The organism is Microbispora oryzae, from assembly GCF_017896165.1.
GTDB lineage: Bacteria > Actinomycetota > Actinomycetes > Streptosporangiales > Streptosporangiaceae > Microbispora > Microbispora oryzae.
In genome coordinates this window covers 1-114,196 of record NZ_JAFCNB010000021.1, presented here as the reverse complement: position 1 = coordinate 114,196, position 114,196 = coordinate 1, and the positions used below count along the sequence as shown (strand labels likewise).

Sequence of the window (114,196 nt, the reverse complement as noted above, 5' to 3'; positions counted from 1 at the left end):
CCCGCGGGCCGGGGAGCCGCAGGCTCTCCTCGGGATCGGTGAACCTCAGCAGCGGCAGGATGTCGCCGAGCACCAGGTGGGGCCAGCAGGCGCTGGTGAGGTCCGTGAGCCGCGAGGCGACCTGGGCCACCCCCACCGCCGCGCAGGCCCGGTCGATCGGCAACGCCTGCCACCACGCGTCCGGGAGGCCGGGGTCGCTAGCGATCGGCTCGACCTGGCTGGGTGCCGTCCAGCGCAGCGGAGGAACGATGTCGCTAAGACTCAGGTTCAATGCAGATCCAACCGGCAAGGGGAATATATCCGCAGTTCAGAGTAGGGGATCAGGCTGGCAGGAAGGGGCTGGCGCGACCGGAATAGGACACCTGGAGGAGCTCGCGGGCCCGCGTGCACGCCACGTAGAGAAGCCCCCGTTCCCGTTGCAGATCGTGCGCCCGGGCCGTGGGGTCCTCGGCGGCCGGGGTCAGCGCGTCGGGCGCCGGCACGATTCCGTCAGCCACGCCTATCACGGCCACGCGGCGGAATTCCAGCCCCTTCATCCCGTGCAGTAGCGTCACTTTGACCATGATGCCCGATTCGCGTAGTGCGGTGCGGGCGGTTCTGACGAGGTCCGCGGTACGGGCGGTGACGGCGATCTCCGCCGTCGGCACACCCTCCTCCAGCCATTCGGTGAGCGTGGCGACCAGTCCGGAGATCTCCGCCTCCGGGCTCACGTACTCCCGCACGATCGGTCGGAGCCCGTGGCCCAGCGCGCGGAAGCCGTACAGCTCGGCGTTCCCGGGGACGAGCCCGTCGGCCGGTCCGCCGCCGCGCAGCCGGACGCCCCACGACAGCATCTCCCTCGGCAGCCGGTAGGAGATCTTCAGGTGGAACCGGCGGGCCGGGATGCCGACGTCGGCGAGCGCCACCCGGGTGTCGAACATCCGCTGGTGCGGGTCGCCCACGATGAACAGGTCGTCCGGCGCGACCGGCACGGCCGCCCGCAGCAGCCGCCACTGCGCCGGGTGCAGGTCCTGCGCCTCGTCCACCACGATGTGCCGGTACGGCCGGGGGCCGGGGCCCTCGTCGCCCAGCAGGTCGCCGACGGCCCCGCCGAGCAGGCTCGCCGCGTCTGAGGCGAGCTGGAGGAGGGTGCGCCGGCCGGTCTCCCGCAGGCGTCCCACGACGTGCTGGACGGCCTCCCACACGGTCCGCCTCGCCTCGGCGTCCAGCCGCACGCCACGGCCGGGCCGCGCGGCGGCCTGATACTCCTCCAGGGTCCGCAGGTTCTGGGCCAGGACGACCTGCTCCCACTCCCGCAGCAGGAAGGCGGCGCCGAACCGGTCGACGGCCACCTCGTTCCACAGGTCGGCCAGGTCGCCCGTGCCCACCAGGGCGGGGGCGCGGCCCTCCGACTCGGAGACGATGCGGTGCGCGATCCGGTCGACGTTGCCCACCTCGACGCGCTTCCTGACCACCTCGTCGTGCAGCAGGAGGTCGAGGCGGGAGGAGAGCTCGGCGGCGAGCCCCTGGCTGAACGTCACCAGCAGGACGGGGCCGGTGGCCTCCCGGGCCAGATGGGCGGCCCGATGCAGGGCCATCACGGTCTTGCCGGTCCCCGCGCCGCCGGTCACCAGCACCGATCCGTCGTAGCTGGGCCAGTTCGAGTAGAGACGCTGCGGCGGGTGCGGATAGGTGCACCAGGCGGGCGCGTTCAGGATGTGGTCGAGCTGGTCCGGGCCGGCGGCGAAGGCCGCCTGATCCGGGCTGCGCCGCAGCGCCGCGGCCAGGTCGTCCGGATCGATCTCGCCGGCCTCCTCGGACCGGAAGGCGTCGAGTTCGCGCCACGCCGCCGCGGGTGAGCCGCCGCGGGCGAGCACCGCCAGCGGTGCGTACTGCGTCTGCGGAAGCAGCGGCTCGACGGCGTCGAGATGGGTCTGCGAGGTCATCAGCCGGAGCAGCGGCAGCAACTCCGGGTCGATGCCGATGTCCGTCAGCTCGATGTCGCAGAATCCCGCGAACAGCCGCCGGTCCGAGCTCTCCGCGGCGCGACGCAGTGCGGGCTCTACCTGTCGCAGCGCCTCCGCCTCCCAGCACTCGACCACCCCGATGGCCGGGTTGACCCCGAACCGGTGCCGCTGGGCGTACGACCAGGCCTGGGCCTCCGGCAGGACGGTGACGAGCCAGTGGACGTCGCCCTGCCGCACGGCCACCCCGCGGTGGTGGTCGCCGAGACGGAGCGTGACCGTCCGCGGATCCCGGGTGCCGCGCACCCGTTCGGGATGAGGGGCGACGGGAGAGTCGCCGAGGAACCTGCGTAACGCGACGAGCGCGTCCTCGCGTACGGCCGGGGGAAGCGCGCCGAGGTCTCGGGGGACCTCCGGGGATATCGCCAGTCGGGGCATCGGCGCTACCCCAGCAGGGACAGCAGATCGCGGTCCCCGCGTTGACTCAGGCGAGCGAGAAGCTCGGGCAGGCCGATCGGTCCCGTGGCGCCGATCCTGGTCGCGATCACCCGCACCGCCTGTTCGGCGGTGTCCGCGGGGGCCGTGTAACCCACCAGGCGAAGGGCCCGGCTCATGTCGTCGCCGCTCTCGGCCGCCGGAAGGTTGCGGATCCGCAGCACCCCCTCGCCGGAGAGCGTCAGGAAGACATGGCTGCCCTCTTCGGCGGCCAGCTCGGTCAGGACGGTGGCCAGCGAGGTCAGGACCGGCCGGTCCGCCCAGGTCATCTCGACGTCGTCCGCGGCGCTTCGGACCCGGCGGGCGTGGCCCGGCGTCAGGCCCACGTAGGCCGCGAAGCCCTCGGGCAGCGCGACCTCGCCGCCGTCGAGATGGTCGCGGGTCACGTCCACGCGCAGCCACCAGCGCCCGTCCGGCTGCCGGAAGCAGTACGGCGACAGCGCCACGTCACGGGACCGCCCCTCCTGACCGTCCTGACCGTCCTGGCCCTCCTGGTCGGCCGGGCTGTCCAGGTCGCCCGGCTCGTTCAGGTCGCCCGGGTCGGCTGGGCCGTCGGGGTCGTCCGGACCGGCGGTCGCGGGCGGATCCGGGGGAGCGGGTAACGAGTCCTGCTCGGGTGGTTCCGGTGGTGCCGGTGGGGTGGACGTCGCGGGCGGCGGGGCGGCGCCGTTCGCGCCGCTCTTGATGCGGAGCCGCGGAACGCTCTCCAGCCACTCCTTGGCGACCTCAGGGCGGATCCCGAGAGACGAGACCAGCTCCTGGGCCCGAGAGATCGTGGGCGGACGCGGGGAGTCCGCGATCAGCCTCCTGGTGCTCTCGCGCAGTTCCTCGATGTCACTGGAGACCAGCCAGCCGTCCGACAGGCGGTAGCCCGGCAGGGTGGCGACCACGAAGTGCCAGACCGGCACGTCAAGCGAGCGCAGTTCGCGGCCGTGCCACTCGGCGGCGGCGACGAGCCGGGCCGTCGGGGCCGCCACGCCGAGCCGGTCCGCCAGCCGGCTCAGGTACCGCCGGTACGGCGCGACCTGTGGCAGGGCGAGCCACGCGGCCAGCCGGGTGCGCAGGGCGCTCTCCAGCTCCTCGATGGCGTCGGGGGAGAGCGCGAGCAGCCGGGAGAGTTCCTCAACCGCCGAGGGCACGGCGGTGAACACCCGATTCTGGGCCACCATCCAGGTGAGGTCGTCGAGGTCGGCGAAGGCCGACTCGACCAGGGCGGCCAGCTCCTCGTCATCCTCGGGTGCGTCCGGATCCTCGGGTGCGTCCGGCTCGCCCGTTGATGGCGGCTCGTCCGGCGCGACCTCGTCGCCCGCCGCGGAAGCCGCGTCGTGGTCGCCCCCGGTGTCGCCCGTGGTTTCACCCCCGGTGTCGCTCGCGGTGTCGCCCGTGGCGTCGCCCGTGATGTCGCCCGTGGTGCCGGCCGCGGGCGCCGCCTCCGGACCCTCCGCCGGTGGGCCCTCGGAGTTCACCTGGTCCGCCGGTGCTCCGGGGGCCTCTGTGGCTCCGGCGGCTCCGGGGCCTTCCGCGAGCCCGCCGGGCACGGCGCCGTTCCCGCCGCCGGCCCTGTCGCCGGTCTTCCCAGGGGCCTTCCCGCCGTCCCGGGCCGCCGGCGCCAACCGGGAGAACACCGCCGTGAACAGGGCGGTCAGCACGGGACGGGCCTTGATGAACGGCTGATCCGACAGCTCACGGCCGGAGAGCGCGAGCAGCCCGGGCCACGACCCCGCCCGGTCGAGCGCGATGGCCACCTGGGGATCGTCGGCGTCGTCCGGATCCAGCACGTGCAGAGCGGGAAGCACGTCGCCGACCGCGGCCGCCGGCCAGTTCGCCAGCGCGAGGTCGGTGAGCAGTTCCGCGAGCGCCTCAGCGTCGGTCACCGCGAGCACCCGGTGCAGGGGAAGGCTGCGCCACCAGGCGTCCGGCAGGCCCGGCTGATCGACGAGGAGCCCGATGCGGGCGGCGTCACTCCAGCGCAGCGGTGGCACGAGGTCACTCAGGCAGAAGTTCATGCTTTCCCCATCACTCAAAGACCAGACCATAGTCTGGCAAAACACCCAGCCGTGGTGAGAGTTTCGTCAGTGGCGCACGGCGGCGAAACGCAGGCGGACGTAGTCGGCCATCCAGCCGGACTCCCGGCGCAGCGCGGGCGCGGCGAGCTCGTTGACCCGGCGCAGCAGCGGCTCGACGGTCGCCGGAGGCACCCGGTCGAGGAGCGCGCCCGCGAACATGCGCACCCAGTCGGCGGCGCCGTTCGGGCACTCGTCCAACGGGGTGGGGCGGTCGAAATACTCCAGCAGCCGGACGACGAAGCCGCCCTTCTCCAGGCGCAGGGCGTACTGGGCGGGGGTCGGGAAGTACCAGGGCAGCTCCGGCTCCGCCAGGCCGTACTCCCGCCAGGCGGTGAGCAGCGCGGAGGTCAGCGCGGCGCAGTTGCCCGCGCCGCCAAGCTCGGCCACGAACCGGCCGCCGGGCCGCAGGGCCATCCGCACGCAGGCGATCACGGCCTCGGGGTCGCGGCTCATCCAGTGGAGCGCCGCGTTGGAGAAGACGGCGTCGTACGGCTGGGCCACCGTGAAGTCGTACCCGTCGCCGACGGTGAAGTCGAGCCCCGGGTGCTGGGCGATCGCGGTCTCGATCATGGCCTGGGAGCCGTCGATGCCCAGCACGGACGCCCCGCGGGAGGCGATGTCGGCCGTGAGCACGCCGGTGCCGCAGCCGAGGTCGAGCACGCGCTCCCCGGGCTGCGGGTCGAGCAGCTCGACCAGGGGCGCCCCGTGCGCCGAGACGTAGCCGAAGGAGCTGTCGTAGGCGCGGGCGTTCCACCTCATGAGACCAGGGGTTTCGTACCGCAAGATCGGCTCGCCTTCTGGCACATCGTGCCCGGTGTCCGTGTCGCCGCGATCCCATGCCGACGCGCGATCAACAGACCGCGATCACTGGGACAAGGACACACTGTAGGGCTTCGGGTGACCACCCGAGATGCGCCGCAGGTGGCGGGGCCGCGCCACCCCTGTCCGGGCGCTCAGCCGCTCCCGCCGGGGCGCTCAGCCGGGCTGGCCGACGGCCTGCGCCCAATGGGTCTTGAGGTACGCCTTGGCCTGGTCCTGCTGCGGGATCGTGAGGATCACCGGTGTGCCGGGCACCTGGGGCAGCTTCTCCGCGGCGTCGCCGTCGAGGCTGCCGCGCATCTCCATCGCCTCCATCCGGGCGGGCCGGGCGAATGCCTTGAGGTAGAGGTTCTGGCCCTCGTCGGACAGCAGGAACTCCGTCCAGAGCCGGGCCGCCGCGGGATGCGGCGCCTGGGCGTTGATCGCCTGCACGTAGTAGGAGGCGAGCGCGGTCCCCGCCGGGATGGTGACCCGCCAGGCCGCCCCGCCCTTGCCCCTGGCGGCCCTCGCGGCGTTCATGTAGTCCCAGTCGACCACGGCGGTGGCCTGCTCGGGCTGGCCGAGCATGCCGCCCTTCTTCAGCCGGGCGAACAGGTCGACGCCCTTGGCCGCGTCCGGCTCGCCGCCGCTGAGCGAGGCGGCCATGACGCCGCTGAAGGCGGAGGCCACGCGCAGCGGGTCGCCGGCCAGCGCCACGACGGTGCCCGGCCGGGCCAGGGCGGCGTACGAGGCGGGCGTGGGCACCTTCCTGGGGTCGTAGCCGATGGACATGCAGCCGCCGTACGCGCCGAACCACCGGCCCGTGGCGTCCTTCAGGTCGTCGGGGATGTCGGACCAGGTGGAGACCTTGTACGGCGCGAACCGCTTGGCGTTGGCCACCGCGACGTCCATCGACAGGTCGAGCACGTCGGGGGCGTCCTTGCCGTTCCCGCGCGCCGCCGCGAGGTCGATCTCCTGCTTGCTGGACGCCTCGGGGGCGGTGGAGACCACCTTGATGCCGTACTTGCCGGAGAAGCGGTCGATGATCTCCCCGTAACCGGCCCAGGTGCGCGGCAGCCCCACGACGTTCAGCACGCCCTCGTGACGCGCGGCCTCGACCAGCCGGTCCATCGTGCCGAACCCGGAGCCGAGACTCGTCGCCCGGGGGTTCAACGGCGGAAGCGGCTTGTCGGCGGCCGGGTGGGAGCACGCGGCGGTCACCGAGGCGAGCATCGCGACTACAGCGCAGGCACGTTTGGTCACGCTGCGTATGTTCCGCGATCGTGCGGCACGGGTCGAGGAGGCGCGCGGGTGCGTTACCGAGGCGGGCCGTCAGCGCGCGGGTGTGTTACCTCGCGCGGGTGCGTTACCTAAGCGGGCCTTCAGCGTTCGGGTACGACCCGGGCGGCGACCAGTGTCTCCTCGGGGATCTCGACGAGGGTGCCGTCCCGTTTGCGCACGGTCAGCGCGCCGTCGCGCCAGGCTTCCAACACGCCGACGGCGTCGCTCAGGCCACCTGGAACCCTGCGTCGCGTGGTGACCCTTCGCCCCACGTCGGCGGGGGTGATGGAGATCACGTAGCGGGGTCCGGGCTGTGGGCTCACTGGGTTTGGGCCCCTCCTGTTCCTGCCGACGGCCGGGCACCGCAATACTAGGGCTAGCAACCGCGGTCGAGTCGTGCAAACCAGAAGGAGCCCGAGGTGACGTACGTCATCGCGCAGCCGTGCGTGGACGTCCTGGACAAGGCGTGCATCGAGGAATGCCCCGTCGATTGCATCTACGAGGGCGAGCGCATGCTCTACATCCACCCCGACGAGTGCGTGGACTGCGGGGCATGCGAGCCGGTCTGCCCGGTGGAGGCGATCTTCTACGAAGACGACCTTCCCGAGCAGTGGAAGGACTTCTACAAGGCCAACGTCGACTTCTTCGAGGAGCTGGGCTCGCCCGGCGGCGCCTCGAAGGTCGGGAAGATCGAGAAGGACCACCCCCTGGTGGCGGCGCTCCCGCCGCAGGGCGAGGACCACTGATCGAATGAGGACGGCCGGGCGATCTCACCGTCGTGGGATCGCGTCGGCCGGACGGGCCGGGTGACGGCGCCGTGTCGGCGCGTCCGTCAGGAGCGGGGGATTTTTCTTGATCGCGTTGCCGGACTTCCCGTGGGATCGGCTGACGCCGTACCAGGACGTGGCGCGGAGCCATTCCGGAGGGATCGTCGACCTGTCGGTCGGCACGCCGGTCGATTCCGTGCCGCAGGTCGTACGGGAGGCACTCGCGGGGGCCGCCGACAGTCCGGGATATCCCCAGACCTACGGCACGGCGGAGCTGCGTGCGGCCGCCGCCGGCTGGCTTCGGCGACGGCACGGCGTGACGGTCGACCCGGCCGACGTGCTGCCCACGATCGGTTCCAAGGAACTGGTGGCCTGGCTGCCCACGCTGCTCGGCGCAGGGCCGGGCGACCGGGTGGTGTTCCCCGAGCTGGCCTACCCCACCTATGACGTCGGCGCCCGGATCGCCGGGGCCGAGCCGTACGCGTCGGACGGCCTGCTCGCGCTCGGCCCGGAGCGCGTGCCGCTCGTCTGGGTGAACTCGCCGTCCAACCCGACCGGCAGGGTGCTCCCGGCGGAGCACCTGCGCAAGGTCGTGGCCTGGGCCCGCGAGCGGGGCGCGGTCGTCGCGTCCGACGAGTGCTACATCGAGCTCGGCTGGGAGGACCGGCCGGTCTCCGTGCTGCACCCCGACGTCTGCGGCGGCTCCTACGAGGGCCTGCTGGCGGTCCACTCGCTGTCCAAGCGGTCCAACCTCGCCGGCTACCGGGCGGCGTTCGTCGCGGGCGACCCCACACTGATCAAGCGCCTGCTTGAGATCCGCAAGCACGCGGGCATGATCGTGCCGGCCCCCGTGCAGGCGGCGATGGCCGCGGCGCTCTCCGACGACCGGCACGCCGACGAGCAGCGGGAGCGCTACGCGCGGCGCCGGGCCGTGCTGCGGCCCGCGCTCGAACGGGCGGGCTGGCGGATCGAGCACTCCTCCGCCGGGCTCTACCTGTGGGCCACGAACGGCACCGGATGCTGGGACCAGGTCAGGGAGCTGGCCGACCGCGGCATCCTGGTGGCGCCGGGCGACTTCTACGGCCCGGCCGGACGCGAGCACATCAGGGTCGCGATCACCGCCACCGACGAACGTATCGATGCGGCGGTGACCCGCCTCCAGTAGGATCGCGCGCCATGACGACAGCGATCGTGTTCGTGATCGCCCTGGCCACGGTCGCCGTCGTGCTGGGCGCGTACATGATCGGCGGGCGGCGGAGCCGGGTGCCCAGACCCGTGCCCCGGCCCCCCGGCGAGGAGCCCCAGGGGCGGGCGGCGGCCGATGACCCGGGCTACTTCGATCCCCGGGGCATCAAGGTCGGCGACACCGTCTACGTCGAGGCGGCCCGCTACCGCGCCGTCGGCGCGCTCTACTGCAGCGTGCAGGGCGACCAGTGGACCGACTACCTGCTGGACGACGACGGTCGGAGCTACAACTGGCTGTCCGTCGAGGAGCGGCAGGCCGAAGGACAGCCCCGCCACCTGGAGGTGCTCCTCTGGACCGACGTCCCGACTCAGGGCATGGTGCCGGCGAAGCACATGCTGATCGTCGACGGCGTGGAGTTCGAGCCCTACGAACGCGGCACCGCCGCCTTCCGCTCGGAAGGGCGGACCGGGCTGCCGGAGCGCGGCCTGCTCGACTACGCGGACTACCGGGCCGCCGACGGCCGTCTCCTGTCGTTCCAGCGGGTGCAGGGCGGCCAGTGGGAGTCCGCGTACGCCCGGCCGCTGACCCCGGGCTCGATCCGCGTGGAGCGTCTGCCCTGATCGAGCGGGTAGGTTCAGCCACGTGAGCCGGCGACCGTCCAGAACAACCCTGACCGTCGTGGTCATCGTCGTCCTGCTGGCCGCCGCCATCTTCTACGGGGCCTATCACCTGATGAAGAAGGCGCAGCCGTTCGCGCTGGGCGAGCACTGCCTGGTCGCCACATCCCAGGGGCAGCTCGATCTCGACATCGAGCAGGCGCAGGTGGCCGCCACCATCGCGGCCGTGGCGGCCCGGCGCAAGCTGCCGGAGCGCGCGCTGGAGATCGCGTACGTGACCGCGATCCAGGAGTCGAAGCTGTCCAACCTGCCGTACGGCGACCGCGACTCCGTGGGCGTCTTCCAGCAGCGCCCGTCCCAGGGCTGGGGGACGCCCGCCCAGTTGCAGGATCCGGTCTACGCCAGCAAGAAGTTCTTCGCGGCGCTGGAGAAGGTGAAGCACTACCGGACGCTGCCGCTGCACGAGGCCGCCCAGGCCGTGCAGCGCTCGGCCGACGGGTCGGCCTACGCCATGCACGAGGTCGACGCCAAGATCCTTTCGGGCGCCTTCACCGGCCGGGTCCCCCGGGCGGTGCACTGCTGGTATCCGCCGCCGAACAAGCCGGTCAAGGCCCGCACCGAGGCGGCGCGCAAGCAGCTCGTCCGCGCGCTCGGCACCGACACACCGTCCGGGCGGGGCTGGCTGGTGGCCGCCTGGTACGTCTCCTACGCGCAGAAGTACGGCCTGAACGTCGTGCGGTTCGACGGGGTGACCTGGAAGGCCGCCTCGGGGCACGACGGCTGGCGCAAGGACCGCAAGGCCGACGGATCCGTCGAGGTGGCGTGAGCCCCTGTGCGGGACGCGGCGGAGCACGGGCGACGGGAGGGGCACTAGGGTCATGGAGCATGCGGCTTGACCTTGCCCAGGACGTGGGCGCGCTGACGGCGCAACTCGTGGACATCGAGTCGGTGAGCGGCGGCGAGAAGGCGCTCGCCGACGCGATCGAGGAGGCCCTGCTCCCCCTTGGGCACCTGACGGTGCACCGGGTCGGCGAGAACGTGGTGGCGCGCACCTCCCTCGGGCGGCCCGAGCGCGTCGTGATCGCGGGCCACATCGACACGGTGCCCGTGGCGGACAACCTGCCGAGCCGGGTCGAGGACGGGCTGCTGTTCGGGTGTGGCACCTCGGACATGAAGAGCGGCGTCGCCGTGCAGCTGAAACTGTGCCTGCTCGACACCCCCAACCGCGACCTGACCTTCGTGTTCTACGAGTGCGAGGAGATCGAGGCCGATCGCAGCGGGCTGTTCAGGCTGACCCGTGAGCACCCGGAGTGGCTGGCCGGCGACTTCGCGGTCGTGATGGAGCCCACCAACGGGCTGATCGAGGGCGGCTGTCAGGGCACGCTGCGGGCCGAGATCGTCGCACGCGGCGCGCGCGCCCACAGCGCCAGGTCGTGGGAGGGCGTCAACGCCATCCACGGGATCCGGCCGATCCTGGACATCCTGGAGCGTTATGAGGCCCGCCGTCCCGTCGTGGACGGCCTGGAGTTCCACGAGGGACTGAACGCTGTCGGCGTCCGGGGCGGGGTCGCCGGGAACGTCATCCCGGACGAGTGCGTCGTGACCGTGAACTACCGGTTCGCGCCCGATCTGACCGTCGAGAAGGCGTTCGACCACGTCCGCGGTCTGTTCGAGGGCTTCGAGGTGCGGCTGCTCGACGGCGCCCCGGCCGCCCGTCCCGGCCTCACCCACCCCGTGGCGGCGGCGTTCGCGGCGGCGGTCGGCGGCACCCCCAGCGCCAAGCTGGGCTGGACCGACGTGGCCCGCTTCTCCGCGCTCGGCGTGCCCGCGGTCAACTGCGGCCCGGGGAATCCCAACCTCGCCCACACCGCCGGTGAACACGTCGCCCTCGACCGGATCGCGGACAGCGAGCGGCGGCTCACCGCCTGGCTGACCGGGCCGGTTTCCGCAGGGTGATCCGGCCGGGCGGTCGGATGAGCCGGTCGGATGGGCCCGGCGCGGGAAGGGGCCGGAAAGAGAAAGTGGCTCTCCTCGCCGGCCATTTGGCGGGGAAAGCCACTTTCGTCCCGAGCAGCACCCTCGTCTCTTAGACGGGCCGCCCCCGCGCGCCGGTTCCCTCGGGTCCAACGGAATTTCAAGATTCTTCCCCTGGCGCGGACGCGGCCCCGGGCGCGCTCGTGGACGTGGACCCGGACCGGGCGCGCCCGACGTCCGATCCTTCCCGTTAGCGTGAGCGTCATGAAGCACATGAGGCCGGAACGCCGCCAGGGTCCTTCCCTCGTCCGCGGCGACCTCGTCCCCGACTCCACCTACGACCAGCGACTCCTCGACCGCAAGGGCCCCACGGGCTGGCTGCACGAGGACCCCTGGCGGGTCCTGCGCATCCAGTCGGAGTTCGTCGAGGGCTTCGGCGCCCTCGCCGATCTGCCCCCCGCCGTCACCGTGTTCGGGTCCGCCCGCACCTCCCCCGAGGACCCCGACTACAAGCTCGGCGAACGCCTGGGCGGCGCGCTGGCCGAGGCCGGATACGCCGTGATCACCGGTGGCGGGCCGGGCGTCATGGAGGCGGCGAACAAGGGCGCGCTGGAGGCCGGCGGGGTCTCCGTCGGGCTCGGCATCGAACTGCCGCACGAGCAGCGGCTCAACGACTACGTCGACCTCGGCGTGGAGTTCCGCTACTTCTTCGTCCGCAAGACGATGTTCGTCAAGTACGCGTGCGGCTTCGTCACGCTGCCGGGCGGGTTCGGCACCCTCGACGAGCTGTTCGAGGCCCTCACCCTGGTCCAGACCCGCAAGGTCACCTCGTTCCCGGTGATCCTCATGGGAGTGCGGTTCTGGACGCCGCTGATCGACTGGATCAGGGAGAGCCTGGAGGCGGTCGGCAAGATCTCCCCGAAGGACCTCGACCTGATCTCGCTCACCGACGACCCCGACGAGGCCGTGCGGATCATCGTCGAGGCCGACAGCACCCGTACCGACCGGGAGTCCGGCGGCTGAGTAGGGTTGCGCCGTGTTCATCTGCGTTTTCTGCGCCTCCAGTCAGAAGATCGACCACAGGTACGTCGAACTCGCCGGAGAGGTGGGCGCGGAGATCGGCCGCCGCGGCCACGGCCTGGTCACCGGCGGCGCCATCGTCTCCTGCATGGGCGAGGTCGCCCGGGCGGCCCGCCGCCATGGCGCCCACACGGTCGGCGTCATCCCCCAGGCGCTGGTGGACGTCGAGATCGCCGACACCGACTCCGACGAGCTGATCGTCACGGCCGACATGCGGGAGCGCAAGGGGGTCATGGACGCCCGGGCGGACGCGTTCCTCGTGCTGCCGGGCGGCATCGGCACCCTGGAGGAGCTGTTCGAGATCTGGACCTCGCGCGTACTCGGCCTGCACGAGCGTCCGCTGGTCGTCCTCGACCCCTGGGGTCTGTACGGCCCGCTGCGGCAGCTGGTGGACGACATGTACACGAACGGCTTCACCAGGCCGAACGTCTTCGACGCGATCTCCTGGGCGACATCGGTGGACGAGGCGCTCGACCTGCTGGAGAAGCCGGCCGCCCGTCTCAGCCCCACGGGGGAGGAGATCGGTGAGTCCTGAACCCGGCCCCGGACAGGCGACTCCCGCTCGCCCGCATACGACTTGTGGCACGATTCGTATGTGCTGGTCGTACTCGTCATCGCCGGGCTCGCCGTCGTCGCCTGCGTGATGATGGTCTCCCTGGGACACGGCGGAGAGATGGCGGAGTTTCCCCCCGACGCCCCGCCGCTCGACCTGCCCGAGGGGAGCCGGCTGGCGGCGGCGGACATCCTCGGGTTAGAGCTCCCGGTCGGCCTGGTGGGTTACAACACCCATCTCGTCGACCAGACGCTCCAGCGGGTGGCTCTCGCGCTTGACGAGCGCGACAGCCGGATCGCGGTGCTGGAGCAGCGGGTCACCGAGTTGCTGGCCGCCCGGGTGCAGGCGCGCCAGGAGGCGTTCGCCCGGCCCGCCGAGCCCCCGCGAACCGACCACGAGCCGGACGTGCCTCCAGCGGCCACGAGCGCCTGGGAGGCAGGCCGCGCGGACGCGGAGGAGTCATGGTGATCCGCTGCGGCTGGGTCACCGACGCGCCCGACTACCTCGCCTACCACGACGACGAATGGGGCCGCCCGGTCCGCGGCGACGACGGTGTCTACGAGCGGATCACGCTGGAGGCGTTCCAGTCCGGGCTGTCGTGGCTCACGATCCTGCGCAAGCGGGAGAACTTCCGCGGCGCCTTCTCCGGGTTCTCCATCCCCGCGGTCGCCGCGTACGGCGAGGCCGACGTCGAGCGGCTGATGGCCGACGCGGGCATCGTCCGCAACCGCGCCAAGATCGAGGCGGCGGTCGCGAACGCCCGGGCGGCGATGGATCTGCCGGGCGGTCTCAGCGACCTCGTGTGGCGCTACGCCGAGGAGCCGGTGAAGGCCCCGCTGACGCTCGCCGACGTCCCCGCCCAGACGCCCGGGTCGAAGGCCCTCGCCAAGGAGCTCAAGCGGCACGGCTTCCGGTTCGTGGGCCCCACCACGGCCTACGCGCTCATGCAGGCCATCGGCCTGGTCAACGACCACGTGGCCGAGTGCTGGGTGCGTGGGACGGTCGACGGCCTGCGCGGCCCGGCCGCCGCCCGCTGAGGTGTCAGTGCGGGCCGTCCAGGTTGCGCTCGACGAACGCGGCCGCCGCCGGCAGCAGCCGGGTGGCCTCCTGCTCGAAGAAGCCGCGGGCCTTGTCGCCCGGCCAGCCCGGCGGCAGCAGTTCGGAGGGCAGCCCCGGGTCGCGGAACAGGAAGTTGCGCCAGCCGTGCACCAGCCTGCTGCGGACGGCGAACACGTGGTCGTCGGACGCCCGCTCGGGCAGCGACCCCACCAGGACGGCCGCGCTGGCCAGCCACTCCTCGTACGCCTTGGCGATGCCGTCCAGGTCCCACGCGGACGCGAGCAGCGTCCGCGGATCTCCCTCCAGGCACGCGTCGAACCGGCGGGCCCGCATCTGCAGCCCGTCGAGCTCGGGGGACGGCCGGGGGCCGATCCACGTGTTCTCGGTCAGCGGCGCGTAGCCGAGGAACGCGAGGTCGGCGCGGAGCCGTTCACGCCGGGCCCGTTCGCGTACCGGTTCGAGGACCAGCACATGCCACCGTCCGGACCACGAGGCCGCCCCGAGACGGTAGATACGCGCGGCGGCCTCGTCGAGCCTGCGTTCGCACCTGGGGGTGACGGCGTAGCCCGGTCCCTGCGGGAGCCGTACGGGGTCGAGCCAGCCCTGACGGACCATGCGCGAGATCGCGGTCCGCACGGCGGGAGGCGCGATGCCGAGTGGCGCGAGCAACCGGACGAGCGCCGCCACGGAGGCGCGTCCGCCCCTGGTGCGAAGGTGGTCCCCGTAGAGATCGAAAAGCGCGGCTCGGGCGTTCACCTCACCCAGTGTGGGGTCAGGTCCGCTCTGCCCACAATGAGGTTTCACGCCCTCATTGATCCACCGAACGGAGCCGGGACGTTACCTTTTTGAGCTCCGAGGCGGGATAATAAGACATCACAGAAACGTGAATACGCCGGTTACCCTCCGGGGCGGCCGACAACGCGGGAAGGGATACACGCATGGCGGCGATGAAGCCGCGGACCGGTGACGGTCCGCTGGAGGTCACCAAGGAAGGACGGGGCATCGTCATGCGGGTCCCCCTCGAGGGTGGCGGCCGACTCGTCGTGGAGCTCTCTGCGGACGAGGCCAGCGCCCTCGGCGACGCGCTGAAGAAGGTCGTCGGCTGAACGTTTCCGGCTGACGTTTACGATTTCCGGCCCTGGTCGCGGGGGTTCCCGCACCGGGGCCGCCCTGTTGGAGGTGCACGTGCCCATCGAGACCGCCACGGTCTTCGCCGAGCGACCCGACCCCGGAGCGGAGCTGCTGGCCCTGCCGTACGGGCCGGATCTGGCCCCGCCCGTCGAGCTTCCCGTCCCCGCGGGGGCGCTGCTGGCCCACTACGAGGCCAAGGGTGAGCCGGGTGAGGTGGTCGAGATGCCGGTCGCCCGGGGCGACGGCGTGGGCCGTGTCCTGCTGTACGGCACGGGGGACGGTTCGGCGCGGGCGCTGCGCGCGGCCGGCGCGGCCGTCGCCCGCAAGGCCAGAGGCCGCGAGTCCGTGACGATCTCCGTCCCGGAGACGGGCGAGACGCGGGCCCTGGTCGAGGGGGCGCAGCTGGCGGCCTACGCGTTCCGGATCGGCAGAGCCGGCTCCCGGCCGGTCCGGGAGATCGTGTTCGCGGGTGGCGACGAGCGGGAGCTCCGCCGGGGCGAGACCGTCGCCCGCGCCACCGCCCTCGCCCGCGACCTCGTCAACACCCCCTCGTCGGTCAAGACCCCCGCGTGGCTGGCCGGGCGGGCGGAGGAGATCGCCACGGCGGCCGGGCTGGGCGTGCGGATCAGGAAGGGCGACGGGCTCGCCGGGTTCGGCGGCATCCGGGCGGTCGGGCAGGGCTCGGCCAGCCCGCCGCGGCTCGTCGAGCTCTCGTACGCCCCCGAGGGCGCGCGGTCCCACGTGGTGCTGGTCGGCAAGGGCATCACGTTCGACACCGGCGGGCTCTCGCTCAAGCCGACCGAGGGCATGAAAGCGATGAAGACCGATATGGCGGGCGGCGCCGCGGTGATCGCCACGATGAGCGCCCTGGCGGCCTCCGGCGTCCCGGTGCGGGTCACCGGGCTGATCGCCTGCGCGGAGAACGCGGTGTCCGGCGCCGCCCAGCGGCCGGGCGACGTCATCACCCAGTACGGCGGCCGGACGGTCGAGGTGCTGAACACCGACGCCGAGGGGCGGCTGGTGATGGCCGACGCCCTCGCCTACGCCGACGCCGAGCTTGAGCCGGACGTCCTGATCGACATCGCCACGCTGACCGGGGCGGCCAAGGTGGCGCTCGGCCCGTCCCTCGGCGGGCTCTACGCGAACGACGAGACGGTGGCGGGGGAACTGCTGGCCGCCGGTGCGGCGACCGGCGACCGGTTGTGGCGCATGCCGCTGCTCGACGACTACCGGGCGATGCTCGACTCCGACATCGCCGACCTGTCCAACGTCGACAGGAAGATGACCGGGGCGGCCGGGTCGGTGACCGCCGCGCTGTTCCTGCGCGAGTTCGTGGGCGCGCGGGCCTGGGCCCACCTCGACATCGCCGGGCCGGCCCGCGCCGCCTCCGACAACGGCGAGCTCACCAAGGGCGGCACCGGTTTCGGCGTGCGGCTGCTGCTGCGCTACCTCGCCGGCTGAGGCGGCTGCCGCGGCCTCCCCGCCCCACGGGCGGCGGAGGCCGGTCAGCCGAGCTTGACGGCGGCGAGCAGCCCGTCGCCGAGGGGAAGCAGCAGCGGGCGGAGCCGCTCGTCGTCGCGGACGAGTTTGCCGAGCTCGCGGATCGTCACGGTGTCGGGGTCGCGCTGGGTGGGGTCGGCCACCTGGTCGGCGTGGAAGGCGCCGCCGAAGACCACCACGCCGCCGACGCGCAGCAGCCGTACCGACTCGATGAGGTAGTCGGTGTACTCCTGCTTGGCGGCGTCGCAGAAGACCAGGTCGTATCCGCCGTCGGCGAGCCGGGGCAGCACGTCGAGCGCGCGGCCCCCGATCAGGCGGATGCGGCTGCCGGAGAAACCGGCGGTCGCGAAGGTCTGCCGCGCCATGCGCTGGTGTTCGGGCTCCACGTCCACGCTGGTCAGCGTGCCGTCCGCGCGCATCCCGCGCAGCAGCCACAGGCCGGAGACACCGCAGCCGGTGCCGACCTCGACGACCGAGCGGGCGTTTACCGCGGTCGCGAGGAAGCAGAGCGCCGCCCCGCATCCGGGCAGGATCGGGTGCGCTCCGACCTCGATGCCACGCCGGCGCGCGGACCGCAGGATGTCGTCCTCGGGGACGAACTCCTCCGCGTACTCCAGGCTGGCCGGTGTCGCCATCGGCCTCTCCCTCCCTGCTTCATCTTGGACGCAGCCTAGGGGAGTCGGCCCGGAACGGGAACTCACGCCACAACGGGGACGTTGCACGCTTTGAACGGTCTTTGTTCAAGACCGCTCGGCCCGCGGTGCGCAGGAAGGGGCGAAACCAGGCACTATGGCTGTAGCGACGGTCCTGCAGAGAGGAATGCCGGTGGACGACCACGACCACCAGGCGGAGACTTCGGTGTCCGGCTGGACGCCTCCCACCTGGGAGGAGGTCGTCCGAACGCATTCCGCGCGGGTGTACCGGCTGGCGTATCGTCTGACCGGCAACGTGCACGACGCCGAGGATCTCACGCAGGAGGTCTTCGTCCGTGTCTTCCGGTCCCTGTCGAGCTATACGCCCGGCACGTTCGAGGGCTGGCTGCACCGGATCACCACCAACCTCTTCCTCGACATGGCGCGGCGCAGGCAGCGCATCCGCTTCGAGGGGCTCGGGGACGACGCGGCGGAGCGGCTGCACGGCCGCGAGCCGTCGCCCGCCCAGGCGTACGACGACGCGCATCTGGAGCCCGACATCCAGGCCGCGCTCGACGCGCTGGCGCCGGAGTTCCGTGCGGCGGTGGTGCTCTGCGACATCGAGGGGCTCTCCTACGAGGAGATCGCCGCGACGCTCGGCGTGAAGCTCGGCACCGTGCGCAGCCGCATCCACCGCGGCCGCGCGCAGCTGCGGGAGGCATTGGACCACCGGGCGCCCTCCGTTAACCGGAACGGCGACCAAACCCCCCCTTCAATCAGCAGGGAGGGACTATGAGTCATCTCGGCGAGCGCGTCTCCGCGCTCATCGACGGCGAGCTCGGCCACAACGACAGGGAACGGGCCCTCGCCCATCTGACGTTCTGCGCGGACTGCCGGGCGGAGGTCGACGCCATGCGGGCGCTGAAGGGCCGCCTGCGGTCGATGGACCCGCCCGCGGTGCCCGCGGACCTGACCATGTCGCTGCTGCGCATGGCCGAGCCGGGAGGGCCGCTGCCGCCGCGGATGCGGCCCTTTCCCGACCACCCCGCCTTCGGCTCGGGCGGACTGCCCGGAATGCATCCGGCGCCGCTCGACAACCGGCCGCGCGACCGCGGGGCGGGGTCATCGGGTCCGGGGCGGCCCGGCCGGGCCCGGCGCGTGGGATATGTGGCCGTGGGCTTCGCCTCGGCCGCCGTCGCGATCGGCACCATGTTCATGGTGGGCGGGGCGTCCGCTCCGCAGACTCCGTCTCCCGCGATGTTCGTACCTCCGCAGGTGCACAACCCGGCCCCGACCGTGACGCCGACCCCGACTCCATCACACAGAGTCACGCCGGGGCTTACCCACTGACAGTGGAATACGGCATACGATCGGACCTCACAGCCGTCGGGTGCCGGAGCGCACGACTGATGGCGCTGTGTCGTGGATGACGCCGTGCACGAGGAGTGACTGCCCCGATGACCGACCACCCGGGCTCCTCCGACCCGTCGGACCGGCCCGTGCCGTCTCCGTCGCAGGAGGAGCCCAACTGGGGTTCGCTCAGCGGTCCCGTCCCCCCGGACGGCTGGAAGGCCGGGCCCGCGCCCGGGTCACCCGCGGGTCCGGAGCAGCGCGGTCTCAACCTGGGGCTGTTCGCCGCTCTCGCGGTGGTCATCGCGCTGGTCGCGGGCGGCGTGGCGAGCTGGGGGACGTTCCTGTTGCTGCGGTCGTCCGGGGGGACCGATCCCGGATACTCGCTGAGCACGCCGTCGAGCCAGCCGATCGCCCGTCCGCCCGACTCCGTGGCGGGCGTGGCCGCCAAGGTGCTGCCGAGCGTCGTGTCGCTGGAGGTCAAGGGCGGCAGCGGGTCGGCCGGGACGGGCTCCGGCTTCGTCATCAAGGGCGGCTACATCGTGACCAACAACCACGTGGTCGCGGTCGCCGCGGAGGGCGGGGCCATCCGGGTCAGGTTCAACGACCGCAGCTCCATCCCGGCCTCCATCGTCGGCCGCGATCCCAATTCGGACATCGCCGTGGTCAAGCCGTCCGGCGAGATCAGGGCGCCCGAGCTGCCCCTCGGCAACTCGGACGGCGTGGTCGTCGGAGATCCGGTGATCGCCGTCGGGTCGCCGCTCGGGCTCAGGGGCACCGTGACGACGGGCATCGTCAGCTCCCTCAACCGTCCCGTCGAGGCGGGCGGCACGACCGGCTCCGACTACGCCCTGATCAACGCTATCCAGACGGACGCCGCGATCAATCCGGGAAACTCGGGCGGCCCGCTGGTCAACACGGCCGGAGAGGTGATCGGGGTCAACTCCGCCATCGCCACCCTCGGCGGGACGGCGATCGGCCAGCAGTCCGGCAGCATCGGCCTGGGCTTCGCGATCCCGGTCAACCAGGTCCGCCGCATCGCGCAGGAACTCGTCGCCACCGGCACCGCCAGGACCTCGCGCATCGGCATCAGCATCGACCAGAGCTACCAGGGTCAGGGCGTGCGGATCGCGACGCGTACGGAGGGCGGGGCGGCCGCCGTCACCCCCGGAGGCCCCGCCGACCGGGCGGGCCTGCGGCCCGGCGACATCATCCTGGAGGTCGGCGGCCAGCCGGTGGGAGACAGCAGGGAGCTGATCGTGACCATCCGCAGCCGGGCGCCGGGCGACAAGGTCAGCGTCAGGTTCCAGCACGACGGCCAGCTGCGGACCGCGATGGTCACCGTCGGCGCCGCCCCGGCTCCCACCGACCACCCGTCCTGACCTGGGAGGGAACATCTGGACCTAACCGGTGGGGGATGTCCCGTTCGCACCGGCGGGCTGGGGCACTAGGCTGAAACCGTTCGTTGCCTGGGAAGGAGATCACGGTGTTCGGACTGGGCTGGCCGGAGCTCCTGGCACTGGTCGTGATCGCCTTGCTCGTGTTCGGCCCGGAGAAGCTGCCCCAGGCGGCCTCCCAGGCCGGGCGCACGCTGCGGCAACTGCGCCAGATGGCCAACAGCGCCAAGGCAGACCTGCAGGCCAACCTCGGCCCGGAGTTCTCCAACTTCGACCCGGCCGATCTCAATCCCAAGGCGTTCGTGCGCAAGCACCTGTTCGACGACCTTGAGAAGGACTGGAACAGCGAGCCGTCGGACAAGCCGGACTCGGTCTCCACGCAGCCGGAGCTCGGCGTCGGGGAGATCCCGCCGTACGACAACGAGGCGACCTAGGCCGCATCGGGCCGCGGAAGGCGCTCACCGGGCCGCGCCCGCTCCGGCGGGGGACGCGGCCCGGCCGCCCGGTGTCAGTGCTTGACCGGGGAGAGGTCGAGCTTCATCCCCTTGAGGCTGTTGGACCTCTTGCCCAGCCCGGCCGCGATGCGGCGCAACTCCGCCGCGGCCGGCGCGTCGGGGTCGGTGAGGACCAGCGGCTTGCCCTCGTCGCCGCCCTCGCGCAGGCGCATGTCGATCGGCACCTGCCCGAGTAGCGGCACGCGTGATCCGAGAGTGCGGGTCAGGGCGTCGGCCACGGTCTGGCCGCCGCCCTCGCCGAAGACCTGGATACGCTCGTCGCAGTGGGGGCAGGGCAGCCACGCCATGTTCTCGATGACGCCGGCGATCTGCTGGTGGGTCTGCGCGGCGATCGAGCCCGCCCGCTCCGCGACCTCGGCCGCCGCCTGCTGCGGCGTCGTGACGACGAGGATCTCCGCCGTGGGCACCCGCTGGGCCACCGAGATGGCGATGTCGCCGGTGCCCGGAGGCAGGTCGAGCAGCAGGACGTCGAGGTCGCCCCAGAAGACGTCCGTGAGGAACTGGAACAGCGCGCGGTCGAGCATGGGCCCGCGCCACACGACCGGGGTGTTGCCCTCCGGCTTGAACATGCCGACCGAGATGACCTTGATGTCATGCGCCACCGGCGGCATGATCATGTCTTCGACCTTGGTGGGCCGCTCGCTGACGCCCAGCATGCGGGGCACCGAGTGGCCGTAGATGTCCGCGTCCACCACGCCGACCTTGAGGCCCGACGCGGCCATCGCGGCGGCGAGGTTGACCGTCACCGACGACTTGCCGACGCCGCCCTTGCCGCTGGCCACCGCGAAGACGCGCGTCAGCGAGCCCGGCTTGGAGAAGGGCACCTCCTTCTCCGGCCCGCGGTCGCCCCGCAGCTTGGTCTGCAGGCTCTTGCGCTGCTCGGTGCTCATGACGTCCAGCACGACCTGGACGCGGCTCACGCCGTCGAGCCGCGACACCGCCGTGGTCACGTCACGGGTGATGGTGTCCTTGAGCGGACAGCCGGCGACGGTGAGATAGATGTCGACGCGCACCACCCCTTCGGGGGAGATGTCGACGCTTTTGACCATGTCGAGGTCGGTGATCGGCCGGCGGATCTCGGGATCGTTGACCGTGGCCAGCGCGGCCATGACCGATTCTGGGGATGGTGCCATGAATCCATGCTATGGACTCGGCGGACGTTCTCAGAACATCGGGTTCCGGTACGGCGGGGCCGGGGTCGCGCGGCCGTGCCCCCGCCGGTGCGCCGCGCTACTCACCGGCGGAGCTGAGCTCCTCCTGGAGCCGCTGGAACTCGGCGCGGATGTAGTCCCGCGTCGCCACCTCCCCGATCGCCAGGCGCAGGCCGGCGATCTCCCTGGTGAGGTACTCGATCTCCGCCTGGTTGCGCTCCGCCACCAGGCGGTCCTGTTCGTACTGGATGCGGTCGCGGTCGGCCTGCCGGTTCTGCGCCAGAAGGATCAGCGGGGCCGCGTACGACGCCTGGAGCGAGAGCATCAGGGTCAGGAAGATGAACGGATACGGGTCGAACTTGTACGGCGAGAAGGTGTTCCAGAGCAGCCAGACCCCGACGAACACCGTCATGTAGACGATGAAGCGGGCCGTGCCGAGGAACCGCGCGATCCGCTCCGAGAGCCGTCCGAAGGCCTCGGGGTCGTAGTAGAGCCGCAGCCGCGGGGCGAGCTCGCGCGGCTGGTCCAGACGCTCTGTCACGGGCGCTCCCGCCAGTCTTCCGGCAGCATGTGGTCGAGGACGTCGTCCACGGTCACGGCGCCGAGCAGGCGGCCGAGCTCGTCGACGACGGGGACCGCGACCAGGTTGTAGGTGGCGAGATAGGCCGCGACCTCCGCAACCGTGTGCTCCGGCCGTATCGGGTCCACGCTGTTGTCTATCACGCTGCCGAGCAGGGTGGAGGGCGGCTCCCTGAGCAGCCGCTGGAAATGCGCGACGCCGAGGTAGCGGCCGGTCGGCGTCTCGGTGGGCGGGCGGGCCACGAACACCTGGGCGGCGACGGCGGGGGTCTGCTCCTGCTGCCGGATGTGCGCGAGCGCCTCGGCGACCGTCGACGTGGGTGGCAGGATCACGGGCTCGTTGGTCATCATGCCGCCCGCCGTGTCCTCTCCGTAGGTCAGCAGCCGCCGGACCGGCGCCGCCTCCTCCGGCATCATGAGGCGCAGCAGGCCCTCCGCCTGCTCGGCCGGGAGCTCCTGGAGCAGGTCGGCCGCGTCGTCGGGGCTCATCTCCTCCAGCACGTCGGCGGCCCGTTCGCGGTGCAGCCGGCTGAGAACGAGCACCTGGTCGCGCTCGGGCAGCTCCTCCAGGACGTCGGCGAGCCGGTTGTCGTCGAGCGCAGCCGCCACCTCCGCCATGCGCTTGCTGGGCAGTTCGTGCAGCATGTTGGCCAGGTCGGCGGGGCGCACCGTCGCGAACGCCGCGAGCAGGTTGGCCGCGCCCTGGTCCTTCTGCACCACGTCGAAGCCGCCGACCTCGTCCCAGTCGACGATCAGCGTCTCACCGCGGCGCCGCGACCCGCGTCGTACGGCGACCTTGGTGATCAGCCAGTCGGACGGGCGTGGCTGTTCCAGGGCGAGATCCTGCACGGTGACCCGTTCGCCCTTGAACTCGACGGCGAGGTCGAGGAGCTCTCCGATCGCGAGCGTCTCGGTGTCGCGCTGCTCGAAGCGGCGCATGTTCAGCTTGCCGGTGAAGATCGCCGCGCGGGCCTCGATGCTGGTGATCCGGGTGATCGGCAGGAACACCCGTCTGCGTGGCTGGACCTCGACCACGAACCCGTGGACGCGCGGCGGCAGTGGCCCGCGCAGCGAGACCACGACGTCGCGGATCCGGCCGATCTGGTCGCCGGCCGGATCGAAGACCGCGAGCCCGGCCAGCCGGGCCACGAAGATCCGATCCACTCTGCCAGGGTACGCATGCGTGACCGGCACACCGATGAGCGCCCGGCTGCGGGTGCGTGGAGAGGGGCCGGTGTGACAGGATCAAAGCCATCTTTGAGTGATTACACGGGTGGGTGGCATGCGGGCGGTGAGTCTGGGGATCGCGGGCCTGTCGGCGCTGTGCTTCGGCTTCTCCGGGACGATGGCGAAGTTTCTCGGACAGGCGGGGCTGAGCCCGCTGGAGGCGGCGTGGGTGCGCATGGCGGGGGCCGGGGTGCTCCTGCTGCTGCTCCTCGCGGTGGTGCGCCCGCGGGCCCTGCGCATCCCGCGCGACAGGCTGGGGTTCTTCGCGGCGTACGCGGTGGTCGCCGTGGCGGCCGTGCAGTGCCTGTTCTTCCTGGCGATCACCCGGCTTCCGGTCGGGGTGGCGCTGCTCGTCGAGTACACCTCGCCGGTGCTGGTGGTGGTCTGGGTGCGGTTCGTCCGGCACGTACGGCTGCCGCGCTCCGCGTACCTCGGCGCGGTGGTCGCGGTCGCGGGCCTGGCCGTCGTGGTCGAGATCTGGGACGGCGTGCGGCTGGACGCGCTGGGCATCGTCCTGGCGCTGCTCGCCGCGGCCTGCGGCGCCGGATATTTCCTGATGAGTGAATCCTTCGGGGACGACGTCGACGCGCTCGGCCTGATCGGGTGGGGGCTGATCGGCTCCGCCGTGGTGCTCACGCCGATCTCCGCGCCGTGGCGCATCGACTGGGCGGCGTTCGGAGGCGTCGCGACGGTCGGCGGGCACACCCTGCCCGTCGCCGTGGTCGCCGCCTGGCTGGTGGCGGTGGCCACCGTGATCGCGTACGTCACGGGAGTGACCGCCGTGCGCCGCTTGTCAGCGGCCGTGGGAGCCACCGTGGCCTCCGTCGAGGTGATCGCCGGAGCCGTGATCGCCTGGGTGCTCGCGGGCGAGCGGCTCGGCCCGGCCCAGATCGGCGGCGGCGTGGTCGTGCTGGCCGGGGCGCTCCTCGCCCAGACCGCGACGGCGCGGCCGGCGCCCCGGGCCGAGACCGTGGTCCTGGAGACGGCGCGCGGATAGCCCCGGCGGGCCGGGTGCTCCAGCGGAGCCAGAGGGAACTGGCCGGCGGGAACGGGTCAGGAGGAGACGGCCGGGCGGGGCACGAGCCGCACGACGGCCGACCGCTCGGCCCACCGGGCGGGCAGCCCGGCCGCGTCAGGGGCGTTCAGCCGCTCCCTGGCCAGGGCCGCCACCACGTCGGGCGCGGACGCCTGGTCGACCACCTCGACGGCGGCGGGAAAACGGACCAGCTCGGCGCCGTTGTCCTTGCTCCTGAGGACGACCTCGACCTCCGCCGCCTCCGCCAGGCCCGGCAGTGACTGCTCCCCGCCGCCGGTGACCAGGCAGATCGCCCCGTCGTGCCAGACGTGCCAGGCAAGCCGCGGGCCGGAGGGCAGCACGAGCCACAGCACGTTGGACTTCTTCGCGCCTTCTTCGATCAGCGGCAGGCTCATGCCGTCCAGCCTCTCAGGTCCGGACCACCGGGCGGGCCGCCGCCTGATCGCCCCACCGGGACGAGCGGGCCGCCGTACCTCGCTAGCGTGTGAACCATGCGCGCTCGACGATCGTGCCTGGCGGTGCCCGGCAGCAGTCCCCGGTTCCTGGAGAAGGCCCAGACGTTGGCGGCCGACGAGGTCTTCCTCGATCTGGAGGACTCGGTGGCGCCCGCGGCAAAGGAGGAGGCCCGCGCCAACGTCGTCGCCGCGCTCAGGGACGGCGACTGGACGGGGCGGACGGTGGTCGTCAGGGTGAACGACCTGACCACCCGGTGGACGTACCGCGACGTCATCGAGGTCGTCGAGGGCGCAGGCGACCGGCTCGACTGCGTCATGCTGCCGAAGGTCCGCGGGGCCTCCGACGTCGCCTGGCTCGACGTGCTGCTCGGCCAGATCGAGCGGGCCAACGGGCTGCCGGAGGGCCGGATCGGCATCGAGGCGCAGATCGAGGACGCCCGCGGGCTGGTCGCCGCCGACGAGATCGCCGCGTCGTCGCCCCGGCTGGAGACCCTGGTCTTCGGCCCGGCCGACTTCATGGCCTCGATCGGCATGCGGACCCTGGTCGTGGGGGAGCAGCCGCCCGGCTACGGAGAGGGCGACGCCTATCACTACATCCTCATGCGGATCCTGATGGCCGCCCGAGCCCACGGCCTCCAGGCCATCGACGGGCCCTACCTGCAGATCCGCGATCTGGACGGGTTCCGCCGGGTCGCCCGGCGGTCGGCGGCCCTCGGCTTCGACGGCAAGTGGGTGCTCCATCCCACGCAGGTGGAGGCGGCGAACGAGGTGTTCTCCCCGTCACAGGAGGATTACGACCACGCCGAGCTGATCCTCGACGCGTACGACTACTACACGACCGTGGAGCGGCGCGGCGCGGTGATGCTCGGCGACGAGATGATCGACGAGGCGTCGCGGAAGATGGCGCTGGTGGTGGCCGCGAAGGGCCGTGCGGCCGGGCTGTCCCGGACGACCGAGTTCACCCCTTGACCCTTCCTGCGCCCCCGAAAGGTGCACTTCTCCGCAAAAGGTGAGGGCAGCCAGGGAACGCGCGCGCATGGGCGCGAAGAATGGAGACATGAGCGAACCACAGCCCGACCCGCCGCCGTCGTCGGCCGAGCCGCCGCCGGGCGTAGGGGCGAGTGGTCAGTGGCCGCGGGGGCGCCACCCGGCACGCCCCGGCCCCTATGACGGCGGCCCCTTTAGCGGGCAGTACGGGCGGTATCCGCCGCCGTACGGCTGGGAGCCGCCGCGTCCGCGTCCGTGGTCCGCGCCGCCCGCGCCCGGCAGCCGGTACGACCGGCTCGCGGACACGCCGTATCACCGGTGGTGGCGGCCGATCGTCGGCACGGCCCTGATCATCGTGGGCTTCCTGGTGATGTCCACCGGGATCGGCCTGATCGCGGGAGTGGTCTCCATCCTGCTCGGCACGCCCATGTCGGCCAGGGGATCGCGCCTCTTCGAGGATCCCCTTCTCGACCTCGGGTTCCATCTCGGGGTGATCGCGCTGGCGCTGCCGCTGGTGTTCGTCGCCGCGCTGGCGATCAGGAGAAGACCGGGGGCGCTGTCGTCGGTGGTGTTCCACCTGCGCTGGAAATGGCTGGGCGTCTGCCTGCTCGTGGCGCTGGCGGCCGTCGTTCTGGGGCAGCTCGCCGAGGCCGCGACGCTGCTCGGCACCGGGGCCGACCCCGGCTATCGCTGGGCCGGATGGGACGCGTTCCTGCCGCCGATGATCCTCATCCTGGTGCTGGTGCCGTTCCAGTCCGCGGCGGAGGAGTACGCCTTCCGGGGCTGGATCATCCAGTCCTTCGGGGCCTATTTGCGCACTCCCTGGCCGGGGATCCTGATCGGCTCGGCCGCCTTCGCGTCGCTGCACGGGTATACGGACTGGGGCATCGCCTACGTCTTCGGCTTCGGGATCCTGATGGGATGGCTGGCGATCCTGACCGGCGGGCTGGAGGCGCCGATCGCCCTGCACGCCACGAACAACCTGATGGCCTTCGGGCTGGTGGCGGCCAGCGGCGAAACGGGAAGCGCGCTCGAACAGGGGTCGCTGCCGTGGCAGTCGCTCGTGGGAACGGCCGTCCAGTTCGCCGTCTACGGCGTGGCAATCATAATAATCGCCCGAAAGGCGACAATTCAGACGCTCTCCCGATAAATCTGACTAGAGAGGTCTGGTCCCCGGGGCTTTCCCGTGTTGCTCTGGATTGGTGTTGGGGTATCACAGTGATCGCGTCCGCTTTGCCGTACCGATGGTGGAACGGTCCGGATTAGCTCCCCGGGTGAGGAGGTACTGAGCGTGGCCTCGGGCCCTCACGAGCATGATCGTCGGCGGGAGACCGGCGACGCGCGCGGCAGTAGTGCATACGGCGGCGGCGCACACGGCGGTAGCGCGCATGGCAGGGAGTCCCCCGATCAGGGCCCCCCGCCGAGGCTGCACCACTCCCCGCCCGGCCCCTCCCCGTGGGCGATGCCGCCGTTCGCCGCCCCCGTCCCCGAAGAGCCGGACACGCCGGAGGAGGGACCGCAGGGCGAGAGCCGGCCGGGCGGAGAGGCCACCTGGGCTCCCCGGCCCGAGCCCACGCCGGAGTCCCATTCCGGGTCCCCACCTGAGACACGGCCAGAGCCCGCGCCTGAGTCCCCGCATGAGGCACGGCCCGGGTCCGTGCGCGATTCGGGGCCCGATTCGGGGCCGGAGGCCGGCCGGGGCGCGAGGGCGGGACGCCGTCCCTACGCGTCGCCGTACGGCTCGCCCACGCCGAGGCACGGGCGTGGGCAGCCACCGTCCCATGAACGGTCCCATGAACCGCCCCAGGAGCCCTTACAGGCGCCGTCACGGGCGGATCCGGCCTCTCCCGCGGGCGACGCCGCGGGCCCGGAGACCTGGCACGGCGAGGGTGCCAGGTCGCCGATGGCGCCGGACGAACCAGAACAGCCGGCAGGCCGGCCGGCCGAGAGCGCCGGGCGCGATCGTCAGGGAGAGGGCGGCGGGCGGAGGCGGCTGGTGGACCGGCCGGACAAGCTGGTCGCGTCCGGCCCGCCCCGTCGCACGCGCGCCCGCATACCCACGGAGAACCCCGACGGCCCCGGGGCTCCGGAGATCGACACGCCCCCGTCGGGCCCGTTACGCGAGCACTCGTGGTCTCCGGCTCCGCCCGTCCCGCAGCCGGTCCACACGCCGCCCGAGCCGACGTCCCGCCACGGGCTGGACGATCCGCCGGAGGAGCCGGATCTCGGCGGCGAGATCCCGTATGAGGACGGCCCCGGCGCCCCCGTCCCGCCCGTCGAGCGCATCGGCCGGCCCCCCGGCGGGCGGCCCGCCAGCCGGCCCCCCGCTGGGGGCGCGCCCGTGGGCCCGTCACGGCCGGGAGGCGGCCGGCACCACCGGCGCATCGCCCCCTCGCGGCCCCGAACGGGCATACTGTCCGGAAGCGTCTCCGGGGCGCTGGCCGGACGTCTGGGCGGCAGGCTGGTGACGCCCGTCGTGGTGTCCGTCGTCCTCGTCCTGGCCGCGGTCCTGGGCGTCGCGTTCGTGAAGTGGAACCGGACGCCCTCGTCCGGCGGGCTCCGGCTCGCCGCGGGCGACGGTCAGTCGGGCGACGTGGCGTTCACCGCGCCCGGCCTGCCCGGCAACGGCTCCAGCCAGGTGCTCAACGCCGTGACCTCGGTGGGCTCGACCATCGTGGCGGTGGGCAGCGATGTCACCGATCCCACGCCGCGGCCGTTGTTCCTGGTCTCCACGGACGGCGGTGAGCGGTGGCGGCTCGGCAGGGTCGGCGGCCCGGCCGGCTACGAGCCCACGGCGGGCGCCGTGGCCCGGGTGACCGGGGGTGGCGGGCGCTGGCTCGCCGTCGGCACCGACGCCCCGGGGTCCGCCGGCCCGGCCTCACGCGGCATGTGGGTCTCCTCGGACGGACTCGACTGGACGGCGGTCGGTCCCGACCGGCTCACCGCCTTCTGGAGCCAGGACAGGATCACCGATCTCGCGCGGACGTCGAGCGGCTTCCTCGCCGTCGGTGTCACCGTTCTCAAGGACGGCACGGCCGGGCCCGTGGCCTGGATCTCGCCCGACGGCCGGGGCTGGACGAGGGTCGACACCGACCAGATCGGCACCCCGGACAAGGTCCGGGGCATGCGGGCGGTGGTGGCCAGGGGCGACCGGGTGGTCGCGCTCGCCGATCCCAGCACGGGCGACTCGGTCTCGGTGATCCTGCGGTCCGACGACGGAGGCCGCAGCTGGCTGCGCACCGCCACGGCCCTGGCCGGCGTGCGGCCGGAGCCCGGAGCGCTCGGCGTCGCGAAGAAGGGCTTCCTCCTGGTCCCCACCCGGCAGAAGTCGCCGGCCGGGGACGCGGCCGTCTACTGCTCACCCGACGGCGGCGCCTGGAGCCGGTGCGGGGCCATCGGCAAGCTGGGCGCGGAGGGCGCAGGCGTCCGCGGGCTGGCCTCGTCGGCGGCCGGCGTCGCCGCGGTCGTGGAGTCGGGCTGGGAGCGGTACGCCGTCTATGTCAGCGACGACGGGCGCACGTGGACCAGGAGCGCCGATCTGGGCTCGATCCCGGGTACGCTCCGCGGGCTGACGATCACCGACGAGGGCCTGCTCGTGGCGGCCGGCGACAAGCGCGGGCCCGGCGACGTGGAGAACCTCCCGGTGCTCATGACCGCGCGGAAGGGGCAGGCCGCCAGGGCCGTTCCGCTCGACCGCGTCGCCGGGCTGAACCGCCTGGCCAGGGACACCGCCGACGTGTCCTTCGCGGGCGGCACGTTCGTGGCGGTCGGATCGGCCAACGGCGACGCCGCGATCTGGACGAGCGGCAACAACGGGGCCAACTGGACCGACGCCGCCGCCTCCCGCCTGCTCGGCGGGCAGGGACGGCAGGCTCTCGGCGGCGTGGCCCACGGCCCGAAGGGCTGGCTCGCCGTCGGCAGCACGACGACCGATCCGGCCGTGGCCCGGCCCCTGCTCGTCACCTCCGCGGACGGCAGATCGTGGCGGGCGGGGCCGGTCCTCGACGTGCCCCAGGGCCACTTCCTGCTCGCGCCAAGGGTCGTGGCCGCCGGGCGCGGCGGCTACGTGCTCGCCGGCGAGGACCGCAGCGCCACGGGCGTGCTGCCGGCCCTCTGGTTCAGCCCGGACCTCAAGCGCTTCTCCCGCTCCGCGCCGGGCAGCCTGCCCGCAGGCGGCGCCGGCGTACGGATCTTCGACGTGGCCGCCACACCGCAGGGGTTCGTCGCGGTCGGCGGATCCGGCACGGCCGACCGGGAGACCGGCGTGGTCTGGGTGTCCTCCGACGGTCTCAACTGGACCTCGCGTGGCGGCGTCGTCCCGCCGGACGCCCGCTCCGCGGGACTGCGGCACGTGGTGACCACCGAGAACGGCGTCGTGGCTGTCGGCACGGCGGTGACCAAGCACGGTGTGCGTCCGTTCTCCGCGCTTTCCACCGACGACGGCGCACACTGGGAGTTCGGGTATCTGCCCGCCGAGCAGGCGGCCGTGGTGCTCGACGTCACGGCGACCGGACAGGGCGACGGCGTGGTCGCGGTCGGATCACACGGAGACGGGGGCGAGGGCGACAGCGCCGCCTGGGTCTCCGGCGACGGAGTCGACTGGGCCCGCCAGACGCTGACCCAGGACGGGCTTGGCGGTCCGGGCGCGCAGTACCTGGCCGCGGTGGCCGTGTCCGGCAGCCGGGTGGTGGCGATCGGCAGGTCGACCGGCTACGCCGACGATCACCTCACGATCTGGCGGAGCACGGTCACGACGGGAGATCGATGACCCCCCACTCGGTCAGGGCGTCCGCCAGGCCGGGGGTCAGCGGGAGCCGGAGGAGATCCGCCGGCGGGCACCACCGCGCGTCCGCGGCGTCGTCCCCGGGGGTCAGCCGGCCCCCGGCGGCCGTCGCCAGGTAGTCGTATATCTCGTAGGCGACGCCGTCGTCCGGTCCTGGCCGGATGACGGTCCCGGCGAGGCGGCCGACCTCGATCTCCAGGCCGGTCTCCTCCCGCATCTCCCGCCGCAGCGCCTGCTCGTCGGTCTCACCTGCCTCGACCCGGCCGCCGGGAAGGGACCACAGCCCCTGCCCGGGAGGCCGCCCGCGCCGGACGAGCAGGAGCCGTCCGGCGGAGTCGACGACGATCCCGCCCACGCATCGGATGAGCCGCACATGACCAAGATTACGGCTGGATAACGGGAATACCCTTGACGTCGGCACGTCGCCGACGCACCGTGAATATTTGTGAGAACCGCGCCGACATGTCCGCGGTGCTTCGGGCCGCTGCACGAACCGAACGTCTGGACGAGCTCCTGGCGATGCGACGCTCACGGAGACGTCCTGCCCCTCCAGTCTCCGCGCCGCCCGTCCGAGGCCGCCGCCGACATCGTCCGGCAGGCCGCCCGGGTGCCCGTGTGGATCCCCTGGCCGCTGCCGACCGGCTGGCTGGTGACGGGCTTCGCCGAGGCGGGCGACGAACGCACCGGCGTAAGGGCGAGCGTGGTCGCGCTCAGCGGGCCGTCCGTCACGCACGGCCCCGCCGACCTGCTGCTGATCGCCGAGGAGCCCGGAGTCGGGCTCGGCGCGGGGTTCGCCGGGCTGCCGGGGCCCGACCCCGGCGCCGGATTCGACGCCGGGCCCCCGCACGCGAAGATCGACATCAGGGGCCATCCGACGGCGCTGTGGTGCGCCGGACGGGTGCCGGCCGACCGGGCGGTGTACGTCGGCGAAGCCCTCGGCAACTGGATCTGGACCATCGCCTGGCCCGCCGAGGCGGGATGTTTCATCGCCCTGTCCAACCTGTCGCTGCGCGACCTGCGCGACCAGGACCAGGCGATGATCCTGCCGTTCGGCGCGTTTTCGCCGCGTCTCGGCGGAGAGGGATAAGGGTTCGGCACGCATCCGGCGGGCCGGTTCCGCGAAGGATAGTAAGGTTCTGAGCCGTGACAGCGCGTATCGAACGAGTGGTTACCTCGGGTCCCGTGGACATCGAGGGCGTCGAGCACAAGGTCGAGAACAACACCTGGATCCTGGGCGACGACGACGAGGTGATCGTCATCGACCCCGCGCGCGACGCGGAGAAGATCCTGGAGCAGGTGGGCGACCGCGAGGTGCTCGCGGTGATCTGCACCCACGGACTGCCCGACCACGTCGGCGCCGCCATCGAGGTCGCGGCCAGGGACGAGGCGGTCATCGCGGTCCACGTCAAGGACAAGCGCCTGTGGCGGCAGACCTGGGAGGAGACCTGGCCCGACATCGACATGGAGGACGAGGGGCTGTTCTCCGTCGGCGACGTCGAGCTCGAGGTCCTGGCCACTCCCGGGATCACCCCCGGCGGCGTGTCGCTGTACTGCGAGGAGCTGGCCGTCGTCTTCACCGGCAAGACGCTGCTGATGGACGGCCCCGGCAAGATCGGCGGGGAGTATCCGGCGCTGGCCGACCAGCTGACCTCGATCGGCGAGCGGCTCTTCACGCTCCCGCACGAGACCCGCGTCCTGCCCGCGCACGGCGAGGAGGGCACCATCGGCGACCTGGAGCCGCAGTTCGACCAGTGGCTCGCGGGTTCCCTCACCGGTACGGCCGAGACCGAGGCGCCGCCCCTGGTCGACGGCACCGGCGCCAGCGGGATCAAGCTCAACCTCGACGAGTAGCGGCCGGGGTCGGGCGTCGGAGGGCAGCGGCGACGGAATGGGGGAGACGTGGAGCAGCTCGGTCTTGAGGGCATGCCGAGGCGGCTCTACTCCTGCACACCGTCCCGCCTGAACACCTGGCTCGACTGCCGGCGACGGTACCGCTTCTCCTATCTCGACCGGCCGGCTCCCCAGAAGGGGCCGCCGTGGGCGCACAACAGCGTGGGAGCCTCCGTCCACAACGCGCTGGCCGCGTGGTGGCGGGAGCCGTACGAGCGGCGCACGCCGCGGATGGCCGCGATCCTGCTGACGAACGGCTGGATCCGCGAGGGGTTCCGCGACGAGGAGCAGTCGGCGTTATGGCGTGACCGGGCGCGTGAGATGGTGTCCGGCTACGCCGAGACGCTCGACCCCGCCGACGAGCCGGTGGGCGTGGAGCGCACGGTGGCCACGCGCACGTCGGTGATCGCCGTATCGGGCCGGATCGACCGGCTCGACCGGCGCGGCGACGAGCTGGTGGTGGTCGACTACAAGACCGGCCGCAGGCCGTTGACCGAGGACGACGTCCGGTCGTCCCTGGCCCTGGCGATCTACGCGATCGCCGCCTCCCGCATGATGCGCCGCCGCTGCCACCGGGTCGAGCTGCACCATCTGCCGACCGGGTCCGTCGCGGAGTGGGAGCACGGCGACGAGTCGCTCGGCCGTCACCTGCGCAGGGCCGAGGAGATCGCCCTGGAGGCGTCGGACGCCGACGAGGCGTACCGCGCCTGGGCGTCCTCGGGCGGCGGCACCGGCCGGTCCCGGGGCTCGTCCCGCGGCGGTTCAGCGAATACCGCGCCGTCCGAGGGCGCCGTCGCGGCCGCGATCCCGGCCGACGTCGAGGCGCGTTTCCCGCCCAGCCCGGGCCCGATCTGCTCCTGGTGCGACTTCCGGCGCCACTGCCCGGAGGGCAGGGCCGCGTCCGCGGACCGCCTTCCCTGGGACGGCCTGGCGACGGCCGGCGACCAGAACCAGACCGGAGCGGCCTCCACCGCGGGTAGCACGGACGTGTCCGCGTAACCGGCGCCGCGGAGACCGGAGAGCGACGGCCAGGCCGCCGGCCCGGAGACGGGTCAGGCCGGTATCGCGCCGGGACGGCGACGCGGATCCAGCAGGCCGCGGAAGCCCCGCCGGACGTCGTAGCCCGCGGCGGCGAGCCGATCTCTCGATCCGCGCATCATGGCCCGCGTCCCCGAGTCGAGCACCCGCTGGTGCAGGGCGTCGGGGATCGAGTTGACCGTCAGGCGGAAGGCGCGCAGCGCCGCGGTCACGGTGGCCTGCGGCACCTCCGGCAGCACGCCGTACATGCGGCGGGCCCAGTCGGGCAGCGTGTAGTAGCAGAGCGCGCCGAAGGGGAAGTACGCCGGCTTGGCCGGCGCCAGATAACGTACGGCGGCGGGCATCCGGGGCCAGAGCAGGAAACGCACGGCCGCCGCCGACTCGGGGATGACCTTGAGCCGGGGCCGCATCCCGTCGAAGTACGCCTCCATCTCGCGCACCGAGCCGGGCACGTCCTCCTCGTGCAGACCCACGTACGTCGCGCTGCGGCGCTGCTCGGACAGGTACCGGTCCGCCTCCCGGTCGCCGATGGCGACACCCGCGCGGCGCACGACCTCCAGGTATGACACGACCTCGGCGCAGTGGACCCACAGCAACAGCTCGGGCTCGTCGACCCGGTGGGTCCTGCCGGTCTCGGGATCGTGGACGCGCAGAGCGCGGTGGATCGAGCGGACCCGCCTGCCGATCTCGTCGGCCTCCTCGGGGCTGCCGTAGGTGACCCGGCTCACGAAGTCGGCGGTACGGCGCAGCCGGCCGAACGGGTCCTCCTGGAAGTTTGAGTTCTGCCAGACGCCCCGCATCGCCAGGGGGTGCAGGGCCTGCAACATCAGCCCCCGGACGCCCGCGACCCACATCGTCCGGTCGGTGTGGACCAGCCATGTGGCGGATTCCGGAGGCTGTGCGGTCAGGCCCTGGCTACCCGGCATAGTACATAAATCATCGCATGGGGCTCGTGGGACGGCCGACGAGAGGGTGGAACGGCGATCAGCCGTGCTGCAGGATGCGGCTCTCGGCGACGTTCCAGAACCTGGTGAGCGCGGACGCGGTCGTCTCGGGCGCCTCGACGGCGGGAGAGTGGACGGCCCCCGGCACCACGACGCACTCCGCGTCGAGCCGGTCGGCCATCTCCGCCTGCAGGGCGGGCGGCCAGCCGTCGTCGTGCTCGCCGTACAGGACCATGAGGTCGAGGCCGCAGCCGATCAGCTCCGGCACCCGGTCGCCGGCGTCGAGCACCTCCCTGGCCATGGTCATCAGCCCGGTCGGGTGGTTGGCGAGCAGCCGCTTGCGCAGGAAGGCGACGATGTCGTCGGGCACCCCCGCGCGCAGCGCCTCCGGCTCCATTCGGTTGGACCACAGGTAGTCGAGGCCGAACTCGGGCAGCTCGGCCAGCAGGACGCGCCCCGCGCGTTCACGGGGTCCGATGATGCCGGCGGGGCCCGAACTCATCAGGGTGAGCGAGGCGGGCTTCACCGTGCCGTGGAGCACCGTCTCCCGGACGACGAGGCCGCCGAAGGAGTGGCCGAGCAGGTGGACCGGCTCTCCGGCGCCGATCTCCGACACGAGCGCCGCCACGTCCCACCCCAGGGCCTGGCAGGTGTACGCGTCCGGATCGTCAGGACCGGGGGTCTCGTACTGCCCGCGCAGGTCGACGGCGACGACCTTGCGGCCCGCCTGGGCGAGCGTCTGCAGGACCGCGATGAAGTCCTCCTTGCTACCCGTGAGACCGGGCACCAGGAGAGCGGGCCAACGCTCGGCGACCCCGCTCACCGGCAGGGCCTCCAATGCGGCGAACGAGCCGATCGGCGTCTCGATCTGCTGTTCGCTGACACCGGGGGGGAGCGTAAGGAACCGCGGCGTGCTCACGAGGCCTCCTCCACGTCGATCGGGGTGTCCGGGGGCGGTGGGCCGGACGACCCTCCCGTCCCGGACCGGCTTGTGCGTACGCAGGCTCGTTCGCTCACGTGGCATCACGATACCGAGCGGGGAGTGCGGGGACACCACCGAAGGCTTGACGAGGGTTTCCGATGCTCATCGTTCTCCTCCCTTCTGTCCAGGTCATACCCGTTCGGCGTGCGGGCGCCCGGGGCCGACGGGGCGGAGAACGCACGACGGCGGGGAAGCGCCGGCTGAACCTCCGGACGCTCCCCCGCCGTCGCTGTCGAGATCATCGCAGGTGGGGCGGTATCCCGCCGCTCACCCCGAGCGGCGCGGTCTCGGCCGGGCCGGCCGTCGCCGCTGCTGGGCGCGCTCGCTCGCGGCCGACGGCGCGAGGTCGTCGTCGTCCGTGGCGAGATCGGGTGACCTGAACACGATGGCGAACGGGCTCGCCGGGATGATCCGCTCCGGCTCGGGCCGGGGCTCCGGCTCGACCGGGCGGGTCTCCGGCGCCGCGACGTCGGCGCCCGCTCCGGAGAACGGCGCGTAGTCGTCGGCGTGGTCGTCGTCGACCCGTGGCCTGGACACCGCCGCCTTCGGTGCGGTCGCCCGCGCCGCGGGCTGCTGTACGAGGGAGGCGTCGGCCAGGGCCTCGCTGAGGGCCGGGCCGGCCGCCCCTCTGCGCCCGCGCCGGCGCGGGGCCGCCTCGGGAGCGGGAGCCGCCTCGTCGGCGGGAACCGCGCCGGCGGCCACGCCGGAGACGGGGGACGCCAACGCGTCGGCCTCCACAGCGGACGTCGGCGCGACCTCCGCCGCGACCTCCGCAGCGGACGTCGCTGCGAGGGGCGCCGTGGGAGGTGCTGCGGGAGGCGCCGTGGCCTCGTCGGCGGCGGGTACGGAAGGTGCGGTGGAAGGTGCCGTGGAAGACTCCGCGGCCTCCTCCGCGGCCCGCCCGCCCCGGGTGCGCCTGCGCTCCCGGGTCCGCGCCGGACGCTCCCTGCGCTCCTCCCGGTCGCTTCGGTCGGCCCGGCCGCCCCGCTCGGACCTGCCGCGGGAACGGCTCCGGCCGGTCTCGCCCAGGTCTTCGATCTCCTCGGCCTCCAGGCCGGCCCGGGACCGCTGGGCCCGTGGGAGCACGCCCTTCGTCCCCTCGGGGATGTCGAGGTCGGTGTAGAGGTGAGGCGAGCTGGAGTAGGTCTCCCCCGGGTCGGGGAAGTCGAGGCTCAACGCGTTGTTGATGACCTTCCAGCGGGTCAGCTCGGTCCACTCGACGAAGGTCACCGCGACGCCGGTGCGGCCCGCACGGCCGGTACGGCCGATCCGGTGCACGTAGGTCTTGTCGTCCTGCGGGCAGTCGTAGTTGACCACATGGGTGACGTCGTCGATGTCGATGCCGCGGGCGGCGACGTCGGTGGCGACGAGCACGTTGATCTTGCCGTTGCGGAACGCGCGCAGGGCCTGCTCGCGCTGCCCCTGGCCGAGGTCGCCGTGGACCGCCGCCACCGCGAAGCCCTTGTCGCGCAGCTGCTCGGCCACCATGTCGCAGGCCCGCTTGGTCTCGCAGAAGACCATCGTGAGCCCGCTGTCGCGGCTCTGCAGCACCCTCGCCAGGATCTCGATCTTGTCCATGCGGTGGGTGCGGTAGACGAACTGGGTCGTCAGCGTCGTGGCCTCGGCCTCTGCCGTGGTGTTCTCGGCGCGGACATGGATGGGCCGGGTGAGGTAGCGGCGCGAGAGCGAGACGATCTCGCCCGGCATGGTCGCGGAGAACAGCATGGTCTGCCGCTGCTCCGGGACCAGCTTGATGATCCGCTCGATGTCCGGGAGGAAACCGAGGTCGAGCATGCGGTCGGCCTCGTCGAGGACGAGCATGCTGATCTGGGCCAGGTCGAGGTGCTTCTGCTTGACCAGGTCGAGGAGCCGCCCGGGGGTGCCGACGATCACGTCGACGCCGTTCTTGAGCGCCTCGATCTGGGGCTCGTACGCCCGGCCGCCGTAGACGGTGAGGATGCGGGAGCCGAGCTTGCCTCCGGCGAGGACCAGGTCCTCGGTCACCTGGAGGGCGAGCTCGCGGGTGGGTACCAGGACGAGGCCGCGTGGCTTCTTGCGGTTCTTCCTCGGTTTGCCGACGAGCTGGAGCATGGCGACGCCGAAGGCGTACGTCTTGCCCGTGCCGGTCCTCGCCTGGCCGATGACGTCCTGCCCGGACAGTGCCAGCGGGAGCGCCATCTCCTGAATTGGGAACGGTGAGGTGATGCCCTCGGTCTCGAGGGCATCTGCGATCTCCGGGATGACACCCAGGTCTCGGAACGTCGTTGTCAGCGTGGCCTGCCTAAATCTGTGCGAAGGCGGGGCCTTCCGGGACATCCGGCCGGCAGATTCAACCCGGTCCGGGCCCTCGCGGACAGTCGCGCCCTCGTCGTGATCAGCGACCGCCGTCGTCCAGTGACTGGGGTCCGAGGCGACGCCCCGGATCGGCATGGTGCGGTCGCACTTCCACGAAGCAGTCTACTCGATACCACAACCGGGAACCGATTTCTGTGCCTTCTCCCCAAAAAACCGCGCCTCACCCACCGTCCATCCCCTGTCGCGAGTGGGGGCCGGAGAGGCGGACGCCGGGGCCTTACGCTGCTCCCATGAACGATTCCGCTCCCGGTCCCTCCTCCGGCATCGTGGACCTGCTCGGCGTGCTGGCCTACGCGGAGCTCGCCGCCTTCCTCCGCCTGGCCGAGGACGCCGCCCTGCTGGCCCCCACCCTGAACGACCGGGCGGAGCTGGGAGACGTCGCGGCCGCCGAGTACGGCCACTTCCGCGTGCTGCGCGACCGGCTGTCCGGGCTCGGGGTCGACCCGGAGGAGGCGATGGCGCCGTTCGTGGACTCCATCGACGCCTGGCACGCGCAGACCAGGCCGGGCGACTGGTACGAGGCCCTGGTCAAGGCGTACGTCGGTGTCGGCATCGCCGGCGACTTCTACCGGGAGGCCGCCCGGCACGCCGATCCGTCCATCAGGAGCCTGGTCGACGAGGTGCTCGCCGACGAGAGCCGGTCGGAGTTCGTCGTGGAGCGGGTGCGGGCCGCCCTGGAGGCCGATCCGCGGCTGTCGGGCCGGTTGGCACTGTGGGCCCGCCGGATGGTGGGCGAGGCGCTGAGCCAGGGGCAGCGGCTCGCCGCCGTCCGTCCGGAGCTCGCCGCCCTGCTGGTCGCGACGGACAACGCGGACGGAGCGGACGGCACGGGCGCGATCGGCGCCGCGGACGGCGGGATCGGCGACCTGGCCGAGGTGGGACGCCTGTTCGCCCGCCTGACCGAGGAGCACGGCAGGAGGATGGTGGCGCTCGGCCTGACGCCAGGGTCATAGCGTTAGTTGATACTTACTGAAGGGGTGGCTGACTTCGTGGCGCCTCGTCGAGCCGTACGACGTGCCGGGCGCCGGAACCCTCGCCGAATTCGCCGACCCGCATGGAGCGACACGTGAACGAGCCGATGGACGAGGCGCTGCGGGCGATCGCCGAGCCCCGCCGGCGCGCGATCCTGCGGCTCGTCGCCAACCAGGAGCTGCCCGCGGGCCGGATCGCGGAGCATTTCGAGGTGACCAGGCCCGCGGTGTCGCAGCATTTGCAGGTGCTCAAGGAAGCCGGTCTGCTCGTCGAGCGGCGTGAGGGCACCAAACGGATGTACCGTGCGAGATATGAGGGCCTCGCGCCGCTACGGCAGTTCCTTGACGAGATGTGGGCCGAATCGCTGGACTTCGCGCGCCGTACTACGGAGGGGGAGCGCGGGCTGTCCGACCACGAGTCACAGACCGGATGAGCCCCACGGCCCCGATCGGAGACGCCGCCCGCGCGGATGCGGCTATGGACGCCGCTGAACTCGCCCCTCACCCTGAAGTGACCGTCGAGCAGTGACCGTCGAGCGCGGAGCCGGCGGCCGGGTCTACGAGACGTGGGCCGACGCCGCGTAGACCCGTGCGGGCCCGTGCGCGTCAGACGCGGCGGCGTGTGACGCGACCCTGCCGCGCGCCGCCGCGCGCCGTCATGCGCGGGCGGCGGCTCAGAGCGTGCCGCCGAAACCGACCGGCCGCAGCTCGTCCTCGCCGATCTCGACGAACCCGAGCGACGCGACGGGAACGACGACCCGGCGGCCCTTGGTGTCCGTGAGCGAGAAGACGCCCTTGTCCGAGGCGAGCGCCTTGCGGAGCTCCTCCTCGATCTGCTCGGCGGTGAGGTCGGTCTCCACCACGAGCTCGCGGTGCACCGACTGCACACCGATCTTGATCTCCATCGGGGTTTCCTTTCGCGTGGGCTCTCATCCCCATCGTCGTCGCCCCGGCCGCCGGGTGCGCCCTGCGATCGCGTCGAGCGAACAGGGCCCCTCAGCCGGTACGGGGGAAACCGCTGATCCCGCGCCACGCCAGGCGCGCCATGAGCTGGGTCGCCGCCTCCTTGGGGATGGAGCCCTGGCTGCTCAGCCAGTAGCGGGCGCTGACCTCCGCCATGCCCACCAGGCCGACGCCGAGCAGGTGCGCCTCGTCGCTGGAGCACCCGGTGTCCTCCTGGATCACCTGGCTGATCGCCTCGGCGCTCTCCCGCAGAGACCTCTCCATGCGCTCCCGTACGGGCGCCGCATTGCGCAGGTCGGACTCGAAGACCAGCCGGAACGCCTCGCCCTGGCTGGAGACGAAGTCGAAGAACGCGCCGATCGCCGCCTGGACCCGCTGCTTGTTGTCGGTCGTGGAGGCGAGGGCCTGCCGGCACCGGCTCACCATGTCGTCCACGTGCAGGTCGAGCAGGGCCAGATAGAGCTCCAGCTTGCCCGGGAAATGCTGGTAGAGCACCGGCTTGCTGACCCCGGCCCGCTCGGCGATGTCGTCCATCGCGGCCGCGTGGTAGCCGTTCTCCACGAATACTTCCTGCGCGGCACTCAGGAGTTGGCGGCGGCGGGCCATCCGGGGCAGCCGGGTGCCCCGGGGCTTGGCATCCGGGGTAGCGGTCACGGCAGTCTCCTTGTGAGGATGCGCATCGGGGGGCTCGCCCGCCCCTCGGGGTGTCATCCTACGTGTCGGGCAAACCAGGTCAGCGATAATCCTCGTCGTCGCCGCCGACCGTGCGCTCCTGCTCGGCGACGTCGGCGGGGTCGGCCTCCAACGGGACGTGCTCGGGCCAGTGGTTGTCCTCCGGGACCTCGACCTGCTGATGCTGCTCGACCGCGTCCGCCTCCGGAGCCTCGATCGAGATCTCCCCGGCCACGTCGTCGAGCGGGTCCATCTCGGACATGTCCATCCTCCCGTTCGAAGGTCTGCTGCGACAGGTCCACACTACGACCGGCGCCGCATTCGCCACTATGCGCTGACCGGCCCGAACAGGTCTCCGTGCTCCTCGGCGCGGGCCAGCGCGTCCGGGGCGGTGAACACGAGCTGCCCGGGTGCGGCGCAGCTCTCGACCTCTGCCCACAGCAGCGGCGTCGACACGGTGGGCGTCGGGTTGGCCCGCAGCGAGTAGGGCGCCACGGTCGTCTTGGCGGGGTTGTTCTGGCTCCAGTCGACGAAGACCTTCCCGGTGCGGGCGCTTTTCGCCATCACGCTGGTCACGTACGGGTGCTCCGCCGCCAGGCGCCCGGCCAGCCGCCTGGCGTAGTCGGAGGTGCCCTCGCCCCGATCCCACGGCACGTAGACCTGCAGACCCTTGTTTCCGCTGGTCTTGGGGTAGCTGCGCAGGCCGTCCTCGCTGAGCGCCTCCCGCAGCGGCAGCGCCACCCGGCAGCAGTCGACGATCGTCGCGGGGGCGCCGGGGTCGAGGTCGAAGACCAGCGTGTCGGGCGGGAGCGGTTTGCCCTCGTCGTCCACCCGCCACATCGGCACGTGGATCTCCAGGGCCGCGAGGTTGGCGTAGTAGACGAGAGTCGGCAGGTCGTCGACGACGGCGAACTCGATCTCCTCGCGGTCCTTCGTGCTGCCCGGGGCGGGCAGGGTCACGGTGCGGACCCAGTCGGGCGTGTGGGCCGGCACGTTCTTCTCGAAGAAGAAATGGCCCGTCACGCCGTCGGGGTAGCGCTTCACGGTCAGCGGGCGGCCCCGCAGGTGGGGGAGCAGCAGCGGGGCGATCCGCGTGTAATAGTCGATGACCTCGGCCTTGGTGAATGAGGCGTCCGGGTAAAGGGCCTTGTCGAGGTTGGTCAGCGCCAGTTGCCTGTCGCCGACCCTCACCCGCACCTTCGCGGTCATCTCGGTTCCTCCCGCCGTACCTCCGCGGGGACGCGGTCCGCCCGCACTCCGCGCCAGACGGGGTTACGCAGCCGTCCGTCCCGCGTCCACATCGTGTAGGCCACCTCACCTACCACCTCGGGCCGCACCCACACCGCGTCCTTGGCGATCCCCCCGGGCAGGTCGCTCGAGAAGGCGCTCCGCCCGATGCGGAGGGGCGCGAGCAGCCGGTATGTGTCGTCGAGCATCGCGTCGGTGAACCCGGTGCCCACGTGCCCCACGAACTCGAATCCACCGTACGGCCGCTCGCCGTACACGCCCAGCAGCAGCGACCCGACGCCGCCCGCGCGGCGGCCTCTGCCCGGCTTCCAGCCGCCGATCACCACGTCGGCCGTGCGCAGATTCTTGACCTTCACCCACCAGCCGACGCGGCGTCCGGGCCGGTACGGCGAGTCGAGCCGCTTGGCGACCACACCTTCGAGCCCCTGCCGCCGGGTCGCCTCCACCACCTCGGGCTCACAGGGGAAGTACGGCGGAACGTCGAGGCCGAGCGAGCCGAGCAGGTCCCGCCGCTCACGGTAGGGCAGGTCGTAAAGGGAGTGGCCGTCCAGGTGGAGGAGATCGAACGGCACGTAGGTGACGGGCACATGGCCGAGCAGGCGCGCTCCCGCCGGGTCGGTGACGTGCATGCGGCGCTGGAGGCGGGCGAAACTGGGCCGCCCCAGCGGGTCGAAAGCGACCACCTCGCCGTCGAGCACCGCCCCCCGGCCGGCCAGGGGCGCGAGGACGTCGCGGACCTCCGGGTAGCGGGAGGTGAAGTCCGCGCCGTGCCGTCCGGTCACCCGCGCGTCGCGCCCGGCGTACGCGATCGCCCGGATGCCGTCCCACTTCACCTCAAGGGCGTACGCGTCGCCGTCCCCGGGCAGCTCTCCGGGGACCGCGAGCATCGGTTCCACCGGGTACGGCACGGCCATAGTGGGTACCTGCCCATGAAGTAACTCCTTTGAATCACCCTATAGTGGTATTCGAACACAGAGACGAGAATGTGGTTATGCGCAGCATCTGGAAAGGCGCGATCTCGTTCGGTCTGGTCACCATCCCGGTGAAGCTGTATTCGGCCACCGAGCAGAAGGACGTCTCGTTCCACCAGGTGCACCGGGCGGACGGCGGACGGATCAAGTACCGGCGGGTCTGCACGGTCGACGGCGAAGAGGTGCCCTACTCCGACATCGCCAAGGGATACGAGCTCGCGACCGGCGAGATGGTCGTGCTGACCGACGACGACTTCGCCGATCTCCCCCTGACCACGTCTCGCCGCATCGACGTGCTGCAGTTCACCCCCGTCGAGCAGATCGACCCCATCTACTTCGCCAAGTCGTACTACCTGGAGCCGGACGCTCAGGGCACCAAGCCGTACGTGCTGCTGCGGGATGCGCTGGAACGGTCGGGCCAGGTGGCCATCGTGAAGGTGGCGCTGCGGCAGCGGGAGTCGCTGGCCACGTTGCGGGTGCGTGACGGCGTCTTCGTGCTGGAGACCATGCTCTGGCCGGACGAGGTGCGCGAGGCCGAGTTCCCGTTCCTGGAAGAGGACGTGGAGGTCCGGCCGCAGGAACTGAAGATGGCCGAGTCGCTGATCGAGACGATGGTCGCCGACTTCGACCCGGGGGAGTACAAGGACGCCTATCGCGAGGCGTTGCAGGAGGTCATCGAGGCCAAAGTGGCCGGCAAGGAGGTCGTGGCCGCGGAGGCGCCCGCAGAGCGGGGCCCGGCCGTCGACCTCATGGCGGCGCTGCGCGCCAGCGTCGAGGCCGCGAAGCGGGAGCGCGAGGGCGCCGCCGCCGGGGCGAAGTCCCCAGGGAAGACCACGGCCAAGCCGGGAACCAGGCCGGGAGCCAAGTCCGCGGTCAAGCCGGCGGCGAAGGCCGAGGCCGCGTCGGAGGCCGGCACGGAGAAGGACACGGAAGAGGACAAGGCCGCGAGGAAGCGGAAGACGCGACGCTCGGCGTGATCCCCGCCCCGGGGCGGCCGGTCGCGGTGCCGGTCGCGGTGCCGGTCGCGGTGCCGGTCGCGGTGCCGGTCGCAGTGTCGGTCGCAGTGTCGGTCATGGGCCGGCGCGTAACGGCGAAGGCGGCATGAGACGCGTAGCGGCTCCGGCGGATCGTGTCCGCCGGAGCCGTCGTCTCTTCGCACCCCGCATCCGTCTCCGCCTGCGGGCCGAGAGGTGGCTTCTCCCTACCGCTCAGCCCGGGGCGCGAAGGTCATGGCGACGCGCGGATCAGTCGTCGAAGTCGATGTCGACGATGGTGTCGCCGCTGGAGCAGCGGTTGCGGACGCCGACGAGGGCGGCCTGAACGGTGCGGCGATACTTGCGCTCGTAGTAGCGCTTGTAGGCACGGTTGCAGCGGCGCCAGCCGTCACCGTGGCCACAGCTCGAACACATGCTCGCGGCGTTCGCGGCGCTCGCGCCGGTCGCGGCGCTGAGGCAGACGACCCCGCCAGTGAGAGCCGTGCTGATGGCCAGGCCCGCGATGACGTTCCGGAAAGTGGGCATTGCGTGTCCTCCTTGAAAGGATCGATTGCCCTACAGCGACATTTCCAGATAAGGGCGGAAATGACGCTAGATGGCCCATAATGGGCTGTCTCTCCCGCGATGTCTTAATTGCCGGGTTGACGGAGCGGCAAACGGCGCCGGTTCGCGGTTTTGTGGGTCGCTGTCTCTTCCTGGCTGATCACAGACGGGCGATGGGGTGTTCGTCCTGATATGTCCGATTTGATGAGTCACTCGAATCCTGAACCGGCCATGGCGTTCCCATCCATCCTTCTTCCGATGGTCATCCGCTTCCCAGCGCGCGCTTTCGCGGCGCCGCCCGCGGGCGTAGGAGGGCGGTGGGGCGCCGAGAGGGCGGTGAGGCGTCGAGAGGGCGAGAGGGCGAGAAAGGCAGCGAGGCGGGCTCGCCGCAGCGGAGACCGGGGGAGACGAGGTGGGCTGAGGGCGAGGCGGGGCCGGGGGAGGAGCGCTGAGGGCGAGAGAGGCCGGGGAGACGCGGACGGAACGGCGAGAGGGGGGCGAGCGAGGGAGGCCCGGAAGCCAGGTCGAGGGGGCGGGTCCGGGGCCGGCCGGAGAAGGGGGCCACATGGACGAGGCTCCGGTGGGAGCGGATCCCACCGGAGCCTCTGCCTATATGCCCTGTACCTGGAATGTCCGTCTCAGTCGGCGGACTGCCGAGGTCTCGGGTCTCCCCGCCTCCCGGGGTCGCCTCTCCGGCGGCTCCGGGTCACTTGGGAAACTCGGTCCCTCCTGTCCTCCGGCTGTTCTGCGTCGTTCTCACGGTTCATTCAGGAAGGCCGTCAAGGCCGTTTTGCTCAGTTGCACCAGTTGTTGTTGTTGCACCAGTTGTTGTCGCAGTTGTTGTAGCAGTCGTTGTTGTTCCACCAGCAGTTGTTGTTGAAGCAGTCGTTCCTGCAGGTCTTGTCCTGGAATCCGATGCAGACGTCCTTGGTCGCGATCGCGAACGAGGAGCTGTCGTCACGGCAGGAGTTCCAGCAGTTGTTGCTGTTCCAGCAGTTGTTGTTGTTCCAGCAGTCGTTGTTGCAGTTGTTCCAGCAGTTGTTGTTGTTCCAGTTCGGGCTACCGCAGTTGCTGGACGGGATGGTGCTGGCGCTGGCGGACGTGGCGCCGAGAGTCATGACGCCACCGACGATAGCGGTGCTGAGAGCGAGACCGGCGAAGACCTTCTTGAACATGGGCACTGCCTTTCTCTGAAAGGTTTGTGTTGCCATTGATTCGCTGACATTCCAGAAGAATGTCGTGAGAGAGGTACTACGCTGACGGCCGACGGGCCAGGGAACCCTTACCGATGATTAGTGGTGGTTACGCTCGTCCTTGTTCCACCAGTTGTCGTCCTTGAGGTTCTGGTTGTCGTTGCGGTTCCACCAGTTCTGGTTGTTGTACCAGTCATCCTTGTCGGTCTTGTCCTGGAAGCCGACGGCGACATCCTTGGCGGCGATGCCGAAGGCCGAGTGGTCGGTCTTGTCGAACTTCCAGAAGTTCTGACCCCACCAGCCGTTGTTGTCGCGCTGCCAGTCCCTGTTGTTGTTCCACCAGTTGGAGTCGTCGTGCTCGACCGGCCGGTTCTTGTCGTGGCGGTCGTGCCCGTCGCGCCAGTCGCTGGCGGGGATCGCCGAAGCGTTGGCGGCCGTGACGCCGGCGGCGAGAGCGCCACCCGCGACCGCGGCACCAAGAGCGAGCCCGGCGATGACCTTCGTGAACATGGGCATCGAGTTTCCCCCCAAGTTTCTGCCCCGAATTCCACGACATTTCCCGTACTCGCTGGGAAATGTCGTTATGGCTCTCAATTGAGCCATCTTCCTGCGCTGTCTAGATTTCCGGGCGCGTCTGCTTACAAACGAGGATCTCGGGCTTTTGATCTCTTGTTATCTCTTTATGGTCAGCCTTAGACTATTAATGACGGCTTTGCGGTGAAATGTCCGAATCGCCGTGCCGTCGTTTAGGGCCCGCGCCATATCCCGCCCGCGTAAGAGTCAGCTCACTGAGGGGCGAAAAGGGCAAAATGGGGCGGTTCTGGCTCATAGGTGGACCACCTCCTCCGGGCGCTGAACGTCGCCCCGAGGCGCCGCCGTACGGGCACGCGGGACCCGCGTCCGGATCGCCGGATCCGCGCCGGTCACGAGGGTGTGGGCGCCGAATGGCGTGGGCCGGCAGATGTGCTGCGAGGGCGCTGCGAGAGGGCGCTGCGACTGGAATGGCGAGGGCGCTGCGCGGGCGTGGCGACGACCCGGTGACAGGGCGGCGCAGGTGCGCCCGGGGACTACGGCCGCCGTGCGTGGGAGCCCGTGACGACGCATGGCCGGTGCATGGGCCGGTGAAACAGGACCGCGGCGAAATGGGCTGCGCCGCATCGGGAGGCACGGCGAAAACCGGGGCGTGCCGGGGCGCGCTCGAACCCTGACGGCGTCGACAGGGAGGGATTCGAACAGCGGCGTGTTCAACAGGGGGCGGGGAAATGGGGACAGGAGAAACGCGGGTAGCCGAGGGCCCCGGTTCGGTGCTCCGGAGCCCTCGGCTGATCGCCGCACGGCGTTGGGCGGCGAATTAGTGCATATATATGGCAGCGGTGTCGTCCGGGGCCTCCGCGTCGCGCTGCGCGCGACGCGACGGCACCACAGATGAGCCGCCGGTTGACGAACTGTTCAGGTGACGTCCCGGTGTGGGACGGCACGGTTCCGCCATGCAGGACCGGCATCATGGCCCGAAGGCCGGGGCAGCCTCACGGCTGCGGTCGTCCTCCCTGACGAGGGCTTACGCCCCCGCGTGTGAAGGGCGCCAAGAAGGCGAGATCACGGCGTACCAGCGGCTGCCGTGCTGGGCGACGGGCTGACGGTGACGATCGTGGTGGTGGTCACGGTCGGGTGGATGTCGGTGTCCTGGTTGCTGTTCGGGTCGGACTTGGTGTCGACGCGCTCCCACTGGTTGTTGTAGGGACGCGCCTCGGCCTGCTGCGACTGGTGGTTCCACGGCACGGCGGCGGCCGAGTTCTCGGACTTCTGGAACGGCGTGAGCACCAGCGTGAAGTCCCGCATGAGGAACTGGTTCTGGTTCTGCTGCTGACGCGTGTGCTGGTGCTGCTTGTTCTTGTTCTTGTTGACCGTGCGCTTGCGGCTCACGCTCGGGCAGCAGCTCCGGACGTAGTGACGGACGACCGGACGGCCGCCGCCGACGTAGCCACCCATGACGGTGGCGGCGCTCGCGGTGCCGCCGACGGCGCTGCCGAGGGCGACGGCGCCGCCCGTCAGCGCGGCGCTGACCGCGAGCATGCCGGCCAGGTTCTTGATCGTGGACATGCTTCTGCTCTCCTTGAGAATGCTCGCCCGGAGACGCCAAGGCGTCACCCGCGGGACGGCCCGGCGATGAGGGCGCGGTCTTGCGGGGTCGCCCTGGCGGCCCCGGACACATTGACTGGGCCGCTGCAGGGCTCACCCGTTCCCGGGCTCGCGCCGCGCGACCTGAGCGCGGAAATTCGGAGGGGACCACGCGGGACGACTTCGCCGTCCCGCGTGATCCCGACCGTGGGGCGCACGCGGTTCCGCCGCCGTTCACCGTCAACCGGAAAGACCACGGTCGCGGCGGGCGCGGGCACCCGTTCAGGCGTCACCCGATGTCCCCCGATCGGTGTCCCGGCGTGCCGCCGGGGCCGAGGTCAGGGGTCAGTGGGTCACGGGGTGGACGGCGACGGCGACGGCGACGGGCTGACGATGACCACCTTGGGGTGGATGTCGGTGTCCTGGTTGGTGTTCGGGTCGGACTTGGTGTCCGTCTGCGAGTTCTGCCGGTTCCAGGGCTGAGCCTTCGTGTCCGAGGCCTGCCAGTTGTACGGCAGGGCCCGCGAGTCGGTCTCGGTCTTCTGGAACGGCGTCAGGACCAGCGTGAAGTCGCGCAGCAGGAACTGGTGCTGGTTCTGGTGCTGGCGCTCGTGCTGCCACTGCTTGTTCTTGTTCTTGTTCTTGGTGCCGGACTTCTTGTAACGCGGGCAGCAGCCACGGCTCACGTAGCTGGGGCCACCGACGTAGCCACCCATCACGGTCGCGGCGTTCGCGGAGGTCACAGTCGCGGCGCCGCCCAGAGCGACGGCACCACCGGTCAGCGCGGCGCCGATCGCGAGCACCCCGATCAGGTTGTTCAGCTTGGGCATTTCATTTCCCCCTAAGGATTTCTGCCCCGACACTCCGGCACTTTCCAAATCAGTTGGAAAATGCCCTTTCTGATGACCCTTACGGATCATCCCTGCATTGTCTTGATTTCCTCGCTGCCCGAGCGACAAACAGCGATCAGCGGCTTTTGCCATCCGCTTATCGCTTTATTGACGACGTTGGACCGCTACCGATCGCTTTGCTCGCAAATGTCATTCTTGTCGCATTTGAAATGTCCGAATCGGTCTGATTTGGCCGTTCTGTCGGGCTGGGCGGCGGCCGCTTTCCGGAGCTCCCCATGGGGCGCCCGAGTGATGGGCGGGGAGGTATCGCCGCACGAGCCGCGGGTACGGGGCTCCGGGCCGCCGGGCGGCGGCGGGCCGTGCCGGACGCGGTTATCGTCGAAACGGAAGGCGAACAGAGGAGGAAGCGTGGGTGTCGAGCCGATTCCATGCTGGCCTGGCCGTCTCGTCGACGTCGGGGACGCCTCGATCCACGTGCGTACGACGCCGGAGGGGCCCGCCGAGACCGCGGTGTTCGTACACGGGCTGGCCGGTTCCGCGACGAACTGGACCGACCTCATGGGCGAGCTGGCCGGCGACGTGCGAGGTGTGGCGGTCGACCTGCCGGGGGCCGGCTACTCGCCGGCGCCGCACGACGGCGTCTACTCGGTCGACGGGCACGCGGCCACAGTGGCCCGGCTCGTGGAGCGCATCGGAGGGCCGGTCCACCTGTTCGGCAACTCGATGGGCGGAGCCGTCTCCGTGCGCCTCGCGGCGACCCGGCCCGATCTCGTCTCGTCGCTGACACTCGTCTCGCCGGCCCTGCCGGATCTCCTGCCGAGGTACGGCCCGGCCAGGGTCGTGATGTCCGCGACGCCCCGTCTCGGGGAGCTCGCCATGAGGTGGCTCGGCTCAGTGCCGCCGGAGCGGCGGGTCCGCGCGACGCTCAGCTGGTGCTACGCCGACTCCGGCCGGGTCCATCCCCAGCGGCTCCAGGAGGCGGTGGAGGAGGTGCGCCGCCGCGACGGGCTGTCCTACTCGGCGGCGGCGACCATCGAGTGCGCTCGCGCGATCGTCCGGGAGTACTTCCGCACCGGGCCGGACAACCTGTGGCGCCAGGCGGCCCGCGTCACCGCCCCCACCCTGGTGATCTACGGGCTGCGCGACCGGCTGGTGCACGCCCGCATGGCGCGGCGCGCCGGCCAGGTGTTTCCCGATGTGCGCCTCGTCACTCTTCCGTACGCCGGGCACGTCGCCCAGATGGAGTATCCGGAGATTGTGGCGGCCGAGGCGAGGGGACTCTTTGCCCGGACCCGAGCCTCGATGCGACGATCAGCATGATTGGGGAATGCGCGACGGCCCCGGTTAAGTTGTGAGTAGAGCTGTGATGGGCCCATGGAGCCGGAGCGCGACCATTGGCGCGAAAACGGGAGTGGAACTGTGTCGTTGCCACCGCTGGTAGAGCCGGCAGCTGAGCTGACCGTCGACGAGGTGCGGCGTTACTCGCGTCACCTCATCATCCCCGATGTCGGAATGGCGGGGCAGAAGCGCCTCAAGAACGCGAAGGTACTGGTCGTGGGCGCGGGTGGCCTCGGCTCTCCGGCGCTGATGTACCTCGCCGCGGCCGGGGTCGGGACCCTCGGCATCGTCGACTTCGACGTGGTCGACGAGTCCAACCTGCAGCGGCAGATCATCCACGGGCAGTCGGACGTCGGCCGCCTCAAGGCGGAGTCGGCGGCGGCGTCCGTGCGGGAGATCAACCCGCTGGTCAACGTCATCATCCACAACGTCGCTCTCACGACCGACAACGTGATGGACATCTTCTCCGGCTACGACCTGATCGTGGACGGCACGGACAACTTCGCGACCCGTTACATGGTCAACGACGCCGCCGTCCTCCTCGGCAAGCCGTACGTCTGGGGCTCCATCTACCGGTTCGACGGGCAGGCCAGCGTGTTCTGGGCCGAGCACGGCCCCTGCTACCGCTGCCTCTACCCCGAGCCGCCGCCGCCGGGCATGGTCCCGAGCTGCGCCGAGGGCGGCGTCCTCGGCGTGCTCTGCGCGTCCATCGGCTCGATCCAGGTGACCGAGGCCATCAAGGTCCTCACCGGCACCGGCGACCCCCTGGTCGGCCGGCTCATGATCTATGACGCGCTGGAGATGAAGTACCGCGACGTCAAGGTCCGCAAGGACCCGGAGTGCCCGCTGTGCGGCAAGAACCCGTCGATCACCGAGCTGATCGACTACGAGGCGTTCTGCGGCACGATCTCGGACGAGGCCCAGCAGGCCGCCGTGGGCAGCACGATCACCGCGGCCGAGCTCAGGGACATGCAGGAGCGCGGCGACAACGTCTACGTGATCGACGTCCGCGAGCCGAACGAGTACGAGATCGTCAACATCCCCGGCGCGGTGCTCATCCCCAAGGGCGAGTTCCTGAACGGTTCGGCCCTGGAGCGCCTGCCCCAGGACCAGAAGATCGTGCTGCACTGCAAGTCGGGCGCCCGTTCCGCCGAGGTCCTCGCGGTCCTCAAGAACGCCGGCTTCTCCGACGCCGTCCACGTCGGCGGCGGTGTGCTGAGCTGGATCAAGACGGTCGACCCCAGCCTGCCCACGTACTGATTCCACACGTCACGGCCGCCGCTCCCCTCGGGGGACGGCGGCCGTCGTGCTTTCCGTGCTGTCCGTCGTGTGCCCGTCGCGTTCCGGCGGGGGAACATGTCAGGACCGCTCGGCGGTGGCCTGCGGCAGGACGGTCAGGCCGGCCGCGGAGACGATCTCCTGCGGCGTGTTCACGTAGCGGGCACGTCCGCTTTCCCCAGCGTCAAGTACTTTCCGTGGTGATTTGGGAGGAAGAGGGGCGCTAGGTCGCGTTAAGGTCGCTGAGGGAGCCAGCGACGCGAATGAGCGGAGGCACGGTGGGGGAGATGCGGACCTGGCCGGTCGTGGCCGTGGCCGCCGCACTGACCCTGATCTTCGCGATCGTCGCGGGGGTCGCCGGCAGCGCCGCGGTGGCCGAGCTCATCCGCGGCCCGAGCCCCGAGGAGCTGCGCCAGGCCTCCCTCACCGAGGTGGCCGGGCGGTGGCAGCGGTGGCAGGCGGGCAGGATCTTCCCCGCCACCCTCGCCTACACGAGTGAGCAGGGCGCCCGTGAGCGGGCGCGCAGGGTGGGCATCTCCACCCGGGTGGACTGCCGTACGGCGGTGGACGCCACGCTCGCCGCGTCGTTACAGCGGTCCGGGTGCCGCGCGGTCCTGCGGGCCACCTACATCGACGCCCTGCAGGGGATCGAGGTGACACTCGGCGTCGCCGCCTTCCCCGACGTCCGGGCGGCCGGCTCGGCGCGGGCCGCCTTCCCCGACGACGGCAGGCCGTCCCCCGGCCTGCGGGCGCTGCCCTTCCCCGGCACGGTGACCGACCGGTTCGCCCAGGCCGGCCGGCAGGCGGCCACCGTGCGGCAGGCCGGGCCGTACCTCGTGATCGCCACGGCCGGCCAGGTGGACGGGCGTCCGGCCCGGGCGCTGGAACGGCAGCGGCCCACCATGTTCTCCTTCGTGGGAGACCTGACCCAGGACGTCGCCGACGTGCTGACCGCCCAGGCGGCCCCGGTCTGCTCAGGCGCGGAGTGGCGGTGCTGAGGCGGGCCACCAGGCGGGCCGCGACCCGGGCCGCCGCGGCCGCGCTGGCGGCGTGGGCCGCGCTCGCGCCGGGTGTGAGCCGGGCCGACGACGTGCGGCTGAGCCAGCACGACGTGCTGCGGACGCTGGACGTCGACGACGCCTGGCGGCTCACCAAAGGCAAGGGCGTCACCGTGGCCGTCCTGGACTCCGGGGTCGACCCCGCCCACCGCGATCTGGTCGGCTCGGTCGTCACCGGCAAGGACTTCACGGCGGGCGCGAACCCCGCGGGCGTCGAGCCGGTGCGGCTGCACGGCACCTACATGGCCTCGCTCATCGCCGGTCACGGGCACGGACCCGGGGCGGGTGACGGCATCGTCGGCGTCGCGCCGCAGGCCAGGGTGCTGTCGGTGCGGGTGATCCTGGAGGACGAGGAGCCGGGGTTCGGCACGTTCAACTCCGACGCCCGCTTCGAGAACGTGGTCGCCCGGGGGATCAGGTACGCCGTCGACCGCGGCGCCAAGGTGATCAACCTGTCCCTCTCGAAGGACGCCCCGACGAAGGCCGAGCGCGAAGCGATCGGGTACGCCATCTCCAAGGGCGTGGTCCTGGTGGCCGCCGCCGGCAACGACGGCGCGGGCAAGCGCACCGCGCCGTACTCCTACCCGGCGTCCATCCCCGGCGTGATCTCGGTGGCGGCGGTGACCCCCGCCCTGCGCCGGGCGTCGTTCTCCAACCGCAACTCCTCGGTGCTCGTCGCCGCCCCCGGCGTGGACGTGCTCGGGGCGGGGCCGCACGACGAATACTGGGTGGGCCGGGGGACATCCCAGGCGACCGCGCTCGTCTCCGGCGTGGCCGCGCTGATCAAGTCCCGTTATCCCCGGATGTCGCCGGCGCTGGTCGCGCAGGCGCTCACCTCGTCGCCCGCCCGCAGGGATCCGTACAACACCGGGACCGGGTTCGGGGTGGTCAACGCGTACCGGGCGCTGGAGGTCGCGGCGACCCTGTCCCGCCACCGGGCCGTCGCCTCGGGGCACGGCGTGCAGGACCCGTCGCACGCGGTCCGCTCGGGCGCGGGAGCGCAGGGCCCGATCGTCGTGGTCCGGCGCGACCGGCGGGCCGTGACTCTGTACGGAGGCCTCGCCCTGGTGGCCCTCGCGGGCGCGGGCGGCGGCCTGACCGTCCTGCTCGTGCTCGGCCGCCGCGCCCGCGCGCGACAGGAAGATGACGGCGACGCGCTGATGCCCGCACCCCGGCCGACGGGTCTGCCGACGTAGCATCGGAGTATGCCGCCCGCGCAGCCCGGAAGTCCGCCCGGCGGCCGGAGGGGACTGCCGCCAGGCTCGGCCGCCCGCCGGCCGGGCGCGCGTCCGTGGCCCGCCTCGCGACGGCGCGCCGCCGCCGCGCGGGCCGCCCTCGAACGGGCCGCGCTCGAACGCGGGATCCGCTACCGCTCGATCTACCTCACGATCATGAGCGTCGTCCTGGCCGTCGCCGCCGTGAACGTCCTGTCCGGGTCCGTCGGGCTGATCCTGGAATCGCGCTCCCGCCCGCTCACCGACGCCGAGCGCGCACGGTACGTCGCGGAGGACGTGGCCGGCCGGTGGCACTCCTGGCCCGTCGGCATGGTGTTTCCCGAGGAGCTCCAGTATTCCGGGCTCGGCCGGGTCCAGCAGTACGCCAAGCGGGTCGGGATCGCCCCGGAGGAGCAGTGCGCGCGGGCGGTGGACGCGCCGGTCGCGTCGGTGCTCCGGCGGCACGGCTGCCGCACGGTCCTGCGTGCGACCTACGTCGACCAGACGTCCACCTTCGCCATCACGGTCGGCGTGGCGGTCCTGCGCGACGAGGCGGCGCGGACCGACGCCGCCGCCGAGCTGCCCGTCGACGACCGGGTCGGCGTCAAACCCGTGGCCTTCCCCGGCACGGTCACCGAGGGGTTCGGCGCCGCCCAACGGCAGAAGACCGGCTGGGTGGGCTCCGGGCCGTACATCGTCTTCTCCACCGCGGGGTACACCGACGGCAGGACCCGGCAGTCCGTCCCCCTGGAGGAGCAGGTGAACAGCGAGTTGTGGCCGGCCGCCGAATCCGTCGCGGGACGCATCGCACGCGCCCTCGGCGAGCCGCCGGACGTGCCGCGCTGCACTCAGGGGCACGTGTGCTGAGGCCGCTCGCCGTCTGCGCGGTCCTCGCGGGCGTACTGCTGATCGCCGGGCCGGCCCACGCCGAGCCCGCAGCCGGTGACGACCGGTGGGCGCTCGACGCGCTGAACGCCGCCACGGCGTGGAAGACCTCCCGGGGAGCCGGGGTGATCGTCGCGGTCCTGGGTGACAGCCACCCCGACGGCGGCGTCCGGGAGCTGCGGGGCAGGGTCGAGAAGGGGCCCGATCTGTCGACCCTGACGATCGGCGACGACATACCGCTCGGCGACCGGTCCACCGGACTCGCCTCGCTGATCGCGGGTACGGCCTCGGGGATGGCCCCGGAGGCCCGCGTGCTGTCGATCCCCGTCAACGCGCGACCGGCCGAGGCCCTCGCCGACCCGGAGGAGGACGCCGCCCTCGCGGACAGCCCCCTGGCCAGGGGCATCCGGTTCGCCGTCAACAGCGGGGCCTCCGTCATCTGCCTTCCCTCCTCCCGTTACGGGATCAACCGGATGGAACGCGACGCGGTCGCGTACGCGCTCGCCCGGGGCGCCGTGCTGGTCGCCGCCGTCGGCGACGACGGCCAGTCGGCCTACACGCGCCAGACCGGCACCTCCTACTGGCGGTTCCCGGCCGGTTACCCGGGCGTCGTCGGCGTGGCGGCCGTCGACCGGAAGGGCGCGAAGGCGGGCGCGAGCAGCGACAACCTGTCCGTGCTCGTCGCGGCCCCGGGCGCCGAGGTGCCCGCGGCCCGCCGCGGCGGCGGGCGCGACACGCTGAGCGGCACCGACGTGGCCAGTGCGCTCGTCTCCGGCGTCGTCGCACTCATTAAGGCCAAATATCCAGATATAAGGCCAGAACTGGTCGCGCGCGCTCTCACCTCGACCTCCCGTCCCCATCCGCCCGCCGGCTATGACGACAAGGTGGGGTTCGGCGTCGTCGACGCGGCCGCGGCCCTGGGCAAGGCCGGTGAACTGCTGGAATACGGCCGGTCCGCGCCGGTCGACGACGACGCGCATTTCGGGAAGGGCGCGGTCTTCCGCGCTCCGGCGCGGCCGGGCCCCGATCCGGTTAGGCTCTGGATTTACGGCATCGCCATCGCCGCCGGCATCGGCGGTTTCGCGGCCGGCGTGATCGCGCTCACCCGTCGGTGATCACATGTTGGCCGCCGTTCGGCCGCATTTCGGACGCGGTCCCGTGGATGTTGGCTTTTTCAGTGACAGAACCCGGTCAAGTTTCGCTATGGTCCCGGCTCATGGGGTACGAGCTGCGCGTAGAGCGGGATGCACCGCTCGCCTACGCCGAACTCGCGAACGTGGTTTCGGCCGAGGCCGGATTCGAGCTGCGCGGGTCGCATGAGGCCGGCGAGGTCGTCGCGCGGCACGGCGACGCGCTGCACCACGTCGCCGCCTGGTCGGGCCGGCTGATCGGCACGCCGGGGTCGGACTGGCAGGTGGCCCAGCTCGCCCGGCTGACCGACGTCATCGGCGCGCGGCTTGTCGGCGAGGACGGCGAGGTCTACGGCATCAGGAACGGCATCGTCGAGCAGATCAACGGCTCGGCCAGCTACGAGTTCGGCAAGCTCGAAGAGATCATCGCCGCCGGGCCCACCGAGTGGAGCGCCTGAACCGCCCCCTGCCGCCGTTCGCGGAGCGGGTGCTCGACGTGGTCGAGCGGATCCCGCCGGGTAAGGTCATGTCCTACGGCGACGTCGCGGAATACCTCGGTGAAGGCGGCCCCCGCCAGGTCGGGCGGGTGATGTCCCATTGGGGCGGAGGCGTCCCGTGGTGGCGGGTGATCCGGGCGGACGGAACTCCCGCGGCCGGTCTTGAGGACGAGTGTTTCGCCAGGTGGCGACAGGAGGGCACGCCCATGCGCGGGGCGCGGGCGGACATGCGTCTGGCGCGATGGGACGGGCGGACTCCCTGACCGGCATTACCATTTCAGGAACATCGGTCTCCGAAGGGTGGTGCCCCCCTCATGACACCCGCGCCCACGAGCGACCCGGTCGCCGACCGACTGCGGGCTGTCCAGGAACTGTACGACCGAGGTGAGCCGATATCGGCCCTGGTCGCCCTGGTCCGCAGCGAGGGCCTCACTCCGGCCCAGCGTCGTGAGGTCGACCGCGAGGCCCTCGCCGGCCCGCTCGGTCTCCGACTGGACGCCGCCGCCAAACGCGGTCCCGCGCGCAGGCGGGAGGCCATCGACGCGCTCCGGCCGTACCTCGCCGAGGTCGATCCGAAGATCAAGCGGGATCTGCCGGTGGGCCGCCGGGTGGGCTTCCACCTGGTCGAGACGACGGACGCCGAGGAACTGGCCGCGGGCGACGCGCTCGCCAAGCTCGCCGCCGCCGCGGCCGAGCCGTCCCGCCGGGTCCGCAAGGGCCTGCGCTGGTACGCCGAACTGCCGGTCGAGGTGGGGGAGCCGGAGCTGCTCCGGCTGCGCGCCGCGGACCTGGTGCCGGTCACCCAGATCGACGACATCTCCTGGGCGGGCAACCGGCTGCGGATCACCGGCCACGCGTACATCGCCGGCCTGTCGGTCCGCAGCGGCCGTTTCAACCGCGCCACCGTCGTGCTGCGCGGCCCTCGCTGGCTGCCCCGGGTGACGCTGAAGACGCGCCGGATCTACCACCCGGAGGCCACCCACGCGGCCCGCGAGCCGGGCTGCAACTACGACTGGGCGGGCTTCACCGCCGAGCTGAACCCGCTGGCGCTGCGCTGGCGGGCCGGGCTGCGCGCCGTGGTGCGCGGCGCCAAGCGGCTGCTGCGCCGGCGGCACACCGTCCAGGACACCACGACCTGGCGGGCCGAGATCGTGATCTGGAGCCGTGCGGCCAGGGCCCGCGGCGTGCTCCGCGGCCCCGCCATCGGCCGGACCGAGCGTCCGGCGGGGCTCCAGGTCCGCCGCCGCTGGTGGGTCCGCCCGGTGTGGACCTCCGACAAGGCCCTGCAGGTGGTGCTCCAGCCGACCCGGGCCGAGCTGACCGGCGTCCGCCTCGACGGCGAGACGATCGAGCTGACCGGCTTCCTCCCCGGCCGTCCCGTCACCAGGGGCAAGGCCCGCGTGGGCGGCCACCGGATGTCCGCCGACTTCGCCCCCGCCGAGGGCGGCAGCCGGTTCTCCCTGCAGCTCGCCCTGCAGACCGTGATGAACGCGGAGGCCCGGCGGCTGTGGGTGGAGCCCAAGGGCGACCCCGCGGCGGCCGTCATGCTGGAGGGGGCCGAGGAGACCCGGCTGCTCGTCGGCGAGCGGGAGATCACCGTTCAGGGCGACCGGCGTGACCGCGTGGTCATCTCCGGGCACCGCATCCTGCCCGTCATCACCGCCGCCGAGTGGCAGGCGGAGTCGCTGACGCTGACCGGCCGCTACCCCGACCCCGACCCCGGGCCGCGCGACCTCGTGCTGCGGCACCGCGGCGGGCTGACCATCCGCGTCCCGTTCGAGAGGGACGGCGACGACTTCACCGTCCGGTTCTCGCCCGGCGCCATGCCGCGCTTCGGGTCGACGGCGCCGCTGGCCGAGGGCACCTGGAACGTCTCCGTCGCGCCGCCCGGCAAGTACGGCCCCGCGATGGTGCCCGCCCGGTTCGACCACGCGGGTCTCGACGCCCTCGACGAGAACCCGCGGACGGTCGACGGCCGCGTGTACCGGTTCGTCGCCACTCGCTTCGACGTCCCCGTGCTGGTGGCGGCGGAGGACCGTCCCGGCGACGAGCGCAGCGCCGCGGGCCTGTGGGCCCTCAGCCGCACGTTCTACCAGGCCGAGCGCGCCCGCCCGCTGCGGGAGGCGACCGTCTACGTCTCCTTCGACGGCCGGTCGTACTCGGACAATCCCCGTGCCGTCTACGAGGAGCGGCTGCGGCGCGGCGACGACGGCGAGCACATCTGGATCGTCAGGGACGGCGCGTTCGTGCCGCCCGGCTCGCGCGAGCTGGGCCTCGGCGACGGCATCGTGCCGACCGTGGTGCGCGAGGGCAGCCGGGAGCACTACGAGGCGCTGGCCCGGGCCCGCTACATCGTGGCCAACCAGTTCCTGCCGCAGTGGTTCCGCACCCGCGACGACCAGGTGTACGTCCAGACGTGGCACGGCACCCCGGTCAAGCACATCGGGCGCGACCAGTCGCACATGAAGCGCGAGCCGCGGCCGCCGGTCTGGCACCGGCAGGCGGTCGAGGTGCGCGGATGGGACCTGCTGCTCTCGCAGAGCTCCTGGGCCTCGTCCATCCTGCGGAAGGCGTTCGGCTACGAGGGGGAGATCCTGGAGTCGGGCAACCCCCGCAACGACGTCCTCGTCGCCCCCGACAGGGACGCCCTGGCCGCCGACGTCAGGCGCCGCGTCGGCGTCCCCGAGGGCAAGCGGGTCGTCCTCTACGCGCCGACCTTCCGCGACCACGACCGCAGGAACGCGTCCGTCCGGCTCGACCTCGCGGACGCGAGGCGCGCGCTGGGCGACGACCACGTGGTCCTGGTGCGGGGACACATGATGCAGGCGTTCCCGCACGTGCTGCCGCACGGCGGCTTCGCGATCGACGTGACGACCTACCCCGACATGGCGGATCTGCTGCTGATCGCGGACGTGCTGGTCACCGACTACTCGGCGGTGATGTTCGACTTCGTGGCCACCGGGCGGCCGGTCGTGCTCTTCACCCCCGACATGGCGAAGTACAAGTCCAGCCGCGGCCTCTACCTCGACCTGGAGTCGCAGCGGCCGGGGCCGAGGTTCGAGACCTCGGCCGAGGTGGTGGAGGCGCTCAGGAACATCGACGCCTTCACCGCCAAGCTGCACGACCGCTACGCCGCGTTCGTCCGCACCTACGCCCCGCACGACGACGGAAAGGCCACCGCGCGCCTCGTGGACCACGTCTTCACCCGCTGAGCTCGTCCGCCCCTGGCGTATCGAGCACCTGTACTGGGCAATCGGGCACGATCTATCCCAGTGTTCTGATGGAATGCTGAGTTGTGAGTGGTCAGACCTATCGGCTGGTGCGTGGCGGAGGCGTGGGGCGTGCCGCGCCTCCCGTGCTGGACGAGCACCAGCGGTCGGTGGTGGAGCACGAGGGCGGTCCGCTGCTCGTGCTCGCCGGGCCAGGCACCGGCAAGACCACCACGATCGTGGAGACCGTGGTCGACCGGGTCGAGCGGCGCGGCGTCGACCCGGAGCGGGTCCTGGTCCTCACCTTCAGCCGCAGGGCCGCGGGCGAGCTGCGCGAGCGGATCACCGCGCGGATGCGCAGGACGACCCGCACGCCGCTGGCCCTCACGTTCCACAGCTACGCGTACGCCCTGCTGCGCCGGGAGGCGGTCTTGGCCGGCGAGGAGCCGCCCCGGCTGCTCACCGGCCCGGAACAGCTCCTGGAGGTCCGCAGGCTGCTGCACGGCGAGCTGGAGGACGGCGCGCGGCACTGGCCCCCGGAGATGCGGGAACTGCTGAAGACGCGGGGATTCGCCGAGGAGCTGCGCGACTTCCTGTCGCGGGCGGCCGAGCGCGGCCTGGACGGCGAGGCGCTGGCCGAGCTGGGGCTCCAGCACGGCAGGGCCGACTGGGTGGCGGCCGGCCGGTTCTCCGACCGCTACCAGGACCGGTTCGACCTCGACCCGGTGCCGTCCCTCGACTACGCGGAGCTGATCCGTGAGGCGGCCGGCCTGCTCGGCGACGGCGCGGTCCGGCGGCGCGAGCGGGACGCCTACGACGTGGTGCTGGTGGACGAATATCAGGACACCGACCCGGCCCAGGAGACGCTGCTGCGGCGGCTCGCGGGCGACGGGCGCGACCTGATCGCGGTGGGCGACCCCGACCAGTCCATCTACGGCTTCCGCGGCGCCGACGTGCACGGCATCCTCCGGTTCCCCGAGCGGTTCCCCACCCGGGACGGCCGGGACGCGCCCGTGGTCGCGCTCCGGGTGTGCCGGCGCAGCGGCCCGGCGCTCCTGGAGGCGTCCCGCCGGGTCGCCGCCCGCCTGCCCGCGGTCCTCGCGCCCGGCGCGGGCGGGGCCGGCGGCCATCGCGACCTGCTGCCGACGGCCGGCGCGGAGCCGGGCGAGGTGAAGGTGCTGCTCGCCGACAGCGAGAGCCAGGAGGCGGCGGTCGTGGCCGACACGCTGCGCCGGGCCCACCTGCTCGACGGCGTGCCGTGGTCGCGGATGGCCGTCCTCGTGCGCAGCGCGGTCCGGCAGGTGCCGGTGCTGCGGCGCGCGCTGCTGTCCGCGGGGGTGCCCGTCGTCGTCGCGGGCGACGAGCTGCCGCTGGTCCAGGAGCCGGGCGTCCGGCCGCTGCTCACCCTTCTCAAGGCCGCCGTACGGCCGCAGACGCTGGACCCGGCGACGGCGGAGGAGCTGCTCACCGGCCCGCTCGGCGGCACGGACATGATCGGGGTGCGGCGGCTGCGGCGGGCGCTGCGGGTCGCGGAGAACGAGGCCACCGCGACGGCCGCGGCGCCGGAGGACGGCCTGCCCGTCCTGCCGTTCGCGCCGCGATCGTCGGACGAGCTGCTGGTCGCCGCGCTGCGCGACGTCCGCGAGCTGATCCGCGTCGAGCCCCACGTCGGCGCGCCCGCGGAACGGGTGGCCCGCCTGCTGAAGACCGCCCGCGACGCCGTACGGCAGGGCAAGGGGGCGGAGGAGGCGCTCTGGGAGGTGTGGCAGGCCAGCGGGCTGGCGGAGCGGTGGAGCGAGGCGAGCGTGCAGGGCGGCGTGCGGGGCGGCCAGGCCGACCGCGACCTCGACGCCGTCGTGGCCCTTTTCGACCACGCCGCCCGGTTCACCGACCGCCTGCCCAAGGCCGGGGTGGAGGTCTTCCTCGACGACCTGACCTCGCAGGAGATCGCCGGTGAGACGCTGGCCGAGTCGGCCCCGGAGGGCGACGCCGTACGGATCCTGACCGCGCACCGGTCGAAGGGCCTGGAGTGGGACGTCGTGGTGGTCGCGGGGGTGCAGGAGGGGCTGTGGCCCGATCTCCGCCTGCGGGGGTCGCTCCTCGGCACCGAGGCGCTGGTCGAGCTGGCGGCGGGATCGGCCCTGGACACGACGCAGGTCGCCGCGGCGACGATCGCCTCCAAGCTGCTGGCGGAGGAACGGCGGCTGTTCTACGTGGCCGCGACCCGGGCCCGGCGCACGCTGGTGGTCACGGCCGTCGGCGGAGAGGACACCGACGAGCGGCCGTCCCGCTTCCTGACCGAGCTGCTGCCGGGCGGCGTGGCGGAGGCCACGGTCGACGACCGGGCCCGGTGGCTCAGCATGCCGGCCCTGGTGGCCGACCTGCGGGCGGCCGTGTGCGACACCTCCCGGCCCGAGGCGCTGCGCCGCGAGGCCGCCGCCCATCTGGCGAGGCTGGCGCGGGCGGGCGTGCAGGGGGCGAGCCCGGACGAGTGGTACGCCCTGACGCCGCTGTCCGACGACCGGCCCCTGGGCTGGCCGGACGACATCGTGCGCGTCTCGCCGTCGGCCGTCGAGAGCTTCACCAAGTGCGGTCTGCGCTGGGTGCTGGAGACGGCGGTGGGCGCGGGCGGCACGAGCGTCACGCAGAGCCTCGGCACGGTGATCCACGCCATCGCCGTGCTGGCGACCGAGGACGGCGCCGACCTGACCGGCCGGCTCGACGAGGTGTGGGACAGCTTCGACTTCGGCGGGGTGTGGTTCAACCGCAAGCAGCGCCGGGTCGCCGAGCAGATGGTCGAGCGGTTCGTCCGGTGGCACAAGGACAACGAGCGCGAGGTGGTCGCGCTTGAGGAGGCGTTCACGGCGCCGCTCGGGAACGGCGTGGAGATCAGGGGGCGGGTCGACCGGGTGGAGCGCGACGGCGACGGCCGCGCGGTGATCATCGACATCAAGACCGGAGGGGGCAAGCCGAAGGACGACGAGATCGACCGGCACCCCCAGCTGGGCGTCTACCAGCTCGCCACCGTGCTCGGCGCGTTCCGGCGGCACGGCCTGGCCGAGCCCGGCGGGGCGTCGCTGGTCCAGGTCGGCAAGGCGGCGGGCACCGGGAGCACGGCCAAGGAGCAGGCGCAGCGGGCGCTCGGCGACGACCCCGATCCGGAATGGGCCAAAGACCTCGTCACCACGGTGGCGGCCGGCATGTCCGAGAGGGTGTTCGTCGCGCGGGTCAACGACGGCTGCCGCACCTGCGCCGCCAAGGTGGCCTGCCCGGTGAACGACAACGGGGGGCAGGTGTGCTGAGCCCCGGCGACCTCGCGGGCAAGCTCGGCATCCTCCCGCCCACCCTTGAGCAGGCCGCCGTGATCGAGGCGCCGCTTGAGCCCGCCGTGGTCGTCGCCGGCGCGGGCTCGGGCAAGAGCGAGACCATGGCGGGGCGGGTGGTGTGGCTGGTGGCCAACGGCCTCGCCCGGCCCGAGCAGATCCTCGGCCTGACGTTCACCCGCAAGGCCGCCGCGGAGCTGGCCGAGCGGGTCCGCCGCCGCCTGGAGGGCCTCGCGTCGGCCGGGCTGGTCGAGGCGGAGCTGCTCGACTCCGAGCCCACCGTGTCGACCTACCACGCGTACGCGGCCCGGCTCGTCACCGACCACGCCCTGCGCGAGGGGCTGGAGCCGACCATGCGGCTGGTGACCCCCGCCGTGGCCTGGCAGATGGCCTCCCGGGTCGTGGGCCGCTACGACGGGCCGATGGACCGCGTCGACCTGGCTCCCGCGAGCGTCACCGCTGCCGTGCTCGAGCTCGCCGGGGAGATGGCCGAGCACCTGCGCGGCCCCGGCGAGGTGCGGGAGATCGGCGAATGGCTGGGCGAACGGCTCGCCTCGGTGAAGGGCAGGCCCACCCTGCCCCAGCAGCGGCCGGGGAAGACGCAGGCGATCCGCGAGCAGCTGCTCCCGCTGGTCGAGGCGTACGAGCGGCTGAAGCGGACCCGTGAGGTCATCGACTACGGCGACCAGATGGCGCTGGCCGCCCGCATCGCGTCCCGGCACCCGGACGTGGGCGTGTCGGAGCGGTCGCGCTTCTCGGTGGTGCTGCTCGACGAGTATCAGGACACCAGCCACGCCCAGCTCGTGCTCCTGCGGGCGCTCTACGGCGGCGGGCATCCCGTGACGGCCGTCGGCGACCCGTGCCAGTCGATCTACGGCTGGCGCGGCGCGTCGGCGGGAAACCTGTCCCGGTTCCCGCAGGACTTCCCGACCGCCTCCGGCGACCCCGCGGCCGTCCGGCAGCTGTCGGTGAGCTTCCGCAACGGCGAACGGGTGCTCGACGTCGCGGCGGCGATCCAGACCCCGCTGCGGGCGGGCGCGGCGCGGGTCCCTGTCCTGGTGCCCGGTCAGAACCGGGCCGGACGCGGCCGGGTCGTCTGCGCCTTCCATCCCACGGCCGAGGATGAGGCCGAGTGGGTCGCCGAGGGTGTGGCGGGCATGCTCGGCCTCGACTCCGCGCCGGACGGTCTGCCGTGGGGCGAGGGCGAGCGGGGCCGCCGCGGCCCGCTGCTGCAGCCGCAGGACGTCGCGGTGCTCGCCCGCAAGCGCGCCCAGTTTCCCGCGCTGCGGCGGGCGCTCGAGGCGCGCGGCGTGCCGGTGGAGGTGGTCGGCCTCGGCGGCCTGCTCACGGTGCCCGAGGTGGCCGACATCGTCGCGACGTTGCGGGCGCTGTACGACCCGACGGCCGGGGACGCCCTCGTGCGGCTGCTGGCCGGGCCGCGCTGGCGGATCGGCCCGGCCGATCTCAAGGTGCTGGGCGACCTCGCCCGCGAGCTCAACCGCGAGACCCGGCGGGGTCCGAGCGCGGACGACCCGCTCGACCAGGTGGTGGCCGACCTGGCCGAGGAGCGGGGCAGCCTGATCGACGCGCTCGACGAGCTGCGCGACCGGCCCGACTGGCTGGAGGCGTTCTCGCCGCCGGCGCGGGAACGCCTGCCCAGGATGGCGGCCGAGCTGCGGCTACTGCGCGGCCACACCGGGCAGCCGCTGCCCGACCTCATCGGCGAGGTGGAGCGCAGGCTCGGGCTCGACGTGGAGGTGGCCGCGCGGGGCGGCAGCCCGATGGCGGCGCGGGCCGACCTCGACGCGTTCGTCGACGCGGCCGCCCGTTTCGCCGGGGACGCCGAGGATCCCACGCTGGGCGCCTTCCTGGCGTACCTGAAGGCCGCGGAGAGCGAGGAGTTCGGCCTGGAGGCCGGGCGGGTCGGCGACAGCAACAGCGTGAAGCTGATGACGGTGCACGCCTCGAAGGGCCTGGAGTGGCCCGTCGTCGTGGTGCCCGGGCTGTCCGAGCTCACCACCCAGAAGGGCGGCCTGGCCAGGGGCTCGATGTTCCCGGCGACCCCGGTGACGAACTCCCGGTGGACGGAGAACCCGCGCAAGCTGCCGTACCCGCTGCGCGGCGACCGGGACGACCTGCCGCGGCTGGCGGGCCTGGACAAGGAGGCCGTCGCGGAGTTCGAGGAGCTCTGCCGCGAGCGCGACCTGATGGAGGAGCGGCGGCTCGCCTATGTGGCCGTGACCAGGGCCCACTACCTGCTCATCGCCTCCGGCTACCGCTGGGGCACCTCGTCGAAGCCGCTGGAGCCGTCGCGGTTCCTGGCCGAGGTCAGGGAGGCCGGGGCGCGGGTGGCGCGCTGGGACGAGGGCGACCACACGGAGAATCCGCTGCTCGCCGAGCCGCCTGAGGCGACCTGGCCGGAGGTCTCCGTGCGGGAGCAGGTGCGCGACGGCGCCCGCCTCGTGGCGGAGGCGCTGGCCGCCCTGACCGCCGATGACACCACGGCGACCGGCACGCCCGCCGCGTCGGACGGGCCGGTCGCGCACGAGCTGCGGGATCGCGATCGGGACCGGATGCGTGCCTGGGCCAGGGACACCGACCTGCTGCTCCGCGAGCGGGAGCTGGGCCGCAGGCGGGGCGGCGGTGTAGTGGAGCTGCCCGCCAAGCTCACGGTGTCGTCGCTGGTGACCCTGGCCGGCGACCCCGACGCGTACGCCCGGCAGGTGCGCCGCCCGGTGCCCCGCAGGCCCGCGCCGCTCGCCCGGCGTGGCACCGCGTTCCACCGCTGGCTGGAGTCGCGCTGGGGGCAGCAGCGGCTGCTCGACGAGTTCGAACTGCCCGGCGCCGCCGACGAGCCGTCCGAGGCCGAGGTCCGGCTGGCCGAGCTCCAGGAGCGGTTCGAGGAGAGCGAATGGGCCGGGCGGGAGCCGCTCGACCTGGAGGTGCCGTTCGAGACCATGCTCGCCGACCGGCTGCTGCGCGGCCGGATGGACGCCGTCTTCCGCGAGGGCGACGGATACGTGGTGGTCGACTGGAAGACCGGCGAACGGCCGCGCGGCCGGGCCGAGCGGACCGCGTCGATCCAGCTCGCCGCCTACCGCGTGGCGTGGGCCTCGCTCGCCGGGGTGCCGCTGGACAAGGTGGGTGCGGCCTTCCACTACGTCCGATCGAACGAGACGGTCCGCCCCGTCGACCTTCTCGGCGCCGACGGCCTCGTCGCCCTGATCCGGCAGATCCCGGAGGAGTAAGCGCGGGCTACCCCAGGTAGTGGAACGACGGCTTGGGATGCATCAGGAAGTCGTGATGCGAGATGTTCCACGCGTACGCGCCTGCCATGGCGAAGGCGACGACGTCCCCCGGCTCCAGGGCGGCCGGGACGCGCCGGGCGAAGACGTCCTTCGGCGTGCACAGCCGCCCCACGAGGGTCGTCGGCGCGATCTGCGGGATCTCCACGGTCCCCGCTGTCTTCGTGGCGCCGCCGAGCACGGCGAACGGCTGGTCGTGGCCCTTCGTCACCGGAGTCCGCAGATGGTGCGTCCCGCCCGACAACACGGCGAACCGCTCGCCGTGCACCCGCTTCACGTCGATGACGCGGGTCAGGTACCACCCGCAGTAGGCCGTCATCGCCCGGCCCGGCTCGATGCGGAGCGTCTCGCCGGGCCGCGCCAGGTCGCGCAGCCCCCGGCCGTACTCCGCCCAGTCGAACCGGGCGTCCGGGTCGGCGTAGTCGACCGCCATCCCGCCGCCGAGGTTGAACTCCGCGAGACCGAGCCCCCGGCCGTACGCGAGGACCGCTTCCGCGAGTTCGAGCAGCGCGGGGGCCGCCAGGCCGCTCGCCAGGTGGGCGTGGACGCCGCGCAGCCGCACGGGGCCGCGCCGTCCAGGGTCGTGCACGCCGGCTCCGTGCGGGGCGGGTCTGTGCGCGGCCGGGCCCTCCGCGCCGGGGCCGGTCGCGAGCAGCCGCAGGCACTCGGCGACGCCCTCGCCGTCCATCCCGAACGGCGTCGCGCCGCCGCCCATGGCGAGCGCGGCCCCGGCCACCGGGACGCCGAGGTTGACCCGGAGCAGCACCTCCGCCGGACCGGTGAGGCGGCGCAGCTCCGCCGGGCTCTCCACGTGCCAGCGGTACGCGGACGGCGCGAGGGCCAGCTCGGCCTCGATCTTGCCGGGGCCGCCGAAGCTCACCGGCAGGTCCGGCAGCACGGCGGTGGCGTGGGCGAACTCGCCGCCGGAGGACACCTCCAGCCCGTCCAGGTGGGGGGCGAGCGTCCGCAGGATCTCCGCGTCCGGGTTGGCCTTGACCGCGTAGTGGAGCTCCACGCCCTCCGTCACCGCCCGCACCGCCGCCGCGTGGCGGTCGAGCGCGGGCAGGTCGTACACGTACGCCGGGACGTCGCCGAGCGACCGGGCGACGGCGCGGACGCCCTCGGGCACCTCGATCATCCGGCGGTCCTCTCCAGTTCCACGGCCAGTGGGTTGCGAACCTCGACATAACCGGCGAAGCGGTCGGCGGCCCTGGCCCAGCGCACCGCGAGGTTGGCCTTCGCGGGCAGCGGCTCGCCGGTCAGGAGCGCCGCGAGGGGGAGCGCCCAGCCGCCAGTCCCGGGCGCGTGCTCGTCGGCGTAGCGCGACAGCGCGGCCCGCGCGACCGCCCAGAGCTCCCGGAGCAGGCCGTCCTCGTCGCCCGGCCGCGCGGCTGCGGCGACGGTGGCCGACACCTCGGCCAGGTGGTTCACCATCAGGCAGTACGCCACCCGGTCCCACCCCCGGTCGGCCGGGTAGCTGAGCGGCTCCGCCAGCCCGGGGGGCAGGCCGGACAGGTCGTGCCGTCCGCCGACCAGCTTCGTCCCCTCCAGGTCGCGGAAGACCGCCTGGGCCGGAAGCCCGTCCGCGTCGCATCCCACGAGCACATTCTGCACGTGGGGCTCCAGCACGACGCCGTGCCGGACGTAGGCGTCGAGCACGGGGAATGCGACCAGCTCCACGTACGCCTCCCACCACCCGAGCGGGTCGGCGGCGCGGCGGGCGCGCACGGCGACGGGAACGCCCGGCGGGCCGCCGCCCTCCGGATCCGTGCCGTGCGGCGAGGCCGCAAGCGCCGCCGCGAGGACGGGCACCACCCCCGGGCCGCAGACCGACCAGGGGCCGGTACGGACGATCACGCCGAGCCCTTCGAGCAGCCGGGCGCCGAGGGCGGCGGAACGGTATCCGGGCTCGGGCAGCCAGCGAGTGCCGGGGAACCGCCCGGCCAGCCGGTCGAACACCGGGCGCAGCCGCCGGGTGAGCTCGACCGCGCCGGCCAGCTCGTACCACGCGTTCTTCCGCACGCAGTTGGTGATCCGCACGTCGAGGCTGAACTTGAGGCAGGTGCCGGTGACGGCGTCGTAGACCGTCCGAACCGACGACGTGGGGAACACCTCGCGCCCGGCCGGCCCGAGGTCGACGAGCCGCCCGTCCGCGAGCGGCCCGGCCAGCTCGGCGGCGAGCAGGTCGAGCTGCCAGGGGTGCGCGGGCAGCGGCAGATAGCCCGGCGGCGCGTCGCCCAGGGCGTCGAGCGGGCCGGTGTCGAGCGGGCCCGTCTCGCCCGCCCCGGCCGCGACGTCCGCCCGCACTCCGAGCAGACGCAGCGGAAACGACGCATGGGTCTCGGGGGCGTACCGCGCCCAGCCGTCGCCGCCGCGCGCCTTGGGCGACGGGTGGAAGGGGTGGCCGGTGACGAGGGCCTGCTCGGACGCGAGCCAGGAGTCGGCGGGCGCCGCGGCCCGCCGCCGGGCCGCGACGATCGCCGCGATGGCCTCCCGGCTGCTCGTGACCTGGGCGGCGAACTCGCCGTTCCGCTCGCCGGTGTTCCGCTCGTCTCCGGCCCGTGCGGCGAGCTCCCGCTCGACCAGCGTGATCAGCAGGTCGGAGGTCAGCGGCCGCCACACGCCGCCGGACAGCTGTTCCGGGGGGCCGTCGAAGCGCAGCGCGATCCCGCCCCGCGCCCGCACGCGGACCAGCGTGCCGGCGACGCGCAGCGTCAGGTACGGTCCGGCGGCGTGCCCGGACAGGGCGCGGCCGGGCGTGACGTCGTCGGCCAGGGCGCGGCCGGGCGCGGCGTCGCCGCCCAGCTCGCGCAGGCAGCAGCGCAGCAGCGCCGCCACCGTCGCCTCCTCCGCGAGCGTGTCCGGATCGGTCGGGAGATGGTTCATCGGTCGAGCCGCCCTTCGCGTCGGGTCCGCGGCGATGACGTCACCAGCGCAGGTAGTTCGGGCCTGACGTGCCGTAGAACTTGTTGACGTCCCTGGCCCCGGTCCGTTCCTTGGCGACCAGCGTCCCGGCGACGACCATCGACTTGCCGACGAGCCGGTCGGCGTCGAGGGTGCGCGCCCGGAGCAGCCGCGCGAGGGGATCGCCGGGGAAGCGGTCGAGCGCGGCGGCCAGCGCCCCGCGCACCAGCCGCGCCCCCGCCGTCCCCACCGCGCCGTACGCCACCGCCATCGAGGCGAGGTGGAGGGTGACGGTGACGAAGACGTCGGCGAGCGCGTAGGGGTCGTCGGTCAGCATGCGCTCGTCGCCGAACGCGGGGACGGGCAGCCCCGCCGTCCGCAGCCGGTCGGGGGAGGCGAGCAGCCCGTCGTTGTCCTTCACCAGCAGGCGCGGCGGCCCGTCGCCGAACACCAGTGACAGGTTCTGCTGGTGGGCCTCCAGGGCCACGCCGTACCGGACGAACAGCGTGACGCTCCAGCCGAGCAGCACGCCGAGATAGTCGCGCAGCAGCTCGCCGATCCGGCCGCCGTAGAAGCGGGCGGCGAGGTCATGCGCCACCGTGCCCCGCCCGCCGGGCAGCTCCGCCGGCAGCGCCGCGACCGGGACGATCTCACCCTCCGGCAGCCCGCGGACCAGCCAGCCGAGGTATTCGTGGCCGGCGTGGCCGTACGTCTGCTCGTCGGCGAGCACGACCCGCGACCCGCTCTCCCGGCGCAGGATCGCGCGGAGCAGCGACTCGGCCAGGGCGCCGTCGCGCAGCGTGCCGGGCTTGATGGAGCGCCGGTTGCGCAGCCCGAGCGTGCTCATGGGCAGCGGCAGCTTCAGGTGGGTCCGCCCGTCGACCTCGACGGTCCGCATCGACAGCGTCGGCCGTACGGTCAGGCGCGGGGGGCGCGCGGTGCCGCCCGCGCGGTCGCCCGCACCGACGCCGGGAACGATCAGGCCGGGCAGCTCCGGCAAAACGGGCAGGGTCAGCGGATGGACCGGGAACGGCACGTGCGTGCGGGCCAGACCCGGGGGGAGGCCGGCGTCGCCCGGCTCCGGCCACCATGGCGGCAGCGGGCGGGCGAGCGTGGCCCGCTCGCGCGGCACCGCCACCCACGCCGGCGCGAACCGCGGCGCGAACTCCGGCGCGTACGCCGTCAGGTCGCGCGGGGAGACGCCGAGACGGCAGCGCGATGTCGGATAGACGGGGTGGTCGACCGTCGCCGCGAGGGCCTCGTAGAAGGCGGAGGCACGGCCGGGCCCGCCGTCGTGCTCCTCCTCCGCGAGGAGGCGGGCGGACACCTCGTCCCGATGGGTTTGGTGCAGTTCCAGCGCCGCGAGCGCCTCGCGGCACTCCCGGGCGAACGCCGCGACGCCCTCCGCGTCGGCCGGATCGGCGACGGCCCCGAGGGTGCCGAGCACCTCGTCCAGCCGGAGTGGCGCGTCCGGAGCCCCGGCGGTCGCCGGGGTCTCCACGGCCCCAGCGGAGACGGAGAAGTCCTGGTAGGGGCTGCCCGGGGCGGGCCGCACCGTGCGGCCGGACGCGAGCACCAGGGCCACCCCGTTCTTGTCGTGCGTCAGCCGGGACATCAGGCCGCCGTAGTCTTCGCGCAGCAGCGCGTCGAGCGCGCGGACCGCCAGACGGTGCTCGATCAGGCGACGCTCGATCGGGCGGTGCTCGACGGGGCCGCCCGTCACGTGATCACCCAGGGATCGCGCGCCAGGAACGACCGCACCGCGGCGTCGACGCTCGCGCGGTCGGGGCCGAGGGCCCGGACCAGGCCGAGATAGTCGCGGTTGGTGTGGGTCAGCTCGACCCGGTCGCCGACGCCGCGCAGCGGCCGGTGCCACAGCCGCACGCCGTCCGTCGTGTCCGCCTCGGCGGCGGTTCCCGGAGGGGCGGCGGTGACGACTCCGGGGCGGTCGGCGACGAGGCTGACGACGGATCCGTACGCGGTGGACGGGCCGGGGCGCCACGGGGGGAGCGGACGGCCTGCGTGGGCCAGCAGGATCCACTCGTGCAGCGGCACACCGAGGAGATCGGCCAGCAGGAAGTCGCAGGTGTCCCCGATCAGCCGGTAGTTGATCTCGATGACGCGGGGGCCCTCCGGCGTCACGGCGTACTCCGTGTGGCACGCCCCCAAGCCCGCGCCCACCACCCGTAAGGCGGCGAGCAGGTGTTCCAGGTGGTCGGGCGGGATCTCTGGATCCCAGTCGAGCCGCTCCTCGACGAAGTGGGGACGCGGGCCGAGGGTGGTGCGGAAGCCGCCGAGGACATGGATCGCGTCGCCGTCTCCCAGCGTCTCCAGCGTGCGTACCGGCCCGTCGAGGAACTCCTCCGCGACGAGCGGCTCGTCCGGCCGTCGCGTCCGGATGTCCGCCACCGCCGCGCCGAGCTCCGCCGCGTCGTGCGCCAGCACGACGTCCTCGCTGGCCACGCCGTACGCGGGCTTCACCACCACCGGGTACGGCAGGGCGGCGGGCGGCGCCGCCCCGGGCGGCAGCCGTACCGACCTGACCGGGTCGAGCACCGACAGGGCGCGGCGCGTCAGCGCCTTGTTCTTCGCCGTCACGCAGGCGCGCCAGTCCTTCGCGGGCAGCCCGAAGTACGCGGAGGCGAGCGCGGTGGCCGCCTGGAGGTGATCGGAGTTGGAGAAGACGACATCGGGGCGGTGGTGCGCGGCGACGGCGTCGATGACGGCCCGGTGATCGCGCACGTCGGCCGCCATCGTCTCGAATCCGGGATACCGGTCGGGCTGGTCGGTCAGGATCGTCACGTCCCAGCCGAGGCGGGCGGCCGCCGGCAGGAATCCGGACGTCACCGAGTCGGTCGGGTTGAGCGTGGTGAGGTACAGCCGCACCGGCCCTCCGTAGGTAAGGCTAACCTAACTCGAATATGGTAGCGTCCGTATCCCCTCACGTGCGGGGAATCCCCACGGGCAGCCTCCTTGTTTCCTTGGCAGCCCGTGGAAGGATGAACGCCGTGGAAATCTCGGACGGCCTGCTCGGCCCCCTCCTGCTGGCCCGCAACGCCATCGACCGCTCCGCGGCCCTGCGCGGCGACGAGGAGTGGCTCGTACGGGCGTGGGCGGCGGAGAAGACGAGAGTCCTGCTCGTTCACGAGGGACGCACTCTGATCAGCCGGTTCACGGACGGTGCCGCCCTGGTCCTGATGTCCCCGGGGGAGGCGCCGGAGGGCACCCGTTACCTGCTCGGCGTCGACGACGACGGGGTGCCCTACTTCGCGGTGCGCGCGCCGCTCCCGCCGGAGGCGACGGGAGAGGTGGCCGGCCTGAGGGAGGCGGCCGTGCTGCTCGACGACCGCGACGCGGGCCTGCTCGTCTACGCCGTGGCCCTGGAGGCGTGGCACGACACCCACGAGTTCTGCCCGAGGTGCGGCAGCCGGACGAACATCACGACCTCGGGGCACACGCGGATCTGTCCCGAGGATGGCAGCCAGCACTTCCCGCGGGTCGACCCCGCGGTGATCATGCTTGTCCGCGACGACGCGGACCGTGTGCTGCTCGCGCGCGGCCCGCGGTGGCCCGAGGGCCGGATGTCGGTGCTCGCCGGATTCGTCGAGCCGGGGGAGTCGCTGGAACACGCGGTCGCCCGGGAGGTGCTTGAGGAGGTCGGGGTCGTGGTCACCGGCCCGCGCTACATGGGGAGCCAGCCCTGGCCGTTCCCGCGGAGCCTCATGCTGGGCTTCGTCGCCCGTGCCGTGACCACCGAGCTGCGCCCCGACGAGGAGGAGATCGCCGAGGCGCGGTGGCTGTCGAGGGAGGAACTCGCCGCCCAGGTCGAGTCGGGCGAGCTGCGGCTGCCGGGCCAGGTCTCGATCGCGCGCCGGCTGATCGAGACCTGGTACGGATCGCCCATCACGACGGCCGACGACTGAGCGGCCGGCGATCGAACGGGTGCCGGCCGAGCGGGCGGTCGCCCGGTCCGCCGCCGGGCGCGGCCGTCAGCAGGCGCCCTGCAGGTGGCGCTTGACCTCGGCCACCGAGGGGTTGGTCATGGTGTGGCAGTCGGCGACCACGGTCGGCACGACCTGGTTGCCGTTGTTGACGCTCTCCACGAACGCGGCGGCCTCGGGATGGCTCTCGATGTTGACCTCGCTGTAGGCGATGCCTTCCCTCGTCAGCTGGCTCTTCAGTCGCTTGCACGGCCCGCACCAACTCGTCGTGTACACCGTAAGCGCCATCCTGGTTCCCTTCGTGCGCCGATTCCTGTCAGCGTGAGCGACAGTCCGAACATCGATCACCCTTCCGATGTTCCCGCCCGCGGGCCGGTTTCCGCGTCGCCCGCCGTGCAGGGATCTAGGATGATAAATGTCATCTAATGGTCGGGAGAAGTTCGTCGGGAGAAAGGGGGCCGCGATGGGCCGGGTCTCACGTGCGCAGGCCGAGGAGCACCGCCGGCAGGTGGTCGAGGCCGCGTCGCGTCTGTTCCGCGAGCGCGGCGTCCAGGCCGTCGGCCTCGGTGAGCTCATGGGCGAGGTGGGCCTGACCCACGGCGGGTTCTACCGGCAGTTCGCCTCCAAGGACGCGCTGGTCGCGGAGGCCGTGGCGCAGGCGTTCGCGGAGGAGACCTCCTACGGCGACGCCGGCGGGCGGCCGGCGGGGCCGGAGGGGGCGCGCCGGGACCTGCTCGACGCCTATCTCTCCCCCGCGCACCGCGACGACGCCGGGAGTGGCTGCCCCGTCGCCGGATTCGGGGCCGACATGGCCAGGGACGAAGCGGCCGCCGCCGCGCGGGAGCCGTACGCGGAGGGGGTGCGGCGGTTCGCCCGTCAGGTCTCCGCGGACGGCGGCGAGGACCTGGCGGCCGTGTGCACCATGGTCGGCGCGCTCCTGCTCGCCCGCGCCACCGCGGGCACCGAGCTGTCGGACGAGATCCTGCGCGCGGCCAGGACGGCACTGGACGGTTAGGGGTGGCACTGGGCGACTAGGGGTGGCGGTCGGCGGCCGAATAGATGTTAACCTTCATCTAAATTGGTTCGTCGTCGAAGGGATCACGCCATGAAGCTCGACCACGCCGTCGCGGTGGTGACCGGTGGAAACCGCGGGCTGGGCCGGCAGTTCGTCGCCCAGCTGATCGAACGGGGGGCGAAGGTGTACGCCGCGGCCCGCAGGCCCGAGACGGTCGACGTGCCGGGCGCGGTGCCGCTGCGCCTGGACATCACCGACCCGGCGGCGGTGGAGGAGGCGGCCCGGATCGCGTCCGACGCCACGCTGCTCATCAACAACGCCGGCATCTCAACGCACACCCACCTGATCGGCGGCGACTTCGCGGACATCAGGCTGGAGATGGAGACCCACTACTTCGGCCCCCTGGCCGTGACGCGGGCGTTCGCGCCGGTGATCGAGGCCAACGGCGGCGGGGCGGTGCTCAACGTGCTGTCGGTCCTGTCGTGGGTGCACCTGCCCGACTACGGCGCCTACGCGGGGGGCAAGACGGCGGCCTGGGCGATGACCAACGTCGCCCGGCAGCAGCTCGCGCCCCGGGGCATCCAGGTCGCCGCCCTGCACGTCGGCTACATGGACACGGACATGGCCGACTACGTCGACCCGGGACAGAAGAGCGACCCGGCGCTGATCGCCGGGATCGCCCTGGACGCCGTCGAGGCGGGCGAGCCGGAGATCCTCGCCGATGACCTCACCCGGGCCGTCAAGCAGAACCTGTCGGCTCCTGTGACGCTCTAGACGCTCCGGCGCCGCGGGCGGAGGGGCGGCCGGGCGGGGCTCACGGGGTGGCGGGGGCCAGCCTCGCCGCGATCCAGGACTGGACGGTGCGGGCGACGCCCCGCTCCCGGTAGACGGGCGCGCTGTGCTGCCTGCCGGGCACCGTCTTGACCGTCATCGGCACCCCCACCTCTGCGAGTGCCTGCTTCAGCAGCTCGCTCTCGTACGGCGGGACGAACTCGTCGTCCGAGTGGACGGTGAACATGGGCGCGTCGCGCGAGGTCACGTGATAGGCGGGCTCCATGCTCGCCCAGATCTTCGGGCAGCGGGTGGGCAGGCATCCGCCGGCGAGGGCGATCGCGGCCTTGCGCAGCTTGCGCTGCTCCGCGTCGCCCACGCCGAGCGCGCCGTCGGCGTAGGCGGTCAGCGGTGAGACGACCGGGGAGATCCCGGCCACGCCGCGCAGCCCGGGGATGCCGTCGCCGTACGTCCCGACGGCCGCGGCGATGTGACCGCCCGCGGAGAAGCCGAGCAGCACGTAGCGGTTGGGGTCGGTGTTCAGCGCGGCGGCGTTCCTGCGCACGGTCGCGATGGCGTCGATCGTGTCGTCGCGCTGGGCCGGCCACGGGGCGTCACCCGAGAGCCGGTAGTCGATGTTCACGACGGTGTAGCCGAGCTGGGCGTAGCTGCGGCTGACCGAGGTCTCGTACTTCTTGTCGCCACCCGACCACCAGCCGCCGTGGATGACGAACACCGCCGGCCGGCGCGGCCCGTCCGTATGCCACCAGACGTCCATCCGCTGGCGGACGTGCGGGCCGTACGCGAACGTCCTGATCCTCACGGGCGACGTCGCGGACGGAGAGGGGGACGGCGAAGCCCCGGAGGAGGCCGAGGCGGAGGCCGACGGGCTGGGCGTGGCGCTCGGCTGCGGCGTCTCCGTGGCCGGTGTTCCCGTGGCCGCGGTGGTCACCGCGGCCGTGGCGCCGGCCTCGGCGGCGGCGCCCGACTGGGCGAGCACAACGGCGACGAGGGCGAGGGCCCCGGCGGCTGACGCTGACTTCACCGCTGCTTTCACGGCTTCGTTCCTCCCCGAACTCACCATCGCGCCGACCGGTCCCCGGGACACGTCCGGGGGCCTGCTGGAAGGATGATGCCAGTAATGTCGTCCGCGTCGCATGTTGGGAGCGCCCCTTGGACGTTCTGGAGGGTCTGGATCCCGAGCAGCGAGAGGTCGCCGAGGCCGTCCGCGGACCCGTCTGCGTGCTCGCGGGGGCGGGCACCGGGAAGACCCGGGCCATCACCCATCGGATCGCGTACGCCGTGCACACGGGCGTGGTGGAGCCCCAGGGCGTGCTCGCCGTGACCTTCACCACCAGGGCGGCGGGCGAGCTGAAACAGCGGCTCCGCCGTCTGGGCGCGCCCGGCGTGCAGGCGCGCACCTTCCACGCGGCGGCCCTGCGGCAGCTCAGCTACTTCTGGCCCCGGGTGATCGGCGGCGATACGCCGCAGGTCGTCGAGTCGAAGCTGCCGCTGCTGATCGAGGCGTGCCGCCGGATGCGCCGCAACCCCGACCGGGGCGAGCTGCGTGACGTCGCGAGCGAGATCGAGTGGGCCAAGGTCACCCAGATCGGCCCGGACGACTACCCGGCCGCCGCCGTCAAGGCCGGCCGCACCCCGCCGATCGCGCCCGAGGAGGTCGCCCGGCTCTACGAGGGATACGAGGGCCTGCGCCGCCAGCGCAACCTCATCGACTTCGAGACGATCCTGGAGCTCACGGCCGCCGTGATGACCGAGCACCGGGAGGTGGCCAACCAGATCCGCCAGCAGTACCGCTACTTCGTGGTCGACGAGTTCCAGGACGTCAACCCGCTGCAGAAGCTGCTGCTCGACACCTGGCTGGGCGGGCGCGACGAACTGTGCGTCGTCGGCGACCCCAACCAGACCATCTACTCCTTCACCGGCGCGACCCCTCACTACCTGACGAACTTCGCCGTCGAACACCCGTCGGCCACGGTGGTGCGGCTGGTCCGCGACTACCGCTCGACACCCCAGGTGGTTTCCCTGGCCAACCGGGTGATGGCCCGGTCGCCGCACCGGCTGGAGTTGGTCGCGCAGCGCCCCGAGGGGCCGGAGGCCGTCTTCACCGAGTACGACGACGAGGCCGCCGAGGCGCTGGGCGTGGCGCTCACGGTCAAGAAGCTGATGGCCGACGGCGTCCCCACGCGTGAGATCGCGGTGCTGTTCCGGATCAACGCGCAGTCGGAGGCGTACGAGCAGGCGTTCGCCGACGCGGGCGTGCCGTACGTGCTGCGCGGCGCGGAGCGCTTCTTCGAGCGGCCCGCGGTGCGGCAGGCGGTGGTGCTGCTGCGCGGCGCGGCGCGGGCGGGCGACGACGGGGAGCCGCTCGCTCCGGCCGTGCACGCCATCCTGTCGGGCATCGGGCTCACTCCCGAGCCGCCCGGCGGCGGCAAGGCAAGGGAGGCGTGGGAGTCCCTGAAGGCCCTCGCCGACCTCGCCGAGGACATGGCGGCGGAGGGGGCCGGCCTGCCCGCGTTCGTGGCCGAGCTGGAGCGCCGGGCCATGGAACAGCACGCCCCGCCGGTCGAGGGCGTGACGCTCGCCTCGCTGCACGCCGCCAAGGGCCTGGAGTGGGACGCGGTCTTCCTCGTCGGTCTCACCGAGGGCATGGTCCCCATCGTGTACGCCGAGACGCCCGACCAGATCGAGGAGGAGCGCCGCCTGCTCTACGTCGGTGTGACCCGGGCCCGCGAGCACCTCCACCTCTCCTGGGCGCTGGCCCGATCCCCCGGGGGGCGGCGCGCCCGCCGCCCGTCCCGCTTCCTCGACGGTCTGTCCCCCCGCACCACCGCGGCCAGGGTGGAACGGCCGGCGGGCCGGGGCAGGAAGACGGCCACCCCGGTGCAGTGCCGCATCTGCGGCAAGACGCTGTCGGCCGCGGCCGAGCAGAAGCTGGGCCGCTGCGCCACCTGCCCCGCCGACTACGACGAGGCGCTGCTCGAACGACTCAGGACGTGGCGCACCGCGGCGGCCAAGGAGGCGAAGGTGCCGGCGTACGTCGTCTTCACCGACGTGACGCTGCAGGCCATCGCCGAGCGGGCGCCGGTCTCCGAGCAGGACCTGCTCGGAATCGCCGGGATCGGGCGGGTCAAACTTGAGCGGTACGGGGACGCGGTGCTGGAGCTCTGCCGCGGCGCCGATAGTGTTACCGGCGAGTAATCGCCCTTGGTGTTGGAGGCCCCCGTGAACTCGGCTCTCAAGGAGCTGCTGGACTTGCTCGACCTGGAGCAGATCGAGCTCGACATCTTCCGCGGCCGTAGCCCGGAGGAGCGGTTCCAGCGGGTCTTCGGCGGCCAGGTCGCGGCCCAGGCCCTGGTGGCGGCGGGACGCACGGTCCCGGGCGACCGGATGGTCCACTCGCTGCACGCCTACTTCATCCGGCCAGGCGACCCGGCGATCCCGATCATCTACAACGTCGAGCGGGTGCGGGACGGCCGGTCGTTCACGACGCGGCGCATCACGGCCATCCAGCACGGCAAGGTGATCTTCTCCATGTCGGCGTCGTTCCACATCCAGGAGGAGGGCGTCAGCCATCAGGCGGCCGTGATGCCCGACGTGCCCGGTCCCGAGGGCCTGCCCACGTGGCATCAGCGGATGCTGTCGGTGTTCGGCGACGAGCCGAGCATGCGCGACTGGCTGGCGAAGCCGCGCCCTGTCGACGCCCGTTACGTGAACGCCCTGCCGTGGGAGGCGGAGCGGGACCCCAGCCTCGTCACGTCCGACAACCTCGTCTGGTTCCGGTACGACGCCGACCTGCCGGACGACCCGCTGCTCCACATCGTGCTCGCGGCGTACGCGTCCGACTTCACCCTGGTGGACACCGTCCTGCTGGCGCACGGCCTGGCCTGGGGCTCGTCCGGCGTGAGTGGCGCGTCCCTCGACCACGCCATGTGGTTCCACCGGCCGTTCCGCGCCGACGACTGGCTGCTCTACGCCCAGGAGTCGCCGTGGTCGGGGGGCGCCCGCGGCCTGGCCCGCGGGCAGATGTTCACGCCCTCCGGGGAACTGGCGGTTTCGGTGGTGCAGGAGTGCATGATCCGTGTCTCCGGAGATGTCACGAAGTCGTGAAAATCGCAGGTAGAAAATAGGTTGCCCGTCCCCGCACCGCACGTTTAGGGTCTTGCACAGGTCAGCCGGGCGAACACGCCCGGCACGTTCCACCGCATTGGAGGTGAGTCTCGTGGCAAGCATCATCGCTTTCGCTACGCCGTGGCTCGCCTCCGCATGCCCGGCCGCCGACGGCGTGCAGGTGAAACTGCCACTCGCCGCGGCCGCCCGCACTCGCGCCACGTCCCTAAATGGGCGTGGCACCGCCATCGGCTTCGCCGCCCGTGGCACCGCCCCCGCCTATGTCGCCGTCCCGCGGCGACACATGGGCGAAGAGCAGACCAACCGCACCAGTGGGGTGCAGGGTCCGCACTATGCCTGGAGAGAACCGGTCACAACCTGACCGGCCTCCCCTCTCCGGGCCGCGGATCCGCACAGGATCCGCGGCCTATTTGTTTGTCGGCCACGAATCCACCCGTCACGAGGACAACCAGACCAGAACCGATCAAAGAAGGTGACGCAGATGGCGGCCCCGGTCATGGACCTGATCGAAGCCGAAATCCCGTGCCGTACAGAACCCGACCTGTGGTTCGCCGAGTCTCCGGAGGACGTGGAGTTCGCCAAGGCGCTCTGCGGAGGCTGCCCCATCCAGCAGGCCTGCCTGGCCCGCGCGCTGGAGCGCGAGGAGCCGTGGGGCGTCTGGGGCGGCGAACTGATCCTGCGGGGGGTCGTCGTCCCCCGCAAGCGCCCCAGGGGGCGTCCGCGTAAGTCCCCTGTCGTCGCCGCCTGACCGACCGAACGCATCGCAGAACCACCCGAAAGGACCCGATTCCGATGAGCATGTCCCCGACGACGCCGTTGCATCTCCACCATGAACTGGTTCACGACCGAATACGAACCCTCCACCGAGAGGCGGAGGAGGAGCGGCTCGTCAGCCGGATCAGGAGCGTGCGGAAGGCACGCCGGCAGGTCGAGCGGGCTTCCCAGCGTCTGAGCTCCGCGCTCTGGCGCGTGTGATCCCGCCTCGATGATCCGGGAGCGCCGGCTCCCGCCGATGGAGGAGGGCCCGGGCCGTGATCGGCCCGGGCCCTCGTGTTCTCCGGCGCCCTCGTGCCGGCTGTACGCCGTTCGTCCGCCGGCGGGACCCGCCGGTCAGCGGGGGTCGCCGGCGAAGCCGGGCACCCAGCGGACGACCTCGTCGCGGAAACGCGCCGTGGTGCCGAGCTGGCACAGGACGCCGACCCCCGCCGCGTGGACCCGGTGGATCAGCGCGTAGGACGCCGGGAGATTGAGCTGGCGCAGCACGTTGGTGGGCCGCAGATCGGTGACGGTCGCGGCCTGGTGCCGCAGCCACTCCCTGCTGAAGGTGAACTCCTCGACCTGCGTCGGCTCGACGTACGGAGCGAGAAACGCGCGCAACGCGTCCACGTCGACCTCGATGTGGGGGCGGATGAACCCCTCCTCGCGCAGCCCGCGCACCACGGACTCCATGTCGCCGTGGTTGAAGATGCGGGTCAGCGTGCCGAACGCGATCGGGTAGCCGTCGGGCATCCGGTTGACCGCGCCGAAGTCGAGCACGCCCAGCCGGCCGTCCTCCATCACGCGGAAGTTGCCCGGATGCGGGTCGGCGTGCAGCATGCCCACCCGGGAGGGTGAGCAGAAGAGGAACCGGGTGAGCTGCAACCCGGCGCGGTCGCGCTCCTCCTTGGTGCCGTCCGTGATGATGCGCGACAGCGGCGTCCCGTCGATCCACTCGCTGACCAGGATCTGCTCGTTCGCGGCGATGACGTCGGGCACGAGGAAGTCGGCGTCGCCGTGGAACTCCTGGGCGAAGGCGTGCTGGGCCTCGGCCTCGTGGAGGTAGTCGAGCTCCTCGGACAGCCGGTCCTTGAGCTCGGCGAGGAGCGGCTTGATGTCGAGGCCGGGCAGCATCACCCCGAAGAGCTTGCCGAGCCGGGAGAGCTGGGTGAAGTCCGAGATCAGCGCCTTGCCGGCCCCCGGGTACTGGATCTTCACGGCCACCTGGCGGCCGTCGTGCCAGACCGCGCGGTGCACCTGCCCGATCGAGGCGGCAGCGGTGGGGGCGTCGTCGAACTCCAGGAAGTTGTCCCGCCAGTCGTCGCCCAGCTGGTCGGTGAGGACCCGGTGGACGGCCGAGGCGGGGAGCGGCGGGGCCGCCTCCTGCAGGCGGGTCAGGGTCGAGCGGTACGGCCCCGCGATCTCGGCCGGCAGCGCCGCCTCGAAGATCGACAAGGCCTGGCCGAGCTTCATGGCTCCGCCCTTGAGCTCGCCCAGGACCTTGAAGATCTGGTCGGCCGTACGCTGCTGGATCTCCTGGGCCACGAGGTCCGCCGAGGCTCCGCCCAGCCGCCGGCCCAGTCCGAGGGCCGTACGGCCGGCGAACCCCAGCGGCAGTGTGGCGAGCTTGGCCGAACGGGTCACGGCACGGTGGGGGAGGTCACTCACGCGACCATTGTCGGCGATATCACGTCCTTTCGCCCACAATCGCACTCGGGATGGGATTTCCAGGTCCGCCGATGCCAGCGCCAGTCGGGGGAGACGTCCCATGTGATATTCGTCACGTCGGTGCCGTCGAGGTGGGACAGCGCCTGTCCGGCGGCCTGGGCCGCGACCAGGCACGACAGGGTGACGTCGCAGGAGATCTCGCCCGGGGGATAGCCGCCGAGTCGCGCGCACACCATCGGCCACGCGGGATCGCGATCCCGCCGGGCCAGGTCCAGACAGCGCAGGCAGGGGGTCAGCCCCGGCAGCACCAGCGGGCCCACCGAGCCCCGGCCCTCGAACGCGGTGACCAGCAGGTGAGGGACGCCCTCGGCGGTCAGCTCGTGGACGAGCGCCGGGTCGAGCGGCTCGACGGGGGCCAGGACGACCAGGTCGGGGTGGTAGGCGCGGTCGCCGAGGTGGGACGCCGACGCGCCGGGCGAGGCATCGACTCCGGGCGCGGTCTGCCGGGCGAGCGTCACCGCGCCCTGCTCGCGCGGCAGACCGACCGCGGCCGGGACGAGACCGCCGGGCGCGACGTCCTCGGGCCGCGCGGTGCCCGGGTCGACGACGCACAGGTGGCCGACGCCCGCGGCGGCGAGCAGAGCGGCGATCCGCGCGCCGACGCGCCCCGCACCGTAGAGGCGGACCCGGGCCGCCCTCCTGCGGGCCATGGCGTCCATGCCCCCGTCGCCGGAGACGAGGGAGAGGCGGCCGAGCTCGGGCCGGAGCCGGTCGCGCTCGTCCGTCGTGAGACCGGCGAGCGGTGCCGGGCGGACGGCGGCGTCCTCGATCAGGCCGTGGCCCGCCAGCCAGTCGACCAGTTCCCGCGCCTGCGCGTCGCCGAGGCCGCTGCCGGCCGCCGCCTGCCCCAGCCCACGGGTGCCGTCGAGCAGGTCGAGGAACCGCCGCACGGCGTCGTCGACGTCGGTAAGCACGACGGTGTGGAGGGGATGGACGCCGAACTGCAGCGTCATCGGGTCTCGCTCGACGCGGCGCAGGGCGGCTTTCAGACGAGGTCTCATGGTCTCCGGACCCTGCCACATCACGGTTCCGCGTGGGCTTCGCACGCCCGGTGCTGTGGATAATTACCGGGATGATCGTGACTGACCGCTATCCCGAACGCCGGAATTTCCACGCCCGCAAGGTCACGTTCGCCCGATTGACCAGGGAGAACGTGTACCACCCCCTGTGGAAATCCGCGCGTGTCGGCTACCTTTCATATGTGCCCCCCGAGACAGTCGAGGTTCGTCGGAGCGCACGACGGCGGCGAACCGTTTCCGCGTACCGCGATGGTGACAAAACCATCGTGCTGCTTCCGGCCGGTCTGAGCACGACCGATGAGGAGCAGTGGGTGCGACGCATGCTCGACCGGCTTGCCGCCAAGGAGCAGCGAAGACGCCCGAGCGACGACGACCTGCTCGACCGGGCCATGGAGCTGTCCGCCCGTTACCTGGACGGCCGGGCGCTGCCCACGAGCGTGCGCTGGGTGGGCAACCAGTTGCACCGGTGGGGCTCCTGTACTCCCGAGCAGGGCACGATCCGGGTCTCCTCCCGGCTGCGGGGCATGCCGGCGTGGGTGGTCGACTATGTGATCATGCATGAGCTGGTTCACCTGCTGGTGCCCAGCCACGGCCCTCGTTTCTGGGCCCTCGTCGAGCGCTATCCCCGGGCGGAACGTGCCAGGGGCTTCCTCGAAGGATTCTCCATGGCGGCCAACGGCTCCACGGAAGAGTGTTGAACCGCGTCGCGGCGGTCCTGGTCACCGAGCGCATGGCCGATGCGGCGCCCCCCGGCGTCGATCCCGGTGAGTTCCTGCGGGCGGTCGCCGAGGACACCTACGAGGTGGTCGCCGGCCTTGAGCTGGTCAGGCCGGTGATCCTTTCGGCGGGCGTACCAGGGCTTGAGGAGATCGCCTGGCCGGGCACCCCCGTGATCTCCATCGATTCCCCCGCCGAGGCCTTCGCCGCCCTGCCGTACGGGGATGAGGCGGTGGTGGTCTGCGGCGACGCCCCGGACCTGCCGCCCCTGCTGATCGGGAAGCTGTTCCGCGCGCTGGGCGGGGCCCCGCTCGCGGTGTGCCCTGCGGACGGCGGGGGAGCGACCGCGGTCGCGGCCCGGCTGCCGCTGCCGGAATGGGCGCGATTCGGGTTCGACGATCCCGACATCGTGTGGTCGCTGCGCCGGAGGGCGCCCGGACCCCGCATGGTCCCCACCGGGCCGGGATGGCACCGGCTGCGCGCACCGGGCGACGTGTCCCGCCTCGACCTGGGCCTGGAGGGCTGGGAGAGCACCCGCGCCCTGCTCACCTGACCCGCGCCAGGCGCCCCAGCAGCCGCATCAGCCGCGGCATCAGGACGTAGACGACGATCGGCACCGTCAGGGTGGCCATGATCGGGGGCTGCGCGTACGGGGGAAGGGTGCGGAGCACGCTCCCGAGCACCAGGTTCAGGACGGTCAGTGTGGGCAGCACGGCCGTCCAGACCACCAGTGCCTGCAGGTGGCGCGAGGGCTGGGCCAAAGGCCGGGAAACGGTGGTCTCGGTCATGGGGGGCTCCTTCGGATGCGCGTGATGCCGCGAGTGCTGGTGAGTTTTATGAGCTCGGCGAGTTCTACGAGCTCTGTGACTTCCCTGAGCCGGCGGGGAGCCGCCGTGCTCATGTCCCTAGCTTGCGGCGGCGCGATCCAGAAGTCCAAGATATAAAACGTATGCCGAATGATAAGGAGCTCTTATGGAGCTGCGCCAGCTGCAGTATCTCGTGGCGGCGGTGGAGGAGGGCGGCTTCACGCGGGCGGCGGCCCGGGTCCACGTCGCCCAGCCGGCCGTCAGCCAGCAGATCGCCCAGCTGGAGAAAGAGCTCGGGGAGCGGTTGTTCGACCGATCGGAGCGCCGGGTCCGGCTGACCCCCGCCGGCGAGGCGTTCCTCCCCCACGCGCGGGCCGCGCTGGAGGCCGTGGGCGCGGGCCGCGACGCGGTGACCTCCCTGCGCGGGGAGCTGGCCGGCCGCCTCGTGATCGGCACAATCCCCTGGCCGCCGGAGTGGCTGCTTGAACGGCTCGGCCGGTTCGGGAGCCGTCATCCCCGGGTGAGTCTCGTCCTGCGCACGGGAGATCCGCGCGCCCTCGCCGCCGACGTGGCGGCCGGCGCCCTCGACGCGGCTCTCATCGGCCTGGCGTCCGGCCGGCTCCCGGAGGGCCCCGGCGGGCAGCGGCTGCCCGCCTCGCTCGCCTCGTACAGCGTGCCGGGCGAGCCGCTCGGCGTCGCCCTCGCGCCCGGCCATCCACTTCTGACGCAGGACGATCAGGCGAAGGACGATCTGGCGCAGGACGATCTGGCGGTGGGCGAGGTGGCGCTGGCGCGGCTGCGCGACGAGGCGATCGTGACGCTCGGCGAGGGGTCGGGGCTGCGGACCGTCGTCGAGAGCGCCTGCGCCGAGGCGGGGTTCGCCCCGCGCATCCGGGTGGAGACCGACGACCTCACCCTGATGAGCGATCTCGTCGCCCACGGGTTGGGGGTCGCGGTGCTGCCGCTCCCCGCGGTTCCCCGGGTGCGGCGCGACCTCGTGATCGTCGGCCTGCGGGAGCCGGTCCTCCACCGCGCGATGGCCCTGGTGTGGCACCGCCGCGCCGTCTCCGTGCCCGGCCGTGCCTTTCTCGACCTCGCCGGCGCGCACGAGACGGAGCCCGGCGCCTGAGGGATGTGGATCCTTCCCCAGATCGGACCAGAAGCGGCGTCACCCCGGCAGCCGGAGCTCCGCGAACAGCGCCCGGTGGTCGCTCCCCGGCACCGTGTAGGCGGCGGTGGTCACCGCGGACGCCCGCCGGTCGTACAGCACGTGGTCGATCGTGACGAGCGGCGGGAACCGCCGGTCCGCCGGCCAGGTGAAGACCAGGCCGTCCCCGGTGGAGTCCGCCGCGTCCGCGTACCCGGGCGAGAGGACCTCGCGGAGCGCCGCCTGGTCGAGGGTCGCGTTGAAGTCGCCCGCCAGCACGCGGACGGCCCCGGAGACCGGGGCGGGCAGCCCTCTGAGATCGTCCGCCCACCGGGAGGTCGCCGTGCCGAGCGGAGAGACGACGTGCACGTCCACGAACTCGACGGCCGGACCGGAGGACGGCGACAGCGTGGCCCACGGCATCCGATGGCCGCCCGCCGGGCGGAAATCGGGCAGCGGTGTCAGCGGGAGACGAGAGTAGAGCCCGCTGCCCGATGCGCCGGGGCCGGGTTCAAGGCGGGCGTAGCGGTAGATCGCGCTCATCCCCGCCGCCCTGAGCCCCTGGGCCAGCTCGGGCGTGAGCTCCTGGAGGCTCACGACGTCGGCCCGGAGCCGTCGTGCCAGGGCGACCACGGCCCTGGGGTCGCCGCGTCCGAGGAAGAGGTTCGCGGTGAGGATCCGCAGCGTGGGACCGGTCGCCGTGACAGGAGAGCCCACCGCGCGCGGCAGCGTCAGGGCCGCCATGAGCACGGCGGTCGCGGTCCCGAGGGCGACGGCCGCCCGGCTGCGCGCGGCCGCCGCGACGAAGACGGACAAGACGGAGCCGACGGCGGCGTACGGCGTGAAGGCCAGCAGAGGGGCGACCGGCCCGCGATCGGCCCCGGACAGCCGGACCGTCGCCCAGACGGCGAACGGGATCACGGCGATCCAGGCGATCGGCGCCGGCGGACGCGGCGGCCGGCGCGGCGGAGCCGCGATCACGCCGCCGACCCCGGAGTCCGCCGCCGGCCGCGATGAGGTCACCCCGGGCTCATGCCCCGCTCATGCCGCGCCCACGCGGGGCACGGGCTCACGCCGCGGTCTCGTGCCGTGGCCCAGGCCGCGTCTCGTGCCGGGCTCACGCCGCGGAGAGCAGGGCGCGGGCGCGGCGGGCCAGCCGCCGGGTGGCCTCGTCGCTGAGCTCGGGGATCTCCTCCACCGGAAACCAGCGCAGGTCGAGCGACTCGTCGCTGATCACGGCCTCCGCCCCCGGCGGGGCGATCGCGCCGTACTCCACGTCCAGGTGCCAGCTGTGCGGCGGGTGACACCACACCTTGTGGCGGTCGAGCGCGAGCGGCCCGTCGAGCAGGACCAGCCCGGAGATGCCGGACTCCTCGGTCGCCTCCCTGAGCGCCACGCTCGCGAGGGTGACGTCGGTGATCTCGCAGTGCCCGCCCATGGGCAGCCACATGCCGGCCTTGGGATGCAGGGTCAGCAGCACCCTCGTGCCGTCGTGCGACAACACGGCCGTGGTCGCGGTGAGGTGCCCGGGCACGCAGGCGCGCCACATGCCGTTCTCATGGACGTCGAGGTGGGCCAGGAACTGCTCGCGGAGCGTCTCCTCCGCGGGGGTGGGCGCGGCCCATCCGGTCAGTACGGCTCGCGCGTCGTCGTGGAGGCTCACCGGCGCAGCCTACCGGCCGGGGCGGCGCTCATCCGCGGCTGTCGCGGTCCTCGCCGTCCGTGCCGCCGTCCGTGCCGCCGTCCGCACGGTCGTCACCCTGATGTTCGTCGCCGGCCTCCAGCGAGGACAGGTCGAGCTCGATCCCGCCCTTGACGAACACCGTGGGGTCGTCGAGGTCGTCGGAGGTGGGCATGAGGTCGGGGTGACCCCACACCGCGTCGCGCCTCTCGACGCCGCGCTCGTCGCCCAGGGCCTTCCACAGGGCGGCGGCCTCGCGCAGCCGCCGCGGGCGCAGCTCCAGGCCGACGAGGGTGGCGAAGGTCCGCTCGGCCGGCCCGCCGGTCGCCCGGCGGCGCCGCACGGTCTCGGCGAGGGCCACGGCGGACGGCAGCCTGCCCGCGGCGGCGGCGTCGACCACGGTCGCCACCCAGCCCTCGACCAGGGCGAGCGTGGTCTCCAGACGATTCAGCGCGACCTTCTGCCGCTCGGTCTCCTCCGGCTTGAGCAGCTCGCCGCCGCCGAGCACCTCCTGGAGCTGCGCGGGGTTGGAGAGATCGAGCCCCTGGAGCTTCTCCTCCAGCGCGGACACGTCGACCGTGATCCCCTGGGCGTACTCCTCGACGGCCCCGAGCAGATGCGCGCGCAGCCACGGGACGTGCTGGAACAGCCGGTGGTGCGCGGCCTCGCGTAGCGCCAGGTAGAGCCTGATCTCGTCGGACGGCGTCTCCAGGCCGTGGCTGAAGGCCGCGATCCCGCCGGGCAGCAGCGCGGCGGTGTCCGACAGCGGGAGGCCGATGTCGGAGGAGCCGACCACCTCACGGGCCAGCGACCCGAGGGCCTGCCCGATCTGCTGGCCGACCATCATGCCGCCCATCTGCTTCAGCATGCCCATGAGAGGGCCGGCCATGGCCTGCGCCTCCGGGGGCAGGCCGCCCGCGCTGAGCGTTCCGCCCATGGTCTCCACCATGCGCGCGGCGACCGGGTCGGCGAGCTGCTTCCAGACCGGGACCGTCTTCTCGATCCACTCCGACCGGCTCCACGCCTGCGGGTTGACGACGCCGCTCGGCAGGGCCGTCACCTCGTTGAGCCACAGGTCGGCCAGATTGAGGGCTTCGACGATCTCGCGCCGTTCGCCCTCCATGACGCTCGGATCGCCGCCCTCGGCGACCATGGCGTGCCGGGCGATGTTCTTCGCCATGTCCCAGTTCACGGGTCCGGCGTCCGGCGACGCGGAGAGCATGTCCGCGAACTGCCGCATGGCGGCGGCCATCTGCTCCGGGCTGCCGAACATGGCGAACGGATTGTCGTTGGGGTCGTTTTCGCGACCTGGCAGGTCAGTCACCGCGCCACCTCGTGCAGGATGGAGGAGTCCACATCCGCCACGTTATCCGCCGCGGGGCGGATCAGTGCAAAGTGAGGACCTCGTGCCTACCTCGAAACGCCTGCGCTCGCCCGTCGTCGCCGTCACCGGCGCCGCCTCAGGAATCGGCCGGGCGTTCCTGGCGAGAGCGGCCTCGTCTGCGGATTTCCGCCGCGTCGTGGCGATAGACGATCACCGCGGCGATGTGCCGGACGTCACCTGGCGGGTGCTGGACATCCGGGATCCGCTCTTGGCGAACCGCATATCCGACGTCGACGTCCTGGTCCATCTGGGGTCCGACGAGTCCCTCGACTCCGATGCGGCCGAGCGCCGCCGCTACAACCTGCGGGCGGCCCAGACCGTGCTCACCGCCTGCGCCGCCGCCCGGGTCCGCAGGGTCGTGCTGGTGACGAGCGCCATGGTGTACGGCGCGGCCCCCGACAATCCCGTACCCCTGCCCGAGGACGCCCCGGTGGCCGCCGAGTCGGACACCGGCGTGGTGGGCGACTACCTGGAGATCGAGGCGCTGGTGCGCCGCTCGCGGTCGCACCCGGGGCTGGAGGTGACCGTGCTCCGGCCGGCCGCCCTGGTCGGCCCGGGGATCGACACCGTGGTCACCCGCCACTTCGAGGCGCCCCGGCTCCTCGCGGTCAAGGGCAGCCTGCCCCACTGGCAGTTCTGCCACGTGGACGACCTCGTATCGGCGCTGGAACTGGCCGCGCTCGGCCGGGTCAGCGGCGTCGTCGCGGTGGGATCGGACGGCTGGCTGGAGATGGAACAGGTGGAGGAGATCTCCGGGATGCGCCGCTTCGAGCTGCCCGCCGGGCTCACCTTCGGCACCGCCGAGCGGCTCCACCGGCTGGGCATCACCCCCACCCCCGCCACCGACCTCCACTACGTCGTCTACCCCTGGGCGGTCGACTGCGCCCAGCTCAGGGAGGCCGGGTGGAAGGCGGCCTGGACGAACGAGGCCGCCCTGGGCGAGTTGCTCGAGCTGGTCGAGGGCAGGCACGCGGTCGTCGGCCGCCGCCTCTCCGGCAAGGACGCCACGATCACCGCGGCGGGCGCGACCGTCGCCGTCATCGGCACGGCCGCCATCGTGCGCGCGGCGCGGCGCAAGCGCCGCGACTGACATCCATAGGAGCATCCCGCCGGACCGGCGGCGCCGCCGGCCGCTCGGTTACGCTCTGCACGTGGATGTCATCCGATTGCTGGAGGTTCGTGAGACCCCGTTGTCCGTCGACGAGGTGCTGGCCGCGGTGGGCGATCACGCGGCGGGCGGTACGGCGGTCTTCGTGGGCACCGTGCGCGAGGAGGACGGCGGCCGGCCCGTGACGCTCCTGTCCTACACGGCGCACCCGTCGGCGCTCGATCAGCTGCGCAGGGTGGCGGAGAAGGTCGCGGCCGACTTCCCGGTCACCGCGCTGGCCGCCGTGCACCGGGTGGGCGATCTCCGGTTGGGCGAGATCGCCGTGGTCGTGGCCGCGGCCTGCCCGCACCGCGGCGAGGCGTTCGAGGCCTGCCGGCGGCTGATCGACGACCTCAAGAACGAGGTGCCCATCTGGAAACACCAGCGTTTCGCCGACGGTGCCGCCGAGTGGGTCGGCGCCTGCGATTAGCGCGGTGCGGAACGCATAGAGTTCCACCATGTCCCGACGTTCCCTGACCCTGCTGGTGGCGGGTTTCCTGACCCTCGTGCTCGCGGTGGTCGGCGCCGTGCTGCCGGTGCCGTACGTCGTGCTGAGCCCGGGCCCGACGGAGAACACGATCGGGGACGTCAAGGGCAAACCGGTGATCAGCATTTCGGGGCGGCAGACCTATCCGGCGGACGGCAGGCTGAACCTGGTGACCGTCGCCTACCAGGGCGGTCCGGGCAACCGCCTCGACCTGATCACCGCGTTGCGGGGCTGGCTCGACCCGACGGTCGCGGTCGTGCCGGAGGACTCGCTGTTCCCCCGGACCTCCACGGCCCAGCAGGTCGAGGAGGAGAACACCCAGGAGATGACGGACTCGCAGCAGTTCGCCATCGCCGCCGCGCTGAGCGAGCTGAAGATCCCCGTCCAGAAGACCATCACGGTCGTGTCGGCAGACAAGGGCGCCCCCGCCGACGGCAGGCTCAAGCCCGGCGACGAGATCACCGCCGTGGACGGCTCCGCCGTGGGCGAGGTGGACGCCGTCGCGGCGGCCGTGCAGCGCCACACCCCGGGGGAGCAGGTCCGCTTCACGGTCAAGCGGGGGAGCGCCACGACCGACGTGACGGTCGGGACGGACAAGGGGAAGGACGGCAAGGCCGTGGTGGGCGTCCGGATGCGGTCGGCCTTCCGGTTCCCGTTCCCGGTCAACATCAGCGTCGGCGACGTGGGCGGCCCGAGCGCGGGGCTGATGTTCTCGCTCGGCATCTACGACAAGCTCACCCCCGGGTCGATCACCGGCGGGAAGTCCGTCGCCGGCACCGGCACGGTGGACCCGGAGGGGAACGTCGGCCCGATCGGCGGCATCGAGCAGAAGATGGTCGGCGCGCGGAACGACGGCGCCACCGTGTTCCTCACGCCCGCGGAGAACTGCGCCGACGCCGTACGGTCGGTGCCGCGCGGCCTGCGCCTGGTCAAGGTGGAGACGCTCGACGGCGCGATCAAGGCCCTGGACGCCCTGCGCACCGGGTCGGGCGACGTGCCCTCCTGCCCGGCCGGCTGAGCCGCCGGACAAAGATCTACGGCATTTGCGGGCCCTCTGACGTGCCCGTTCCCGTCTTCCGTCAATCCACAGAGATCCGGTCCACCGCCACGACCGAGCCTGCCGCGGTGTAGGTTTCCAAGCACGGACCGTTGCTCTGAGACAAGGGGTTGGCGTTGAGCTTCCGGAGCCCTGGAGCCGGACGGGCGATGCGCTTGCCCAGACGGCCCCGAATTCTCCTGCCCGTCCTGATCGCCGTCGCGGCGTTCGTCGTCTTAATTCTGATCTTCACCGGTATATACACCGACTACCTCTGGTACGACTCGGTCGACTTCGCCTCGGTGTTCTCGACCCTGCTGGTCACCCAGATCCTGCTGTTCATCGTGGGCGCGCTGGTCATGGTGGCCATCGTGGGCGGCAACATGCTGCTGGCGTACCGCGCCCGCCCCATGTTCGGCCCCGGGTCGTTCGGTTCGCCCCAGGGCGCCGATCGCTATCGCCTGGCCCTCGACCCGCACCGGCGGCTGGTCTTCCTGATCGGCATGGGCGTGCTCGCCCTGTTCACCGGCTCGTCCATGGCCGGGCAGTGGAAGACGTGGATGCTCTTCGCGAACGGCACGCCGTTCAACGCCAAGGACCAGCAGTTCCACCTCGACATCTCGTTCTTCATGTTCACCTATCCGTTCCTGCGGATGGTGCTCAACTTCCTGTTCACGGCCGTCATCCTCTCGATCGTCGTGGCGGCCGTGGTGCACTACCTCTACGGCGGCTTCCGCTTCCAGTCCCCTGGCGGGGTGCAGGCCACCCGGGCGGCGCGCGCCCACCTGTCGGTGCTGCTCGGCGTCTTCGTGCTGCTCAAGGCCGCCGCGTACCTGCTCGACCGGTACGACCTGGTCTACTCCACCCGCGGCTTCGTCGACGGCGCCTCGTACACCGACGTCAACGCCGTGCTGCCCGCCAAGGGCATCCTGGCGGTCATCGCGCTCATCTGCGCGCTGATCTTCTTCGCCGGAGTCGTGCGGCCGGGCGGCATGTGGCCGGGCGTGGCGTTCGGCCTGCTGGTCCTGTCGGCCATCCTGATCGGCAGCGTCTATCCCGCGCTCGTCGAGCAGTTCCAGGTCCGGCCCAACCAGCAGCTCAAGGAGCAGCCGTACATCGACCGCAACATCGCGGCGACGCGCGAGGCGTTCGGAGTCGGCGACCGGAACGTGACCGTCACCCAGTATCAGGCGGAGGGCACGCCGGAGCAGGGTGAGGTCGCGAAGGACAGCACCGTCTCCGGGGTGCGGCTGCTCGACCCCGTGCTCGTGGCCAAGACATTCGAGCAACAGCAGCGCATCCGCGGTTTCTACGACTTCACCGACCCCCTCGACGTCGATCGTTACAAGGACGCCGACGGGAACGTCCGCGACCATGTCGTGGCCGTCCGCGAGCTGACCGGGCCGCCCGGCGAGCTGAACAACTGGATCAACCGCCACCTGGTCTACACCCACGGCTACGGGTTCGTCGCCGCCCCCGGCAACGAGGTCGACAGCGAGGGCCTGCCCAACTTCGACGCGAAGGACATGCCGGTCGAGGGGTCGCTCGTGACGTCCGCCGGGCTCAAGGAGCCGCGCGTGTACTTCGGCGAGGAGGGCACTGACTACGTCGTGGTCGGCGGGTCGGCCGACAACCCGCAGGAGCTCGACTATCCCAAGAGCGTCGGCAGCGGTCAGGCGGACACCACCTATACGGGCAAGGGCGGGGTGCCCGTCGGCGGCCTGTTCAACCGCCTGCTCTACGCCATCAAGTACGGCGAGAAGAACCTGCTGCTGTCGGGCGACATCAACGGCAACTCGCGCATCCTGTACGACCGGAGCCCCGCGGAGCGGGTGGCCAAGGTCGCGCCCTTCCTCACGCTGGACGCCGATCCTTATCCCGCCATCGTGGACGGGCGGATCGTCTGGATCATCGACGGGTACACCACCGCCGACGAGTACCCGTACTCGCAGAGCGGCAGCTACTCCGACATGATCAGGGACACCGCCACCGACCCGCGGGCGATCGCGGCACAGCCGCGCGACGACATCAACTACATCCGCAACTCGGTCAAGGCCACCGTCGACGCCTACGACGGGACGGTGAAGCTCTACGAGTGGGATGCCACGGACCCGCTGCTGAAGTCCTGGGAGAAGGCGTTCCCCGGTCTGATCCAGCCGAAGGACCGGATGAGCCCCCAGCTCACCGAGCACCTCCGCTACCCGGAAGATCTGTTCAAGGTGCAGCGCGACATCCTGTCCCGCTACCACATCACCGACGCCCGCTCCTTCTACAGTGGGCAGGACTTCTGGAACGTCCCGGACGATCCGTCCCCGACCGAGACCAATGTCAAGCAGCCGCCCTACTACCTGTCGGTGAAGATGCCCGGGGCGCAGTCGTCGTCCTTCTCGCTGACGACCACCTTCGTCCCGCGCAGGGGGCCGAACCTCGCGGCCTTCATGGCGGTCGACTCGACCCCCGGCCCCGGGTACGGCAAGCTGCAAATCCTCCGCATGCCGTCGAACACCACGATCTCGGGACCCGGCCAGGTGCAGAACACCTTCACCAACAAAACGGCGGGCGAGCTCAACATCCTGGGCATCGGCAAGGCCAAGATCCTTTACGGGAACCTGCTGACGCTGCCGTTCGCGGGCGGTCTGGTTTACGTGGAGCCGGTGTACGTCCAGGCGCCCGCGGGAGCCGGCCAGGAGCCCTATCCGATCCTGCGCCGGGTGCTGGTGATGTTCGGCGACAAGGTGGGCTACGCGGGGACCCTGCAGGAGGCGCTCGGCCAGGTGTTCGGCGAGAGCCCGCAGACCGGGCAGCCTCCGCAGCAGCCGCCGACCGGACAGCAGCCCACGGGGGCGAAGCCACCGGCGGCGGAGAGTTCGCTGGCCGCCATCGCACAGCAGGCCCAGAAGGCGTACCAGGACGCGCAGAACGCGCTGTCGAAGAGCCCGCCGGACTGGACCGCGTACGGCGCGGCGCAGAAGGCGCTGAAGGAGGCGCTCGACCAGCTGGCCGCGACCCGGCCCGCCGGGGCCGCCACACCGCCGCCGGGCGCGACTCCCGGCGCCACGGCGAGCCCCGGCGCCGCGGCGAGTCCGGGGGTCACGGCGAGCCCCGGAGCGAGCGCCTCGCCCAGCTCGTCGCCGGGCGGCTGAGGGGTCAGGGAGGGCTCTGATTTGCCGGAACCCGCGGAGGCGGATAGTCTTCTAACTGCCGACGCGGGGTGGAGCAGCTCGGTAGCTCGCTGGGCTCATAACCCAGAGGTCGCAGGTTCAAATCCTGTCCCCGCTACCAGTTGAAACGGCCCGGTCTCCGATTACGGAGACCGGGCCGTTTCCTTTTCCGCGGTCTTTCCGGCGGTTGCGCCGCTCCGTGACGACCTCCGTGACGACCCCCGCCTGAGCGCCTCGGCCCCGGGCGGCTCGTCTGATCGGCTCTGATCGGGCTGCTTGATCGGGCCTTTGACGGCCTGGTCGATCTGCCGGTTGATCTGCGGGTTGATCGGTTCGAGGGCCCGGAGGCCCGGCGCGCGCGGTTAATCGGTTTGGCATCGGCCCGGGCGCAGGGTAGTCTGAAGACACACAACGACGCGGGGTGGAGCAGTTCGGTAGCTCGCTGGGCTCATAACCCAGAGGTCGCAGGTTCAAATCCTGTCCCCGCTACCACGGTCAAAGGCCCGGAGGATTACCTCCGGGCCTTTGGCGTACTATCCGGACATGTCACTGCTTTTGTCGCGCTACGACAACAAAGTCCGGATTCCTGTCGGAAGCCGCCATTGAGTCAGCACCACCGCGTGGTGAAAGCTCCCCGCATGCAGGCCCGCGTATCACTGGAGGACGTCTCCGCCCTCGCCCGCGGCTGCGCCGTGCTCGGGACGGGTGGTGGTGGCGACGTTCGTCCCGCCGCCGTCGCCGCCCGCGGCGCCATCCGCGAGTACGGCGAGGTGCCGCTCGTCCGCCTCGACGAACTTCCCGGCGACGCCCTCGTGCTGCCCCTGTCCGGGATCGGCGCGCCCACCGTCAGCAACGAGATGATCCAGTCGGCGGACGAGCCGCTGCACATCCGCGACGAGATCGAGCGCATCTTCGGGCGGCCGCCCGCCGCCGTGATGTCCTCGGAGATCGGCGGCGGCAACGGCGTCTCGCCCGTCGCCTGGGCGGCCCGGCTGGGGCTGCCGCTGCTCGACGCCGACGCGATGGGCCGGGCCTTCCCCGAGGTGCAGATGGTCTCGATGTACGTGGCGGGCATCCCGGCCAACCTCGTCGTCATGGCCGACGTGCTGGGCAACGTCGTGACCATCCGGCCCGTCGATGGGCTGTGGTCGGAGCGGATCGCCCGCGCCGTCTGCGTGGCGTCGGGGTCGAGCGCGTTGATGGCCGACTACGTCCTCACCGCGGCCGAGTGCGCCGGAGCGGTCATCGAGGGCACGGTCGGCCGCGCGATCGCGATCGGCAGGGCCACCGAGGGGGCCCAGGACCCGCTGGCCGCCCTGGAGGCCGAGCTCGGCGCCGTACGGCTGGTCACCGGCAAGCTCACCGACCTGGAACGGCGGACGACGGGCGGCTTCGCCCGGGGCACCGTGACGATCGAGGGGACGGGCGGCGACCGGGGCAGGAAGCTGACGCTGGAGATCCAGAACGAGAATCTCGTGGCGATCGAGGACGGCGTCGTCCGGGCGATGGTGCCCGATTTGATCACAGTTGTGGATAGTCAGACCGCTACGGCCGTTCAGACCGAAAGCCTGCGCTACGGTCAGCGGGTGACCGTGCTCGCCTGGCCGTGCGATCCGTTGTGGCGCACGCCCAAGGGCCTGGAGACGGCGGGTCCGCGCGCCTTCGGCTACGACCTCGACTACGTGCCCGTGGAAGCCATCGAGACCGCTGGGAGCGCGGCGTGAGCGGGGGAGCCGGGGTGACCGGGCGGCTGCGGATCGGCATCGACGTCGGCGGGACCAACACCGACGCCGTCGTCCTCGACGAGGCCGACCGCGTGCTGGCGAAGGCCAAGCGGCCCACCAGCCCGGACGTCACGGAGGGCCTGCGCGCGGCGCTCGACGCGGTCCTCGGCGAGGTGGCCGAGCCCACCCTGGTCACGCGGGTGATGCTGGGCACGACGCACGCGACCAACGCGATCCTGGAGCGCCGGGCCCTCGGCCGGGTCGCGGTGCTGCGGCTCGGCGCTCCCGCCACGACATCCGTGCCGCCGCTCAGCGACTGGCCGGAGGACCTGCGGAAGACCGTCTCCGCCGGGGCCGCGATCGTCGGCGGCGGGCACTTCGTGGACGGGCGTCCCATCGCGCCACTCGACGCCGACGCCGTCAGGCGCTTCCTCGGCGGCACGCCCGCCGACGCGGTGGCGGTGACGGGTGTGTTCAGCCCCGCCACCGCCGATCAGGAGAACGAGGTCGCCGAGATCGTCCGGGCCGAGCTGGGCGAGGTGCCCGTCAGCCTCAGCCACGAGATCGGCTCACTCGGCCTGATGGAGCGTGAGAACGCCACCGTACTCAACGCCGCCCTGTACGGCGTGGCCCGCGAGGTCACCACGGCCCTCCAGGCCGTCCTCGACGCCCGCGGCCTGCGGGTCGAGACGTTCTTCGCGCAGAACGACGGCACCCTCATGGCGGTCGGCTACGCGGCGCGCTATCCGGTGCTCACGATCGGCTCAGGACCGGCCAACTCCATCCGGGGCGCCGCGTACCTCTCCGGGGTGCCGGACGCGATCGTCGCCGACGTCGGCGGCACGTCGACGGACCTCGGTGTTCTGGTGAGCGGGTTCCCCAGGGAGTCGGCCGCCGCCGTGGAGATCGGCGGGGTGACCACGAACTTCCGGATGCCCGACATCCTGTCCATCGCCCTGGGCGGCGGCACCGTGGTCGGGCAGGAGCCGCGCTCGGTGGGCTACCGGATCGCCCGGGAGGCGCTGGTCTTCGGCGGCGCCACCCCCACCATGACCGACGCCGCGGTGGCCGGCGGGCGGGGCGTGGTCGGCACCCATCCCGTGCCGGACGAGTGGCGCGACCGGCTCGCGGACGCCGTACGGCGGATCGACGAGCTGGTGGCCGACGCGGTCGACCGTGTGGCGCTCGGCCGCGCGGACCGCCCGCTGGTCGCGGTCGGCGGCGGGGCGTTCCTGCTGCCGGACGAGCTGCCGGGAGTGCCCGAGGTGATCCGCCCCGAGCACGCCGAGGTGGCCAACGCGGTCGGCGCGGCCATCGCGCTCGCCAGCGGACGGCTGGAGACGATCGTCCCGGCGGCCGGCGGCGGGAACCACCGGGCCACCCTGATCGACAAGGCCAGGCAGGAGGCGGCGGCGCGGGCCGTCGCCGCCGGCGCCGACCCCGCTTCGGTCCAGATCGTCGAGCTCAGCGAGATCCCCCTCAGCTATCTGCCCGAGCCCGCTGTGCGACTGCACGTCAAGGCCGCCGGTCCACTCGCCCGGTAGGCCGGTGAAAGGAAAGGAACCCCCTCACATGCGCTGGCACAAGCGTCTTCTCGCCGCGGGAGTCGTGGCCGCCGTGACCTTCAGCGCGGCGGCGTGCGCCGGCGGGAAGGTCCGCGGCGCGGAAGGCACGCCCCAGCCGGGCGCGTCCCAGGGCGCGACCGGCGGCACGGCGGACACCACGTTCGTCTACGTCCCCAACCTCGACGTCGTCACCGACTGGGACCCGGCGAGCTCGTACTCCAACGAGATCATCGCGATGGAGAACATCTACGAGTCGCTGACCCGCTACAACCCGCAGACCAAGAAGGCCGAGCCGCGGCTGGCCACCGCGTGGACCACCTCGCCGGACGGCAAGACGTGGACGTTCACGCTGCGCCCGGGGGTGAAGTTCCACACCGGCAAGCCGCTCGACGCGGCCGCGGCCAAGGCGGCGATCGAGCGCACCATGAAGATCGGTGAGGGCGCCGCCTACATCTGGGGCGCCGTCGACAAGATCCAGGCCAAGGACCCCACCACGCTGGTGTTCCGGCTCAAGTACCCGTCCCCGATCGACCTGATCGCCTCGGCCGGGTACGCCTCGTACATCTACGACACCACGGCGGCCTCCGGCGACCTGAAGAAGTGGTTCGGCGAGGGGCACGACGCAGGGTCCGGGCCGTACACGGTCGACACCTGGCAGAAGGGCCGGGAGACCGAGCTCACCCTGAAGTCCTTCGACGGCTACTGGGGCGGCTGGAACGGCCCGCACTACACCAAGATCGATTTCCGGGTGACGCCCGAGCTGGCCACGGCCTGGCAGCTGCTCCAGCGGGGCGAGGTGTCGTTCGTCCAGCGCCTCAACCCGCAGCTGTTCGCCCAGGCCGGCGCGACCGACACGGTGCGGACCTCGCAGACGCCGTCGTTCCAGAACCTGCTCGCGCTCTTCAACACCCAGAGCGGGCCGCTGAAGGACGTCCGGCTGCGCCAGGCCGTGCAGAAGGCGATCGACTACGACGGGCTCGTGGCGGCGCTGAAGGGCGCGGGCGTCGCGGCCAGCGGCCTGGTGCCCGACGGCCTCCTCGGCTACACCCCCGGCCGGACCGGCCGGCAGGACCTCCCCGGCGCCGAGGCCCTGCTCAAGGAGGCCGGGTACGGCCCCGGCGGCAAGCCGCTCAACCTCACGCTGACCTACGCCCAGGGCGACAGCGACCAGGAGGTGCTGATCACGCTGCTCAGCGCGGCCCTCGACAAGCTGAACGTCAAGCTGACGGCCAAGCCGCTGCAGTGGACCACCCAGTGGGACCAGGGCAAGGCGAAGGACCCGGCCAAGCGGCAGGACATCTTCGTCATGTACTGGTATCCCGACTACGCCGACGCGTACTCGTGGTTCGTCAACGTCTTCCGCAGCGCCGAGCCGGTGTCGTTCAACCTGTCCTACCTGAAGGACTCCGGGATCGACAAGGAGATCGACCGGCTGCCCGCGCTGACCGCGACCGACCAGGCCGCCGCCGAGAAGGCGTACGCCGACCTGCAGACCCAGATCATCGACGACCGGGCGGCGGTGGCCGTGCCGTACGTGCAGAACTACCAGCGGGCCTACGCCGCGTCGGTCCAGGGGTACGTCGACAACCCGGCCTATCCGAACGTCGTCTTCGTCTACGACCTCAAGCCCGGTGCCTGAGGAATGTCGCGGTACCTGATCCGCCGGCTCGGCCAGGCAGCCCTGGTCGTGGCCGGCGTGGTCGTGCTCACGTTCGTGATCATGCGGCTGGTCCCCGGTGACCCGGCAGTGGCGTACGCGGGACCGCGGGCGTCGCCCGCGGAGCTGGCCGCGGCCCGCCGGCAGTTCGGGCTGGACGACCCGCTGCCGGTGCAGCTGTGGACGTACGTGCGCGACCTGCTCGGCGGCGACTGGGGAATAAGCCTGCACACCCGGCAGCCGGTGCGAGACGACCTTTTCCAGGCGTTCCCCGCGTCGCTCGAACTGGTCGGCGCGGCGCTCCTCCTCGCCGTCGTCGCCGGGATCCCGCTCGGCGTCGCCGCCGCCCGCTACAAGGGCCGGCTGCCCGATCTCTCGGTCCGCCTTTCGTCCATGCTGGCGGTGTCGGTCCCGGTGTTCTGGCTGGCCCTGGCGCTGCAGACGGTCTTCGGCAGCGTGCTGCGGTGGCTGCCCGTCGCCGGTGAGTACGACACCAATCTCGACACCACCAGCCCGCTGCACGTCTACACCAACATCACGGCCGTGGACGCCCTGTTCACCGGCAACTGGCCGATCCTGGGCAGCACGCTGGCCCATCTGGTGCTGCCCACGCTGGTGATCGCGGCGTACCCCGCCGGGGTGATCGCCCAGATGACCAGGGCCGCCCTGATCGAGGAGTCGGCCCGCGACCACGCCAGGCTCGAACGCGCTCTGGGCTTCGGGGAGACCGCCGTCCTCGCGCGGTTCGCGCTGCGGCCCGCGCTCAACCCGGTGCTGTCGCTGGTCGCGCTGGTCTTCGCCTACTCCATCGTGAACGGCTTCCTGGTCGAGGCCGTGTTCAACTGGCCCGGGCTGGGCCGGTACGCCGCCGACTCCATCCGCACGCTCGACACGCCCGCGGTGGCCGGGGTGACGCTGCTCGTGGCGCTCCTCTACGTGCTGGCCAACCTGGCCGTGGACCTGCTCCAGGGCGTGATCGACCCGAGAGTGAGGACGCGATGACGGCCCCCGGCGCGCTCGCGCCCCAACTGCGCCGCACGCCGCTGCGGCGGGTCGCCGGGCTCGACCGGCTGGCCCTGGCGGGCGGCGTACTGCTCGCGCTGATCGTGCTCGCGGCGCTGCTCGCCCCGTGGATCGCCCCCTACCCGGACGACGGAGGGTCCGCCACCCACGCGCTGGACGCGCTGCTCCCGCCGAGCGGCGCGCACTGGTTCGGCACCGACCAGGTGGGCCGCGACGTGCTCAGCCGGGTGCTGTTCGGGGCCAGGACCTCGCTGTTCATCGCCGTCGCCGTGCTGGCCGTCTCGGGGGTGGTGGGCGTGGCGCTCGGCGTGGTCGCGGGCTACGCGGGCGGCTGGCTCCAGGACGTGATCATGCGGGTGACCGACGTGTTCCTGGCCTTCCCCGCGCTGCTGCTCTCCCTCGCCCTGGCGGTCGTCCTGCAGCCGAGCGTGACCACCGTGATCGTCGCGATCGCCGCGACCTGGTGGCCCTGGTACGCCCGGCTCACCGCCTCCGTCGCCGCGTCGGTCGCCACCCGGGGATTCGTCGACTCGGCCCGCTGCCTGGGCGTCCCCGCACCGCTCATCGTGCTGCGCCACGTGCTGCCGAACTCGCTCACCCCGGTGCTGGTGCAGCTCTCGCTCGACGGCGGCGGCGTCATCCTCACCGCGGCGGCCCTGTCGTACCTCGGCCTCGGCGCCCACGAGCCCACCCCCGAGTGGGGGCTCATGGTGCAGCAGGGCCAGACCCTTTTCACCACCGACTGGTGGGCCGTGACGTTCCCCGGCCTGGCCATCGTCCTCACCGCGTTCGCGTTCAACGTGCTCGGCGAGGGACTGCGCGCGAGGCTGGCCCGATGAGCGCCCCACTGGTCGCGATCAGGGACCTCACCGTGCGGATCGGCGATCGCGTGATCGCCTCCATGCCCGAGCTCGACGTGGCGGCCGGCGAGTGCGTGGCGATCGTGGGCGAGAGCGGCTCGGGCAAGACCACCACTCTGCTCGCCACGCTCGGCCTCGTCCACGGCGCCGGCATCACCGGCGCGATCACGGTCACCGGCGTGGACGTCACGTCCGCCCGTCCGGCCGAGCTGAGAGGGCTGCGCGGCTCCCGGGCCGCCCTCGTCATGCAGAGCCCCCAGGCCGCGCTCAATCCGGTCATGCGTCTCGGCACGCTGATGCGCCGGGCGCTGGCCCGCCACGGGGTGCGCGGAGCCGAGGCGCGCGGCCGGGCGGAGGAGGCCGTGCGGGCGGTCCTGCTCGATCCGGCGATCCTGAGCCGCTATCCCCATCAGGTGTCCGGCGGGCAGGCGCAGCGGTTCGCCATCGCGCTCGCCCTGGCCCTGGGCGCGGAGATCCTGCTCGCCGACGAGCCCACCAGCGCGCTCGACGTGACCGTGCAGGCCGAGGTCGTCGCCGTACTGCGCCGCCTGCGCGACGAGCGCGGGCTCGCCGTGCTGCTGGTCTCGCACGACCTCGCCCTGGTCTCCACGATCGCCGACCGCGTGGTGGTCATGCGGGACGGCGCGGTGGTCGAGAGCGGGCCAGCGGCCGAGGTGTTCGCCCGGCCGCGCGACGCCTACACGCGCGAACTGATCGCCGCGGTCCCCCGCCTCCCCGGCGATGGGGAGACCGCACGGGACGCGAACGGCGCGACCGGCGCCGCCGACACGGTGGGCGCGGACGGCTCGGGCGACGAGGAGGGGCGATGACGTCGCGGGAGACGCTTGGCACGGAAGGGGTGACGCTGGCCTACGGCACGACGGCCGTGGTCCACGACGTGACCCTGTCGGTGGGCGAGGGCGGCGTCGGGCTGATCGGTGAGAGCGGCTCGGGCAAGACCACGCTCGCCCGTGCCCTGCTGGGCCTGCTGCGTCCCCGCTCGGGAACGGTCCGGTACGGCTCCCGCGACCTGGCCTCCCTCGGCAGGAAGGGGCGGGCGGAGTTCCGCCGGGCCGTGCAGCCGGTGTTCCAGGACGGCAGCGAGGCCCTCGACCCCCGCATGACCGCCGGGGCGTCGATCGCCGAGGCGCTGACCACCCACCACCGCATGGGACGGCGCGAGCGGCACGACAGGGTGGCGGAGCTGCTCGGCGCGGTCGGCCTCGACCCGGCGCTCGCCGCCCGCAGGCCGCATGAGATGTCGGGGGGCCAGCGCCAGCGGGTGGCCATCGCCCGCGCGCTCGCGGTCGAGCCGGGGATGCTCGTGCTCGACGAGCCCACCAGTGCCCTTGACGTGACCGTTCAGGCGAGGATCCTCGACCTGCTCGAACGGCTGACCGCGGAACGCGGCCTCGGACACCTGCTGATCACCCATAACCTGGGCGTGGTCGGCCGCCTGTGCGGCACCTCTCACGTCATGTTCGCCGGCCGCGTGGTGGAGTCGGGTCCGACCGGGACCGTTCTGGCCCGGCCCGCCCACCCGTACACGCTGGCGCTGCGCGACGCCGTGCCGCGCCTCGGCGGGGAGCCGCCGCGGGCGTCGGGCCGCACCGAGGCCGCGCCCGCCGAGACCGGGTGCCCGTTCCGGCTGCGCTGCCCGTACGCCGTGGACCGCTGCCGCGACGAGGCGCCCGCCCCGCGTGACCTGGACGGCCGCCGGGTGACCTGCCACCGCGCGGAGGAGGTGCTGTCCGGCCTCGCCCCAGTGGCCGGGGGAGAGCGGACGGGTCCGGGTGCGCCACGTCAGTGACCTGCTGAGAACTCCGGCCGGGCGTGGGCTGACCCTCGTCGCCGGTCCCTGGGACGCCCGCCCGGTGGACAGCGTCGTGCTGGTCGACGAGATGTGGGAGCTGGAGTGCGCCCCGACCGGCGCGCTGGCGATCCTGTCCCGCAACGCCGCGCGAGCCTGCGACGTGCTCGACACGTTGCGGATCGCCGGGCGCCGCGACCTCGCGGCCGTGCTGCTGCCGGGCTCCGCCGGAACCACGCCCGGCGTGGTCGAACTCGCCCGGCGGGTGGGCGTCGCCCTGCTGACCGGCGGTTCGGAGCAGTCGTTGTCGGACACCGTGCTCGGGCTCGGCGCGGCCCTGCGGGCCGACCCCGACCTGCTGCTCCGCCGCACCCGCGAGGCGATCGACCGGCTCGGCGCGATGGAGGGCGCCGGCGAGGACGACGTCCTGCGCGCGGCGTCCGCCGCCGTCGGGGTCGAGTTCGGCGTGGCCGAGGTCGCGGAGCACGCGTCGAACGCCGCGGTGATCCGGGTGGACGGACGGCCGGACGGCTACGTGCGCTGGCACGGCGAAGACCCGGCCGCCGCGATCGTGGCCGGGGTGGTCGCCGCCATGCTCGGCCGGGTGCGCGTCGCCGCCCTGGTCAGGGAACGAGCCAGGGAGCAGGCTCTGCTGGCTCTGCTGCGGGCGGGAACGGGCGACCTGCGGGCCGCCGCCCGCCGCGCACGGCACGCGGGTGTCCCGGTCGACGGCTGGCACGTCGCCGTCTTCCTCCGCGATCCCGGCGACCCCGGCGTTCACGGCGATCATGGAACTCCCGTGCGGGGGGCCGAGCCCGCCCGGCCGCCCGGCGACGTCGTGCTAAGGCAGGTGCGCCGCGCGGCGGCGGGCGCCGGCGTCGATCCGTACGCCAAGCCGGTCGGGACGGCCGTGGGGTCGGCCGTGGGGACGACCGCCCCGCTCGCCGCGCCGCCCCTCACGACCCCGTGGCAGGACGGCCTGCTCGTGGTGTTCACGACCGATGAGCCGGTGGACGGACCACCCGAAGCCGGCGCCTGGCCGGGGTTCGCCCTCGGCGTGGGCACCTGTCAGGCGGGACCCGAGGGCCTGCGCCGTACGGCGGCGCAGGCGCGGGCGGCGGCGAGCCGGGCCGTACGCGGCGAGGTGGTGCGGTTCGACCGCCTGGGCGTGCACGCGATCCTCGCCGAGCTGAGCGGCAGCCAGAGCGCGCTGATGGCCGCCCGTGACATGCTCGCCCCGCTCGACGGCCTGGGTGCGCTGAGCGCCCACGCGGTGCCCACCCTCAAGGCGTACCTGGACGCCTGGGGGTCGAGGACCCGGGCGGCCGAGGTGCTCACCCTCCACCCGAACGCCGTGGCCCACCGGATCAGGCGCATCTCCGAGGCGCTCGGGGCCGACCTGTCCGACCCGCAGACCCGCTTCGCGCTGCAGTTGGCCTGCCACGTCGTGCTCGAAGCCCGGCCCTGATCACCCGCTTCTCGTACAGCCGATCCGCGCGTCGCTCGTCAGCGACGACCCGGGCAGAACGCCGCCGTGGACGCCGCCGTGGTGAGCTTCCCCTGGTCGACCTTGTCGCCGTTGAAGTTGAACGACATCGTGCGGCGGCCGTCGCGTGTCCCCGCCACCCAGGTCAGCGACCCCATGATCGTGCCGCCGTGTCCGTACACGGTCACGCCGCAGGGCAGGTCGAGCAGGATGACGCCGAGCCCGTAGCGGTACGGGCCCTTCCCGGAGAAGAGCTTCGACTTCGGGGTCGGGGTGAGCATCTCGCGTAGCAGAGCGGGCGGCAGCAGGCGCCCGGACAGCAGTTCGGAGTCGAACCGGTTGAGGTCGGCGACCGTGGAGATCGCCGCTCCTGCGGGGCCGGCCCAGGACGGGTTGAACCCTGGGACCTGCTCGATCCGGCCCGCGTCGTTCTTGCTGTATCCCCGCATGAAGGGGCTGCGGACGTCCGGCGACGTACCCGGGAGGTACGTCCCGTTCAGCCGCAGCGGCCGGAGGATGCGCCGGTTGATCTCGTCGGCGTACGACTGCCCGGTCGCCCGCTTGATGATCATGCCGAGCAGGACGTAGTTGGTGTTGCAGTACTCCCAGGAGGTTCCGGGCCGGAAGACCGGTGGGTGGCTGACGGCGTAGTTCCGGACCAGCTCCTGCAAGGTGAACGTGGTGAGCGGGTGCCGTTCGAATCTCTGGAGCATCCGCGCGTCCTTCGTGTAGTTGAACAGCCCGCTGGTGTGGTTGAGCAGCATCCGTATGGTTATGGCCCGCCCGTCGTTGCCGTTCCCGGTGACGAGACCGGGCAGCCACCGGTCCACCGTGTCGGTCAGCCGGAGCCGGCCCTCGGCCACCAGCTGCAGGATGACGGTGGCGACGAAGGTCTTGGTGGTGCTGCCGATCCGGAAATGCGTGTCGGCGCCGGGCCGCTCCCGGGTCCGCAGGTCCGCGAATCCGCGGTAGAGCGTGGTGACGTGTCCCGGTCGCCAGATCTGCGCCACCGCTCCCGGCGAGCCCTCCCGTACCGCCCGATCGAGTACGGCGCCCAGGGCCCGCGTCTCCGAGGGCGACAGGGACGGCGACGGCGAGAGGGACGGCGACGGCGAGAGGGAGGGAGACGGCGGCGGGGACGGCGCCGTCAGCGAAACGGGCAGCGCGACGGCCAGCGCGGCCGCCGGAGCGAGGAGGCGACACGGCCGGGCGAGGCGCGGTGACCGGGCAGGGCGCATGGGAACTCCTTCGGGACCGTCGTCGCCGTCCGCGACCGCCCGGGCGCGTCCCGGGAGTCCGGCGAGTGCTGTGAGCGCCCCCGCGTGTCCGAAGCGCCTGGCCGTCGAGCGCCAGGCGGGTCCCGGAGGGATCCGGCGCCGTGTGAAGGGGCGTGTCGTCCACGATCGGCGGAGCGCGCGGCCCCACCCGCGACAAGAAGTCGCCTACTTGGGACTTATTGCCCGCAATCGGGCAGTGAACCTCCGGCCGCGCTGTCTTCGCGGCACAACACCCCGGTTCGCGTCGTTGTGAGGCCACATCGACGGCGTCCGCGTCCGGTCCTACGGTGCCAGGCATGACAACGGTCATCGGAGTGGACGTCGGTGGGACCTTCACCGACCTCGTCCTCCACGACGCCGCCACCGGGGAGATCAGGATCGCCAAACGGCCGACCACCCCGGCCGCGCCGGAGCTGGGCGTCCTCGCCGCGGTCGACGCGGCCGTGCCCGGCGAGCTGCTCGCCCGCTGCCGTCACTTCGTCCACGGCACCACGGTGGGGCTCAACGCCCTGCTGGAACGCGCGGACGCGCGGACCGTGGGGCTTGTCACCACCGCCGGCTTCCGCGACGTGCTGGAGATCCGCCGCGGCGACCGCGACGACCCCTACGACCTGTTCTGGACCCCTCCGCCGCCGCTCGTGCCGAGGCGGCTGCGCGTCGAGGCCGGCGAGCGGGTGGCCGCCGACGGCTCCGTCGTACGCCCGCTCGATCCCGATTCCGTACGGCGGGCCGCGGAGCACTTCGCGGCGGAGGGCGTGGACACCGTCGCCGTCGTACTGATCAACTCGTACGCCAACCCGGAGCACGAGCTGCGGACCGCCGAGCTGCTCCGGGAGGCCGGCTTCACCGGGCCGATCTCGCTCTCCCATGAGGTGTCGGGGGAGTACCGGGAGTACGAACGGACCTGCACCACGGTCGTCGACGCCTTCGTACGGCACCGGATGGGGCCCTACCTGCGCAACCTCGCCCGCGAGCTGCGGGATCGGGGGTTCACCGGCGAGCTGCTCGTCACCCGCTCGGGCGGCGGCGCGCTGACCCTGGCCGAGGCCGTGGCGCGGCCGTTCGAGACGATCCTGTCCGGCCCGGTCGCGGGAGCCGCCGCGACCGCCCGGCTCGCCGAGACGCTCGGCCTGCCGGCCGTGGTCGCCGCCGACGTGGGCGGCACCAGCTTCGACACGGCCCTCATCGAGGAGGCGCGGCTTCCCCTGCTGTTCCAGGGTGAGGTCCTCGGGCTGCCGCTGCAGAGCCCCTGGGTCGATGTCCGGTCGGTCGGCGCGGGCGGCGGTTCGATCGCGTACGCGGACTTCGGCGGCCTGCTCAGGGTGGGACCGCGCAGCGCCGGAGCCGACCCCGGCCCGGCCTGCTACCCGGGCGGCGGCACCGAGCCCACGGTCACCGACGCCGCGCTGCACCTCGGCATGATCCCGGCGGGCCGCATCGCCGGCGGACTCGACCTCTCGCCGGGCCGGGCCGCCGACGCGCTCGCGCCGCTCGCCGGGCCGACCGGGCTCGCCGGCACCGACGCCGTCGCCGAGGGCGTGATCAGGATCGCCACCGCCCACATGGCCCAGGCCGTGCGCGGCGTGACCGTCGAACGGGGCGTGGACCCGCGCGGCACGGCGATCGTCGCGTTCGGCGGGGCCGGACCGCTGTTCGGCTGCCTGCTCGCCGACGAGCTCGACGTGGACACCGTCGTGATCCCGCCCAACGCGGGCAACTTCTCCGCCGTGGGGCTGGTCCAGGCCGACATCGTCCGCTCGGCGGCCCGCACGCTCGTCCGCCCGCTCGACGCGGAGGCGCCGCCTGTCATCGACCGGATGGCCGGCGCGCTGTTCGAGCGCCTCGCGCAGGACGGGGCCGTCCGGGAGGTCCATCTCGACCTGCGCCACCGCGGCCAGGAGCACACGCTCACGATTCCGTTGCGTCCCGGCGACGACCTCACCGCGATCGGCGCCCGCTTCTCGGAGGCGTACCACCGGGCGTTCGGCCACCGGCTGCCCGATCCGCTGGAGGTCGTCACCGTACGGGCGACCAGCCGGGTGGTGCTCGACCGGTCGCGTCCGCTGGTGCCCGCCCCGCCGTCCGCCGAGGCGACGGCGGAGACCACCCACCTGTGGTCGTTCCGGGAGCGGGCCCGGGTGGAGGCGCCGGTGGTGCCGAGGGCGGCGTGCACGGAACCGGTGGAGGGGCCCGCGCTCGTGATCGAGCCCACCGCGACCACCTATCTCGACGCGGGCTTCACCGCCGAGGCGCATCCGAGCGGCTGCCTCGTCATCAAGCGAAAGGACCGCCGATGACCATCGTGCGCACCCGGTTCGCCGAGGCGCATCCGGGGCTGGCCGACGACGCCGACCCGGTCACCACCGAGATCATCCGGCAGGCGCTGAACGCGGCGGCCGAGCAGATGAAGCAGTCGCTCATCCGCACCGCGTTCTCCCCGATCATCTACGAGGCGCTGGACTTCGCGGTCGCGTTCTACGACGCCGACATGTGCATGCTGGCCCAGGCCCCGACGCTGCCCGCGTTCATGGGCACGCTCGGGTTCTGCGTACGGGAGGCCGTCGAGGGCGTCGGCGGCCCCGGCGCGCTCAGCCCGGGCGACGTGATCCTCTACAACGACCCGTACGGTACCGGCTCCCACCCGCAGGACGCCGCCATGATCGTGCCGGTCTTCCACCGGCCCGAGACGGGCGACGACCTGCTCGTGGGCTACGCGACGATCAAGGCGCACTGGCTCGACATCGGCGGCAAGGATCCCTACTGCACCGACACCGTCGACGTCCACCAGGAAGGCACGATCTTCCCCGGGGTCAAGCTGTACGACGCGGGCCGGCTCGTCAGCGACATCTACCGCATGATCGTCGCCAACAGCCGCATGCCGGAGATGGTGATCGGCGACATCAACGCGATGGTCGCCGGGGCCAGGACGGGCGGCGAGGCGCTCGCCGCCGTCGTCCGGCGTTACGGCCCGGACGTGTTCCGCCGCAGCGTCGCCCGGATGTACGCCCACGGCGAGGCGCTGGTGCGCGGCTGGTTCGAACGGCTGCCCGACGGCGTCTACCGGGCCGACAGCGTGATCGACTCCGACGGTGTGAACGGCGCGCCGATCCCGTTCGGGGTCGAGGTCACGGTCGCCGGGTCGTCGGTGACCGTGGACCTGACCGGATGCCCCGACCAGGCCGGCGGCCCGATCAACTGCCCGCTGCCCTCGACGGTGGCCGCGGCGCGGATCGCGGTGGCCTTCCTCGCGGGCGCGGGGGAGCAGCCCAACGAGGGCCACTTCCGCCCGCTGGAACTGGTCACCCGGCTCGGCTCCCTCTTCCATCCCGTACGGCCGGCCCCGTGCTTCATGTACGGCGTCCCATCCGACCACGCCATCGAGCTGATCATCCGGGCGTTGGCGGAGGCCGTCCCCGACGTCGTGCCGGCGGCGAGTGGCGGCGACATCAACGCGCTGGTGTGGTGGGGCAACCGGGAGGCGACCGGCGAGCCCTGGGCGGACGGCGCCCCCCACCCGGTCGGCCAGGGCGCCTCCCGCTCGGCCGACGGGGCGAGCGCGCTCATGTACATCTCCGAGTCGGCCACCAGGTTCACACCGTCCGAGGTGTGGGAGGCCCGCAACCCCTGGCGGATCGAACGGCTCGCGCTCGCCGAGGACTCCGGCGGCCCCGGACGGCACCGCGGCGGCCTCGGGCTGGACCTGTCGTTCCGGGTGCTTGAGGACCAGTACCTCACGGCCGGGCTGGCCAGGACGGCCCTGGAACCGTGGGGCCTCGACGGCGGCCTCGCCGGGCGGCCCAACCGGCTCACGGTCGAATATCCGGACGGCCGCACCGAGGACTTCTCCCTGAAGACGCGGATCTTCCTGCCCACGGGATCGGTGGTCCACCTGCGCACCGGCTCGGGCGGCGGGTACGGACCGCCCTCCGAACGCGACCCCGAGGCCGTACGAGCCGATGTGCGCGAGGGCTACATCAGCCCCGAGCAGGCACGGCGGCACTACCCGCACGCGTTCTGACCCGAGGGCCGCGCCGGGTACGGGATCCGGCGCGGCTCACAGCGCGCGCAGGCCGGTGATGACCTCCGTCAGGATGCTGGAGTGGGGCAGCTGTGCGACGTTCTTCGGCGGACGGACCTGCACGAGCCCCTGCTCGTGCAGGTCGCTCACCAGCACCTGCACCACGCCGAACGGAAGGTCGATCGCCGAGGCGATGTCGACCAGCGGAGTCGCCCGCGCGCACAGGCTGAGGATCATCCACTGTTCGGGGCCGAGGCTCACCGGGGTGGGACCGCCCGTCGCCGTCACGATCGCGACCAGGTCGATGGACTTGTTGGACGGCCGGACCCGGCCCCGCGTCAGGGCGTAGGCGGGGACGACCGGCCCCGCCTCGTCGTCCAGCCACTGGTCCTGCAGCCGTTCGCTCACGACCCCTCCTCGCCCGGTCGTTCTTCGTTTTCGGTTCCCCGCGTCAACGGGGCGAGGATGATGTCCTCTGGGGTGACCTCCTGCGCCGTCAGGCGGGCGAGGTCGGCGTCCTTCGGGTAGACCATGAGGGTGGATGGGATCAGCACGATCGCGGTCGTTCCTCCGTACGGCGAGGGGCGCAGCGTCACCTTGACGTCCCTTCGGGCGGCCAGGCGGGCGACGACGAACAGCCCCATGCGGTCGGTGTCGGCGATGTCGAACTCCGGAGGGTTCGCGAGCCGCTCGTTGAGCTCGGCCAGCCGTTCGGCCGTCATGCCCAGTCCGCGGTCCTCGATCTCCACGACGAAGCCGGTGCCCACGAGCTCCCCCCGCACCGACACCGAGGTGTGCGGGGGCGAGAAGATCGTGGCGTTCTCGATCAGCTCGGCGATGAGGTGGATCACGTCGGCCACCGCTGAGCCGTCGAGCCCGTGCTCCTCCATCGGCATCACGTTCACCCGGACGTAGTCCTCCACCTCCGCGGCCGCGCCCCGCACCACGTCGTACATCGGGACGGGCCTGCGCCAGGCGCGTCCCGGTGCCGCGCCGGACAGGATGATCAGGCCCTCGGCGTGGCGGCGCATGCGGGTGGTGAGGTGATCGAGGCGGAACAGCTCCTCCAGCACGTCCGGCTCGGTCGCGTGCCGCTGCATGTTGTGGAGCTGCGTGCGCTGCCGGTGGAGCAGGGTCTGGCTGCGCCGGGCCAGGTTCAGGAAGACCTGGCCGACGCCTCGCTGGAGACGCGCCTGGCCGATGGCGGCCTCCACGGCCGTCTGCTGGACGGTCGAGAAGGCCGTGCCGACGTCCTGGATCTCCGCCGTCTCGCCCGGGGTCCTGATGGGCGGCGCCTCGGTCGCGACGTCGACGTCCTCGCCCTTCCTGAGCCGGTCCAGGAGGCTGGGCAGGCGCACGTTCGCGAGGTCGAGCGCAGCCTGCCGGAGCCCGGCGAGCTCGCGGGCGAGCCGGGAGCCGAAGCGCAGCGAGAGGAGGATCGAGGCGACCACCGCCAGGAGCCCGAAGCCGCCGACGAGCACCGCCCGCCAGAGGATCGAGTCGGCGATCGGCGCGGCCCGCTCGGTCAGGAACGACCCGGCCTGCGTCTGGGCCTTCTGCGACGACTGGGCGAAGCCGTCGGAGGTCGTCTGCCAGAGGCGCTGGGAGCTCGGCGACAGCCTCCGCCCCGCGATGATCGCCTCTTCCTGCAGCCGGAGGCGCTGGTAGAGCGGGGTCGTGATCAGGTTCACGTGGATCTGGCGCAGCCCGGGGTCGAGCTCGGGGAGCGCCTGGTCGATGAGGAAGCGGCGGTTGCCCACGAGCTGGGTGAAGAGCTTGCGCTCCTCCTCGGTCATCGCGCCGGAGGCCGCCGCGCCCGCCTCCAGGGCCTGCTCCCTGGTGAGCAGCTCCTTGGCGTACCCGAGGGAGATCACGACCCGCGACTGCTGATAGATCGGGATGTCGTCGATCAGGGCCAGGCTGTAGTGCATTCGGTAGATCGAGTCGCTCACGAGGTTGTACGTCTCGATCACGCGGAGCCGGTCGGGCTCGCCCTCGTCGATCTCCGCGCGGATCTCGTCGAGCCGGCCGAGCCCGGCCAGCATCTCGTCGACCTGCGACCGCATCGTGGGGGTGGTGGCCCCCCGGGACGAATCCGACAGCGCCAGCGTGCGGACCCGGTCACGGGCGGCGTTGGTCCGCTGCCGCTGCACGGTCATCTCGGCGCGCGCGGATCGGGCCCGGGATCCGATGTAGCGGGCGGACGAGAGCCGTTCCGCCTGCAACTCGACGATCAGAGTGTCGGCCGGCTGGCGCAGCGTCGACCACAGAGTGTTGTACGTCCGGAGGCGGAGGCTGTCCCCGATGGTCACCCCGGCGGTCACGACCCAGAGGGCGACCAGGGAGAAGAGCGGAACGAGAAGCAAACCGATGAGCCTGTACCTGATCGGCCGGCCGCGCCTTCGGGGACTCATGGCAACCCTCGTCCCGGGAAGTGAGCAAGCTTCCCGAAAGCTCTTGTGGGACAGAGACAGAGGCTAGCAGCGCATTGTGTCTGATGCGGTGAATGAGACGCGCTATCCGGAAATTTCCCGTCTAATCCCGATCTTGCAGTAGCTTCGATCATGCTAGCTGATGGTGGAAAGGACCCCGCACCGCATGCGCCGCTTCCTCGTCCCCGGTGTCCTGGGTCTCATGGCCGCGCTGGCCCTCGCCGGGTGCGGCGGTGGTGAGGTCCGCGGCACGTCGATGCCCGGCCCGCCGACCGGGAACCAGGCCACCTTCGTCTACCTGCAGAACGTCGACGTCGTCACCGACTGGGACCCGGCCACGTCGTACTCCAACGAGCTCGTGGCGATGCAGAACATCTACGAGTCGCTGACGGTCTACAACCCGCTGACCCGGCGGGCCGGCCCCCGCCTCGCCGAACGCTGGCAGAGCTCGCCGGACGGCAAGACGTGGACCTTCACCCTGCGGCCCGGCATGCGGTTCCACACCGGCAGGCCGGTCGACGCGGCGGCGGTCAAGGCGTCGATCGAACGCACCAGGAAGCTCGGCCAGGGCGCGGCCTACATCTGGGACGCGGTGCGGGGGATCACGGCCAAGGACACGCTCACCGTGGAGTTCCGGCTGAAGTATCCGGCGCCGATCGACCTCGTCGCCTCGGCCGACTACGCGGCGTACATCTACGACACGCAGGCCGCCGGCTCGGGCGACCTCGGGAAGTGGTTCCAGCGCGGCAGGGACGCGGGCTCCGGGCCGTACACGGTCGCGAGCTGGCAGAAGGGCAAGGAGAAGGAGCTGGTGCTGCGGGCGTTCGGCTCGTACTGGGGGGGCTGGGAAGGCCCGCACTACCAGAACGTGGAGTTCCGGGTGACCCCGGACCTGAACACCTCCTGGCAGCTCCTCCTGCGCGGCGAGGCCAGCTTCGTGCAGCGGCTCACGCCGGAGCTGTTCCAGAAGGCACGGGGCACGGCCGGCGTACGAACTCTCCAGGTGCCGTCGTTCCAGAACCTCCTCGTCCTCTTCAACACCGCGTCGGGCCCGCTGGCGGACGTCCGCCTGCGCAAGGCCGTGCAGAAGGCCATCGACTACGACGGCATCCTCACGGCGCTCAAGGGGGCCGGCACGGGCGCCACCGGCCTCGTGCCCGGGGGGCTGCTCGGCCACGTCACCGCGGCGGGCGCGCAGCCACACCAGGACCTCGCCGGAGCGGCCGAGCTGCTCACGCAGGCGGGGTACGGCCCCGGCGGCAAGCCACTGCGCCTCACCATGACGTACGCCCAGGGCGACGACGACGAGCAGGTGCTCGCCACGCTCCTGACCAACGCCCTGGCCGGGTTGAACGTGCAGGTGGACGCCCGGGCCATGCAGTGGAACGCCCAGTGGGACCGGGGGAAGGCCAGCGACCCGGCCAGGCGGCAGGACATCTTCGTCATGTACTGGTGGCCCGACTACGCCGACGCGTACTCGTGGTTCCGCAACGTCTTCCACAGCGCGACGCCGGTGTCGTTCAACCTGACCTATTTGGAGAACAGGGACATCGACTCCCGGATCGACGCGCTGCCGTCACTCCTGGCGACCGACCGGGGAGCCGCCGAGAAGGCGTACGCCTACCTCCAGTCGGCGCTGATCGGGAAGGAGGCGGCCGTGGCCGTGCCGTGGGTGTCCAACTACCAGAGGGCCTACCTCGGCAACGTCCAGGGGTTCACCGACAACCCGGCGTACCCCAACGTCGTCTTCGTGCACGACCTCATCCCCAGCGGGTGAGCTCGCGGCGCGCGCCGGGGTCAGCCGCGCACAGTACGGCTGACCCCGCCGCACCGGGGGACCCGGCCCTTCGGCGCGCCCATACGCGGGGGCGTCTCCTCGGCGTGGTCCAGCAGGGCCTGCGCGGTGCGGGCGTCCGAGAGGATCCGCTGGACCTGGTCGCCCGCGGGGAGCTGGCCGTGCTTGGCCAGCTCGTGGCGGAGGAAGGTCAGAGGAGCCGCGTCGCCCTGGTCATCGGCGGCGACGGTCGCGCGGGCGGCGGTGAGGAGCCCCAGGTAGTACGACCGCAGGGCGGCCTCGCGCATCCGGATCTGCTCCAGGTCGTCGAGCAGGATCCGGGCGAGCTCCAGCAGCTCGCTCGGGTGTCCGGCCTCGGCCGCGATGTGGGCCCGGATGTCGTCGAACTCCGACCGCGTCATGATGGCCACCTCCAGCGTCGGAAGTCCGGGCAGCCGGGTTGGCGCCGAACGGAGACTTCCGCATCGTCTTCGTAGCGCGGGGCGATTGCGGGCGACTTGACGTTCGGTTGCGTGGGGAGGGACCACTCCGCGAGGGCCCTTTTCGTACCGGACACAGACGTCGCCACCATGGTGCCGCGCCTCATGCCGTGCCTCCCCGATCCTCCGCGCCATGTCGGCGTGATCGCCGTAGCGCTATTTAGATGCCTGAGAGCCGGATCCGGTTGTCTTCTACCCCCTCGCGTGTTTTGCGCGGCTGAGCGGGGAGCCGGGAGGGGGCCGGCACCGATGCGAGGTTGCGATCGCTGAGATGGGTGCTGTGGGGAATGAACGCGAACAGTGGGGCACTCATCGGCGATTGGGTCTTGTGGTGTTCGAGTGCTGGTAATCTTTCGTTGTCGGCGCGGTTCGGCGCGGCTCCTCTCGATCATCTCGGTGGTTGTGTGGTGCCTGCGTGTCCGTCGCCGGTGATCTCTTTGTCTTGGCCGGATTCTTCCGCTGGTTTGTGCTGGTGGGGGAGTTCGGGTAAGGTCGAGGGGTTGCCCCGGAGACGGGGCGTCGAATTCCTATCGGTTGGCGGGTTTCGAGTCAAATGGATCCGAATCGGGTCGGTTTGACAGAAATCTTCCAGGCGGCGAGAATAGAGACACAACGAAATGAACGCCCCGGAGTTCGGGTCTCGCGGTTTGCGGGTTCGGGTGATGGTGATCGCGTCCGTTTCTTGAGA

Annotated in this window: 103 protein-coding genes and 2 tRNA genes (1 of these 105 cut by a window edge); 63 read left to right on the top strand and 42 right to left on the bottom strand. The window is 72.3% G+C overall.

What is annotated here, in order from left to right:
* The 6 genes from JOL79_RS28200 to JOL79_RS28175 all read right to left on the bottom strand — a co-directional run.
* Positions 1 to 271 carry the 5' end (the start) of a sigma factor-like helix-turn-helix DNA-binding protein gene (locus tag JOL79_RS28200; RefSeq protein ID WP_210158926.1) on the bottom strand. 1,598 nt of this gene lie to the left of the window's left edge, so only the first 271 of its 1,869 coding nucleotides appear in the window; the start codon lies at positions 269 to 271; the stop codon falls past the left edge of the window.
* 49 nt (positions 272 to 320) lie between these two features.
* Entirely contained in the window at positions 321 to 2,381 is a 2,061-nt protein-coding gene (locus tag JOL79_RS28195; protein WP_210158925.1) for a UvrD-helicase domain-containing protein, read from the bottom strand.
* Positions 2,382 to 2,386: 5 nt separating this feature from the next.
* Complete coding sequence (locus tag JOL79_RS28190) at positions 2,387 to 4,444, bottom strand: hypothetical protein (RefSeq protein WP_210158924.1); 2,058 nt, start codon at positions 4,442 to 4,444, stop codon at positions 2,387 to 2,389.
* A gap of 66 nt (positions 4,445 to 4,510) precedes the next feature.
* On the bottom strand, positions 4,511 to 5,263 hold the full coding sequence (locus JOL79_RS28185; RefSeq protein ID WP_210158923.1) for a class I SAM-dependent methyltransferase: 753 nt from the start codon (positions 5,261 to 5,263) through the stop codon (positions 4,511 to 4,513).
* Between the two features lie 216 nt (positions 5,264 to 5,479).
* Positions 5,480 to 6,565, bottom strand: coding sequence for an ABC transporter substrate-binding protein (locus tag JOL79_RS28180; protein WP_307848778.1), 1,086 nt, complete (start codon positions 6,563 to 6,565; stop codon positions 5,480 to 5,482).
* A 119-nt stretch (positions 6,566 to 6,684) separates the two neighbouring features.
* Positions 6,685 to 6,906: a putative acetyltransferase gene (locus JOL79_RS28175; RefSeq protein ID WP_210158922.1), complete on the bottom strand. Its 222-nt coding sequence runs from the start codon at positions 6,904 to 6,906 to the stop codon at positions 6,685 to 6,687.
* Between the two features lie 96 nt (positions 6,907 to 7,002).
* On the opposite strand from JOL79_RS28175, the gene fdxA reads away from it, so the two are divergent.
* From fdxA to JOL79_RS28130, 9 genes are all read left to right on the top strand, one after another.
* Positions 7,003 to 7,329, top strand: coding sequence for a ferredoxin (fdxA, locus tag JOL79_RS28170; RefSeq protein ID WP_210158921.1), 327 nt, complete (start codon positions 7,003 to 7,005; stop codon positions 7,327 to 7,329).
* 106 nt (positions 7,330 to 7,435) lie between these two features.
* On the top strand, positions 7,436 to 8,515 hold the full coding sequence (gene dapC, locus JOL79_RS28165) for a succinyldiaminopimelate transaminase (RefSeq protein WP_210158920.1): 1,080 nt from the start codon (positions 7,436 to 7,438) through the stop codon (positions 8,513 to 8,515).
* 11 nt (positions 8,516 to 8,526) lie between these two features.
* On the top strand, positions 8,527 to 9,156 hold the full coding sequence (locus JOL79_RS28160) for a DUF4178 domain-containing protein (protein ID WP_210158919.1): 630 nt from the start codon (positions 8,527 to 8,529) through the stop codon (positions 9,154 to 9,156).
* Between the two features lie 22 nt (positions 9,157 to 9,178).
* The gene (locus JOL79_RS28155; protein ID WP_307848777.1) at positions 9,179 to 9,979 is read left to right on the top strand and encodes a hypothetical protein; all 801 of its coding nucleotides are present in this window, start codon (positions 9,179 to 9,181) and stop codon (positions 9,977 to 9,979) included.
* A gap of 59 nt (positions 9,980 to 10,038) precedes the next feature.
* Positions 10,039 to 11,109, top strand: a complete 1,071-nt coding sequence (dapE, locus tag JOL79_RS28150; protein WP_210158918.1) for a succinyl-diaminopimelate desuccinylase — start codon at positions 10,039 to 10,041, stop codon at positions 11,107 to 11,109.
* A gap of 282 nt (positions 11,110 to 11,391) precedes the next feature.
* Positions 11,392 to 12,150: an LOG family protein gene (locus JOL79_RS28145; RefSeq protein ID WP_210158917.1), complete on the top strand. Its 759-nt coding sequence runs from the start codon at positions 11,392 to 11,394 to the stop codon at positions 12,148 to 12,150.
* Between the two features lie 13 nt (positions 12,151 to 12,163).
* The gene (locus tag JOL79_RS28140; protein ID WP_210158916.1) at positions 12,164 to 12,742 is read left to right on the top strand and encodes an LOG family protein; all 579 of its coding nucleotides are present in this window, start codon (positions 12,164 to 12,166) and stop codon (positions 12,740 to 12,742) included.
* A 60-nt stretch (positions 12,743 to 12,802) separates the two neighbouring features.
* Positions 12,803 to 13,228, top strand: a complete 426-nt coding sequence (locus JOL79_RS28135; RefSeq protein ID WP_210158915.1) for a hypothetical protein — start codon at positions 12,803 to 12,805, stop codon at positions 13,226 to 13,228.
* Positions 13,222 to 13,797: a DNA-3-methyladenine glycosylase I gene (locus JOL79_RS28130; protein ID WP_210158914.1), complete on the top strand. Its 576-nt coding sequence runs from the start codon at positions 13,222 to 13,224 to the stop codon at positions 13,795 to 13,797. The genes JOL79_RS28135 and JOL79_RS28130 overlap by 7 nt, the downstream gene beginning before the upstream one ends.
* Positions 13,798 to 13,801: 4 nt before the next feature.
* Here the strand turns inward: JOL79_RS28130 and JOL79_RS28125 are convergent, their stop codons facing one another.
* On the bottom strand, positions 13,802 to 14,575 hold the full coding sequence (locus JOL79_RS28125; RefSeq protein ID WP_210158913.1) for a PaaX family transcriptional regulator: 774 nt from the start codon (positions 14,573 to 14,575) through the stop codon (positions 13,802 to 13,804).
* Positions 14,576 to 14,757: 182 nt separating this feature from the next.
* Between JOL79_RS28125 and JOL79_RS28120 the strand changes: the two genes are divergently transcribed.
* Together JOL79_RS28120 and JOL79_RS28115 are read left to right on the top strand one after the other, a co-directional pair.
* Entirely contained in the window at positions 14,758 to 14,925 is a 168-nt protein-coding gene (locus JOL79_RS28120; RefSeq protein ID WP_076433904.1) for a DUF3117 domain-containing protein, read from the top strand.
* A 79-nt stretch (positions 14,926 to 15,004) separates the two neighbouring features.
* Positions 15,005 to 16,411: a leucyl aminopeptidase gene (locus tag JOL79_RS28115; RefSeq protein WP_210158912.1), complete on the top strand. Its 1,407-nt coding sequence runs from the start codon at positions 15,005 to 15,007 to the stop codon at positions 16,409 to 16,411.
* Between the two features lie 44 nt (positions 16,412 to 16,455).
* Here JOL79_RS28115 and JOL79_RS28110 read toward each other — a convergent pair whose 3' ends face one another.
* On the bottom strand, positions 16,456 to 17,085 hold the full coding sequence (locus JOL79_RS28110; protein ID WP_210158911.1) for an O-methyltransferase: 630 nt from the start codon (positions 17,083 to 17,085) through the stop codon (positions 16,456 to 16,458).
* Positions 17,086 to 17,269: 184 nt separating this feature from the next.
* Between JOL79_RS28110 and sigE the strand changes: the two genes are divergently transcribed.
* From sigE to JOL79_RS28090, 4 genes are all read left to right on the top strand, one after another.
* Positions 17,270 to 17,878, top strand: coding sequence for an RNA polymerase sigma factor SigE (gene sigE, locus JOL79_RS28105; protein WP_210158945.1), 609 nt, complete (start codon positions 17,270 to 17,272; stop codon positions 17,876 to 17,878).
* A complete protein-coding gene (locus JOL79_RS28100; protein WP_210158910.1) occupies positions 17,875 to 18,432 on the top strand; it encodes an anti-sigma factor family protein in 558 nt (185 codons plus the stop codon). Before sigE ends, JOL79_RS28100 begins: the two co-directional genes overlap by 4 nt.
* 107 nt (positions 18,433 to 18,539) lie before the next feature.
* Entirely contained in the window at positions 18,540 to 19,814 is a 1,275-nt protein-coding gene (locus tag JOL79_RS28095; protein WP_230985617.1) for a S1C family serine protease, read from the top strand.
* A 104-nt stretch (positions 19,815 to 19,918) separates the two neighbouring features.
* Entirely contained in the window at positions 19,919 to 20,263 is a 345-nt protein-coding gene (locus JOL79_RS28090; RefSeq protein ID WP_210158909.1) for a sec-independent translocase, read from the top strand.
* Between the two features lie 74 nt (positions 20,264 to 20,337).
* On the opposite strand, the gene JOL79_RS28085 is transcribed toward JOL79_RS28090, so the two are convergent.
* The 3 genes from JOL79_RS28085 to JOL79_RS28075 form a co-directional block, all read right to left on the bottom strand.
* On the bottom strand, positions 20,338 to 21,477 hold the full coding sequence (locus JOL79_RS28085; protein ID WP_210158908.1) for an Mrp/NBP35 family ATP-binding protein: 1,140 nt from the start codon (positions 21,475 to 21,477) through the stop codon (positions 20,338 to 20,340).
* Positions 21,478 to 21,574: 97 nt separating this feature from the next.
* Positions 21,575 to 22,036, bottom strand: a complete 462-nt coding sequence (locus JOL79_RS28080) for a DUF1003 domain-containing protein (RefSeq protein ID WP_210158907.1) — start codon at positions 22,034 to 22,036, stop codon at positions 21,575 to 21,577.
* A complete protein-coding gene (locus tag JOL79_RS28075; RefSeq protein ID WP_210158906.1) occupies positions 22,033 to 23,238 on the bottom strand; it encodes a magnesium transporter MgtE N-terminal domain-containing protein in 1,206 nt (401 codons plus the stop codon). Before JOL79_RS28075 ends, JOL79_RS28080 begins: the two co-directional genes overlap by 4 nt.
* A gap of 118 nt (positions 23,239 to 23,356) precedes the next feature.
* Between JOL79_RS28075 and JOL79_RS28070 the strand changes: the two genes are divergently transcribed.
* A complete protein-coding gene (locus JOL79_RS28070) occupies positions 23,357 to 24,298 on the top strand; it encodes an EamA family transporter (RefSeq protein ID WP_210158905.1) in 942 nt (313 codons plus the stop codon).
* 56 nt (positions 24,299 to 24,354) lie between these two features.
* Here JOL79_RS28070 and JOL79_RS28065 read toward each other — a convergent pair whose 3' ends face one another.
* Positions 24,355 to 24,732 (bottom strand): hypothetical protein, encoded by a 378-nt coding sequence (locus tag JOL79_RS28065; protein WP_230985616.1) that lies wholly within the window; start codon positions 24,730 to 24,732, stop codon positions 24,355 to 24,357.
* A gap of 96 nt (positions 24,733 to 24,828) precedes the next feature.
* Between JOL79_RS28065 and JOL79_RS28060 the strand changes: the two genes are divergently transcribed.
* The 3 genes from JOL79_RS28060 to JOL79_RS28050 all read left to right on the top strand — a co-directional run bounded on the left by JOL79_RS28060 (position 24,829) and on the right by JOL79_RS28050 (position 30,547).
* Positions 24,829 to 25,761, top strand: coding sequence for an HpcH/HpaI aldolase/citrate lyase family protein (locus JOL79_RS28060; RefSeq protein WP_210158904.1), 933 nt, complete (start codon positions 24,829 to 24,831; stop codon positions 25,759 to 25,761).
* A gap of 88 nt (positions 25,762 to 25,849) precedes the next feature.
* Positions 25,850 to 26,929, top strand: a complete 1,080-nt coding sequence (locus tag JOL79_RS28055) for a CPBP family intramembrane glutamic endopeptidase (RefSeq protein ID WP_210158903.1) — start codon at positions 25,850 to 25,852, stop codon at positions 26,927 to 26,929.
* Positions 26,930 to 27,775: 846 nt separating this feature from the next.
* Positions 27,776 to 30,547 (top strand): hypothetical protein, encoded by a 2,772-nt coding sequence (locus JOL79_RS28050; protein WP_210158902.1) that lies wholly within the window; start codon positions 27,776 to 27,778, stop codon positions 30,545 to 30,547.
* Here the strand turns inward: JOL79_RS28050 and JOL79_RS35180 are convergent.
* Complete coding sequence (locus tag JOL79_RS35180) at positions 30,528 to 30,935, bottom strand: NUDIX hydrolase (protein ID WP_210158901.1); 408 nt, start codon at positions 30,933 to 30,935, stop codon at positions 30,528 to 30,530. The two genes, JOL79_RS28050 and JOL79_RS35180, sit on opposite strands and share 20 nt — an antisense overlap.
* Before the next feature lie 72 nt (positions 30,936 to 31,007).
* Here JOL79_RS35180 and JOL79_RS28040 point away from each other — a divergent pair, with 72 nt between their 5' ends.
* The 3 genes from JOL79_RS28040 to JOL79_RS28030 are packed head-to-tail and all read left to right on the top strand — an operon-like array spanning position 31,008 to position 33,451.
* Positions 31,008 to 31,649, top strand: coding sequence for a DUF6758 family protein (locus JOL79_RS28040; protein ID WP_210158900.1), 642 nt, complete (start codon positions 31,008 to 31,010; stop codon positions 31,647 to 31,649).
* A gap of 56 nt (positions 31,650 to 31,705) precedes the next feature.
* A complete protein-coding gene (locus JOL79_RS28035) occupies positions 31,706 to 32,413 on the top strand; it encodes an MBL fold metallo-hydrolase (protein WP_210158899.1) in 708 nt (235 codons plus the stop codon).
* 48 nt (positions 32,414 to 32,461) lie between these two features.
* Entirely contained in the window at positions 32,462 to 33,451 is a 990-nt protein-coding gene (locus tag JOL79_RS28030) for a RecB family exonuclease (protein ID WP_307848776.1), read from the top strand.
* A gap of 53 nt (positions 33,452 to 33,504) precedes the next feature.
* Here JOL79_RS28030 and JOL79_RS28025 read toward each other — a convergent pair whose 3' ends face one another.
* The 3 genes from JOL79_RS28025 to JOL79_RS28015 form a co-directional block, all read right to left on the bottom strand.
* Entirely contained in the window at positions 33,505 to 34,416 is a 912-nt protein-coding gene (locus JOL79_RS28025) for an oxygenase MpaB family protein (RefSeq protein WP_210158898.1), read from the bottom strand.
* Between the two features lie 58 nt (positions 34,417 to 34,474).
* A complete protein-coding gene (locus JOL79_RS28020) occupies positions 34,475 to 35,353 on the bottom strand; it encodes an alpha/beta fold hydrolase (RefSeq protein WP_210158897.1) in 879 nt (292 codons plus the stop codon).
* 330 nt (positions 35,354 to 35,683) lie between these two features.
* Positions 35,684 to 37,594 carry a DEAD/DEAH box helicase gene (locus JOL79_RS28015; protein ID WP_230985615.1) on the bottom strand — a complete coding sequence of 637 codons (1,911 nt, stop codon included), beginning with the start codon at positions 37,592 to 37,594 and terminating at the stop codon, positions 35,684 to 35,686.
* Positions 37,595 to 38,001: 407 nt separating this feature from the next.
* Between JOL79_RS28015 and JOL79_RS28010 the strand changes: the two genes are divergently transcribed.
* Together JOL79_RS28010 and JOL79_RS28005 are read left to right on the top strand one after the other, a co-directional pair.
* Positions 38,002 to 38,724 carry a ferritin-like fold-containing protein gene (locus tag JOL79_RS28010; protein ID WP_210158895.1) on the top strand — a complete coding sequence of 241 codons (723 nt, stop codon included), beginning with the start codon at positions 38,002 to 38,004 and terminating at the stop codon, positions 38,722 to 38,724.
* A 113-nt stretch (positions 38,725 to 38,837) separates the two neighbouring features.
* Entirely contained in the window at positions 38,838 to 39,176 is a 339-nt protein-coding gene (locus JOL79_RS28005) for an ArsR/SmtB family transcription factor (RefSeq protein WP_210158894.1), read from the top strand.
* Between the two features lie 240 nt (positions 39,177 to 39,416).
* Here the strand turns inward: JOL79_RS28005 and JOL79_RS28000 are convergent, their stop codons facing one another.
* From JOL79_RS28000 to ligD (JOL79_RS27980), 5 genes are all read right to left on the bottom strand, one after another.
* A complete protein-coding gene (locus tag JOL79_RS28000) occupies positions 39,417 to 39,647 on the bottom strand; it encodes a DUF3107 domain-containing protein (protein WP_210158893.1) in 231 nt (76 codons plus the stop codon).
* A 91-nt stretch (positions 39,648 to 39,738) separates the two neighbouring features.
* The gene (locus JOL79_RS27995) at positions 39,739 to 40,359 is read right to left on the bottom strand and encodes a TetR/AcrR family transcriptional regulator (protein ID WP_210158892.1); all 621 of its coding nucleotides are present in this window, start codon (positions 40,357 to 40,359) and stop codon (positions 39,739 to 39,741) included.
* A gap of 79 nt (positions 40,360 to 40,438) precedes the next feature.
* On the bottom strand, positions 40,439 to 40,639 hold the full coding sequence (locus tag JOL79_RS27990) for an Rv3202a family protein (RefSeq protein WP_210158891.1): 201 nt from the start codon (positions 40,637 to 40,639) through the stop codon (positions 40,439 to 40,441).
* A 65-nt stretch (positions 40,640 to 40,704) separates the two neighbouring features.
* Positions 40,705 to 41,586 (bottom strand): non-homologous end-joining DNA ligase, encoded by an 882-nt coding sequence (gene ligD, locus JOL79_RS27985; RefSeq protein ID WP_210158890.1) that lies wholly within the window; start codon positions 41,584 to 41,586, stop codon positions 40,705 to 40,707.
* Positions 41,583 to 42,539, bottom strand: coding sequence for a non-homologous end-joining DNA ligase (ligD, locus tag JOL79_RS27980; protein WP_210158889.1), 957 nt, complete (start codon positions 42,537 to 42,539; stop codon positions 41,583 to 41,585). The genes ligD (JOL79_RS27985) and ligD (JOL79_RS27980) overlap by 4 nt, the downstream gene beginning before the upstream one ends.
* A gap of 77 nt (positions 42,540 to 42,616) precedes the next feature.
* On the opposite strand from ligD (JOL79_RS27980), the gene ku reads away from it, so the two are divergent.
* Positions 42,617 to 43,573, top strand: coding sequence for a non-homologous end joining protein Ku (ku, locus tag JOL79_RS27975; protein WP_210158888.1), 957 nt, complete (start codon positions 42,617 to 42,619; stop codon positions 43,571 to 43,573).
* Between the two features lie 267 nt (positions 43,574 to 43,840).
* Here the strand turns inward: ku and JOL79_RS27970 are convergent, their stop codons facing one another.
* The 5 genes from JOL79_RS27970 to JOL79_RS27950 form a co-directional block, all read right to left on the bottom strand.
* Positions 43,841 to 44,116: a hypothetical protein gene (locus JOL79_RS27970; protein WP_210158887.1), complete on the bottom strand. Its 276-nt coding sequence runs from the start codon at positions 44,114 to 44,116 to the stop codon at positions 43,841 to 43,843.
* Between the two features lie 812 nt (positions 44,117 to 44,928).
* Positions 44,929 to 45,309, bottom strand: coding sequence for a hypothetical protein (locus JOL79_RS27965; protein WP_210158886.1), 381 nt, complete (start codon positions 45,307 to 45,309; stop codon positions 44,929 to 44,931).
* Between the two features lie 117 nt (positions 45,310 to 45,426).
* Positions 45,427 to 45,843: a hypothetical protein gene (locus JOL79_RS27960; protein ID WP_210158885.1), complete on the bottom strand. Its 417-nt coding sequence runs from the start codon at positions 45,841 to 45,843 to the stop codon at positions 45,427 to 45,429.
* 1,080 nt (positions 45,844 to 46,923) lie between these two features.
* Positions 46,924 to 47,427 carry a hypothetical protein gene (locus JOL79_RS27955; RefSeq protein ID WP_210158884.1) on the bottom strand — a complete coding sequence of 168 codons (504 nt, stop codon included), beginning with the start codon at positions 47,425 to 47,427 and terminating at the stop codon, positions 46,924 to 46,926.
* A gap of 371 nt (positions 47,428 to 47,798) precedes the next feature.
* Positions 47,799 to 48,275, bottom strand: coding sequence for a hypothetical protein (locus JOL79_RS27950; protein ID WP_210158883.1), 477 nt, complete (start codon positions 48,273 to 48,275; stop codon positions 47,799 to 47,801).
* A 429-nt stretch (positions 48,276 to 48,704) separates the two neighbouring features.
* On the opposite strand from JOL79_RS27950, the gene JOL79_RS27945 reads away from it, so the two are divergent.
* The 11 genes from JOL79_RS27945 (at position 48,705) to JOL79_RS27895 (ending at position 65,476) form a co-directional block, all read left to right on the top strand.
* On the top strand, positions 48,705 to 49,616 hold the full coding sequence (locus JOL79_RS27945) for an alpha/beta fold hydrolase (RefSeq protein WP_210158882.1): 912 nt from the start codon (positions 48,705 to 48,707) through the stop codon (positions 49,614 to 49,616).
* A gap of 99 nt (positions 49,617 to 49,715) precedes the next feature.
* A complete protein-coding gene (gene moeZ, locus JOL79_RS27940; protein ID WP_210158881.1) occupies positions 49,716 to 50,894 on the top strand; it encodes an adenylyltransferase/sulfurtransferase MoeZ in 1,179 nt (392 codons plus the stop codon).
* 281 nt (positions 50,895 to 51,175) lie between these two features.
* On the top strand, positions 51,176 to 51,910 hold the full coding sequence (locus JOL79_RS27935; RefSeq protein ID WP_230985651.1) for a hypothetical protein: 735 nt from the start codon (positions 51,176 to 51,178) through the stop codon (positions 51,908 to 51,910).
* Positions 51,904 to 53,166 (top strand): S8 family peptidase, encoded by a 1,263-nt coding sequence (locus JOL79_RS27930; protein ID WP_307848775.1) that lies wholly within the window; start codon positions 51,904 to 51,906, stop codon positions 53,164 to 53,166. Before JOL79_RS27935 ends, JOL79_RS27930 begins: the two co-directional genes overlap by 7 nt.
* A 9-nt stretch (positions 53,167 to 53,175) precedes the next feature.
* The gene (locus JOL79_RS27925; protein WP_210158880.1) at positions 53,176 to 54,051 is read left to right on the top strand and encodes a hypothetical protein; all 876 of its coding nucleotides are present in this window, start codon (positions 53,176 to 53,178) and stop codon (positions 54,049 to 54,051) included.
* Complete coding sequence (locus JOL79_RS27920; RefSeq protein ID WP_210158879.1) at positions 54,045 to 55,184, top strand: S8 family serine peptidase; 1,140 nt, start codon at positions 54,045 to 54,047, stop codon at positions 55,182 to 55,184. Before JOL79_RS27925 ends, JOL79_RS27920 begins: the two co-directional genes overlap by 7 nt.
* Positions 55,185 to 55,285: 101 nt before the next feature.
* Complete coding sequence (locus JOL79_RS27915) at positions 55,286 to 55,657, top strand: hypothetical protein (protein ID WP_210158878.1); 372 nt, start codon at positions 55,286 to 55,288, stop codon at positions 55,655 to 55,657.
* Entirely contained in the window at positions 55,645 to 55,959 is a 315-nt protein-coding gene (locus JOL79_RS27910) for an MGMT family protein (protein ID WP_210158877.1), read from the top strand. Before JOL79_RS27915 ends, JOL79_RS27910 begins: the two co-directional genes overlap by 13 nt.
* 51 nt (positions 55,960 to 56,010) lie before the next feature.
* Entirely contained in the window at positions 56,011 to 58,908 is a 2,898-nt protein-coding gene (locus JOL79_RS27905) for a CDP-glycerol glycerophosphotransferase family protein (protein ID WP_210158876.1), read from the top strand.
* Positions 58,909 to 58,991: 83 nt separating this feature from the next.
* The gene (locus JOL79_RS27900) at positions 58,992 to 62,207 is read left to right on the top strand and encodes an ATP-dependent helicase (protein WP_307848774.1); all 3,216 of its coding nucleotides are present in this window, start codon (positions 58,992 to 58,994) and stop codon (positions 62,205 to 62,207) included.
* Positions 62,201 to 65,476, top strand: coding sequence for an ATP-dependent helicase (locus JOL79_RS27895; RefSeq protein WP_210158875.1), 3,276 nt, complete (start codon positions 62,201 to 62,203; stop codon positions 65,474 to 65,476). The genes JOL79_RS27900 and JOL79_RS27895 overlap by 7 nt, the downstream gene beginning before the upstream one ends.
* A gap of 7 nt (positions 65,477 to 65,483) precedes the next feature.
* On the opposite strand, the gene JOL79_RS27890 is transcribed toward JOL79_RS27895, so the two are convergent.
* From JOL79_RS27890 to JOL79_RS27875, 4 genes are read right to left on the bottom strand one after another with little or no spacing between them, the layout of a single operon-like run.
* Positions 65,484 to 66,671, bottom strand: a complete 1,188-nt coding sequence (locus JOL79_RS27890; protein WP_210158874.1) for a type III PLP-dependent enzyme domain-containing protein — start codon at positions 66,669 to 66,671, stop codon at positions 65,484 to 65,486.
* Positions 66,668 to 68,419 (bottom strand): IucA/IucC family protein, encoded by a 1,752-nt coding sequence (locus JOL79_RS27885; RefSeq protein WP_210158873.1) that lies wholly within the window; start codon positions 68,417 to 68,419, stop codon positions 66,668 to 66,670. Before JOL79_RS27885 ends, JOL79_RS27890 begins: the two co-directional genes overlap by 4 nt.
* A 40-nt stretch (positions 68,420 to 68,459) precedes the next feature.
* Positions 68,460 to 70,160: an IucA/IucC family protein gene (locus JOL79_RS27880; protein WP_307848773.1), complete on the bottom strand. Its 1,701-nt coding sequence runs from the start codon at positions 70,158 to 70,160 to the stop codon at positions 68,460 to 68,462.
* Positions 70,157 to 71,323, bottom strand: coding sequence for an ATP-grasp domain-containing protein (locus tag JOL79_RS27875; RefSeq protein ID WP_210158872.1), 1,167 nt, complete (start codon positions 71,321 to 71,323; stop codon positions 70,157 to 70,159). Before JOL79_RS27875 ends, JOL79_RS27880 begins: the two co-directional genes overlap by 4 nt.
* Before the next feature lie 128 nt (positions 71,324 to 71,451).
* Here JOL79_RS27875 and nudC point away from each other — a divergent pair, with 128 nt between their 5' ends.
* On the top strand, positions 71,452 to 72,360 hold the full coding sequence (gene nudC, locus JOL79_RS27870) for an NAD(+) diphosphatase (protein WP_372446818.1): 909 nt from the start codon (positions 71,452 to 71,454) through the stop codon (positions 72,358 to 72,360).
* A gap of 66 nt (positions 72,361 to 72,426) precedes the next feature.
* On the opposite strand, the gene JOL79_RS27865 is transcribed toward nudC, so the two are convergent.
* Positions 72,427 to 72,666, bottom strand: a complete 240-nt coding sequence (locus tag JOL79_RS27865) for a mycoredoxin (RefSeq protein WP_210158870.1) — start codon at positions 72,664 to 72,666, stop codon at positions 72,427 to 72,429.
* Positions 72,667 to 72,793: 127 nt separating this feature from the next.
* Between JOL79_RS27865 and JOL79_RS27860 the strand changes: the two genes are divergently transcribed.
* Positions 72,794 to 73,393, top strand: coding sequence for a TetR/AcrR family transcriptional regulator (locus tag JOL79_RS27860; RefSeq protein ID WP_230985614.1), 600 nt, complete (start codon positions 72,794 to 72,796; stop codon positions 73,391 to 73,393).
* A 90-nt stretch (positions 73,394 to 73,483) separates the two neighbouring features.
* Positions 73,484 to 74,167 (top strand): SDR family oxidoreductase, encoded by a 684-nt coding sequence (locus JOL79_RS27855; RefSeq protein ID WP_210158869.1) that lies wholly within the window; start codon positions 73,484 to 73,486, stop codon positions 74,165 to 74,167.
* A 40-nt stretch (positions 74,168 to 74,207) separates the two neighbouring features.
* Here JOL79_RS27855 and JOL79_RS27850 read toward each other — a convergent pair whose 3' ends face one another.
* Complete coding sequence (locus JOL79_RS27850; protein ID WP_307848771.1) at positions 74,208 to 75,209, bottom strand: alpha/beta hydrolase; 1,002 nt, start codon at positions 75,207 to 75,209, stop codon at positions 74,208 to 74,210.
* A gap of 128 nt (positions 75,210 to 75,337) precedes the next feature.
* Between JOL79_RS27850 and JOL79_RS27845 the strand changes: the two genes are divergently transcribed.
* The 4 genes from JOL79_RS27845 (at position 75,338) to JOL79_RS27830 (ending at position 79,061) form a co-directional block, all read left to right on the top strand.
* Entirely contained in the window at positions 75,338 to 77,383 is a 2,046-nt protein-coding gene (locus JOL79_RS27845) for an ATP-dependent DNA helicase UvrD2 (protein WP_210158868.1), read from the top strand.
* Positions 77,384 to 77,407: 24 nt separating this feature from the next.
* Positions 77,408 to 78,292 (top strand): acyl-CoA thioesterase, encoded by an 885-nt coding sequence (locus JOL79_RS27840; protein ID WP_210158867.1) that lies wholly within the window; start codon positions 77,408 to 77,410, stop codon positions 78,290 to 78,292.
* A 112-nt stretch (positions 78,293 to 78,404) separates the two neighbouring features.
* Entirely contained in the window at positions 78,405 to 78,674 is a 270-nt protein-coding gene (locus tag JOL79_RS27835; protein ID WP_210158866.1) for a hypothetical protein, read from the top strand.
* A gap of 120 nt (positions 78,675 to 78,794) precedes the next feature.
* Positions 78,795 to 79,061 (top strand): WhiB family transcriptional regulator, encoded by a 267-nt coding sequence (locus JOL79_RS27830; protein ID WP_210158865.1) that lies wholly within the window; start codon positions 78,795 to 78,797, stop codon positions 79,059 to 79,061.
* Positions 79,062 to 79,423: 362 nt separating this feature from the next.
* Here the strand turns inward: JOL79_RS27830 and JOL79_RS27825 are convergent, their stop codons facing one another.
* The gene (locus JOL79_RS27825; RefSeq protein ID WP_210158864.1) at positions 79,424 to 80,737 is read right to left on the bottom strand and encodes an ABC1 kinase family protein; all 1,314 of its coding nucleotides are present in this window, start codon (positions 80,735 to 80,737) and stop codon (positions 79,424 to 79,426) included.
* Positions 80,734 to 81,798 carry a ThiF family adenylyltransferase gene (locus JOL79_RS27820; RefSeq protein ID WP_210158863.1) on the bottom strand — a complete coding sequence of 355 codons (1,065 nt, stop codon included), beginning with the start codon at positions 81,796 to 81,798 and terminating at the stop codon, positions 80,734 to 80,736. The genes JOL79_RS27825 and JOL79_RS27820 overlap by 4 nt, the downstream gene beginning before the upstream one ends.
* Before the next feature lie 200 nt (positions 81,799 to 81,998).
* Here JOL79_RS27820 and JOL79_RS27815 point away from each other — a divergent pair, with 200 nt between their 5' ends.
* Together JOL79_RS27815 and JOL79_RS27810 are read left to right on the top strand one after the other, a co-directional pair.
* Positions 81,999 to 82,514 (top strand): M48 metallopeptidase family protein, encoded by a 516-nt coding sequence (locus JOL79_RS27815; protein ID WP_307848770.1) that lies wholly within the window; start codon positions 81,999 to 82,001, stop codon positions 82,512 to 82,514.
* Complete coding sequence (locus JOL79_RS27810) at positions 82,511 to 83,086, top strand: glycosyltransferase family protein (protein WP_210158861.1); 576 nt, start codon at positions 82,511 to 82,513, stop codon at positions 83,084 to 83,086. Before JOL79_RS27815 ends, JOL79_RS27810 begins: the two co-directional genes overlap by 4 nt.
* Here the strand turns inward: JOL79_RS27810 and JOL79_RS27805 are convergent.
* Positions 83,079 to 83,321: a putative antibiotic biosynthesis monooxygenase gene (locus JOL79_RS27805; RefSeq protein WP_210158860.1), complete on the bottom strand. Its 243-nt coding sequence runs from the start codon at positions 83,319 to 83,321 to the stop codon at positions 83,079 to 83,081. The two genes, JOL79_RS27810 and JOL79_RS27805, sit on opposite strands and share 8 nt — an antisense overlap.
* Positions 83,322 to 83,505: 184 nt before the next feature.
* On the opposite strand from JOL79_RS27805, the gene JOL79_RS27800 reads away from it, so the two are divergent.
* Positions 83,506 to 84,468 carry a LysR family transcriptional regulator gene (locus JOL79_RS27800; RefSeq protein ID WP_210158859.1) on the top strand — a complete coding sequence of 321 codons (963 nt, stop codon included), beginning with the start codon at positions 83,506 to 83,508 and terminating at the stop codon, positions 84,466 to 84,468.
* Between the two features lie 39 nt (positions 84,469 to 84,507).
* Here the strand turns inward: JOL79_RS27800 and JOL79_RS27795 are convergent, their stop codons facing one another.
* From JOL79_RS27795 to JOL79_RS27785, 3 genes are all read right to left on the bottom strand, one after another.
* On the bottom strand, positions 84,508 to 85,509 hold the full coding sequence (locus tag JOL79_RS27795; RefSeq protein WP_210158858.1) for an endonuclease/exonuclease/phosphatase family protein: 1,002 nt from the start codon (positions 85,507 to 85,509) through the stop codon (positions 84,508 to 84,510).
* Positions 85,510 to 85,603: 94 nt separating this feature from the next.
* A complete protein-coding gene (locus JOL79_RS27790; protein ID WP_210158857.1) occupies positions 85,604 to 86,149 on the bottom strand; it encodes an NUDIX hydrolase in 546 nt (181 codons plus the stop codon).
* Positions 86,150 to 86,177: 28 nt separating this feature from the next.
* Positions 86,178 to 87,491: a zinc-dependent metalloprotease gene (locus JOL79_RS27785; RefSeq protein WP_372446817.1), complete on the bottom strand. Its 1,314-nt coding sequence runs from the start codon at positions 87,489 to 87,491 to the stop codon at positions 86,178 to 86,180.
* A gap of 82 nt (positions 87,492 to 87,573) precedes the next feature.
* Between JOL79_RS27785 and JOL79_RS27780 the strand changes: the two genes are divergently transcribed.
* From JOL79_RS27780 to JOL79_RS35650, 14 genes are all read left to right on the top strand, one after another.
* Positions 87,574 to 88,641: an NAD-dependent epimerase/dehydratase family protein gene (locus JOL79_RS27780; RefSeq protein WP_307848769.1), complete on the top strand. Its 1,068-nt coding sequence runs from the start codon at positions 87,574 to 87,576 to the stop codon at positions 88,639 to 88,641.
* Positions 88,642 to 88,702: 61 nt separating this feature from the next.
* Positions 88,703 to 89,128 carry a molybdenum cofactor biosynthesis protein MoaE gene (locus JOL79_RS27775; protein WP_210158855.1) on the top strand — a complete coding sequence of 142 codons (426 nt, stop codon included), beginning with the start codon at positions 88,703 to 88,705 and terminating at the stop codon, positions 89,126 to 89,128.
* A gap of 28 nt (positions 89,129 to 89,156) precedes the next feature.
* Positions 89,157 to 90,203, top strand: a complete 1,047-nt coding sequence (locus JOL79_RS27770; RefSeq protein WP_210158854.1) for a YlbL family protein — start codon at positions 89,157 to 89,159, stop codon at positions 90,201 to 90,203.
* A 188-nt stretch (positions 90,204 to 90,391) separates the two neighbouring features.
* Entirely contained in the window at positions 90,392 to 93,364 is a 2,973-nt protein-coding gene (locus tag JOL79_RS27765; protein WP_210158853.1) for a UPF0182 family membrane protein, read from the top strand.
* A gap of 62 nt (positions 93,365 to 93,426) precedes the next feature.
* A tRNA-Met gene (locus tag JOL79_RS27760) sits at positions 93,427 to 93,503 on the top strand.
* Between the two features lie 294 nt (positions 93,504 to 93,797).
* Positions 93,798 to 93,874 (top strand) — tRNA-Met (locus JOL79_RS27755).
* Between the two features lie 146 nt (positions 93,875 to 94,020).
* A complete protein-coding gene (locus tag JOL79_RS27750; RefSeq protein ID WP_210158852.1) occupies positions 94,021 to 95,106 on the top strand; it encodes an S-methyl thiohydantoin desulfurase family protein in 1,086 nt (361 codons plus the stop codon).
* Positions 95,103 to 96,650, top strand: coding sequence for a hydantoinase/oxoprolinase N-terminal domain-containing protein (locus JOL79_RS27745; protein ID WP_307848768.1), 1,548 nt, complete (start codon positions 95,103 to 95,105; stop codon positions 96,648 to 96,650). The genes JOL79_RS27750 and JOL79_RS27745 overlap by 4 nt, the downstream gene beginning before the upstream one ends.
* 28 nt (positions 96,651 to 96,678) lie before the next feature.
* The gene (locus tag JOL79_RS27740; protein ID WP_210158851.1) at positions 96,679 to 98,310 is read left to right on the top strand and encodes an ABC transporter substrate-binding protein; all 1,632 of its coding nucleotides are present in this window, start codon (positions 96,679 to 96,681) and stop codon (positions 98,308 to 98,310) included.
* A 3-nt stretch (positions 98,311 to 98,313) separates the two neighbouring features.
* Entirely contained in the window at positions 98,314 to 99,330 is a 1,017-nt protein-coding gene (locus JOL79_RS27735; protein ID WP_210158850.1) for an ABC transporter permease, read from the top strand.
* On the top strand, positions 99,327 to 100,190 hold the full coding sequence (locus tag JOL79_RS27730; protein ID WP_210158849.1) for an ABC transporter permease: 864 nt from the start codon (positions 99,327 to 99,329) through the stop codon (positions 100,188 to 100,190). The genes JOL79_RS27735 and JOL79_RS27730 overlap by 4 nt, the downstream gene beginning before the upstream one ends.
* Positions 100,187 to 101,041 carry an ATP-binding cassette domain-containing protein gene (locus JOL79_RS27725; RefSeq protein ID WP_210158848.1) on the top strand — a complete coding sequence of 285 codons (855 nt, stop codon included), beginning with the start codon at positions 100,187 to 100,189 and terminating at the stop codon, positions 101,039 to 101,041. The genes JOL79_RS27730 and JOL79_RS27725 overlap by 4 nt, the downstream gene beginning before the upstream one ends.
* Positions 101,038 to 102,021, top strand: a complete 984-nt coding sequence (locus JOL79_RS27720) for an ABC transporter ATP-binding protein (protein ID WP_210158847.1) — start codon at positions 101,038 to 101,040, stop codon at positions 102,019 to 102,021. The genes JOL79_RS27725 and JOL79_RS27720 overlap by 4 nt, the downstream gene beginning before the upstream one ends.
* Positions 102,005 to 103,489, top strand: coding sequence for a PucR family transcriptional regulator (locus tag JOL79_RS35650; RefSeq protein WP_210158846.1), 1,485 nt, complete (start codon positions 102,005 to 102,007; stop codon positions 103,487 to 103,489). Before JOL79_RS27720 ends, JOL79_RS35650 begins: the two co-directional genes overlap by 17 nt.
* 38 nt (positions 103,490 to 103,527) lie before the next feature.
* Here JOL79_RS35650 and JOL79_RS27710 read toward each other — a convergent pair whose 3' ends face one another.
* Positions 103,528 to 104,745: a serine hydrolase domain-containing protein gene (locus JOL79_RS27710; protein ID WP_210158845.1), complete on the bottom strand. Its 1,218-nt coding sequence runs from the start codon at positions 104,743 to 104,745 to the stop codon at positions 103,528 to 103,530.
* A 335-nt stretch (positions 104,746 to 105,080) separates the two neighbouring features.
* On the opposite strand from JOL79_RS27710, the gene JOL79_RS27705 reads away from it, so the two are divergent.
* Positions 105,081 to 107,081 carry a hydantoinase/oxoprolinase family protein gene (locus tag JOL79_RS27705; RefSeq protein ID WP_210158844.1) on the top strand — a complete coding sequence of 667 codons (2,001 nt, stop codon included), beginning with the start codon at positions 105,081 to 105,083 and terminating at the stop codon, positions 107,079 to 107,081.
* Positions 107,078 to 108,802 carry a hydantoinase B/oxoprolinase family protein gene (locus JOL79_RS27700; RefSeq protein ID WP_210158843.1) on the top strand — a complete coding sequence of 575 codons (1,725 nt, stop codon included), beginning with the start codon at positions 107,078 to 107,080 and terminating at the stop codon, positions 108,800 to 108,802. Before JOL79_RS27705 ends, JOL79_RS27700 begins: the two co-directional genes overlap by 4 nt.
* Before the next feature lie 36 nt (positions 108,803 to 108,838).
* Here the strand turns inward: JOL79_RS27700 and JOL79_RS27695 are convergent, their stop codons facing one another.
* Together JOL79_RS27695 and JOL79_RS27690 are read right to left on the bottom strand one after the other, a co-directional pair.
* The gene (locus JOL79_RS27695; protein WP_210158842.1) at positions 108,839 to 109,210 is read right to left on the bottom strand and encodes a DUF742 domain-containing protein; all 372 of its coding nucleotides are present in this window, start codon (positions 109,208 to 109,210) and stop codon (positions 108,839 to 108,841) included.
* On the bottom strand, positions 109,207 to 111,168 hold the full coding sequence (locus tag JOL79_RS27690; RefSeq protein WP_230985613.1) for a sensor histidine kinase: 1,962 nt from the start codon (positions 111,166 to 111,168) through the stop codon (positions 109,207 to 109,209). Before JOL79_RS27690 ends, JOL79_RS27695 begins: the two co-directional genes overlap by 4 nt.
* A 208-nt stretch (positions 111,169 to 111,376) precedes the next feature.
* On the opposite strand from JOL79_RS27690, the gene JOL79_RS27685 reads away from it, so the two are divergent.
* Positions 111,377 to 113,011 carry an ABC transporter substrate-binding protein gene (locus JOL79_RS27685; RefSeq protein ID WP_230985612.1) on the top strand — a complete coding sequence of 545 codons (1,635 nt, stop codon included), beginning with the start codon at positions 111,377 to 111,379 and terminating at the stop codon, positions 113,009 to 113,011.
* A gap of 20 nt (positions 113,012 to 113,031) precedes the next feature.
* On the opposite strand, the gene JOL79_RS27680 is transcribed toward JOL79_RS27685, so the two are convergent.
* Complete coding sequence (locus JOL79_RS27680; protein WP_210158840.1) at positions 113,032 to 113,430, bottom strand: hypothetical protein; 399 nt, start codon at positions 113,428 to 113,430, stop codon at positions 113,032 to 113,034.
* Positions 113,431 to 114,196 lie beyond the last annotated feature (766 nt).

Bases quoted from the DNA above. Each gene is read 5' to 3' on its own strand.
- JOL79_RS28060 (WP_210158904.1), top strand. From the start codon at position 24,829: ATGCGCGCTCGACGATCGTGCCTGGCGGTGCCCGGCAGCAGTCCCCGG.
- JOL79_RS28065 (WP_230985616.1), bottom strand. From the start codon at position 24,732: ATGAGCCTGCCGCTGATCGAAGAAGGCGCGAAGAAGTCCAACGTGCTG.
- JOL79_RS27950 (WP_210158883.1), bottom strand. From the start codon at position 48,275: ATGCCCAAGCTGAACAACCTGATCGGGGTGCTCGCGATCGGCGCCGCG.
- JOL79_RS28110 (WP_210158911.1), bottom strand. From the start codon at position 17,085: ATGGCGACACCGGCCAGCCTGGAGTACGCGGAGGAGTTCGTCCCCGAG.
- JOL79_RS27905 (WP_210158876.1), top strand. From the start codon at position 56,011: ATGACACCCGCGCCCACGAGCGACCCGGTCGCCGACCGACTGCGGGCT.
- JOL79_RS27830 (WP_210158865.1), top strand. From the start codon at position 78,795: ATGGCGGCCCCGGTCATGGACCTGATCGAAGCCGAAATCCCGTGCCGT.
- JOL79_RS27720 (WP_210158847.1), top strand. From the start codon at position 101,038: ATGACGTCGCGGGAGACGCTTGGCACGGAAGGGGTGACGCTGGCCTAC.
- JOL79_RS27965 (WP_210158886.1), bottom strand. From the start codon at position 45,309: ATGTTCAAGAAGGTCTTCGCCGGTCTCGCTCTCAGCACCGCTATCGTC.
- JOL79_RS27730 (WP_210158849.1), top strand. From the start codon at position 99,327: ATGACGGCCCCCGGCGCGCTCGCGCCCCAACTGCGCCGCACGCCGCTG.
- JOL79_RS27685 (WP_230985612.1), top strand. From the start codon at position 111,377: ATGGTGGAAAGGACCCCGCACCGCATGCGCCGCTTCCTCGTCCCCGGT.
- JOL79_RS27805 (WP_210158860.1), bottom strand. From the start codon at position 83,321: ATGACCGAGACCACCGTTTCCCGGCCTTTGGCCCAGCCCTCGCGCCAC.
- JOL79_RS28100 (WP_210158910.1), top strand. From the start codon at position 17,875: ATGAGTCATCTCGGCGAGCGCGTCTCCGCGCTCATCGACGGCGAGCTC.
- JOL79_RS28185 (WP_210158923.1), bottom strand. From the start codon at position 5,263: ATGAGGTGGAACGCCCGCGCCTACGACAGCTCCTTCGGCTACGTCTCG.
- JOL79_RS27865 (WP_210158870.1), bottom strand. From the start codon at position 72,666: ATGGCGCTTACGGTGTACACGACGAGTTGGTGCGGGCCGTGCAAGCGA.
- JOL79_RS27955 (WP_210158884.1), bottom strand. From the start codon at position 47,427: ATGTCCACGATCAAGAACCTGGCCGGCATGCTCGCGGTCAGCGCCGCG.
- JOL79_RS27860 (WP_230985614.1), top strand. From the start codon at position 72,794: ATGTCATCTAATGGTCGGGAGAAGTTCGTCGGGAGAAAGGGGGCCGCG.
- JOL79_RS27890 (WP_210158874.1), bottom strand. From the start codon at position 66,671: ATGATCGAGGTGCCCGAGGGCGTCCGCGCCGTCGCCCGGTCGCTCGGC.
- JOL79_RS28195 (WP_210158925.1), bottom strand. From the start codon at position 2,381: ATGCCCCGACTGGCGATATCCCCGGAGGTCCCCCGAGACCTCGGCGCG.
- ligD (WP_210158890.1), bottom strand. From the start codon at position 41,586: ATGACCGCGAAGGTGCGGGTGAGGGTCGGCGACAGGCAACTGGCGCTG.
- JOL79_RS28160 (WP_210158919.1), top strand. From the start codon at position 8,527: ATGACGACAGCGATCGTGTTCGTGATCGCCCTGGCCACGGTCGCCGTC.
- JOL79_RS27935 (WP_230985651.1), top strand. From the start codon at position 51,176: ATGAGCGGAGGCACGGTGGGGGAGATGCGGACCTGGCCGGTCGTGGCC.
- JOL79_RS27800 (WP_210158859.1), top strand. From the start codon at position 83,506: ATGGAGCTGCGCCAGCTGCAGTATCTCGTGGCGGCGGTGGAGGAGGGC.
- JOL79_RS28055 (WP_210158903.1), top strand. From the start codon at position 25,850: ATGAGCGAACCACAGCCCGACCCGCCGCCGTCGTCGGCCGAGCCGCCG.
- JOL79_RS27915 (WP_210158878.1), top strand. From the start codon at position 55,286: ATGGGGTACGAGCTGCGCGTAGAGCGGGATGCACCGCTCGCCTACGCC.
- JOL79_RS28095 (WP_230985617.1), top strand. From the start codon at position 18,540: ATGACCGACCACCCGGGCTCCTCCGACCCGTCGGACCGGCCCGTGCCG.
- JOL79_RS27700 (WP_210158843.1), top strand. From the start codon at position 107,078: ATGACCATCGTGCGCACCCGGTTCGCCGAGGCGCATCCGGGGCTGGCC.
- JOL79_RS28190 (WP_210158924.1), bottom strand. From the start codon at position 4,444: ATGAACTTCTGCCTGAGTGACCTCGTGCCACCGCTGCGCTGGAGTGAC.
- JOL79_RS27820 (WP_210158863.1), bottom strand. From the start codon at position 81,798: ATGAGACCTCGTCTGAAAGCCGCCCTGCGCCGCGTCGAGCGAGACCCG.
- JOL79_RS28070 (WP_210158905.1), top strand. From the start codon at position 23,357: ATGCGGGCGGTGAGTCTGGGGATCGCGGGCCTGTCGGCGCTGTGCTTC.
- ligD (WP_210158889.1), bottom strand. From the start codon at position 42,539: ATGGCCGTGCCGTACCCGGTGGAACCGATGCTCGCGGTCCCCGGAGAG.
- JOL79_RS28120 (WP_076433904.1), top strand. From the start codon at position 14,758: ATGGCGGCGATGAAGCCGCGGACCGGTGACGGTCCGCTGGAGGTCACC.
- ku (WP_210158888.1), top strand. From the start codon at position 42,617: ATGCGCAGCATCTGGAAAGGCGCGATCTCGTTCGGTCTGGTCACCATC.
- JOL79_RS27740 (WP_210158851.1), top strand. From the start codon at position 96,679: ATGCGCTGGCACAAGCGTCTTCTCGCCGCGGGAGTCGTGGCCGCCGTG.
- JOL79_RS27970 (WP_210158887.1), bottom strand. From the start codon at position 44,116: ATGCCCACTTTCCGGAACGTCATCGCGGGCCTGGCCATCAGCACGGCT.
- JOL79_RS27925 (WP_210158880.1), top strand. From the start codon at position 53,176: ATGCCGCCCGCGCAGCCCGGAAGTCCGCCCGGCGGCCGGAGGGGACTG.
- dapE (WP_210158918.1), top strand. From the start codon at position 10,039: ATGCGGCTTGACCTTGCCCAGGACGTGGGCGCGCTGACGGCGCAACTC.
- JOL79_RS28145 (WP_210158917.1), top strand. From the start codon at position 11,392: ATGAAGCACATGAGGCCGGAACGCCGCCAGGGTCCTTCCCTCGTCCGC.
- JOL79_RS27680 (WP_210158840.1), bottom strand. From the start codon at position 113,430: ATGACGCGGTCGGAGTTCGACGACATCCGGGCCCACATCGCGGCCGAG.
- JOL79_RS27770 (WP_210158854.1), top strand. From the start codon at position 89,157: ATGTCCCGACGTTCCCTGACCCTGCTGGTGGCGGGTTTCCTGACCCTC.
- JOL79_RS27960 (WP_210158885.1), bottom strand. From the start codon at position 45,843: ATGCCCATGTTCACGAAGGTCATCGCCGGGCTCGCTCTTGGTGCCGCG.
- JOL79_RS27725 (WP_210158848.1), top strand. From the start codon at position 100,187: ATGAGCGCCCCACTGGTCGCGATCAGGGACCTCACCGTGCGGATCGGC.
- JOL79_RS27735 (WP_210158850.1), top strand. From the start codon at position 98,314: ATGTCGCGGTACCTGATCCGCCGGCTCGGCCAGGCAGCCCTGGTCGTG.
- JOL79_RS27855 (WP_210158869.1), top strand. From the start codon at position 73,484: ATGAAGCTCGACCACGCCGTCGCGGTGGTGACCGGTGGAAACCGCGGG.
- JOL79_RS28130 (WP_210158914.1), top strand. From the start codon at position 13,222: ATGGTGATCCGCTGCGGCTGGGTCACCGACGCGCCCGACTACCTCGCC.
- JOL79_RS27705 (WP_210158844.1), top strand. From the start codon at position 105,081: ATGACAACGGTCATCGGAGTGGACGTCGGTGGGACCTTCACCGACCTC.
- JOL79_RS28015 (WP_230985615.1), bottom strand. From the start codon at position 37,594: ATGGCGCTCCCGCTGGCACTGTCCGGGCAGGACGTCATCGGCCAGGCG.
- JOL79_RS27765 (WP_210158853.1), top strand. From the start codon at position 90,392: ATGCGCTTGCCCAGACGGCCCCGAATTCTCCTGCCCGTCCTGATCGCC.
- sigE (WP_210158945.1), top strand. From the start codon at position 17,270: ATGCCGGTGGACGACCACGACCACCAGGCGGAGACTTCGGTGTCCGGC.
- JOL79_RS27885 (WP_210158873.1), bottom strand. From the start codon at position 68,419: ATGAACCATCTCCCGACCGATCCGGACACGCTCGCGGAGGAGGCGACG.
- JOL79_RS28025 (WP_210158898.1), bottom strand. From the start codon at position 34,416: ATGCCGGGTAGCCAGGGCCTGACCGCACAGCCTCCGGAATCCGCCACA.
- JOL79_RS28085 (WP_210158908.1), bottom strand. From the start codon at position 21,477: ATGGCACCATCCCCAGAATCGGTCATGGCCGCGCTGGCCACGGTCAAC.
- JOL79_RS27990 (WP_210158891.1), bottom strand. From the start codon at position 40,639: ATGTCCGAGATGGACCCGCTCGACGACGTGGCCGGGGAGATCTCGATC.
- JOL79_RS27710 (WP_210158845.1), bottom strand. From the start codon at position 104,745: ATGCGCCCTGCCCGGTCACCGCGCCTCGCCCGGCCGTGTCGCCTCCTC.
- JOL79_RS27750 (WP_210158852.1), top strand. From the start codon at position 94,021: ATGCAGGCCCGCGTATCACTGGAGGACGTCTCCGCCCTCGCCCGCGGC.
- JOL79_RS28010 (WP_210158895.1), top strand. From the start codon at position 38,002: ATGAACGATTCCGCTCCCGGTCCCTCCTCCGGCATCGTGGACCTGCTC.
- JOL79_RS28000 (WP_210158893.1), bottom strand. From the start codon at position 39,647: ATGGAGATCAAGATCGGTGTGCAGTCGGTGCACCGCGAGCTCGTGGTG.